This window comes from Hahella sp. NS-SX17 (assembly GCF_057367735.1).
Genome location: NZ_CM170632.1, coordinates 6,212,255 through 6,327,597, shown reverse-complemented (window position 1 = coordinate 6,327,597; position 115,343 = coordinate 6,212,255). Strand labels below are relative to the sequence as shown.

At 50.3% G+C, this 115,343-nt stretch carries 107 protein-coding genes and 1 other RNA gene (1 of these 108 cut by a window edge); 46 read left to right on the top strand and 62 right to left on the bottom strand.

All coding sequences use genetic code 11. From position 1 onward, the window contains the following. Positions 1–238: 238 nt before the first annotated feature. The 9 genes from AC2IBB_RS28280 (at position 239) to AC2IBB_RS28240 (ending at position 10,598) form a co-directional block, all read left to right on the top strand. Positions 239–4,519, top strand: a complete 4,281-nt coding sequence (locus AC2IBB_RS28280) for an RHS repeat-associated core domain-containing protein (protein WP_486330023.1) — start codon at positions 239–241, stop codon at positions 4,517–4,519. Positions 4,520–4,527: 8 nt separating this feature from the next. Further along, positions 4,528–5,079 carry a hypothetical protein gene (locus AC2IBB_RS28275; protein WP_486330022.1) on the top strand — a complete coding sequence of 184 codons (552 nt, stop codon included), beginning with the start codon at positions 4,528–4,530 and terminating at the stop codon, positions 5,077–5,079. 75 nt (positions 5,080–5,154) lie between these two features. Beyond that, entirely contained in the window at positions 5,155–6,120 is a 966-nt protein-coding gene (locus AC2IBB_RS28270; RefSeq protein WP_486330021.1) for a DUF4123 domain-containing protein, read from the top strand. Continuing rightward, positions 6,117–7,256 (top strand): hypothetical protein, encoded by a 1,140-nt coding sequence (locus tag AC2IBB_RS28265; RefSeq protein WP_486330020.1) that lies wholly within the window; start codon positions 6,117–6,119, stop codon positions 7,254–7,256. The genes AC2IBB_RS28270 and AC2IBB_RS28265 overlap by 4 nt, the downstream gene beginning before the upstream one ends. A 9-nt stretch (positions 7,257–7,265) precedes the next feature. Then, positions 7,266–8,114, top strand: a complete 849-nt coding sequence (locus tag AC2IBB_RS28260; RefSeq protein ID WP_486330019.1) for an immunity 49 family protein — start codon at positions 7,266–7,268, stop codon at positions 8,112–8,114. A 184-nt stretch (positions 8,115–8,298) separates the two neighbouring features. After that, positions 8,299–8,883, top strand: a complete 585-nt coding sequence (locus AC2IBB_RS28255; RefSeq protein ID WP_486330018.1) for an imm11 family protein — start codon at positions 8,299–8,301, stop codon at positions 8,881–8,883. Between the two features lie 24 nt (positions 8,884–8,907). After that, a complete protein-coding gene (locus AC2IBB_RS28250) occupies positions 8,908–9,375 on the top strand; it encodes an imm11 family protein (RefSeq protein ID WP_486330017.1) in 468 nt (155 codons plus the stop codon). Positions 9,376–9,505: 130 nt separating this feature from the next. After that, positions 9,506–10,090 (top strand): imm11 family protein, encoded by a 585-nt coding sequence (locus AC2IBB_RS28245; protein WP_486330016.1) that lies wholly within the window; start codon positions 9,506–9,508, stop codon positions 10,088–10,090. A 25-nt stretch (positions 10,091–10,115) separates the two neighbouring features. Continuing rightward, positions 10,116–10,598 carry an imm11 family protein gene (locus tag AC2IBB_RS28240; protein WP_486330015.1) on the top strand — a complete coding sequence of 161 codons (483 nt, stop codon included), beginning with the start codon at positions 10,116–10,118 and terminating at the stop codon, positions 10,596–10,598. 3 nt (positions 10,599–10,601) lie between these two features. Here the strand turns inward: AC2IBB_RS28240 and AC2IBB_RS28235 are convergent, their stop codons facing one another. Then, positions 10,602–11,753 (bottom strand): IS4 family transposase, encoded by a 1,152-nt coding sequence (locus AC2IBB_RS28235; protein ID WP_486334002.1) that lies wholly within the window; start codon positions 11,751–11,753, stop codon positions 10,602–10,604. 380 nt (positions 11,754–12,133) lie between these two features. Between AC2IBB_RS28235 and AC2IBB_RS28230 the strand changes: the two genes are divergently transcribed. Together AC2IBB_RS28230 and AC2IBB_RS28225 are read left to right on the top strand one after the other, a co-directional pair. Beyond that, positions 12,134–12,328 carry a hypothetical protein gene (locus tag AC2IBB_RS28230; RefSeq protein WP_486330014.1) on the top strand — a complete coding sequence of 65 codons (195 nt, stop codon included), beginning with the start codon at positions 12,134–12,136 and terminating at the stop codon, positions 12,326–12,328. A gap of 325 nt (positions 12,329–12,653) precedes the next feature. Further along, on the top strand, positions 12,654–13,124 hold the full coding sequence (locus AC2IBB_RS28225; protein WP_486330013.1) for a hypothetical protein: 471 nt from the start codon (positions 12,654–12,656) through the stop codon (positions 13,122–13,124). A gap of 661 nt (positions 13,125–13,785) precedes the next feature. Here the strand turns inward: AC2IBB_RS28225 and AC2IBB_RS28220 are convergent. The 11 genes from AC2IBB_RS28220 to AC2IBB_RS28170 all read right to left on the bottom strand — a co-directional run bounded on the left by AC2IBB_RS28220 (position 13,786) and on the right by AC2IBB_RS28170 (position 21,080). Continuing rightward, a complete protein-coding gene (locus AC2IBB_RS28220; protein ID WP_486330012.1) occupies positions 13,786–14,058 on the bottom strand; it encodes a hypothetical protein in 273 nt (90 codons plus the stop codon). Positions 14,059–14,128: 70 nt separating this feature from the next. Then, positions 14,129–14,488, bottom strand: a complete 360-nt coding sequence (locus tag AC2IBB_RS28215) for a hypothetical protein (RefSeq protein WP_486330011.1) — start codon at positions 14,486–14,488, stop codon at positions 14,129–14,131. Between the two features lie 494 nt (positions 14,489–14,982). Further along, positions 14,983–16,002: an HNH endonuclease gene (locus AC2IBB_RS28210; protein ID WP_486330010.1), complete on the bottom strand. Its 1,020-nt coding sequence runs from the start codon at positions 16,000–16,002 to the stop codon at positions 14,983–14,985. Positions 16,003–16,534: 532 nt separating this feature from the next. Then, entirely contained in the window at positions 16,535–17,437 is a 903-nt protein-coding gene (locus AC2IBB_RS28205) for a MazG nucleotide pyrophosphohydrolase domain-containing protein (protein ID WP_486330009.1), read from the bottom strand. Next, positions 17,424–18,419 (bottom strand): nucleotide kinase domain-containing protein, encoded by a 996-nt coding sequence (locus AC2IBB_RS28200; RefSeq protein WP_486330008.1) that lies wholly within the window; start codon positions 18,417–18,419, stop codon positions 17,424–17,426. The genes AC2IBB_RS28205 and AC2IBB_RS28200 overlap by 14 nt, the downstream gene beginning before the upstream one ends. Continuing rightward, complete coding sequence (locus AC2IBB_RS28195; protein WP_486330007.1) at positions 18,409–19,167, bottom strand: hypothetical protein; 759 nt, start codon at positions 19,165–19,167, stop codon at positions 18,409–18,411. The genes AC2IBB_RS28200 and AC2IBB_RS28195 overlap by 11 nt, the downstream gene beginning before the upstream one ends. After that, a complete protein-coding gene (locus AC2IBB_RS28190; RefSeq protein ID WP_486330006.1) occupies positions 19,167–20,000 on the bottom strand; it encodes an ImmA/IrrE family metallo-endopeptidase in 834 nt (277 codons plus the stop codon). The genes AC2IBB_RS28195 and AC2IBB_RS28190 overlap by 1 nt, the downstream gene beginning before the upstream one ends. Beyond that, positions 20,001–20,330, bottom strand: coding sequence for a helix-turn-helix domain-containing protein (locus AC2IBB_RS28185; protein WP_486330005.1), 330 nt, complete (start codon positions 20,328–20,330; stop codon positions 20,001–20,003). It lies immediately after the preceding gene. Continuing rightward, positions 20,327–20,608 (bottom strand): acyl carrier protein, encoded by a 282-nt coding sequence (locus AC2IBB_RS28180; protein WP_486330004.1) that lies wholly within the window; start codon positions 20,606–20,608, stop codon positions 20,327–20,329. The genes AC2IBB_RS28185 and AC2IBB_RS28180 overlap by 4 nt, the downstream gene beginning before the upstream one ends. 64 nt (positions 20,609–20,672) lie before the next feature. Continuing rightward, entirely contained in the window at positions 20,673–20,903 is a 231-nt protein-coding gene (locus AC2IBB_RS28175; protein WP_486330003.1) for a hypothetical protein, read from the bottom strand. A gap of 15 nt (positions 20,904–20,918) precedes the next feature. Next, complete coding sequence (locus AC2IBB_RS28170) at positions 20,919–21,080, bottom strand: hypothetical protein (protein ID WP_486330002.1); 162 nt, start codon at positions 21,078–21,080, stop codon at positions 20,919–20,921. 834 nt (positions 21,081–21,914) lie between these two features. On the opposite strand from AC2IBB_RS28170, the gene AC2IBB_RS28165 reads away from it, so the two are divergent. The 6 genes from AC2IBB_RS28165 (at position 21,915) to AC2IBB_RS28140 (ending at position 35,040) form a co-directional block, all read left to right on the top strand. After that, positions 21,915–28,664 carry an Ig-like domain-containing protein gene (locus tag AC2IBB_RS28165; RefSeq protein WP_486330001.1) on the top strand — a complete coding sequence of 2,250 codons (6,750 nt, stop codon included), beginning with the start codon at positions 21,915–21,917 and terminating at the stop codon, positions 28,662–28,664. A gap of 19 nt (positions 28,665–28,683) precedes the next feature. Continuing rightward, positions 28,684–31,632: a transglutaminase-like domain-containing protein gene (locus tag AC2IBB_RS28160; protein ID WP_486330000.1), complete on the top strand. Its 2,949-nt coding sequence runs from the start codon at positions 28,684–28,686 to the stop codon at positions 31,630–31,632. A gap of 4 nt (positions 31,633–31,636) precedes the next feature. Next, positions 31,637–31,993: a hypothetical protein gene (locus tag AC2IBB_RS28155; RefSeq protein ID WP_486329999.1), complete on the top strand. Its 357-nt coding sequence runs from the start codon at positions 31,637–31,639 to the stop codon at positions 31,991–31,993. Between the two features lie 439 nt (positions 31,994–32,432). Further along, a complete protein-coding gene (locus AC2IBB_RS28150) occupies positions 32,433–32,723 on the top strand; it encodes a hypothetical protein (RefSeq protein WP_486329998.1) in 291 nt (96 codons plus the stop codon). 377 nt (positions 32,724–33,100) lie between these two features. Further along, positions 33,101–34,312, top strand: coding sequence for a hypothetical protein (locus tag AC2IBB_RS28145; protein ID WP_486329997.1), 1,212 nt, complete (start codon positions 33,101–33,103; stop codon positions 34,310–34,312). Beyond that, positions 34,306–35,040: a hypothetical protein gene (locus AC2IBB_RS28140; RefSeq protein ID WP_486329996.1), complete on the top strand. Its 735-nt coding sequence runs from the start codon at positions 34,306–34,308 to the stop codon at positions 35,038–35,040. Before AC2IBB_RS28145 ends, AC2IBB_RS28140 begins: the two co-directional genes overlap by 7 nt. A gap of 37 nt (positions 35,041–35,077) precedes the next feature. Here AC2IBB_RS28140 and AC2IBB_RS28135 read toward each other — a convergent pair whose 3' ends face one another. The 27 genes from AC2IBB_RS28135 to AC2IBB_RS28005 all read right to left on the bottom strand — a co-directional run bounded on the left by AC2IBB_RS28135 (position 35,078) and on the right by AC2IBB_RS28005 (position 57,884). Continuing rightward, on the bottom strand, positions 35,078–35,623 hold the full coding sequence (locus AC2IBB_RS28135; RefSeq protein WP_486329995.1) for a hypothetical protein: 546 nt from the start codon (positions 35,621–35,623) through the stop codon (positions 35,078–35,080). After that, complete coding sequence (locus AC2IBB_RS28130) at positions 35,623–36,027, bottom strand: DUF5675 family protein (RefSeq protein WP_486329994.1); 405 nt, start codon at positions 36,025–36,027, stop codon at positions 35,623–35,625. The genes AC2IBB_RS28135 and AC2IBB_RS28130 overlap by 1 nt, the downstream gene beginning before the upstream one ends. Before the next feature lie 18 nt (positions 36,028–36,045). Then, positions 36,046–36,336: a DUF6127 family protein gene (locus AC2IBB_RS28125; protein ID WP_486329993.1), complete on the bottom strand. Its 291-nt coding sequence runs from the start codon at positions 36,334–36,336 to the stop codon at positions 36,046–36,048. A 60-nt stretch (positions 36,337–36,396) separates the two neighbouring features. After that, a complete protein-coding gene (locus tag AC2IBB_RS28120; protein ID WP_486329992.1) occupies positions 36,397–36,750 on the bottom strand; it encodes a DUF2793 domain-containing protein in 354 nt (117 codons plus the stop codon). Next, positions 36,750–38,936, bottom strand: a complete 2,187-nt coding sequence (locus tag AC2IBB_RS28115; protein ID WP_486329991.1) for a phage tail protein — start codon at positions 38,934–38,936, stop codon at positions 36,750–36,752. Before AC2IBB_RS28115 ends, AC2IBB_RS28120 begins: the two co-directional genes overlap by 1 nt. Next, positions 38,920–39,141 carry a hypothetical protein gene (locus tag AC2IBB_RS28110; RefSeq protein ID WP_486329990.1) on the bottom strand — a complete coding sequence of 74 codons (222 nt, stop codon included), beginning with the start codon at positions 39,139–39,141 and terminating at the stop codon, positions 38,920–38,922. The genes AC2IBB_RS28115 and AC2IBB_RS28110 overlap by 17 nt, the downstream gene beginning before the upstream one ends. Next, entirely contained in the window at positions 39,138–39,371 is a 234-nt protein-coding gene (locus AC2IBB_RS28105) for a hypothetical protein (protein WP_011399368.1), read from the bottom strand. The genes AC2IBB_RS28110 and AC2IBB_RS28105 overlap by 4 nt, the downstream gene beginning before the upstream one ends. A 9-nt stretch (positions 39,372–39,380) precedes the next feature. Further along, complete coding sequence (locus AC2IBB_RS28100; protein ID WP_486329989.1) at positions 39,381–40,190, bottom strand: phage BR0599 family protein; 810 nt, start codon at positions 40,188–40,190, stop codon at positions 39,381–39,383. After that, positions 40,187–41,878: a hypothetical protein gene (locus tag AC2IBB_RS28095; protein ID WP_486329988.1), complete on the bottom strand. Its 1,692-nt coding sequence runs from the start codon at positions 41,876–41,878 to the stop codon at positions 40,187–40,189. The genes AC2IBB_RS28100 and AC2IBB_RS28095 overlap by 4 nt, the downstream gene beginning before the upstream one ends. A 2-nt stretch (positions 41,879–41,880) precedes the next feature. Further along, entirely contained in the window at positions 41,881–42,813 is a 933-nt protein-coding gene (locus tag AC2IBB_RS28090; RefSeq protein ID WP_486329987.1) for a hypothetical protein, read from the bottom strand. Next, the gene (locus tag AC2IBB_RS28085; RefSeq protein ID WP_486329986.1) at positions 42,813–44,057 is read right to left on the bottom strand and encodes a hypothetical protein; all 1,245 of its coding nucleotides are present in this window, start codon (positions 44,055–44,057) and stop codon (positions 42,813–42,815) included. The genes AC2IBB_RS28090 and AC2IBB_RS28085 overlap by 1 nt, the downstream gene beginning before the upstream one ends. A 9-nt stretch (positions 44,058–44,066) precedes the next feature. Further along, on the bottom strand, positions 44,067–47,276 hold the full coding sequence (locus AC2IBB_RS28080) for a tape measure protein (RefSeq protein WP_486329985.1): 3,210 nt from the start codon (positions 47,274–47,276) through the stop codon (positions 44,067–44,069). Positions 47,277–47,278: 2 nt separating this feature from the next. Then, complete coding sequence (locus AC2IBB_RS28075; RefSeq protein WP_486329984.1) at positions 47,279–47,926, bottom strand: DUF6441 family protein; 648 nt, start codon at positions 47,924–47,926, stop codon at positions 47,279–47,281. Next, entirely contained in the window at positions 47,916–48,107 is a 192-nt protein-coding gene (locus AC2IBB_RS28070) for a hypothetical protein (RefSeq protein ID WP_305903233.1), read from the bottom strand. The genes AC2IBB_RS28075 and AC2IBB_RS28070 overlap by 11 nt, the downstream gene beginning before the upstream one ends. Beyond that, entirely contained in the window at positions 48,104–48,493 is a 390-nt protein-coding gene (locus AC2IBB_RS28065) for a DUF6631 family protein (RefSeq protein ID WP_486329983.1), read from the bottom strand. Before AC2IBB_RS28065 ends, AC2IBB_RS28070 begins: the two co-directional genes overlap by 4 nt. Before the next feature lie 8 nt (positions 48,494–48,501). Then, on the bottom strand, positions 48,502–49,254 hold the full coding sequence (locus AC2IBB_RS28060; RefSeq protein WP_486329982.1) for a phage tail tube protein: 753 nt from the start codon (positions 49,252–49,254) through the stop codon (positions 48,502–48,504). Positions 49,255–49,256: 2 nt separating this feature from the next. Continuing rightward, a complete protein-coding gene (locus AC2IBB_RS28055) occupies positions 49,257–49,436 on the bottom strand; it encodes a DUF7210 family protein (RefSeq protein ID WP_486329981.1) in 180 nt (59 codons plus the stop codon). Next, positions 49,433–49,867, bottom strand: a complete 435-nt coding sequence (locus AC2IBB_RS28050) for a hypothetical protein (protein WP_486329980.1) — start codon at positions 49,865–49,867, stop codon at positions 49,433–49,435. Before AC2IBB_RS28050 ends, AC2IBB_RS28055 begins: the two co-directional genes overlap by 4 nt. Then, on the bottom strand, positions 49,864–50,163 hold the full coding sequence (locus AC2IBB_RS28045; RefSeq protein ID WP_486329979.1) for a head-tail joining protein: 300 nt from the start codon (positions 50,161–50,163) through the stop codon (positions 49,864–49,866). Before AC2IBB_RS28045 ends, AC2IBB_RS28050 begins: the two co-directional genes overlap by 4 nt. Further along, complete coding sequence (locus AC2IBB_RS28040) at positions 50,160–51,161, bottom strand: major capsid protein (RefSeq protein WP_305903239.1); 1,002 nt, start codon at positions 51,159–51,161, stop codon at positions 50,160–50,162. Before AC2IBB_RS28040 ends, AC2IBB_RS28045 begins: the two co-directional genes overlap by 4 nt. 23 nt (positions 51,162–51,184) lie before the next feature. Next, positions 51,185–51,556: a head decoration protein gene (locus AC2IBB_RS28035; RefSeq protein ID WP_486329978.1), complete on the bottom strand. Its 372-nt coding sequence runs from the start codon at positions 51,554–51,556 to the stop codon at positions 51,185–51,187. A gap of 3 nt (positions 51,557–51,559) precedes the next feature. Beyond that, entirely contained in the window at positions 51,560–52,783 is a 1,224-nt protein-coding gene (locus tag AC2IBB_RS28030; protein ID WP_486329977.1) for a S49 family peptidase, read from the bottom strand. Between the two features lie 7 nt (positions 52,784–52,790). After that, the gene (locus AC2IBB_RS28025; RefSeq protein ID WP_486329976.1) at positions 52,791–54,263 is read right to left on the bottom strand and encodes a phage portal protein; all 1,473 of its coding nucleotides are present in this window, start codon (positions 54,261–54,263) and stop codon (positions 52,791–52,793) included. Beyond that, a complete protein-coding gene (locus AC2IBB_RS28020; RefSeq protein ID WP_486329975.1) occupies positions 54,263–54,466 on the bottom strand; it encodes a phage head-tail joining protein in 204 nt (67 codons plus the stop codon). Before AC2IBB_RS28020 ends, AC2IBB_RS28025 begins: the two co-directional genes overlap by 1 nt. 7 nt (positions 54,467–54,473) lie before the next feature. Next, positions 54,474–56,441 carry a phage terminase large subunit family protein gene (locus tag AC2IBB_RS28015; RefSeq protein WP_486329974.1) on the bottom strand — a complete coding sequence of 656 codons (1,968 nt, stop codon included), beginning with the start codon at positions 56,439–56,441 and terminating at the stop codon, positions 54,474–54,476. Further along, the gene (locus AC2IBB_RS28010) at positions 56,438–56,950 is read right to left on the bottom strand and encodes an elements of external origin (protein ID WP_486329973.1); all 513 of its coding nucleotides are present in this window, start codon (positions 56,948–56,950) and stop codon (positions 56,438–56,440) included. Before AC2IBB_RS28010 ends, AC2IBB_RS28015 begins: the two co-directional genes overlap by 4 nt. A 415-nt stretch (positions 56,951–57,365) precedes the next feature. Beyond that, positions 57,366–57,884 carry a hypothetical protein gene (locus tag AC2IBB_RS28005; protein ID WP_486329972.1) on the bottom strand — a complete coding sequence of 173 codons (519 nt, stop codon included), beginning with the start codon at positions 57,882–57,884 and terminating at the stop codon, positions 57,366–57,368. 475 nt (positions 57,885–58,359) lie between these two features. On the opposite strand from AC2IBB_RS28005, the gene AC2IBB_RS28000 reads away from it, so the two are divergent. From AC2IBB_RS28000 to AC2IBB_RS27980, 5 genes are all read left to right on the top strand, one after another. After that, complete coding sequence (locus tag AC2IBB_RS28000) at positions 58,360–58,863, top strand: DUF3489 domain-containing protein (protein WP_486329971.1); 504 nt, start codon at positions 58,360–58,362, stop codon at positions 58,861–58,863. Between the two features lie 76 nt (positions 58,864–58,939). Beyond that, positions 58,940–59,215, top strand: a complete 276-nt coding sequence (locus tag AC2IBB_RS27995; RefSeq protein ID WP_305903245.1) for a hypothetical protein — start codon at positions 58,940–58,942, stop codon at positions 59,213–59,215. Between the two features lie 59 nt (positions 59,216–59,274). Further along, complete coding sequence (locus AC2IBB_RS27990) at positions 59,275–59,556, top strand: hypothetical protein (protein ID WP_305903246.1); 282 nt, start codon at positions 59,275–59,277, stop codon at positions 59,554–59,556. A gap of 161 nt (positions 59,557–59,717) precedes the next feature. Beyond that, on the top strand, positions 59,718–60,068 hold the full coding sequence (locus AC2IBB_RS27985; RefSeq protein WP_253938803.1) for a hypothetical protein: 351 nt from the start codon (positions 59,718–59,720) through the stop codon (positions 60,066–60,068). A 95-nt stretch (positions 60,069–60,163) separates the two neighbouring features. Continuing rightward, positions 60,164–60,520 (top strand): hypothetical protein, encoded by a 357-nt coding sequence (locus AC2IBB_RS27980; RefSeq protein WP_486329970.1) that lies wholly within the window; start codon positions 60,164–60,166, stop codon positions 60,518–60,520. Here the strand turns inward: AC2IBB_RS27980 and AC2IBB_RS27975 are convergent. Then, positions 60,496–60,801 carry a hypothetical protein gene (locus AC2IBB_RS27975; RefSeq protein ID WP_486329969.1) on the bottom strand — a complete coding sequence of 102 codons (306 nt, stop codon included), beginning with the start codon at positions 60,799–60,801 and terminating at the stop codon, positions 60,496–60,498. The two genes, AC2IBB_RS27980 and AC2IBB_RS27975, sit on opposite strands and share 25 nt — an antisense overlap. Positions 60,802–60,845: 44 nt before the next feature. On the opposite strand from AC2IBB_RS27975, the gene AC2IBB_RS27970 reads away from it, so the two are divergent. Beyond that, the gene (locus AC2IBB_RS27970) at positions 60,846–61,538 is read left to right on the top strand and encodes a hypothetical protein (RefSeq protein ID WP_486329968.1); all 693 of its coding nucleotides are present in this window, start codon (positions 60,846–60,848) and stop codon (positions 61,536–61,538) included. A 44-nt stretch (positions 61,539–61,582) separates the two neighbouring features. On the opposite strand, the gene AC2IBB_RS27965 is transcribed toward AC2IBB_RS27970, so the two are convergent. The 15 genes from AC2IBB_RS27965 to AC2IBB_RS27895 all read right to left on the bottom strand — a co-directional run bounded on the left by AC2IBB_RS27965 (position 61,583) and on the right by AC2IBB_RS27895 (position 75,119). Next, on the bottom strand, positions 61,583–62,857 hold the full coding sequence (locus AC2IBB_RS27965) for a site-specific DNA-methyltransferase (protein WP_486329967.1): 1,275 nt from the start codon (positions 62,855–62,857) through the stop codon (positions 61,583–61,585). A gap of 362 nt (positions 62,858–63,219) precedes the next feature. Beyond that, positions 63,220–63,615, bottom strand: a complete 396-nt coding sequence (locus tag AC2IBB_RS27960) for a DUF6362 family protein (RefSeq protein ID WP_486329966.1) — start codon at positions 63,613–63,615, stop codon at positions 63,220–63,222. After that, positions 63,608–63,820: a hypothetical protein gene (locus AC2IBB_RS27955; protein WP_216740572.1), complete on the bottom strand. Its 213-nt coding sequence runs from the start codon at positions 63,818–63,820 to the stop codon at positions 63,608–63,610. The genes AC2IBB_RS27960 and AC2IBB_RS27955 overlap by 8 nt, the downstream gene beginning before the upstream one ends. Further along, positions 63,807–64,286, bottom strand: a complete 480-nt coding sequence (locus AC2IBB_RS27950) for a crossover junction endodeoxyribonuclease RuvC (protein WP_486329965.1) — start codon at positions 64,284–64,286, stop codon at positions 63,807–63,809. Before AC2IBB_RS27950 ends, AC2IBB_RS27955 begins: the two co-directional genes overlap by 14 nt. 115 nt (positions 64,287–64,401) lie before the next feature. Continuing rightward, positions 64,402–66,687 (bottom strand): phage/plasmid primase, P4 family, encoded by a 2,286-nt coding sequence (locus tag AC2IBB_RS27945; RefSeq protein WP_486329964.1) that lies wholly within the window; start codon positions 66,685–66,687, stop codon positions 64,402–64,404. Continuing rightward, positions 66,684–67,430: a PD-(D/E)XK nuclease family protein gene (locus AC2IBB_RS27940; RefSeq protein WP_305903254.1), complete on the bottom strand. Its 747-nt coding sequence runs from the start codon at positions 67,428–67,430 to the stop codon at positions 66,684–66,686. The genes AC2IBB_RS27945 and AC2IBB_RS27940 overlap by 4 nt, the downstream gene beginning before the upstream one ends. Continuing rightward, positions 67,427–67,885: a DUF6511 domain-containing protein gene (locus tag AC2IBB_RS27935; protein ID WP_305903255.1), complete on the bottom strand. Its 459-nt coding sequence runs from the start codon at positions 67,883–67,885 to the stop codon at positions 67,427–67,429. The genes AC2IBB_RS27940 and AC2IBB_RS27935 overlap by 4 nt, the downstream gene beginning before the upstream one ends. A gap of 75 nt (positions 67,886–67,960) precedes the next feature. Then, on the bottom strand, positions 67,961–68,587 hold the full coding sequence (locus tag AC2IBB_RS27930) for a hypothetical protein (RefSeq protein WP_279508502.1): 627 nt from the start codon (positions 68,585–68,587) through the stop codon (positions 67,961–67,963). Next, positions 68,584–69,459 (bottom strand): ATP-binding protein, encoded by an 876-nt coding sequence (locus AC2IBB_RS27925; RefSeq protein ID WP_486329963.1) that lies wholly within the window; start codon positions 69,457–69,459, stop codon positions 68,584–68,586. Before AC2IBB_RS27925 ends, AC2IBB_RS27930 begins: the two co-directional genes overlap by 4 nt. Beyond that, a complete protein-coding gene (locus AC2IBB_RS27920) occupies positions 69,456–69,926 on the bottom strand; it encodes a hypothetical protein (protein WP_486329962.1) in 471 nt (156 codons plus the stop codon). Before AC2IBB_RS27920 ends, AC2IBB_RS27925 begins: the two co-directional genes overlap by 4 nt. Then, positions 69,923–70,135, bottom strand: coding sequence for a helix-turn-helix transcriptional regulator (locus tag AC2IBB_RS27915; RefSeq protein WP_486329961.1), 213 nt, complete (start codon positions 70,133–70,135; stop codon positions 69,923–69,925). Before AC2IBB_RS27915 ends, AC2IBB_RS27920 begins: the two co-directional genes overlap by 4 nt. A gap of 579 nt (positions 70,136–70,714) precedes the next feature. Next, positions 70,715–71,608 (bottom strand): hypothetical protein, encoded by an 894-nt coding sequence (locus tag AC2IBB_RS27910; RefSeq protein WP_486329960.1) that lies wholly within the window; start codon positions 71,606–71,608, stop codon positions 70,715–70,717. Between the two features lie 413 nt (positions 71,609–72,021). After that, complete coding sequence (locus tag AC2IBB_RS27905) at positions 72,022–73,323, bottom strand: hypothetical protein (RefSeq protein WP_486329959.1); 1,302 nt, start codon at positions 73,321–73,323, stop codon at positions 72,022–72,024. 414 nt (positions 73,324–73,737) lie between these two features. Next, complete coding sequence (locus AC2IBB_RS27900; protein ID WP_486329958.1) at positions 73,738–74,688, bottom strand: hypothetical protein; 951 nt, start codon at positions 74,686–74,688, stop codon at positions 73,738–73,740. Further along, positions 74,685–75,119 (bottom strand): hypothetical protein, encoded by a 435-nt coding sequence (locus tag AC2IBB_RS27895; protein WP_279508511.1) that lies wholly within the window; start codon positions 75,117–75,119, stop codon positions 74,685–74,687. Before AC2IBB_RS27895 ends, AC2IBB_RS27900 begins: the two co-directional genes overlap by 4 nt. Positions 75,120–75,384: 265 nt before the next feature. Here AC2IBB_RS27895 and AC2IBB_RS27890 point away from each other — a divergent pair, with 265 nt between their 5' ends. The 4 genes from AC2IBB_RS27890 to AC2IBB_RS27875 all read left to right on the top strand — a co-directional run bounded on the left by AC2IBB_RS27890 (position 75,385) and on the right by AC2IBB_RS27875 (position 78,425). Further along, positions 75,385–75,723 carry a helix-turn-helix domain-containing protein gene (locus AC2IBB_RS27890; RefSeq protein WP_216740493.1) on the top strand — a complete coding sequence of 113 codons (339 nt, stop codon included), beginning with the start codon at positions 75,385–75,387 and terminating at the stop codon, positions 75,721–75,723. A 406-nt stretch (positions 75,724–76,129) separates the two neighbouring features. Beyond that, positions 76,130–76,621 (top strand): DUF2924 domain-containing protein, encoded by a 492-nt coding sequence (locus AC2IBB_RS27885; RefSeq protein ID WP_486329957.1) that lies wholly within the window; start codon positions 76,130–76,132, stop codon positions 76,619–76,621. Further along, complete coding sequence (locus tag AC2IBB_RS27880) at positions 76,618–77,973, top strand: recombinase family protein (RefSeq protein ID WP_486329956.1); 1,356 nt, start codon at positions 76,618–76,620, stop codon at positions 77,971–77,973. Before AC2IBB_RS27885 ends, AC2IBB_RS27880 begins: the two co-directional genes overlap by 4 nt. Then, positions 77,970–78,425, top strand: a complete 456-nt coding sequence (locus AC2IBB_RS27875; protein ID WP_486329955.1) for a LacI family transcriptional regulator — start codon at positions 77,970–77,972, stop codon at positions 78,423–78,425. Before AC2IBB_RS27880 ends, AC2IBB_RS27875 begins: the two co-directional genes overlap by 4 nt. Before the next feature lie 60 nt (positions 78,426–78,485). Here AC2IBB_RS27875 and AC2IBB_RS27870 read toward each other — a convergent pair whose 3' ends face one another. Next, a complete protein-coding gene (locus tag AC2IBB_RS27870; protein ID WP_486329954.1) occupies positions 78,486–78,995 on the bottom strand; it encodes a hypothetical protein in 510 nt (169 codons plus the stop codon). A 240-nt stretch (positions 78,996–79,235) separates the two neighbouring features. Here AC2IBB_RS27870 and radC point away from each other — a divergent pair, with 240 nt between their 5' ends. The 6 genes from radC to AC2IBB_RS27840 all read left to right on the top strand — a co-directional run bounded on the left by radC (position 79,236) and on the right by AC2IBB_RS27840 (position 88,098). Then, positions 79,236–79,784: a RadC family protein gene (radC, locus tag AC2IBB_RS27865; RefSeq protein WP_486329953.1), complete on the top strand. Its 549-nt coding sequence runs from the start codon at positions 79,236–79,238 to the stop codon at positions 79,782–79,784. 273 nt (positions 79,785–80,057) lie between these two features. Further along, positions 80,058–80,942, top strand: coding sequence for a competence protein CoiA family protein (locus tag AC2IBB_RS27860; protein WP_486329952.1), 885 nt, complete (start codon positions 80,058–80,060; stop codon positions 80,940–80,942). Between the two features lie 411 nt (positions 80,943–81,353). Then, on the top strand, positions 81,354–81,935 hold the full coding sequence (locus AC2IBB_RS27855) for a hypothetical protein (protein ID WP_486329951.1): 582 nt from the start codon (positions 81,354–81,356) through the stop codon (positions 81,933–81,935). A gap of 638 nt (positions 81,936–82,573) precedes the next feature. Further along, positions 82,574–86,722 (top strand): RHS repeat-associated core domain-containing protein, encoded by a 4,149-nt coding sequence (locus tag AC2IBB_RS27850; protein WP_486329950.1) that lies wholly within the window; start codon positions 82,574–82,576, stop codon positions 86,720–86,722. A gap of 3 nt (positions 86,723–86,725) precedes the next feature. Further along, positions 86,726–87,559: a hypothetical protein gene (locus AC2IBB_RS27845; protein ID WP_486329949.1), complete on the top strand. Its 834-nt coding sequence runs from the start codon at positions 86,726–86,728 to the stop codon at positions 87,557–87,559. A 23-nt stretch (positions 87,560–87,582) separates the two neighbouring features. Beyond that, positions 87,583–88,098, top strand: coding sequence for a hypothetical protein (locus AC2IBB_RS27840; protein ID WP_486329948.1), 516 nt, complete (start codon positions 87,583–87,585; stop codon positions 88,096–88,098). Between the two features lie 268 nt (positions 88,099–88,366). Here the strand turns inward: AC2IBB_RS27840 and dcm are convergent, their stop codons facing one another. The 5 genes from dcm to ssrA all read right to left on the bottom strand — a co-directional run bounded on the left by dcm (position 88,367) and on the right by ssrA (position 100,103). Continuing rightward, positions 88,367–89,623, bottom strand: coding sequence for a DNA (cytosine-5-)-methyltransferase (gene dcm / locus AC2IBB_RS27835; RefSeq protein WP_486329947.1), 1,257 nt, complete (start codon positions 89,621–89,623; stop codon positions 88,367–88,369). Beyond that, positions 89,616–91,712 carry an ATP-binding protein gene (locus AC2IBB_RS27830; RefSeq protein ID WP_486329946.1) on the bottom strand — a complete coding sequence of 699 codons (2,097 nt, stop codon included), beginning with the start codon at positions 91,710–91,712 and terminating at the stop codon, positions 89,616–89,618. The genes dcm and AC2IBB_RS27830 overlap by 8 nt, the downstream gene beginning before the upstream one ends. A 675-nt stretch (positions 91,713–92,387) precedes the next feature. Next, positions 92,388–95,486, bottom strand: coding sequence for a sacsin N-terminal ATP-binding-like domain-containing protein (locus tag AC2IBB_RS27825; protein ID WP_486329945.1), 3,099 nt, complete (start codon positions 95,484–95,486; stop codon positions 92,388–92,390). Next, entirely contained in the window at positions 95,486–99,070 is a 3,585-nt protein-coding gene (locus tag AC2IBB_RS27820) for a DEAD/DEAH box helicase (protein ID WP_486329944.1), read from the bottom strand. Before AC2IBB_RS27820 ends, AC2IBB_RS27825 begins: the two co-directional genes overlap by 1 nt. A 679-nt stretch (positions 99,071–99,749) precedes the next feature. Continuing rightward, positions 99,750–100,103, bottom strand: a transfer-messenger RNA (tmRNA) gene (gene ssrA / locus AC2IBB_RS27815). Between the two features lie 193 nt (positions 100,104–100,296). Between ssrA and AC2IBB_RS27810 the strand changes: the two genes are divergently transcribed. Continuing rightward, complete coding sequence (locus AC2IBB_RS27810) at positions 100,297–101,262, top strand: zinc metalloprotease HtpX (protein ID WP_486329943.1); 966 nt, start codon at positions 100,297–100,299, stop codon at positions 101,260–101,262. Between the two features lie 324 nt (positions 101,263–101,586). Continuing rightward, complete coding sequence (locus AC2IBB_RS27805; RefSeq protein WP_486329942.1) at positions 101,587–101,805, top strand: WGR domain-containing protein; 219 nt, start codon at positions 101,587–101,589, stop codon at positions 101,803–101,805. Positions 101,806–101,999: 194 nt separating this feature from the next. On the opposite strand, the gene AC2IBB_RS27800 is transcribed toward AC2IBB_RS27805, so the two are convergent. Further along, on the bottom strand, positions 102,000–102,653 hold the full coding sequence (locus tag AC2IBB_RS27800; RefSeq protein ID WP_486329941.1) for a DUF4360 domain-containing protein: 654 nt from the start codon (positions 102,651–102,653) through the stop codon (positions 102,000–102,002). A 276-nt stretch (positions 102,654–102,929) separates the two neighbouring features. Here AC2IBB_RS27800 and AC2IBB_RS27795 point away from each other — a divergent pair, with 276 nt between their 5' ends. The 11 genes from AC2IBB_RS27795 to AC2IBB_RS27745 all read left to right on the top strand — a co-directional run. Next, positions 102,930–104,411: a protein adenylyltransferase SelO gene (locus tag AC2IBB_RS27795; RefSeq protein ID WP_486329940.1), complete on the top strand. Its 1,482-nt coding sequence runs from the start codon at positions 102,930–102,932 to the stop codon at positions 104,409–104,411. A gap of 305 nt (positions 104,412–104,716) precedes the next feature. After that, positions 104,717–106,123 carry a S28 family serine protease gene (locus AC2IBB_RS27790; RefSeq protein WP_486329939.1) on the top strand — a complete coding sequence of 469 codons (1,407 nt, stop codon included), beginning with the start codon at positions 104,717–104,719 and terminating at the stop codon, positions 106,121–106,123. Positions 106,124–107,205: 1,082 nt separating this feature from the next. Beyond that, positions 107,206–108,255, top strand: a complete 1,050-nt coding sequence (locus AC2IBB_RS27785; RefSeq protein WP_486329938.1) for an NAD-dependent epimerase/dehydratase family protein — start codon at positions 107,206–107,208, stop codon at positions 108,253–108,255. 158 nt (positions 108,256–108,413) lie between these two features. After that, positions 108,414–109,334: a bis-aminopropyl spermidine synthase family protein gene (locus AC2IBB_RS27780; protein WP_486329937.1), complete on the top strand. Its 921-nt coding sequence runs from the start codon at positions 108,414–108,416 to the stop codon at positions 109,332–109,334. A 34-nt stretch (positions 109,335–109,368) separates the two neighbouring features. Beyond that, positions 109,369–110,700 carry a glycosyltransferase family 2 protein gene (locus tag AC2IBB_RS27775; protein WP_486329936.1) on the top strand — a complete coding sequence of 444 codons (1,332 nt, stop codon included), beginning with the start codon at positions 109,369–109,371 and terminating at the stop codon, positions 110,698–110,700. Continuing rightward, positions 110,701–111,837 carry a hypothetical protein gene (locus tag AC2IBB_RS27770; protein WP_486329935.1) on the top strand — a complete coding sequence of 379 codons (1,137 nt, stop codon included), beginning with the start codon at positions 110,701–110,703 and terminating at the stop codon, positions 111,835–111,837. A gap of 18 nt (positions 111,838–111,855) precedes the next feature. Beyond that, positions 111,856–112,473, top strand: a complete 618-nt coding sequence (locus tag AC2IBB_RS27765; RefSeq protein ID WP_486329934.1) for a DEAD/DEAH box helicase family protein — start codon at positions 111,856–111,858, stop codon at positions 112,471–112,473. Beyond that, positions 112,463–112,873: an NUDIX domain-containing protein gene (locus tag AC2IBB_RS27760; RefSeq protein ID WP_486329933.1), complete on the top strand. Its 411-nt coding sequence runs from the start codon at positions 112,463–112,465 to the stop codon at positions 112,871–112,873. The genes AC2IBB_RS27765 and AC2IBB_RS27760 overlap by 11 nt, the downstream gene beginning before the upstream one ends. Positions 112,874–112,894: 21 nt before the next feature. Then, entirely contained in the window at positions 112,895–113,380 is a 486-nt protein-coding gene (locus AC2IBB_RS27755) for a P-loop NTPase family protein (RefSeq protein ID WP_486329932.1), read from the top strand. Positions 113,381–113,434: 54 nt separating this feature from the next. Continuing rightward, entirely contained in the window at positions 113,435–114,430 is a 996-nt protein-coding gene (locus AC2IBB_RS27750) for a nucleotidyltransferase family protein (RefSeq protein ID WP_486329931.1), read from the top strand. 128 nt (positions 114,431–114,558) lie between these two features. Then, positions 114,559–115,343, top strand: the 5' portion of a protein-coding gene (locus tag AC2IBB_RS27745) for an ABC transporter ATP-binding protein (protein WP_486329930.1). The gene runs 343 nt beyond the window's last position; 785 of the gene's 1,128 nt are visible here — the first part of the coding sequence; it begins with the start codon at positions 114,559–114,561; its stop codon lies beyond the right edge, outside the window.

Sequence of the window (115,343 nt, the reverse complement as noted above, 5' to 3'; positions counted from 1 at the left end):
ATATACAATGCCGCCCCTTAACCCAAGGTAAAACAATTTTGTGGCGTGTGTTTTACAATCATCCCGCCAAGCTATTATTGTAAGCTGCCTCTTACTTCCTATGCCGATAGGGTTATACATCTAAACGTCTCCGGATAGTAAAATATTCTTGCATTGTACTAATACTTAACACTTCTTAGCTCTGCGTCATCTCCGCCTCAAGGGTCAGGAAAGGCGTAATACAAGGGATGTTTCCTGCATGTATTCCACCCGCTCTTATGCATTTAAGCATTGGTCTGATATCACTGTCGCCGATCTTCCATTTATCGAGTCTCCCTTTTTTGCAGCGAGCTTTGCCGACCGTTGCTTGAGCAACGACTTTAAGGTCAGCGATGTCGCCAGCAATTTATGCGGCTATCACTTCCGCTCAGGGTTTGGGGCTTTTCCTGGGCGTGGTTCACCCCACTTTCGCAAGTGGAAGGATGACTTCGTCAGAGGCGTTGAGCGTGGAGAGGTGTTGTTGATATTTACTGACAAGAAGAAGCCTTTCTGTCCAGTTATCAACGAGAGCGAAGAAGGACCAGTACCTGTCAGTTCAGAGGTGAGACTTGCTGAGCGTTTGATTGCTCGCGCCAATCCGGCCCCACCGCCGCCGCCAGCGGTGACGGGAGAAGTCATGGATGTCACGCAATTAGCGGGCAATCCCGGTTGGTCTAGTGAGAAAAGAGCGTCCAGTAGCCATCAAGCTTCCGCTGCTGCAGCGCCCGCCGCCGCACCCAGCTCTGCGCCAGCACAGGCGAAAGGGCCCGATGAGGAAGCGCAAGCACAGACATTAAAGAATACCGCTCAGGAAGGGCTGCCGTTTTGTGAGGAGTGTGAAAAGGCCGCCGCGCCAGCAAACGCACCCAAGTCTGGAGATACCCCCGCGACCAGTGATAAAACGGGCGTAAACGACAATGGCGCAACCTCTCAGGATAACGTCAATTCCTGCAAAAACGGCCACCCCATCAGTATGGTCACTGGCGAAGAGTTATTAGACCAGCTGGATTTTAAACTCTCTGGCCCCCTCCCTCTGATTTGGAAAAGAACGTACAAGTCCTCCAACAATAATCAGCGCGGATTAGGTCATGGCTGGACACACTTTCTTAGCCAGCAGTTAGAAGAAGTTGATGGCCGTATCGTCTTTACAACAGATGAAGGACGCTACATTGATTTCCCTTTGCCGTCAGAAGGCGAGATGGTCCGAAACAGCGCGGAGCATTTTGAGCTGCACCGCTTGGGCGAGCGTCACTTCGTGCTGAAACAGCTGGGTAAACCCAATCTGGCTTTCTCAGGCAAGAACGGCGTATATCGACTTGAGTCTGTGCTGGACTCATTGGGTAACCGTATTGATGTCAGCTATTGGGTAGAGTTGGAGGAGCATGAGCGTCCGGTAACGATTGTAACCACCTCCGGCGGCAAACGGTTGCATCTACTGCACAACGCTTACGGTTTGATCAGCGAAGTCCAGAATGTTCATGGCAACGGGCGCGTAGAAAGTCTTGTTAAATATCAATATGACGAAGCCCAAGACCTGGTTGCAGTAACCGATCCTGCTGGTAATAGCGAAACCTTTGGTTATCGTAATCACGTGATTACCCGCCACACTCTCAAGACTGGCTTCAGCGTCTATTTTGAGTGGAATCGCTATGACAAATCCGCTCGCTGCTTACGTCAGTGGTGCGACAACGGCATCTATGACTATCGCTTTGAATGGGACTTAAAGAACCGTATTTCTCAAGCCACCGACAGTAATGGCGGGGTCACCACCTACCATTACAACGAGCGAGGGCAAGTAGTAAAAGAGATTGATCCAGAGGGCGGCGTCACCCGCAGAGCATATGATGCAGCGGGTAATCTCATCGAGGAAACCAACCCCAATGGACACAGTACTCATTACGCCTATAACGACCAAGGAAAGTTGACGACCCTGGTTGATGCGAATGGCGGTATTTACAAGATCGATTACAACGCAAACGCCCAACCTATCAGCATCACTAATGCGCTCGGGCATAAGTGGACCAGAGAATATGATTCGCGTGGTTTGGTAACCGCCTTTATCGATCCAGCCGGCAATAAAACTCAATATGAATATAACAGCCAAGGGCGTCTAAACAAGGTCACGGACGCAGTTGGCAATCAGAAAGAGTATCGATGGAATCATCAGGGGCAATTGGTTAGTGAAACCAATAACAATCAAACCACGACCTATGCCTATAACGAGAGCGGCGCAATCAGCAAAGCATCCACTTCAAAAGGGGGCGTTAGCAGATTCAAATACGACCTAAACGGCAATATAACTGAGGTTGTATACCCTGATGGCTCTAAAACTCAGTTGCGATACAACGCCAATGACCAATTGACTCATGTTATTGATGGCGCTGGTCGCTGTACTGAATATGTATACGACGGCTTATCTCAAGTTCGTAAAAAGATCGATCCTTCAGGGAATGTATTCGAGTATCAGTATGATAAAGAGCGCAACCTAGTAGGATTAATCAACGAAAAAGGTGAGCGTTATGAGCTCGCCTATGACCGCAATGAGCGGCTGATTCGCGAAGTTGGATTTGATGGGCGCGTGCAGCAATATCAATACGACCCTGCCGGCTATTTGAAAGCTCATATTGAAGGCCTCCATACCGATGAGGTGGCGCAAGCTGGATATACGACTTTGTTCAAGCGCGACCGAATAGGGCGCTTGTTGGAGAAACACACTCCTGATGGCGAAGTCAGTCGCTTTGGGTATAACGCCAATGGTCAGGTAATTAAGGCTGTCAATTCCAATCGTAGCATTCAGTTTGCTTATAACAGATTGGGGCAGTTGGCCGAAGAGCGACAAGACCATCATGTTCTTCGTCATGAATATGATGCGCTTGGCAACCGGATGCAAACTACTTTACCAGACGGTCGCACATTAGAGTTTGCGTATGCCTCAAATGGGTTGTTCAATCAAGCTAGCTTCAACGGAACAACGCTTGCCAAAGTGCAACGTGATGAATATGGTCGCGAAACCCGCAGACTTCAGGGATCTGTTGAGTCACATTACGAATACGACTTGATGGGTCGATTGGTCCGTCACCATGCGAGCAACCGCCAGACTAAAGAGCGCATCATTGAGCGCGATTATGGGTATGACCTTAGCGGTAACCTGGCATTAATTGAAGATTTCAAAAAAGGGGCGACCCACTACCATTACGATGCCCTGGATCGCTTGAAAGCAGTGGAAAGCTTCTGTAATGAGGAGTTTTCATTCGATCCTGCTGGCAACATTCTGGATGGAGCCAATCAAGCAAAAGGCAACCGTCTTAACTTCCATGGCGATCGCCATTTTGAGTATGACGAAGCCGGCAATCTGATCAGGGAGAAGCGCGGAAAAGGCGGAAAGCTTGAGACTCGCTACTTCTACAACAAGCAAAATCAACTGGTTGCTGTCGAGAAAGACGGGCAAAGAACTAAGTACAAGTATGACGCTCTCGGTCGTCGCGTCAGTAAGCAGGATGCTTTTGGGAAAACAGTGTTCCTATGGAATGGCGACGTTCTCCTATCAGAGCAACGTAAGCATCTGAGTAAAATCTACGTTTACGAGCCGAACTCGTTTAGACCGCTGGCCTTTATTCAAGATCAAAAAGTCTACCACTATCACCTTGATCACCTCGGTACGCCGCAGGAAATGACGGACGCCAAAGGCAAAATCGTTTGGTCTGTGCGTTACAAGGCGTATGGCAACTTGGCGCTAAAAGAAACCGAAGAGGTTGAAAACTCGCTGCGCTTCCAAGGCCAGTATTTCGATGATGAGACGGGACTTCACTATAACCGCCACAGATATTACGACCCTGGAAGCGCAAGGTTCATCAACCAAGACCCGGTAGGGTTGGTTGGTGGCGCCAACAACTATCTATATGTCCCCAACCCGACCCACTGGGTAGACCCCTTTGGTTTGACGGCTAAGCCAGGAGATTGCCCAGATGCCGTACCGGCAAACTATGACATTATGGAAGACCGCTTTAAAAATGCGATTTTAGTGTTGCAGCCAAACAATGACGTTGTTGCGTGGACGGCACAAAAGCTCGTCGACACTCGAAACGTTCCTGTTATCAGCAAAGACAATATTGATAGCTTGCGCGATGTTAAGAAATTAACGCTTTTGGCTCACGGCACAGGGAACGCCATTGCTGGCTATGACGGCGTAACATTAGGAAATAAGCTGAAGCAAATTGGCTTTAAACCTGATGAAATTGAAGTGGTTGCTTGCCGCGAAAGACCAGGTCCCGCAAGACAAGATATCTCAAATATTATGGGTGTGCCTGTCACAGGTGGCACGGGGAGAATGAAAGTAGATGACAATGGCGATGTACGAGTACTAGATGAACAGAAGGTTGCCCAGCTTACTGAAGCGAAAGGTAGCCCCCTCTCGAGTGAGGAGGTAAATTCTTGTTTGCACCCTGTAGGGGAAGGGTTTGAAACTTTCACGCCTAATGGCTCATGTTCTACTGTCGCATAGGAATACACATGAAAGTCACCACTTTGAATGAAGTCGGCTTCTGGTCGAATAATTATGAAAGCGGAGTCACCCCGAGCTTTCTGTGCGGAGATATCGGCTCTGACAAAGAAAGTATCGTAAGTTACCTGAAGAGTGGCGCACGCAGCGATGGTTGGCTCGGGTACGCACGCTGTCGCTTTGAATGCGAACACTCAGAGAGTAGCCCGCTTGGTTGTGCAGAACGGACTGATGGAAAGTGGTATTGGCCAGAAGGGCTGGCTCACTATGTTGAGGCCCATAATTTATTGCTTCCCCCTCAATTTCTGGAATACATCAGATCGTTAAACTACAAGGTCCCAGAGCTAGAGCCCGTGTTTTTAACGGCGATACGTAACACCTCCAACCTAAATGAAAACGACGAGCTCAAAATCAAGTTCAGTAATCACATCTGGCTGAACTGGCTCAGTGAAATGGGGGAGGAAGTCTATTTAAAACACCCTGTAATTGTCCCTAAAGCAACGCCGGCAGCCAGCTCGACTTTCGATCTGGATAGTTTACTACCGGGTGACGGAGACCTATAGAAGCTACGACTGGGGCGCTTGTTCTTAAACGCCCAACTTTCAGCGACACTTTAAAATCAGGAAGAGTTGTACAGAATGCAGGACTTTTTCAATTTATCCACTTTAAAGGGCCATTGCCCCGGCTTTCGTCATTACTACGCGTTAGTCGACTGCGCCATTGACGAGCGCATTTATCCGCAAATAACCCAAAGCTCCTGCGACAGTTCGACGCTCTTTTGGCACGGGATTGGAGAAACGTTAAAGGCTGCGTCTCCCCACATCGTCGAGTTAGGCAGTGATCCGTTCACTCAATGGTTATTTCAGGAAGGCTGGGGCAACAGCTGGTGTATTTTTGTAGCCAGCAATAAACCCATGACAGAACTCGTTCAGCACTTCCGCCGTCTAGCAAAAGTCCGTGGCCCCAATAACGAGAACTGGTACTTTCGCTATTGCGACCCACGCTATATGAGAGTGTTGCTGCCACTCTGCGAATCGGCGCAACTCAATCGCATTTTGGGCGATACCGGCGTTTTCTGGATGGAAGGTGACACGCCTGAAAAGGTCTGCATATTTCAGCGTAAACAGGGAAAGCTGCAGTTTATTTCGAGAAATGTTGATGGATCAGACTCACACGTCAGCGTCTACGACCCATCAGAACAGCCAAGCTCTGGGACAACAGATAGCCTTCTCAAAATACGCCAGGATCAGTGTGAGCAGTTTACACACGCTGTCCGTCGAGAGTTCGTTCGAAAGATGGCGACAACATTTCTGGAAAAGTATCCCGACCGACTTAAATCTATTGCGCCAGACCAGCTGTTCAGACTTGTTAATGCCGCCATTTCCCAGATGCATCAACTTGGGGCTAAAAGCCGGCAAGACGCCCATCACTTTATTAACGCTTGTATCCTGTTTGGTTGGGACTTCCTCCAGGACGATAGCCAGAAATGGATTAGAACGGACTATCTGGAGAACTCCGAGCTGGGGAATATCAGCCTTCGATTAGAGGCTCTTTACTACTACAGTGGGCGACAGTCCATGATGGATGGGAAGTTGGAAGCATGACTGATAACAGCCTAAATGGTGCGGATGACCTGCATGTAAGCTCCCTGGCGGGCAACTGCCCTCAGTCCGGCGTACAGACGAGCAAGGTGGACAAATTCATTGAGCCGCATATGTCGGCGCTTTCAGATGATCACAAATCTGCGGTCAAGAAAGTATTGGAGGATGGCAAGCCAACCGAGAACAGCCCCACGACGGTACTGCTGAAAACCGGTGAAAGTAGTCGACCGGAGTATACCTTTACCGACGACGATATTGATCTTGATGAAGATAAGATCACGCTAACCCGGAAAAATGCAGTTAAGTACCCAGCTAAAAAGCAATTGTCATCGGAAGAGTTCGTGCATGCGGTTGTCGTGGACGGAGAGCCCATAGACAAGGCGAAGGCCAACGGAAAGGAAATCTGCTCTGTTGAAAAGAGCGCGATCAAGGCCGTTTCCACAGAGATTACGACCTACGACATGAGCTTGCCGGACAATCATCCATACGCTGCAAGCCTTAATGCACTCCTAGCCGAACGCGACACGCTACGAGATGAAAGAAAAGCGCTCAAGGAAGAAGCCGCGAAGAAGCTTGGCAAGAAAGTCGAAGACTTAAAGCCTTCCGACTGGGATATGACCGAATACAACAGCAAAAATGTCGCTGCCGTATCAGGGAAAATTGGCGAGCTATACGCCGATGTCCATGTCCAAAAAGAATTCCCGGATTTCAAGCGTATCCACCCCGAGGATATCGAAAACGCTCCCTCGCTCTCAGGGAATTTCGACATGGTTTACCAGAACGATGCGGGTGAAATCATTATCATCGAAGCCAAGGGCGCAGGCGGAACAACTGGCACCCGGAACATCAATGGTATTGACTACGAGCAAGGGACTACGGAGTATGCTGCAAATGTAACTCAGAGTATGGCAAACAAGGACGTATCATCAAACTTTTCTGATGAAAAGAATGACGCAATAAGGAAGGAAATCTATGCCGCAGACGCAATAAAGTTTGCTTCTCAGGATGACAAATCCATTCGCTATTTTAGAGTGCAAACCCCTATTGAGAATGACCCTTCCGCTGTGGATAGTGTAAAGGTCTCTGAGTATCAAATAGATAAAGCAAAGCTTAAATCTATTCTAGATAATGATATTTAAGTAGGAATTATGATTAAAAACCAAAGACAAGCTACTACGCCCCAGGATTGGGCTGTTGAATGCATTGACCGTGCTGATCGCTTGATGAGAAATGGGTGTAAGAATTTATATAGGAAAAGCGACAATGTACTTAGTGTTGCTCAAGAGTCTCTGACTAAAGCGCGGCGTATAACCCTGTTGGATGATAGTTCATACGACAAAGCTGGAGCTGAAGCCATCAAACTATCAGCAAAGGCATATGCTGCTTATTTTACCTTAGCGCAAAATCCAGACACCAATATTGATATATCACTATCAGCTTGTGGGGAAGCCCAACTCAATGGTGCAGGTATTGTAGAAAATGGCAGAATTTTCCCTGAGCGTTGGCAAGAAGCCTACTTCACCGCGGTTGTCGCGCGCGACAAAGAAAGTATGGCCAGCCTAGCTACCTTCCCCTTAAGTCTATTGCGCTCAAGCGCAACAAAAAGTATTGAAGCAGAGTATGTTTTAGTGGAGGCTTTGCAGAGTTTTCATTTCAGACGCGATGATTTTGTTCCGCTGATTAAGAAGGCGTCAGAGCTGGCCGTTGCAGAAGGAAGTGATAAAGCACTGGATATAACTATGGGTAAGGTTGAGCTATTGCTGGCCCTGGCAACCAATCTTGGCCTGGATTTTAATGAAGTCTTAGAGAAAAACCTCAAAGCTCTTATCGAATTCTTTGAGGCACGATGTGAAGAAGACGTAGCCCCAGTTCAAAGCTTTATCCCAATGGAACTCCTAGGGATGGCTGTACAGTGGTTTGACGCTGGGAACGACTTGACTGTCGAGTCTGATTACCTGCCTAAATACTGTATCGAAGGAACTCTATTTGGTGTGTAGCTTGCGAGCTTGAGCCTTTGAAAGTCAGCCCGGCTCAGTAACCACGCCAACTTATTATCATCCTCTGTTAGGAGGAAAAGTTGGCGTAATATTGGTGGGGACTCATATCATCGTTGGCAGCTCTTCCTTCATATACTTTTAGAGTATGGTGGCGTGAAAAAGGGTTAACTCTGGGAGAGAGCGAATGTACTACGTCTTTGACAGAAACTGTAAAGGCAGGTGGATTGATCAACCCAGAGGCGATATCCCCGGTATTAAGTGGTCTTCATGGAGAAAAGGAGCTGCTCTTCCATACCTACCGCCAGATCCATTAAAGTTTACCTTGGAAGCATTTAATCCACATTCGGCAGATGATTCGCACCATATGCCATCCTACTTTCGTGCATCAGCCCCAATTTTTAGCGACGAGCTAATAGCTGCATTACAAGAATGCGGTGTTGAGAATCTTGAAACTTATAATCTGGATCTATTCGATCCTGATAATGGGCAAACATATACCAATTATAAAGTAGTCAATATTGTAGGGTTAATTGCCGTGGCTGACATGCCGCAGTCAGATGTTATTTCTCATCAATCAGACTTGCCATCACTCAATGAGGTGGACATTGATAGTTTGGTTATTGATCCTTCAAAGGCTGGAGGAAAGTATTTTTTCCGCTTAGCCGAGTCGACCAACACACTTATCGTTCACGACAAGGTCAGGCAGCACTTGCTGATTAAGGGATTTACCGACCTTGCCTTCTATGTGCCAAGTAAGGTTGCTTTATAGGGTTAAGGAAATTGGGATTAGAAAATGTATTACGTATTTGATCGTGACTGCCCTGGGAGATGGATTAAGAGCCCGCGCGGCGATATTCCCGGGGTTCATTGGTACTTCTGGCGTAAGGGGGCGGTACTTCCTTCTCCGCCTCCTAATCCGCTAAAGTTTACTTTGAAACCATGCAGCCCACATGCGAGGGATCATTCGCCATACTTACCATCATTTCTAGATGCCTCGGCCCCTATTTTTAGAGATGACCTAATTGAAGCGCTGGAGGAATGTGGTGTCGATAATTTAGAAACTTATAATACTGAGATTACAGACCCGGATAATGGTGCAGTATATTCTAACTATAAGGTTGTAAATATCATTGGTTTTATTTCTGCAGCCGATATCCAAAAATCGGATGCAATAGTTCACGGCTCCGATATTTATGATGTGGACTTTGATAGCTTGGTTATTGACCCATCAAAGGCTGGAGGAAAGTACTTTTCCGGCTAGCCGAGTCGACCAACGCACTTATCGTTCACGACAAGGTTAGGCAGCACTTGCTGGCTAAGGGATTTACCGATCTTGCTTTTTATCCTTCTGGCAAAGCTGCTCTGTAAGCCACTACAAAGGTTGGTGATAAATGTATTACATACTTGATCGAAGCTGTCCAGGACGGTGGATCGAGGACCCAGATGGCGACATTATCGACGTTGACTGGTATTACTGGCGCATGGGAGCAAAGCTTTCTCACGTTCCACTAGAACCACTCAAATTTTCGCTTGAGAGTTTCAATCCGAATTCGGAGGATGACTCCCTGCACATGCCATCCTACTTCCAAGCTGCGGCGCCTATTTTTCGCGATGACCTTATTTCAGCCCTTGAGGAATGTGGAATCAACAATTTAGAAACCTATAACACTGAGATTTCAGATCCGGATAATGGAGCAGTTTATTCTAACTATAAGGTTGTAAATATCATTGGCCTTATTTCTGCAGCCGACATGCAAAAATCAACTGCGATAGTTCACGACTCAGGTAATCCACCTCTTTATGATGTGGATTTTGATAGCTTAGTCATCGATCCAGCAAAAGCTGGTGGGCACTACTTTTTCCGACTAGCTGAGTCAACTAACGCTCTTATCGTTCACGAAAAGGTTAAGCAGCACTTGCTGGCTAAAGGTTTTACCGATCTTGCATTCTATGAGCCTAGTAAGGTTGCGCTATAGGTTGCGAACTTATTGGAATTAGCAAATGTATTACGCATTCGATCGTGATTGCATCGGTAGATGGATACAGAAGAGGCGAGGAGACATTCCTGAAGTAGACTGGTTCTACTGGAGAATAGGGATGGGGCTTACCGTGCCTCCTCCTAATCCCTTGAAGTTCACGCTTAGCCCATACAACCCGCACTCCGCAGATGATTCACATCATATGCCTTCTTTTTTTCGCGCAGCAGCTCCGATTTTCAGTGACGAGCTGATTGCCGCACTACGAGAGTGTGGGGTTGATAGCATTGATGCTTACGATCTTGAGCTAACTGACCCCGACAGCGACCAAGTCTATACACACTACAAAGTGGTGAATGTTGTTAGCTTGGTTTCTGCCGCAGATATGAAAAGATCTATTGTTGCGGCGCATAGCCTTACCGATTCAGCTTTGTATGATGTGGACTTTGATAGTCTGGTTGTGGACCCGGAAAAAGCCAAGGGGTGCCACTGCTGTCCCACAGTTTGACAGTCATAAGACCAGCCTCATTTGAGGCTGGTCTTTTTGATTAGGCGGTGGACTAGGATTAAAGATCTCTACCAGCGCCTTTCTTTCAAACAAATTTAGCTGCAGCACCCTCAGCATTCGCTGCACTGACCATCCCTCCCTTGCGCTATGGCGTGCAAAAGCAACCAACAGATAAACGATAAGGGCAATCCAAATCTGCGTCAGAACGGCATTCTTTGAGGTCCCCACAAAGGCTTTGATTTTGAGGTTTTGTTTTATTGCCTTGAAGAACAGTTCTACTTTCCAGCGATCCTTATAAATGGCTGCAATGGTTGTGGCTGCCAGGGTGAAGTTGTTGGTCAAAAACTGATAGTGACGGTTGGTCTCAGCATCCCGATAACCAACTCGACGCAACTTGGGGGCTCCCCGCTTGACTGCGTGAGCACTGCTTAGCTCAATCACCTGATCACTGGTGACTCCTGAGTTTCTTACAACAGGTTTGCGCTCAAGCACCCGATATACGGCTTTTGCTCGAAGCCGGGTAACGAAGCTGACTTTCTGTTTTGTCAGACTTCCGAACCACTGGTAGTCCACATAGCCTTTGTCAAAGGCCAGGATGCTACCCTTGGGGAAAGAGAACTTACGACCCTGGATCATGTCGTTTTCCTGACCGTTACTCAATGCCACAAACTCCGGTACTTCAGTCGCGTGATTAAGTCCAACACTGAGCTTTACATTAGCCGCGTCATCGCGGTGAGCAGCCCACGGAAAGAGTTTAAGCGATAGATCCAGCGCGCTGGCATCCAGAGAATACAAGGGATTCTTGAAGCGAAATTTGTGTTTTCCTGGCTGAGATCTACAACGGAAAAGCAGCTTGTAGAACAAGGCTTCATAGAGTTTGGCGGGTTGCTTTTCATTCAGTCTGGCCAGCGTGGTTCGAGCAATGGGCTTTGCGCCAAGGTGATAGAGTTTATGCCGCTGGGCTTCAAGATTTGACTGAATATCCCGCAGGCTCTGGCGTCCAGACAACTGCGACATGGCCATGCCAATAAACTGATCCCAGCGACTGGCGGATCGCAATTTTTGCCCCACATGATGCTGTTTGGCCAGCCCCTCAAATTCATGTCTGAGAAGCGGTTTTAGGAGTTGTTGGAAAGCGGTGTTATGATGTGACAAAGCCTGAATCCCTTGTTGTTTAATAGTTTCTTCGCAGATCCATTGTAACAACAGAGATTCAGGCTTTCTTATTTATCCCAAACTGTGGGACAGCAGTGCAAGGGGTGCCATTTTTTTCGTCTGACGGAATCCACCAACATGCTGATAGCGCATGAAAGTGTGAAACAACATCTACAAGCCAAGGGTTTTACCGATTTAGCTTTTTATAAGCTTGGCAAGATCGCGACATAGGCTACTGGCAAAAAGAGCGTTGTATCGGAGGCGCTTTACTTGGTGTGTAGCCATTAGCCCACTGTACTCTGCGAGTCCAGTGGCTAAGCATAGTGTTGAACTAGGATAGTACTAATCACAAAGGCAACTTTTAGTTAACTCGGCTTGATATGACTGAGAATGAAGCCATAGAAACCATCTATAAAAATAGCAGGCTCGTACCCAAAGAGCTCGCCATGGTGTTTATAGATATATCGGCTCCATTTGAAAGAGCATGCTCGCTGTACTCTGAAAAAGAGCAAGAAGAAATATTCGATATAAAAGAAAAAATAGTTGAACTAGCTGAAGAAATATTCAGTGTTTGAAATCATGCAGCCAAGCCTTCAAATACCCTTTAGTCCAGCTCCAAGGGGAGCCGGCTGAGAAACACGCTTATTATACAGATCATCAGGAACCATGGTCGCCCGAGATTGTAAGCAGAAGCGCATCTTTCCGCTGCCTTCAACCGCTTTGAGCTATATCTTGGTCTTAAGTTGATGACATTGACCTAAAGCCAGGATGAGTTATCGTAAACGATATCAAAACTTTCCAGAAGAAGCTGACGCATGGGCTACAGGCGCAAAGGTACGCAAACTTTGGTAAGTTGACTCACCTGCTTATCATCTAAATATACTATCAGGATAGCTCAACATGTGCATATTAAGAGAAATAGAGGAAATTGTAGACCAATATCTTATGGGCAAATACAGCTCCCATGAGTTTTTAGCGCTAATATCCACAGAAATGAGAGAGGACTTCATATCTTTAGGCAACGCTAACTTTAAACCCGCCAACATCAATTTTGACTCTGGTAGAATATCATTCCGCACAGAGAAAAATCCCTCAAGGGTAGAATATTTAGAACTCCACTTGTCTCCTAAGTTAGATGTTACTCTATCAGAGATGAGTAAACTTTGGGGAGAATTCAAAGTGGTCCCAGTTGGCCCAAGTCGCATACGTCATAATTACGCTTTTCCCAAGGTATCGAAAGCCTCCTATCAATATTCAGGATATATTCGCGCACAACTGAGCGCCCCAGTCGATACACCTGACTCAAAAGTGGTTACTATCATGATCCGCCGCGCCCCTATTTCTAATAGCTTAATAATCGCATGCATTTAAGATGCAGTAACTTTATGGATACGACAAAAATTATTGAGACACTGCAAAGCTTTCTATCGAAAAAATAACCCAGATCATCATTTACAACTTCCCATTCGGAGAAAGCTCTGGTTAGCAGTAGGGCCTGTCGAAGAAAATGCAGAAGGACATGCAGTAAGAAGACCTGCCTATAAAACCCGGGTAGTACTATCCACATAACGTCCACGCAGGTCACCAAAGTGGTTATCTAATCAGATTAAGGAACTGAAACCGATATGGCTGGATAGGGAGAATTGCTGAATCTGCCCTTGTTAGATGTATTCATGGCCACTCACTCTCAGGACCTCTAAATATCTTCACGAGATTCAAAAATTCATCCAGTGAAACTTCATTAGTAAAAATATACTCACCAGCGGGTATACCTTATACCTGAATATCGTAACTGTTCTTTAGGTCACCACCCAATGTAGAGATAGAAAACGTAGCTTTGACATCGGAAATCGTGAATCCAACTCCGTGTCTCTCTTCTTTGGATGATCCAAAGTAATGAATTTCTCCAAACTCTTTCCTTACAGCATCAATCAATTCTTGAATCTGTTGGCTATGCATACTGATTAATACCTAACACTTTGGCTGTCCCGCGTAGGTGGCGATAGCCACCGGAGTGTACTTCACCAAATTGTTATGTATTGTTTTTGGCACGGACTTTATTTACAGCCTGAGTTAGCTGGCTAATTAGTAACTCAGCATTTTCAAGGCTAAGTTCGATTTCTGTATTAGAGGTTACCGCACCTTCAGGAAGAGATTCATCACCTAGATCAAGCGACGTAATATCAACTTCGGGGTGTATATTCCATACTTCTAGATTTACACATTTATCATGAATGCCCGCTAGAACTTCTATATAGCCTTTTCGATATTCGATAGAGTTGCACTTAATAAGGTTTCTATCCATGGACTTCCTCAACCTATAAATACATAGCACTTAAGTAACCTGAAGCAGAACTGTAAAGTTGACTTGTTTGTTATGCATCTCGCTCTTCTATATACGCTTTTACTTTATCCAAAGGGGACGTAGGGCCAAAAAAATACTCTTTAACCTGCTCGATACACTGATCTTCACTGGAAACAATTATGTCTAAGCCCTGTGGAATATCATTATCTATAATGCCTCCGACGCTGCATGGATAAGGCAAACTCACCAATCTGATGCTCGCACCTATTAGCGATATAAGTAAAGGCATACAATCACAGTCATCATCTGGATAATTTTCAATTGTATGACCACCTAAGCCGGGCGGCTTTCGAACAATTCGCTCTCCATCGAAACTATCGCTTTCAAACTCCAAACCTAGGTTGGCAATATCATCCCAAAGATTTTTCACTGATGAACCTACATTTTTTAGCTTCCATTGTGCATAATGCCAAGATAAGCGGAAAATTTGTCCTTGCTTGAGCGCCTTGTTATGTTTTTTGATAAATAATAAGAAAACGCCATTTATACGAACTTACATAGAATGAACTAGTGTGGTTTTTACCCTATATCATTATTTTGTTTGATAAGTCCATCACCACTAAAATTGAGAGCACCCCAAAGCCAATTAGCCTTAATGTAGTTTTTTCACCACTATTGGACATTGCTTCCATCGTATCCTCGTTGTCGTAGGTTCTCGATTTACTCAAAATTTTCTCGTATCCGAGTTCAAGCAATATAGTCATCGCCATTATTAGAAATATTGTCAATGCTATCTTCAATTTATCGACCTACGTCAAGCTCATATTGAATTGTGAGAAAACATAACGCCCGGCTCTGCGGCTGGTAAAAGTGGAGACGAAGCCGGAACTTTTACTAGTCCGACAGCAGCCGCTTGTTAAGCCATCAATCTTTCCAATAAGCTTCATAGGCATTCATTTCTTTTTCAATTTTCGAATATTGACTTCGCAGATAGTAAGGCACTGAAGTCCTAATGGACTGATACTGCCCTTTTTTCTCAAGATTACACTTTTGGCATAACAGCTGGAAGTTTAATAAGTCGTTACAGCCGCCTATAGCCAAGGGTATGATATGGTCGATGTGTGCCTCTGCCAACAGCTCTCCAACTATATTGATATCACAACTCGAGCATTTTCCGCGATCCCTTGATATTACAGATTTTTTAGCCCATGAAGGAATGTTAACCCTCTCATAGAAATCTTTTTTTACCGTTAAATCAAAGGAAAAACTAGTATTAGAAAGCTGCTTTGCTATGAATGCGCAAATTTCCCTATCGTGGAATACTCGTTCTCCAAAACTAGCGGCATAAATATGCTGAAATCTATCTAGATCGCCCGAGTGCTCACGCAAAAAAAATTTAAACAAATTCGTTGATATTTTTCTTCTGTTTACTTTGGATTCTATTTTATAGAATAGTTCTTCATCATTTTCAAATAAATCATTCAAGTAACTAATTATTCTTGTAGTCTCCCTGTAGTAGGAGCTTTGGCTTTCCATCTTATGAAACAACAACCATTCGCAAAGAAGACCAAGGAACCTAAATTTATCTTCGTCGCTCAACCTTTTAAAGGTTAGACCAAGCCTGAAGATGAAGTTAAAATAGTACAATCCAAGATAAAAAAGGAAACCATTTTCTAACGGTTTTTTAAGAAGGTATTTAGGAGGCTTGAAGCCCTTAAACGCGCCAACAACAAGGCCAAAATGCAGACCATGAACAAAAAACCTATCTACGATATCACTTACACCATATGAGAATAGTTTGAGATCAATTTCTGGACATGTTTTTAGCACTCCGACTCCCATACTTAACATTTGTATATCGCGCATGCGCGTTTTTCCATTCCAATATTTTGAAGGTAGTTCCTCCAGCCCACTGATTCCAGCGTAAAAATCCCGGGTAGTCAAACGACCTCATCTACGAAAAGCCGTGCGTGCGCATGTATGCTTTCTTGGGGGACCGATATCACAATAGGCTAGAGTCCAAGTTATTGAGTCAAAGCACTTTTCAGGACAGCATCATCAGAAAACCGAGCCATTCACTACGAAAAAGCATGCGACTTTCCAGTCACTTGAGAAACAACTGTATTTATATACAGATATACGCAAAAAATTACCTGTCCCCATCACAACGTTTTACACCAGATTAACTGTTACAACTTAGTTCCAAAATATTCAATAATTGAAGTCCTGATCTTTCCAAAAGCCTGTCCCCTTGGGGCGTAGGGCCTAACCCCAATTTCATAAACTTGGCATTTACTCAAATCGTGCAGGCGTGGGGAGGAGTGAGTGTTCAGTTGACATGCTATGTGGAAAGATAAGAAAAGCTAGGACTATAAAGCAATTAGAGAACAGTCTACTTACCGCCGTGTTTCTCTAGAAAGTGATCACAATAACCTGTTCGCGTAGACACTGCAGTCATCGCGGGAGGAAAGCATGTTCAGACCACTCTGTCCAAAGGCTCAAAGAGCATTGTTTTATCATGTAGGTTACAAATAACTCTACCTGTTTTATGAACACACATCTTATGCCAAACCTTAAACCCTAAAAGTATAGCCTGCTCCCATTGCCTAGAGGTAGCGGCCTTAACCTCAAGATGACTAGTAATAAGGCGTATGATTCCTAATATCCGCTCATCAACAGGGCCCCCGTTCTTATAATAGTTATGAGCTTTTGCATGCTCAAAAACAATTGCCGATATCGCCTCATCAATAACATTGGCCCGCCCACCATCTTCGATTTCATCTACCTTATCATTACTCTTACGTTTTCTTTTCATAAGAGCCCTTGCAGTGGGCGACCATCCAAGTACAGTGACATATGAAAAATGGAATATATCGTGATATCTATAATAATCATCCTCGTAGTGGTTATCACGCACTGAATCCCCAAAGACCTCTCCGTTAACAAAAACTTTTACGTATTCTTTCCCGTTTTCATTTAATTCTTCTCTAAACTCAACCACAAAATCTCTTGGAAACTGCTCTTTCTCATCATAATCATCATCAAGAAAATCTTGTTCTATATTGTGAAGAGAGTCTTGTTCAAGATCATTCCATCTATCTTGTATTTTATTTTTACTATGCTCTAGTATCTCCGATACTTTTATGTCATTCAATGTGGCAATAGTAGTTAAGTACCATATTATGTCCCCCATCTCCTCTATGATTTTTTCATTAAATAATGTGTAATTATCTCCGTCGCGGAGTTTCTTTTTAAACTCCGTTGCAAGACTGCCAACCTCTCCACTAAGTCCTAACAAAACTATATTTATGGCGTCTTTTGACTTCCGGTCAAACTGAATTGTTCTAGCTGCAGCCACTTGATAGTCATCTATATTCATCTTGCTCTCCTAGATCAATCCCCCATTTTGGTGGGAAATAGTAATCAATCAGTTCAGGGTTGTATTTGTAGCGTTGTTTGATGCGTGTTCGGCCTGACAGCCCTGTTAGCTCTGGATGAGCCACACGACAGTACTTATCAACCTCACAAAAAAGATTCTGAATATCTATATACTGAAGAGGCCGACTACCAATTTTTTTAAAATCAAGCCCCAATCTTTGAAACTCGTATTCTTGACGTTCCGTCATCATTTTAATTATATCTATTTCTGACAGGCCACCAAGGCTTTTAAAGCATTTTTTAATACCATCTCTAGCCCCAGGTCCCGGGACTGTAAATTCGGTTTCTGAAAATCTAGTTAGGTCACTATAATTCAAATCGGTTACATATTGGTAAGCAAGAAAATTTCCTATAAGCGGATATCCTAGCAACAGTGAATAGGCTTCCCTCATTCTTTTACACGATAAAACCTTGTCGTAAAGTCTATCGCTCAACATTTTTTCAAGTAGCATTAGATGTGCACGATGTTTTCTAGTTACATTGAATTCTTTAGAGCCAGACGCCATCATATAAGCGTTAGAATATAATTTTACGCCCATATTCATTTTGTCATCAAGAAAAGCACCGTAGTGTTCCTTGTGGAAATTATCTGCAACAATCTCTCCGAATTGGTTTTCCAACATCACCCAAGTGTCTATCTTGTTGAAAAGCTTGAAAAGAATCACTCTAAAAAATATATCCCTCTCAGATAGTCCAGCCTTGTAAATAACATTTCTAACAAGGTATTGACTTACTCTATCGCAAACTCTATAAGCATTCGTAAACTTATATTCGTTTAATATTTTGTCATTGGTAAAAGGTCCTGTTTTGCGCGACATTCGCCTAAAGAATATTTCTTGCCTCTCATAAGCAAAGCGCCAATAAGTATCGTATGCACAAGAAGGTTTTGCAGGGTCTATGTTGATAATAATATCAGGTTTCATTGATGTATTTTCTATACTTGTTTGCAAACTCTTTAGCTGTACCTTTTTTCATTTTTCCAAGTTCTAGGACACTAGCAATGCAATTTACTTCGTCTAATTCTAAATGCATACGATCAGCCATAAAATTACCAAGGCGCTGAAGTCCTAAATAATTTCCATATGCTCTATTAGTTAAGTGCTGCATAGCATATATGGCATTCAATGTGAGCTTTCCATTCCCCTTTGGAATAAAGCAAACTTGTTGAAGGCAAGGGAAACCTCTCATTGCTTGGGCCGAATGGTCTATAGTTGGGTCAAAGGTGAGTGCGATTAACGCGGACCTTCTATGGACAGGGCTTCTGACGCCTTCAATTCCGTTATATGTATCAATAATATGTTTAAGCTGATTCACTGGATGTCCACTTTCTTCGTTATACGAGTAGAGTCGTCTAAAGTAGTGGCCCTTACAATTTTGACGGTCTTTTTTTACAAGCGTCCAAATTCGGTCGAACCTTTCAAATACTGAACTGCTTTTACTGGTGGAAAGGCTTATAGGAAAAATTGTACTAGCTGTCGTTTCAAACGTATTTTGTTTAATATCTTTTAAGTGGGTGTTTAGATCTTTCTCAAGCTCTTCTTGATATATAGGTGGGGGTTTGTCTGTCGAGAAGTTGGCAATTAAGGGGGATATTTCTGTATTATTTCCATCAGCGATATGTATTAGAACTCTAAGCCAACACTCCGTAGCTGAGTCGCCGTGAATAATCATTACTCATCCTCATCATATTTGTATTGATAAAAACCACAGAACTTTTTCCTGCTTATCTTTACAAAGCTACTCCACTGAGTATCATAAATACGAGTTATACCTGGCTTTACCGCGGCATATATAAAAATATTTTTTTTAGAAACCGGATCAATTATTTTAGGGCCATCGACCTGAAGCTCATTACTAGAAACAATATAATCTCCAATCTCCATATCAATTGCCTTGCCCTCCCACCAATTACCAACAACTATTATTTGATTGTTGGTATCCAGGCCACTAATACTTTCTCTTATATTTTTCAAATTGTATTTAACAAGATTATTATAAAGTGGCTTTTTTATTATGCCTAAACCTATATGAATATGAAATAAAAACGCAGTGTATGAAACGCCAAAATATTTGGATAATATGTAGGTGTCTTCTGGAGTCATACGATCTACTGTTAAGCCGTAACGTGATAGAGCCCGATTTACAGCTGTCGAAGGCATGAGTAACGTACTTGCAAATAGATCGGCTTCTTTTTCTTCAATTTTATTTGACCCACCCTCAATAATCTCATCAATGATAGTTCCATGCCCAAGGGCATGATGGCCTAGCTCATGAGAGCAGGTAAATCGCTTCCTACCTTCTGGCCTCTCTGCGGAGATTAATATTAGCTTTTTATCAGCTAGATACATACCTTCGAAAGAAGATATCTTAATAAACCGTAAGTCAAAACCAAGGGAGTCACATAGAGAATATGGGCATATTGGAAAATGTATTGCAGCGCCATGAGCATTTTTTCGAAATTGTAATGCTTTAGCTGTGACTTCCATGGCCCTGACTTTCTTCACCTACTTCCCCCCTGAACTTTTAATCATCCTTATCATATTCAATAATGTTTCAAGGTCCTCGTCTTTCATTGAGCTTAGCTCACGCGCAGCTGCAAGGATAGACTTATCAACCTTCTCTTCATTAACTACACCTTCTGCTATCCAAGATAGTTCTACTCCGTACAACTTAGCAAACTGAGAGAGTTCGTCTGACCGAACATTTCTACGCCCCGCTTCAATCTCGCTAATAGTTGGGCGATGCATACCAACACGCTTTGCTGCTTGCCCCTGCGACAACCCCGCCATTTCTCTTGCTGAGCGAAGTCTGCAAGCAATATCCATTTTGGTCATTTTTCTCTTTCCTTTGTAGCATCATCAATTGCTGAAGCAATTGATGAAACAGTTACGTCTTCATATTTTTGTCCTATAAGGATTTTCTCTAAAGGTAAATCACACCCTATCATTTCTCCAACACTCATCAGAACTTCGAGAGTCCTCAGGCTATCGAATCCGTTTAGGTCATATGCAAGCCTTGTATCTTTGGTGATATGAGGGATAGGGCTATCTGAAAGTTCCAGATTTTGTTGAAGGCATAGGATGACGACTTTTTCAATCTCTTGTTTGCCCATGTCAGATTCCTTGTATAACCGCGCGTAATAAAATCTTACCGGTGGTAACATGATTGTGCAAGGCTTATACAGCCAATACACTCAGCCCAGTTATTTCACCTCTCAAAGCTTCCGCTCGGCTCGCCTGGCTGCTATGGCTCCCGCTGCTTGATGGCGTCCCGCTTCCTCCGCCTCCGTGGGTGTGGCTCGCTGTCGTAGCCGCCAACTCCTGAACCACGCCGATCAGATTCGCAATCACCTGTAACACATCCACGCCCCCGCCGCCCATGGCGATGGTTGGCGCTTGAATGGTCACAGCGGCGCTGGCTTTTTATTCGATGACTTGCGCCTGGATCTTTCTGGCTGCGCTGGCGATGTCGGTATGGCTTCCCTGAACGTTTATGGTTTTATTGGCGCTGGTTTGTGTGTCGTTGCCGGTAATCGTTGCAGAGCGCGAGCCGCCTACGGTGGCGCTGTCGTCGCCTTGGATCAACGCCTTTCTGTCCCGCGCGACCGCTTGGTTAAGGTCGGCAGCGGTGGTTAGGTTTCGGTTATCCGCCGCAGAGAGGTTTAGTCAACACATGGTCAATACCAGCATTTTCAGCCTCGAGCGGACTTCGGCAGTAAAAATAGTTCCAACAACAAGCCTTGCAAAGAAGCCATATTTCTCTCTTGTACTGTAAGCTTCAGAATTAATCTCCTCTATCTTGTGCATTTTCTCCACCGAATCAGCTATCAAACCTCTCGATTAGTCCGCCATGTAACTAGCTGTTTACAAAGGAAAAGTGATTTTAGAAAGTCGCGGACTTCAAGGTTAGCGGAGAGCGAGGGAGGAGAGAGAAGTGGCCGGGAGAGAGCGAAACGGGGGCAAACACTCAGTTTTGGGGGAACTCGCCAAGTCCGCGAGAACCCGCAGGAACCCGCGACAGCACGCAGTAGCAGGCAATAAAAAAGGCCAACCCGGGAAGGTTGGCCTTTTGAATTTGGTGGTGGGACGGCAACCCAGATCAAACTATGTTGACGGTAGTATTTTATAATACTGCTGGTTTGTGCGTGTTCCTTCAAAACCCATGACGACCAATTTTTCTGAGCTGAAAATTGCAATGAAGCCCCGCCCTTCTACACTAAACACCTAGTCCTTATGGGTCAGGTTTTCTGGCGCTGATATCTCCCATTTGGTTTAAGAAATGTAAAAAGTTACAAAAAATTTAATTTGAGACTATTCCTGTCGTTTTCATTACGTATAATCGCTCGGTCGTTCGATCTGCCCACTTAATTTTGGCGTTTGAGCCACTACCCACGATCAGGATGTAATCAGGATAGTTAAATGACTAAGTATGTCGCCTCCTTTCTCTCGACCGTAATTCTCGGTCTGTTCAGCTTTCAGGTTTCCGCCAAAGACTTTGGACCCGCGCAGCGCTATAACGCTCTGGTGTTTGATGAGTTCCTGGCGTTGTCTTCTGACGTGGAGGGTCGCCTCGCTGCTGGCGGCAACATCTCCCTGAATAACTACAGCGTGGGTGATAAGCTGAATGCGCCTGAGGCAGGTGATGTTCTAATCGCCGGAGGCGATATCAAGTTTCCCAGTGGGCGCGTTTACTATGGCAATGTGATCGCCGCCGGCTCCGTCAAAGACATTGGCGATGCTGTGCGACATGGCATGGCCAAAGGCGCCAAGATCAAGGGTGGAGCGACGCCTTCGGTCGACTTTTCAAGTGCGCAGGCCTATTTAGAGCAACTGTCGCAAGATCTATCCAAGTTGAAAGCCAATGGCAAGGTAGAGTCCAAGTGGGGCGGGCTCTATCTGACGGCGGCGTGCGACAGTCATCTGCAAGTCTTCCAGATTTCCGGCGAACAGGTTTTCCCAGCGCATACCTTCGAAGTGGATCTTTCCTGCGCGCCGGCCGACGCGACTTATATCTTTAATATTGATGGCCAGCAAACCGGCATGTCCGGCATGAGCCTGCAGTCTTTGGCGAACGTCGCCGACAAAGTCGTTTTCAATTTCTTTGAAGCGCAGGTACTAGAGCTTCAGTCTATCGGCGTGGAAGGTTCTGTTTTGGCGCCGCAGGCTGTTGTGATTGAACCCCAGGGCGTACTTCGCGGCCACCTGTTCGCCAAGGCCTGGTATGGGGAGATGCAGATCAACTGGGTTCCTTTTACGGGGCTCCTGCCTGAGTCTACTCCCTCCAAGCCGGAGCAATGCCAGCTTTATCCCATCACGTTTGATTATGGCTCGCTGCCCTCCAGAGTTGGAGAAACGGTGATCCTGTATCCCGGTATGGATCAAGGGAATTTCATCTGGCTGTCCTGGACCGGCAGCGTCAAGCAGAGCGATCTGGTGAACTCTCTCACCTCCGCTAATGCCGATACCTATATCAATCCGCTGGATGCGCAGGACCGCGTTCTGAACCGCATGGACTGGATCAGCGCCGTGCCTGGCGTGAAGAACAGCAAGGCCGTACGCACCGCCATGGACGGATTGCTGAATAAAGAGATTATCGTACCGGTATGGGGCGATCTGCAGGGCGGCGGCGCTAACCGGATTTACCAGGCGGCGACATTCGCCAAAATAGCGATCACGGGATACAAGCTCAACGGTAAAGGCTATCTCACGTTCAAGTATCTGGGCGAGGAAAACTGCGGGGAAGCGACGGTTGAGCCACCCGTTGCACAGGATCAGGACGTCAGCACGAAAGAAGATCAATCGATCGATTTTACGCTGAAGGCGACCGGAGAAATCTCCGGCGAAGCGGAGTTTGTCATCACCCAGGCCCCGCAACACGGCGCTATCTCGCAGCAGGGTGACGCAATTACCTATACCCCGAATGCTGATTTTCACGGACAGGACAGTTTGCGTTTCAAATTGGTCGTTGGCGACGTTGAATCCAATGAAGCCACCGTCAGCATTTCTGTCGTTCCAGTGAATGATGCGCCTTCCGCCAACGATCAGGCGCTGACGGTTGCGGAAGATCAGACTCTGGCGATTGTGCTGACCGCGCAGGACAACGATGCGGATACACTCACTTTCACCCTGGTGAGCCAACCTGTTAATGGCGTTCTAACGGGCGATGCACCGACACTGACTTATACGCCCAAAGCCAACTTCCACGGCGACGACGCCTTTATCTTTACCGTCAGCGACGGCCAGGGCCAGTCCGAACAGGCTACAATTTCCATCACCGTCACCCCCGTTAACGATCTTCCGGTCGCTCAATCACTCGAACTGACGCTGGATGAAGACGCCTTTATCGATCTGACCTTGCAAGGCGCTGACATTGACAGCGACAGCCTGACGTTCTCCGTACTTGAAGGTCCGGTCAACGGAGTGCTGAGCGGAGAAGCGCCTACGCTGCGCTATACGCCAAGCGCCAATTTCAATGGCGTTGATTCCTTCACATACCGTGTTAACGATGGGTTGGCTGACTCCGCTGTCGCGACAGTGATGCTGACAGTACGTTCAGTGAATGACGCGCCAGTGCTGACTGGCGAGCCGCTCACCGTCACACCAGAAGGTTTGACCTACACCTATGCAGCCAACGCCACCGACCCGGACGGCGACGCTTTGGCGTTTCATCTGGATCAAGCCCCGCAAGGCATGACCATCGATACCGCCAGCGGCCAAATCAGCTGGACGCCGCCGCAAGATTACGTGCAATCCGTTAAAGAGCTGAACAGCCAGTGCTACGTCACCCATATTGGCGACGTGAGTACGGACAGCAGTGGTTCAACCACTGGCGCCCAAGTTAATCATCCCGATCTGCGCCTGGGCGCTATCGCGCTGGAAGCCGGTGCGGACCATGTGTATCAAGTTAGCGTAGCGTTATCGAATCGTGGCTTGGCGGACGTCAGCGCGCCGGTGGATGTGTCTTTTTATGTAGGCGCGCCGGAGAACGGCGATCTGTTGGGAACGCAGCGTCTGACCCATCTGGCCAGCGGAGAAACCGCTCGCCTCAGTCTGGGCGTGTACGACTACCTGCTGACTGACGATATTTATGTGACTATGGCGGTCAGCCAAGTGGTGGAAGAGTGCGACATTCGCAATAACCAAGCGCGCGCCGCCCTGGTTTCGTTGCGTGTATCCGATGCCAGCGACCTTGCGGACACGCGTCTGTTTGCCATCAATGTGGAAGACCGCAATGCCGATCCTGTCATTACTAGCGAAACGGAACTGAAGCATCAAGCCGGTCAGACACTCAACTTCCAAGTTAAAACCACCGATGCGGACATCGGTGACGCTCACCACTTTACACTGGTGTCCGGCCCTGAAGGCCTGAGCATTGATCCTCGCACCGGCCGTTTGATCGCCAACATTGGCGATCTGGCTGCAGGCGATTATCAAATCGTCGTGCAAGTGGAAGATCTTCGCGGCGCCACAACCCAGCAAACGCTGACCTTGTCCATTGCTAAGAACTTGCCGCCGCAGATTGTGAGTGCGCCTGTCATTCGAGGCGATGAAAAAGCGGGGTATTCCTATGATGTAGAGGCTGTTGATCCTAATGATGGGGATGTATTGAAGTATGCAATCCAATCAGGCCCTTCTGGAAGCAGAATAGATCCAATTAGTGGCCTCATCAGATGGAGCGACAATAGTGATTTTGTTGATAACCGTGTGGATGAAAATATCTACTGCTATCGAGATCCTGCCAAAGTAAGCGTTGGCGGTTTCCAGCCTCGTTTAAAATGGAAGTGGAATACTAGAAAAGTTTTAAGTATTCCCGTTGTCGCCCCGCTTGAGGACACTAACGGCGATGGAAGCATTAATGTACGAGATAAAGCCGTAGTCCTTATCTTAGCGTTTGGTGATGATATTGATAGTGCTTCTGCAACCCTCATTGCATTGGATGGCGATACGGGGCATGAACTATGGCGTAATAGTAGTTTTCTCTTTCGCGCCAGTGCGCATATTGCGGTGGGTGATATTGATGCGGATGGCAAGCCAGAAATTGTTGCATACCTTAATAACGGGAACGTAGCGGCATTTGACAATCAAGGGCGCAACCTTTGGGTTAATACGAATCCTAGCAATCATGGTCCCTATAACTATGGGGCGATTAGCTTGGCTGATATTGATGGCGATGGTAAAGCGGAAATTTTAGCTCGCGAGTACATCATAGACTCAACAGGTAAGCTGTTATGGAAAGCTTCTAATCCTACTTGGCATAGAACATCATCATATGCAGTAGATATAGACCTTGATGGACAGCAAGAGGTTATAGTCGGAGGAGACGTATATAGAAATAATGGGGAGTTGCTCTTTTCTACAGCAAAACCTTTGGCTCTTACGGCTGTTGGTAACTTTGACGATGATGACTTTCCCGAAATCGTAAATGTTTATCACAGCCTAACTCTTTCTGACCACGATGGAACGACTATTTGGACGGTTCCAACCCCTGGTATAGGAGTAGGAGGAAGCCCAACTGTCGCAGATATGGATGGTGACGGAGAGCTAGAAATCGGGCTGGCGACTTCTGACTATTATGTCGTATTTAACGCAGACGGAAGCATTCTTTGGCAGGTGAAAGTCCATGATCCGTCATCAAAAACTACGGGTTCAACCGTTTATGATTTTGATGGAGATGGAGACTCTGAAATTGTCTATGCGGATGAGAAGAAGCTTCGAATATTCGATGGCGCCACTGGACAAGTTTTATTTGCAGTTGATAACGCTTCATCAACTGCCTCAGAGTATCCAGTAGTTGCTGATATTGACTCCGATGGCCACGCAGAAATTCTTGTTACGTCGGATTTTTCCATTACAAAAGGTATAAGAGCATTTGAAGATACTGGGGACTCGTGGCTTGCTACCAGAGCTCTTTGGAACCAGTACAACTACCATGTCGATAATGTTTCTGACGATCTGTCGATACCTGTCAATCCTGTCAAAAGCTGGCTGACCCACAATACATTTAGACTAAACAGGTTCCCTGACAAAGATGCATTAGGTTTGGCTGATTTGGCCCCCTATGGCGTTGAGTACGACAGTGAAACAAACACAGCCCGCGTTAGCCTGATAAATAGAGGACGAGCGCCAACAAACTATACCGCTTCGCTACGTCTTGTGTCCGGGGGGGGCGTGCTTGGAACGGCTGAAGTTCCTCCTCTCAAAGCTGGCCAGAGTTATACCGTTGAACTGACTGTAGATGCTGAGCTTGTGAGTAACTACATGCAAGCGGAAGTTCAAGTAAGCTCGGAAGATACTGAGTGCTTATCCCAAAATAATACTACGAGATATGCGATCTTTGGTCTTAGTGTCCATGATCAAGCTGGCCTGAAAGACAGTCAGAAGTTTGCTGTTTCAATTGCTGACGTAAATAGCCCTCCTAAAATTACCAGCTCGGTAACCAGCTCAGCCTTTGCTGGTATGGACTACTCATTTGTTGTTGAAGTCACAGATACTGATCCTGGTGATGATGTTAAGTACTCGCTAATTGGGGCTCCTAAACTGTTATCAATTAGTCGGTATGGAGGAGAGCTTTTTACCGAAGGTTTAGTTGAAGGGGTCTATTCCTTTACTGTTAGGGCTGAAGACCTGTCTGGAGCTGTTGATGATCAATATCATGTTTTGACGGTTTCGCCGCCTGACAACTTTCCTCCTCGTATAGAGTCAGATCCTATCTCTGCGGCCATTTACATGCGGGAGTATGAGTACTCTGTTAAAGCAACAGATGTTGAAAATGATCAGCTTACCTATGTGCTCAGTCTGGCTCCCGCCAGTATGACGATTGATAGTGAGTTGGGTGTAATAAAGTGGGTTCCTACATATAGAGCTAAGCCGCTGACTCCAGTAGAAGTGACGGTCATTGACGAGAAAGGAGCGCAAGCAAAGCAGTATTTCTTGATAACTATCAGTGACGATACCTATTTGAACAAGTCCCCTGTCATCAATAGTACGCCAACTGGCGCTGCATTCGCTGGAAAACTATACGAGTATCAAGTTGAAGCTGCTGACCCTGATGGCGACGAGCTTATTTATCATGTGATAGGTGGAGAAGGAGGAATGAATATCTCCACCACAGGCTTGTTTAGCTGGCTGCCGAGTCCGGCGATGGTTGGTGAGACATTCCCTGTAAGAATACTGGTTACTGACTATCATAATGGCCGTGTTGAGCAGCGGTTTAATATACCCGTCAATGAAAGCGCCAACCATGCGCCGGTCATTACCAGTAAGCCAGGCAGCATAGCAACGGTTGGGATACCTTATTCATACACACTCACCGCTAACGATGAGGATGGGGACACATTCCACTACTTGTTAATGCAAGGTCCTTCAGGGCTTTCCATTTTCAATAACGTAATTTCTTGGACGCCTTCCGACTTCCAGGCAGGCCAGACTTACACCATTACTGTAAGAGCTGAAGACAATAGAGGCTCAGCCTCGACCCAGACCTACAGCATAAGTGTTAAGGGATTAAGCGACGCCAACACGCCGCCAATGATTCTGGGTGGAACGACCCTTTCGGCCAAAGTAAGCAAACTCTTCAGTTATGAAGCGTCAGCTTTCGATGCCGACGGCGATGCTCTACAAATCACTTTAGTTTCAGGGCCTGCCGGGATGGTTCAATTGCCAAACAGTGCGGTCGTTGAGTGGACCCCGGACGCAAGCCTGATTGACACAGTACAGACAATGACAATCCAGGTAACAGATATCCACGGTGCATGGGAACGCCAACAATTCAACATATTGATTACTGGAGATTCCTCAGAACCTAATCCTGAACCTGGTGCCGGTCCGATTTTATTGAACCGTCCTAAGGCCGATGCTTATGTCGCTCAGCTGTATCGATTCGTAGTCCAGGCTTCTGACGCCAAGGGATATGCAGTTAAGTCTCTGGAGCTGACAGAGTTTCCACAGGGTATGTCACTGCAGTTTTCGTCAGGTTTAGGACGTATTAACTGGACACCGACAGCAGACCAAGTCGGTGTGCACTACTTCACGATTAAGTTGACCGATGTGTTTGGAGTGAGCACGGAAGAAACGTTCTCAGTATTGGTTTACCCAGGTCGCAAATTGAATCGTCGTAGATGCTTTAACTGCGATGAAATGAACTTTTGTACTCCGGTAAATACGTTGTAGTGGTAGGAGAGGAATAACGATGAATATCAATTTGCAGACTAAGAAAGGAAAACACATCGCTACAACAGTATATCCGGCTAGCCGGGCAATGCGTGCATTAGCGAGTTTTGTCTTATTTGTGATTAGCTTTGTCTGGTACTCGCCGCATGTCTATGCGGCGTACAAGGAGGCTACCAAGCCTCCTATCATGAACCAGCTCGATACGATCAGTCCTTTAAGTGCGACCTTAAAACAGTTGCAAAAGGAAACCCTACAACTTCAAGGCGCGCTTAAAGCTTCATCCGTATCCGATGAAACGTTACAAGCAGCGGTGGATAAGTTGGCAGGCAATCTTGAAGAGCTTGAGGCCCAGAATGAGGAGTTTCAGGTTCAGCTAGATCACGACTTGGCGCATATGGAGTCAAAACAGCTCTCTGAGGAAGTGATTGCTCGGCAGCAGGCGTTTAGTGATAACTACGAAAAACACATGCAGGGCATCATTGCATCCCTGGAGAGCTTGCAGCAATCAGAAGATTCGGCAGCCTCAATTGCTAACCTGAATGTCCTTGCGGAACATTTGGCGTTCCCTCTAGAGAGAGCCAGCCAGAGCTACAGCAATGAGTTTGACTTCGTCACTCCGCCACCTCGCGACATTTATCTAACTCAGCAAGAAATTGAAAAGCTGATTGGTTTTTCTGGTGAGCCTGCAGTAGACGAATCCGCATATCTGGAAACGGATTCTGCGACCAAGGATACAGGCGCTATGCAGGCGCTAATTGATGAAGTCGGCTCCGACCCTGTCACCTTATACAACTGGGTTCACGATAATATCCGCTGGATTCCTAGCTACGGCGTTATGCAAGGCGGCTCTTACACTTTGGAAGCCAAACAAGGTAATGCCTTTGATACAGCTAGCCTGTTGATCGGCTTACTCAGAAAGACTGGCGTGCCTTCCCGTTATGTATACGGAACCGTGGCTCTGCCAACAGGGGAAATGCAAAACTGGATTGGCGGTGTAGATAACCCTGACTCTGTCGCTAACCTACTAAGTCAGGGCGGTATACCTCACCGTCAAATTTCCTATGGTGGCGCACCAGAAGAGTTCGAGTTTGAGCATGTTTGGGTGGAAGCCAAGATCAACGATTCTTGGGTAGCCATGGACCCGAGCTTTAAACAATATACTTTTAAAGAAGGGGTTGATCTCACTGACGCTGTTCCTTTAAATCGAGAAGAACTTCTGGCAAAAGTTCAGCAAGGGGCAACAATTAACAAGGAAGAGGGGTGGGTGCAAGGTATTAATGCTAACGTTATTCAGACACAACTGGCCACTTACTCCGACCAACTAAAGGATTATTTAACAACCTATCACGCTGAAGCCACTTTAGGAGACCTACTGGGAACACAATCCATTCTGCCAAGCAATACGCACAGCTTAACTGAGGTGGAAACTCCGCACTTACGTGAAATTGCGAGTCAGGCAACCCCAAGTCTGCCAGCCAAACTTTTTTATAAATTCAAACTACAACTAGGTAGTGTCACAGGGGGCATTTTTTCGCAAGAAGAGTGGGCAACTGTGATCGCTGAGCTTGAAGATGTCACCCCTAACTTAGTTGGAAGCCGCTTGGCGGTCTCATTTCGCCCAGCAACAATAGCAGATGAACAGGCCCTCGCCAGCTATCTCCCTGATGCTGCAACCGACCCGGAGGAAATACCTCGTCAACTGTCTGCCAACACGATACGCCTGATCGGTGAAATAACTAAAGATGGTGAAGTGATGGCGATAACCCCAGAGATGTCACTAGGCCAAGCAATTCGCTCTAGATTAGGTTACACCCCTCCCGCAACTTCTTGGGCGTATTCTGAAAATAGTCTAGTGGCTGGCGAATACCATGCAGTAGGACTGGATATGCAGGGCATGAGCTCTGGTCAACTAAGTCACTTAAAAGCCGACCTGGAAAGCGCGCAGGCGCTGATTGCTGCAGGTAACTACGATAGCCTGAGCAAACATGACATGGTCGGCAATATCCTGCAAACCGGAATTCAAGGCTATATGGCCATGACTTATGTTATGGATCAAGTAGCTTCTCGTGCTGCCAAAGTACTGAGCTACCGCAGCCCCTCATACGGCACATTTGGTACTCATGCTCAGGTTACTTATTACTTTGGTTCTCCACGACAATATATTTTCTCTGGGCTAGTGATGGACGTGGACCGAATTCAGTCTAATTCCGAGAGCAAAAACAACTGTTACGAGGACTGGCTAGCCTTTAATAAAGGAAGCGGTTTACGCAGCAGTACATTTGAGCATCAGATTCCGGAGATGATGTTCTCTACAGCCGAAAAGCCTGTCGAAGGCGTAAGTACAGTCAAGGCTCTTGCCATTGCTATGGCGCAAGGGCAACGGATTTATACATTAACTCAAGCGAATGCGGAGCAACTCAGCAATATAACAATTGACGACGACACCAGAAATGAAATCAGCCGAGCGATCCAGGCTGGACTAGAGGTGACCGTACATCAGAGCCCGATTAATGTGAACAGCTGGCGCGGAAGCGGGTATAGTATTATTGATCCAGACTATGGAGTGGGCGCTTATCGTATCAGCGGGGGATATAGCGGTGGGTCCATCAATCCTGGAGCTAAGGGCAACCAAATCGCATACTCTTCCATGGGCCCTAGCCAGCTCTTAGATGGGCTAAGCTTATTCTCAAATATCATTGATTTTCTCGGAGTCTTAGCTGGCTGCTTTACAAACCCAGATGTTTCTTTGGGAGAAGCTATTTTCGTTTCGATTATTAGCCTGTTTTTTATAATTGCCATCTCTGCTTTGTTATACTATTTTGCAGTGATAATAGGTCTAGGAATTGGCGCAGCGTTTGGAATATCTTTGGCGTCATCATTCAACTTTCTTGTAAGTTTGATCTCTTTTGTTATTGGGATGGGACTTACTGCTGGTGGTATCACTAAAACTCCCGCATGTGACGGATAGTCTTATGCTTTACAAAGTGGTCTACTTGATAACCCCATACTTTTTTGTCTATATGGCAGGAGTTATTCTGAGTTTTTTATTTAGAAGCCCTGTCATTTATATGGGGTTTGTTTTTCTCTCTATCATACCTGTAGGGCTGCATTATAGTTTTATTATAAAAGAACGAAATAAGCTCTCTCCGATGATTGGGGGAGCAACCCTTGTTGTGTGCTTTTTATTTGGAGCATATATTGCTTCCAATTTTTTAGATGAAATTGGCTTTCAGGCAAAGAAGGTCATTGTAGGAATCCCATTAATTCAAGCCATATTGTTGCCTTGCTATTATTTTGACAAAGTGCACAAATTTATGTTTCGTAAGTAAAAGTATGTCGTAAATAAGATGCCGAAAAACCACGGATCATTGCAATATGATTTGAGACTACTTGTAGTTTATGTTGGATTTGGCATCGTGCTTTATATGTTACTAAGCTTTTGTAAAAGCAGCAGGAAATTGCTAAAAATCCGATATTTAGGGAAATATTCTGTAGCAGTGAATCCCCGGAAACTATGGCGTAGTGAGTAAGGCAGCGTTGGGGATATAGAGTGCCAATTTCACCCCTCATGGCGGAAAAGTTTGGTTAATTATTCACCATGAAGTGCGATTTCCCTGCCAGTGCAGGCCAACTTGATAGGCTATGGTTAGGGTGAACGGCTGTTAAGAAAATAGGTATGATATTATTAACTTCGACTATGGGATAGGGGCTTGTCGGGAAAATTATCTCTCTTGCTCGGACTTTTAGTAAACAGATAGGTGCCACGGTATGTTAAGCATGGAAAACTTTGGAGGGTTGATGTTTTTGCCTTATGCAATTTATACAGCTCTTCTTTCTTGCCTTGTCTGGTCACTGTTACATCCTCAGAAGAAACGACTTCGTTATTTCTTGTTAATCCTTCGAGGATATATAGGGATGTGTTTGCTTTTTGGAGTTATTCTAAGACTTATATTTGGGAAGGCTATCTCAACTGATTTTTCTATATTTTTAGTACATGCCGGTGTGGTTGGCTGGATTGGTGTATTTTTATTGCATAAGATTGAAAAAAGTCATGTTTAAATGATACTTTTTATGTTGGTGTGCGTGTCACCCAATATTAACGACTTTAATGTAAAAAATACCTTTTAATAACTATGATCTAAATCCGATATAGGGGGATAAAGAACTATCAGCATACTTATCCGCTATTCGTCGCTTGGGAGCGATGAGTTAGGCCATATTGCCTATCCTCTCAGGCAAATTGTATCACCGCGCCATCTTTGTTAAATTTTGTATCTCATTATAAAATAACATTATTTATTCTACTCACCGCCACAGCGCCTTGCGTTGTTTGAAAAAGCAGAATGATTCTGTTTTTGAACAAACACCACTCTTGGCGAATGCTCCCCTTTAATTTTTACACGCATATTTGATTAACATCACTCAGGATAGTGAACATGGCAAACCCATTGATTACCAACGCTCCGTCGGCTGTTAATGGCTGGTTGACTCCAGTAGGGACAAGGGCTGATACCCGCAACTTTATCTATTTTTCATCCGAAACCAAGGGCGAGACTGGCCGCAAGGTATTCATTGACTCTGCACTCATTCCTAAATTCCTGTCACTCATAGATCCATCATCCGCGGACGGAAAAAGGACTTTATGGAAGTTAAGTCAGCTACGCTCACTCGCTTCCAGGTATGAAAGCGCTCAGAATCTCAAAAACTCATTTGATTTTATGGATAAATTCGGCTCACTGGGCGTCAGATATTCCGTGTTTCAGGGGAAGGGCCAAAAAGGCGCCAAAGAAAGGGCCGCTGGAGTATATATCGTCGACATTGCTCCAGCGTTTGATGGGGACGCGAATAAATCGGGTCTTTATCACTTTCAATTTGGTGAGTCGAGCAGCATCATGCCACGTAAGGATGAATCCGAGCTTATATCTTACGAGCATGCATCAATAAACGGCTACAGCGCCACTACAAAAACCTCCAGCAGTACGGATTTCACTAGTTTGGAGAGCGCAGCTGAGTTGGTCAGAGATCAAATAGGTAAATCCGACTGGGGTGGATCAAAAAACTTTTCCATGTATTACATGTCCGCCCCTCTGCGTAATGAGCTGGGAGTATGGGTAACGGGCGTGCAAAAGAGCTATAAAGTTAGCGAAGCCGCCAAGAAGTTAGGACGAATTCTGGTTAATACACAGAAATACCGGGAAACCCAAGGCAAAGATACCCTATTAGAATGGTCTATCATTGGAGACGGGGTGGATCTGCTGGCGCAAGCCATTAAGCAAATCCCCCAGGCGTTTCTGAGCAGACATGCGTTCACCTTCATTAACCCCACCGGAAAAAAACTATCCAGCCTATTACCGAAACTAGAAAGAATGGGCGCTCAGTTTGGAGAGAAGGCCGTCGTAAGCCAGACGCAAGATCATCGGTCCGCAATTATGATGGCTGCAAATAGTGAAAAAGTGGCCTCAGCCATCCAAAAGCTGGGGCGAGACCTCAATCGCCAGACCGCCTATAATGCCAATGCCGCCCAAATTCTTCAGAGATCACAAGGGCCGGCCATTGCCCTGAATAATGCCCGCATTACAAGTTCGGGACATGATTCGTTAACATTCGTCGATGCGATTAAACGTACTGTGAGTATGACTCGATGGTAAATATTGACGACATCATAAGACCTGACTACGAGAAAGCTCCAATCGTCTCATTTGACCTATCTGGTACTCAGTTAGTGATGCGATTGCCAGAACATGAACTGGGTTACAGGTCAGAGCTTGCCTCTCATCAGATTGATATTCATGACCGGGCGTCCTATGAACGGGACATTGAAAAAGGCCCTTTTGGCTCGTTGACTCTGGCGAAAAGCGGTTGGATAGTAAACTCCTCCCAACAAAAGCCTGTCGGTCACATAAGCCTACTCGCCAATCTCAACGAGATTCCCTTGGAACGTTACGAACTGTCGTCTCTATTCGATTCCGTGGAATTTCAACGGTGGTTGCTTACCTCATTTCAAAGGGATTACGGAAAACGGAATGAGGAGATATTAAACGAGCTCAGGTTTTTTGAGAAAACTCCTACGCCTACTAGCTTCTGGGTTTACCCGAAGAGCATAGAAGAGTTACATACCACATATAAAGAAGGCGTCTCATGGTGTCTGGGTAGAGAGGGGCATCCCTCAATGCCCCCAATTGCTTTCTGTGTTAGCACCCCTATCACTCATAGGCATCAACTGTATTTTAGTTTTGGCTTCAAGGGTTTTTTAGAAGAAATTGCTACGGATGATTTTGACGAGCTATTGGAAGGGCTTGTTAACGACTTCCTGTCTCATGTGGCGCTTCAATACTCGCCTGAAGTACTCTCAGAAATCGCCGCTGTGGATAAATAAATTTAAGCAGGAAGACTATTCTATGGTGTTCCTGCTATCAACTTAATTGGCGGTTGAGCTGTCGCAAACTACTCGGCCTTGATCCAAACCACCAAGTGACGGCCGTCGTTGTCAGAAATAACATCTGCGCGATGGCCTCTTTGTACAGGACCATTAAATCGACCGGGCTCAGCGCGCCCACCCCACCGAGATGGCGGCTTATATTCAGGGTGACAAACGTCGCCAGAACAAGCAGATAGACAGTAATCAGCGGTCGCATTAGGCCTCGGATAGCGTCCACAAACCACATCCCATACGTTTGACTCTGCTCTTTAAGCCCATCCTTGAACGCAGCAGTCTCCGCGATATCTCGATTTATCCTTCCTTCCGTGTCCGCTCTTAGAATTTGTTTGTCCGCCAGCGCCAGTTCATGGTTGTACTGGAGCTCCGCTTCCTGTTTGCGAAGTGTGGCCATTTTCAGCTCATAGGTGAGTCTGAACTGTTGATCCTTGCGTTCTTCTCGTTTGGTTAGCCAACTCCCAAACATACCCACCAACGCGCCTAAGCCTGACGAGGAAAACAGCGCCAGCAGTCCTTCCAGCATTAGTGTTCCCCTTGAATTGTCAGCCGCAGTGGTTCTCTATTGAGGAGTTCGGTGAAAGCATGAAGGGCTGAGCGAGAGTTAAGGACGGCGGGTTTCCCTGAGAGCCAGCCACGGCGATCGCCGATCAGAAGACATCCCTGTGTGTGAGTGACAATATTGCCATTGTGAATCAGGATGCCGGTTCTATCTGGCACATCCTGCAGCCAGTACACGTTCTTGTACTTGCCGCTGCTGGAGCGCTCCATAAAGGTCGCTTCATAGACGCCTGCAGGTATACAGCTCACCTTTGGCCGGTTATCCAACCAAGGCCGCTCAAGGATCTGAAACGTCGTCCCTTTCACCGTCAGCGTACTGAGAATACACCCCGAGTGAATTTCATCTCGGATCATCATTGCCTCAATCATCGTTTGCTCCTTGCGCGATCAAGACTGAAACAGTTTCAACTTAATCGCCGCACCGACCAAAAGTGCCGCTAACAGCCCGGTCGTCATGGCTTTCACCAGCGTGCGCCAAGCCGTGCGTCGAGCATCGCGCCAAGCTTCAAGCAAGTCTCGTAGTTCTCTGATGTCGCGAGCGGCATGACCGTTCTCCAAGCCAAGATGAGACAGAACGCGCAAGGCGCCTTTTTCCGCTGCATGATCGAGCAGCTCGTCCAGTTCTTCCCGCCGCAACAGCAGGATGTCTTCGGGCACAGAGAGATTCGTCTCCGTCATTAGGGGGGACTCCAAAGAATGTTTAGGTCGTTTTCTTAAGTGGATGGAACGCCGTAGGCGTCAGAGCGAGACGCCGCCGCTCCAATCCGTTCCGGTATAAGCGCAAAGCCTGGCTTCCTCTTCCACAAAGCACAGCCAGCCCGTTTTAGGTGTGTAATAGTCCCAGGCGTTTTGAATACGGACGGCGACCTGTCCGGTCTTGTTCTTCCATTCCCCGGTCGCATTGACGGGAATCAGATAACGATCACCGTCCTGAGCCGTTGCAGGCGGAGCGCTCAGGCGTCGTCCCTTCACGGATAAGCCCACCAGCGCGCCCAGGCGTTTAAGGTTGGCGTCCATCCCTGCGGCCCAGCCGGATTCGCCGGAGCTCCAGCCATAGTGCAGGCCCAAATTGGGGTCGGTGTGTGCAGGCATCAAAGCCCTCCATAATAGTGATCATAATGTAGTCCGTAACCAGCGCGATCGATACTGAGGTTGTGCTTTCGCCAGCTGGCGAGACCGCCGCGCGTCGCCTCCAGTTCAAAGCGTAGACGTCCATTGGGGCGCTCCATCCCTGCGTCGACCATCTCCTGCGCCAGCGGGTAGCGCTGCGCGGTTCCGGTTAAATTGGCGTAGGTCCGCAGTAATTTTCCGTTCTCGCCATACACGCGCAGGTGGTAGGTCACCCCAGGCTCCGGACCGATATCGCCACGGCTTTGCGGCGCCAGGTCCACGGTCTGGCTCAGCCTATCCCGGTGGGACCAAGTCAGCGACAGATCACCACTCATGGCCTTTGGATACGCCTTGCCATTGATTTTCAGGTTGCCAGGGGGATATGGCCGATTCTGGCGCCGCTCCATGACAATGCTGTCGGTAGGCGCCGAGGTCAGCGGAAGGGTCCCTTTTCCGGTCGTCGTCAGCAGCCGCGCGTCGACTTTTTCCCCAGCAGCGTAATCAGTGGAGTCCGTCCCTTGAAATCCCTCTGCGAACCAAAGCCGGCCGCCAGCCTCATGCGACGTCGGCACGGTGTCGAGCACACCGCGTAACAGTGTGAGGCTGCGCGTAGATAGGTTGATCGCCGCTACCGCGACGGCCTCGTCGTTCAAATAGGCGTACCCGCCCACTTCCACCAGGTCGAGGTCGCGCTCATCCTTCACCAGCACGATGCTCTCCACTTGCGGCCCAAGGGGCTCGACGAGAACTGCGGTAGGACAAAACTCGCCCTGCTCTCGCCGTTGATAATTGGGAGCGGTATGCGATTTACTGTGCAGCTCATAATTGAGTGCGCCGGGCGCAGGTCTGGCCGCTAGCGCCTGCAGGTAGCAGTCCGATGCGTCCAGGTACGCCAATTCCGCAGGCGTCATAGCGCGGACCAGATCCCAGTAGGGAGCCTCCATGAGGAGCCGGTGCGAAGCCGCCGCAGGCGTGGGAACGGGATCGCTCCATCCCGTTGGCTGGGCGGAGGTATAACTGGCCGCAGGTAAGCCAAATACGTCTTCAACCGCTTCAATATGAATCGCGCCCTGGGTCAGGGTTCCGCCATCGATGGCGGCGATGCGTAATACCAGTGACTCAATGCCTAATGCCGGCCAGGTGAGCATAAACACATCTCCCGGCGCCAGCCGCCACCCGTTGCGGTTTACCTTGAGTCGGACCTTCGCCAGAGGTGTGGAGACGGCGGTTAAGTCGCGCATAGCCACCCGGGACGCCAGCACATCCGATGTAATGCCGGGATAGCCCCGGGTCTGGGACACCACTGCGCCCTGGGCCTGGATATTGGCCAGGTCCTGCACCGTCACACTGGTTTCCTTGAAACTCTCGGGATGGGTGTAGATCAGCACAAGCTCGTTGGTGGTTTCTCCCCAGGCCGCTCGCTGAAAGCTCTCCAGCTCGATCACAGTGTTCGGACCAAAAACCGGTAAGGCTGACTGCGCATAGTTGGCTCGCACCAGCTTCAGCACAAAGCGCCCATTGGTGGGAGAGGTCGTCAGAACGCCGCCAATATGATCCAGCACCTCTTTCACAAACTGCTCGATTTTACTTTGCTGTGACCAGATCAGGCTTAACCCGAAGCCTTCCTGATACAAAGCATCAGCCGCCTCCCGAAAACCTCCGTCATCCAAACTGATGGCGGGATATCCCATGCCCCATACGGGGTTGGTCAGACACTCGTAAAGGATGTGGGCGGGGTTGGCGGCGCCATGAATCTCCGCCTTGTCGGGATACCAGGCCCTAAAGCAACGCTTCACCCGCACCGCCCAGGGTTTGATATAGGGATTATTGGCGGCGAGGCAGACCTGCCTCAGAATGAGACTGAACAACCCACGATAGGCAGGCTGGGGCTCGCCCTGGACGGCTTTAAGGTAGTCGTTGGGTTGTTGCGTCTCTTCTCCAAACGCCGCATCCACGGAGCCATAGACGCCGCCCTCACGCTTGTCGCCGCCAAACAACTCTTTCTCGTTGAGCTGAAGTCGCCCACTACTTTTGAGGTCGCCTTTCCAGGCTTGGCGATCGCCGACCTGAATTTCGGTGAGGGCGTCCACCGGGCCGTGGCAGATCGCCAAGTGCATCCCGAGGTAGTATCGATACCCAACGGTGACCGACTTACTGCTGCCGCCCATCCTGTTCCTCGTCTCGACGTATTCGCGCCTGAGCTACGACCGCTTGCGCCATGACGTCGCCGGTGGCCAGCAATATCCGCGCCGGCAATCCCGCTTCCAAAAACCGGGACCAGTCCAACCCATGGCGAGCGAACCAGGCGCGGCCGCCGCGATTGCAATAGCCCAGCGCCCGCATATCGGCGTGAGTGACTGTCAGCGACATCATTTCTTACCGCCTTTGGATTTGATGGGCGTGGTGCGCAAATCGCCGTACCAGACCACATTAGCGCTGCGCACCAGCACTGTCCCAAACACCACGGGAATGGGACGCCCCTCGTCGGCGGTGGGCGCGTCTAAGTCCTTTAACTCCGCCGCCGGCGGTTGCGGCGGTTTGGGCGCCAGCGCGTACTGAACCAGTGTGGCGACGATCCACACGACGATTTGCATCCAAGGCATGAAAGGTCCTCAGTAAATTGGGCTGCCGCCGAAGGGATTCTTGGAGGGAATAAAGGGAAATCCGCCGTAGTTCAGGCTATTGCCGAACTTGGCCTCACAGGTCGTCAACGTGTGGTCGCAGCCTGGGTACAACATCACCGCCGCGCTAACGCGAAGACCCGGCGGCGCTGTGGACAGCGTGATCGCGTCGCCACTCTGGCCGACGATCATGCGCTTTTCCGTCAGCCCCTCGGCGGACCAGGTGGCGAATCCTCCCGCGAAATAGCCGTCCGCATAGTCGGCCGCTGCGGCGACGCGAATGACGGGGCCTTCCTGCGCCATCACGTTCCCCTTGATGCGATGCGCCGTGGGACTGGCGCCGCAGGCCGCGCCATAGAGCGCATGAGGACAATTGCGTTGATACAGACGACGCAAGCCCGTTCGCTGCAAACTGGTATAGACAGGCTCGCAATTGAACTCCACTTCAGAGCTGCGCCATTCCGCATTCAGCACCCGTCCCATCCACACGGGAACCGTCTCCGAGTCATCCCGATGCCATCGGTATACGGTCAACAACGTCACTTCAGAAGGCGGCGTGGAAATAAACGCTTGAGCCACCGCCACATCCCGAGGCAGGGTGACGCGAAAACCTGCGCGTCCGCTTTGCGCGCTGCGCTCTATCACGCCGCGCTTGAGTGCGATAGCGGCATAGACAAACGCGTTAAAGCGTTCATCTCTAGCGGCGCTGGTATAACGCCAGACGCGCGCGCCCCGGCGAAACTCATAGAGCTCGACCGGACAGGCTTCGTCCGTCGACGTCTCTCGGTCTGCGTAACTCATAGATCGTCCCGTAAACTCATTAAGGGCAAGCTGACTTCCGCCAGCGCATCGGTATGGTGGGAAATTTCGACGGCGTCAGCATCCAGGCGCATGAGCGTCATAAAAGAAATGCGAGCAATATCCGCGGGGGAGAGAGAAACGCCAAGCGGTTGATCCAATGCAATCAGCTCACGTTGCGCGTCCACCTCAGAGGCGCCGGTAATACGACGATAGAAGCGCTCGCCAGAAACCGTCTGAATTAGCAGGTCACGTCGTCCCGCCCAGGCGGCGGGGCCTGCGGCGTAACCTCTGTTATCGATGGTCCAGGCTGCATCCTGCGCTCCAAATGGCGCGACGACGGCGATGTCCGATTGAAAACTGGGAAGCCAGAAAGGCTTCAACCGTCCTGCCCGGGCCGCCAGCCAGCGCCTGAACTCCGCAATGGCGGGACGTCCCGCCAACAGCCAGCGATGGACGCGCCGACGTCGATCGACCCCGGTCAGGTCGTCCACCACTCGGCGTCCGGTCAGATAATCCAACTCCCGAAGGTCTCGCATTATCGAGGCGTCCAAATCATCACGCCAATTTGGAGGGACACTAAGCACGGGATAACCCAGGTAGTCAGGCTCTTCCGTCATTGCAATCAGCGCGCATTCTTCCTCCAACCGAAACTGAGTTTTGGCGGCGACAATGGCGTCGGTCACGTAGGACAGATTCTGGCTGCTCCCCACGCGAGCGGAGTGTACCGGCGCTATTCGGGTTCCAGCGGGCCAGCTTTGCTCCAGGGGCCGTTTAAGGTGCAATTGGTTTGGCTCGACCACGGCGATCTCCGCAAACTCCGCACGCAAATCGTGTACGAGCGTCAGCAAGCCGCCGACCGCATAATCACGGTGCGACGTTTCGACGGAAAGCGTCTGGACGCCAGCGGCGATGGGGGTTGCGGCAAGTGTGGCGTCTATCCACCATGGCAGTCCGTAGACGCGAGCTTGCCAAGAGATAAGCAGGTTCTCCATCATCACACGGGGGCGATCCACACCTGCCAACACTCTGTATTCCAGCATGCGTCGGGGATGCGCCCGCACTCTGACTCGCTGTTCCACGCCAGAGTGGGAGCGCATCACGTCAGTGAGCCACTCCAGGCGTTCAATGACGGGTTCAGACCAGTCCGGGGATAGCGTCCAGCCGACAATGCGTCGCCCTGTCACCCCTAGCGTGGGCGTATCCGAGCTAAATAGAAACCGAAATCGCGCCTCCACCTGCGGAGGTCCGTTGGGCGCCACGGACAACGCATAGCGGCGCGACTCCAAGGCGCCAAACTGCGTCGGAGGCGAAGCCGGCCCGGTCAGCGTCATGCCTTCGGCGGCTTCGCGCGCCACGGAGTCCAGCGTCTGGGGCTGCATGTGCGCATTCCAGACTTCTACCTCACGCATCTGCACCGAAGCCACGCTGCCCAGGTCAATGCGCTCAGGCAGAACATGCACCCGGTGATACCAATCCACGCCAAAGCTGCCTACGATCGACCCTTCTCGGGGGATGCGCGGCGTAAACGTGGCGGCTTTGAGTTGGGAGCGCGTTGACGCAGGACTGGCGATGGCGCTCACGTCGGGCGGCCAGGCAGGCAGCGCGAGATGTTCCATGGCTTGCGCCAAGCGTGGGTTGTTCCATACGGCGCTACAGGATGCGGGGATAAAGCCCTCAACAGTTGTCATGGTCAGGGGCCGTCATAGCGTACGGCGAAACCAAAGGTGCCCGTCGACAGACGCGACCCCGCAGAGCTGCCGTAGGAGCCATTAGGGCTCTGACTGTCTTTTTCCCACCAGGGAAATACTTTCCAGCGCTCGCCCCCTAACGTGAGAATATCCCCGGCGTTGTAGTAATTGAGCCGCAGGCTGCGCCAGTGCTCCAAATGCCCTAACAGTGAAATGTAGCCGTCTGAGCGCGGCAGCCATAACCACATCGGCGTCATCACCGATTGCTGGCTCCAACTGTTGGGTTGGCGCATATGGATGGGGTGCGCGTACTGGGGAAAAGACGGCCAGATCGTATTGTTGGCGTTCGCACCGGGCCAGATATTCCCGTCCACCCGGCAGTGTAGGAAACTCGCCCGATAGTGCTGAAAGCCATTGGAGGCGGAGTCTGTATTGCGGGTGTTCCAAAACGGCGCCGCCGGGGAGCGCCAATAGCCGGCTCGATATTGGCCTTCACCCGCCTGCGTTGGCCTGAAATAAAACCCGTTTTCCGATTTGGCGGCCATGCAGTGAGACGCCGCAAACCAGTTGCCGCCCTCCCAGGCGCCGTACTTCTGAATGTCGCCAAAAGCCATCCACTGATGCCGGGACACGGAGTAATTCACGACACAGAGCAGCAGGTCGGGCGAATCATGGGCGAACAAATGATAAGTGGCTGGCCACGCGGAGCTGGGAAGCCAGATACGCGCCTTTTGCGGACAAGGATCGACGCTGAAATCCGCGCTATTGGCGCCCGCAATGATCACCTGGTCAGGGGCAGCCAATGTCAGACTTACATGATTGACGCCTTTACTGAGCGAGTCCCCCTGAACGCGCCAGCCATTGGCTTCGGCAAACAGCATCATCGCATCCCTCAACGCGGAGTTAGAACCGACCTGACCGGTTTCATACGCCATTACGCCAACCTCAGCGCAAAGTAGTCGCGCACGCCCTTGCGAAACACATCCTGGACCACCAGATGCTCCACGCCGTCGGCGACGACAGTGCTTTCCACCGCATTGGCGAACCCCGGCACAAAATACACGCCGTCCAGTTCGCCATAGGTATTGGCGGGATCATTGAGCACAATCGGCATGAGCGGATAATGACCTTCCGTGTCGCGGGTGATCACGTTGTTATTCCAGGGCCAACTCTCTGGCTGACGCCATTCGCCGTCGATAAAGCGGAATTTGAAGTTCGCGCGATTGCCTTTGTAGGGTAAAACCAGCGAGCCATCCGAATAGCGAGTCAATGCATCGGTGGGAATCATACCGGCGACCAGCAAGGGGTAGGGAAACTGACCCGGTGTGGAGTAGGGGAGAAACTTGCCAAGGTAAAACGTCATGTACGACGTATCCACTTTCACCACGCAGACAATGCGTTGGCCGTTGGCCACGAACCAATACGGCATCGCCGCATTCCACAAGGGAAATCCCATCATGGGCGACGCGCCGGGCTGTTTGCTGAAACCGTTCGCCTCAACGAACCCCGAAAAACCCGCTAGGCGCCAGTTGTAGATATCGGTGGTGGGCGACGCATAGGTTTCTATTCCCACAACAACGGCTTCCTTACCAGACAGCCCAGGTCCCTGCAGAATCAACTGCGCGGGGACGCCATGACTGATGCGGGTAGTCTCCAGCGTTTCCAGCAGATCAAAATCCCGCAGCCCGCTAAAGACCCCATCGCCATTATTGGCGTGAATCAGAATGCGCCAGTGGGTTTTCGCGCCGATGCTTGGCGTGCTGACGCTGTATTCCCGAAACTGCGCGTTACTCCAACTCTGGTCATTCCAGGTTTCCTGAGCGGTCCACACCTCGCTATCGTCTGACCCTTCCAAGGTGAAGGATTTGGGGGAGCGCGAAGCTTTGCCCGCCCCCCTTAGAGTGAAGGACTGCACTTCCAGAGGGCGCACCAGTTCCAGCCCCAAATGAGACGGCGCCGCCTGACTTTGCGCGGTTAACCATTCGCTGGCGCTGTCCGCGTCGAAGCCTCTGAAGGCCTCATAGCCGCCCAGTTCACTGCTGCAAAAAATGCGCTTATACCCAATCCAACGCAGCGCCCGCCAACGCTGCTCAACAGGCGTCATCGTTTGCGTCACGAACTGGTATAAACGCATCAGCAAGTCAATGTAATCACTTGCCGTGCCGGATTCATAGGCCATAAATAAGTCTCAGCTTAATAATTGCCGCACCGCGCCCGCGTTGCGCTGCAGAATGTTCAGGATGGTTTTCTCCCCAGAGGAGGAGGTGAGGTAGTCGGCCGCCATCGCCGGATCGACGACATTCACGATGCGGACGGCGGAGCCGCCATTCGCGCCGGGCGCCCCTGCCGCCGCGTTCGCCGACGGACGCGCGCCAGTGGGAACCAAACCGCCGCTGGCGAAGCCCAAGGCGCCGCCCTGCAGGCGAGGACCGGCGGACAGGCCGTTGATAGAGTGCAATAAACCCACGCCGACACGGCGTACGGCGGCGGCATTGACGACGAACTCCCCGGCGGACAAGCGCGCAGGAATGGAGTCGCTGGTGGACGTTCCGGGTCCGCTGACATAGCCGCCTTGGGCAAAGCCTTTGAACAAGGAAGACAACATCGCGCCGGGACCGCTGGTTGAGCCGACGGAGCCAAACAGGCCGCCAAACAACGACTCAGCGAGTTTTTGCGAAGCCATGCGTTGAATCGTCCCCAGTACGGAACGGCCAAAATCCGCAAACGCGGCGCTGGCGCTTTTGGCTCCAGAGCCTACCGACTCGAACAGATTCGCCATCCCATCGCGCAGTGAGCCGTCAAAGGACACCGCCACTTCATCCACGACCTGATTAACCCGGGTGATTTCGTTTTTCCAAGCCTGCACCCGCGCCAATGCGTCCGGCCCGATCGCGGAAGCCGTCGCCTCTAACTTGGGCAGCATTGATGTAAGCGCTTCTCCCGTCGCCTGATGCAACGCCAACAGTTCGCGTTGAGCCTGCGCCTCACCCAATTGTCCCGCTTGCCGCTGTAACTGAATGGCTTGCTCCGCGGCATTCATGTTCGTCAGGGTTTGATTAAAGCGCTGCTCCCAGGCCGCCAAATCCGCCTCCGCCGCCTGCACGTCGATGAGTCGGTTCACCAGGGCGGCGCCTTCCTGATCGCCTTCCGCCTGCAGTCTCGCCACCAGGGACTGATATCGCTGGGCCACTTGCGCGCGTCTGTCCGCGCTATCGGCGACGCCCGTTAATTCCCTTAACTCGGCTTTGACGCGCGCAAGCTCGTCGCCAAGCTCTTTCTCCGCCTGCGCCGCCTGACGCGCATTGGCGGCTTCCGCCTCCACCCGCTGCCGGTTGAGCAGGGTCAGCTCCGCTTCCAGTTTCACCAGATCCGCTTGCGCCTTGGCGCGTCCAGCAACGTCCTGGCTCGTCTTTAGCAATGCCTTCTGACGCTGTATCGCCGTGCGCACCCGTTCGATGTTCGCATCGATGTCGCGCTGTGCGAGCTGCGTTTTTTCGGCGTAATACTCCCGCAAAGACAGTTGACGTTCCGCCAGCGCGCGATCCAACTCGGCGTTTTCCCGCGCCAACGAATCTTTGAGTAAGCGCAGTCCCGCGTCGGCGCGCGCTTGATCCAGGGTCATCCGCGCGCCTTCTGCGCCCGGCGCCGCAGCGGCTGGTTGGGTGCGTCCAAATACGCCTGGGTCAGTGGTTTCCGGTTTTATGCGTGATGCGATCGCCTGCGTGGCTTCGCCAACATAATCCCGTGAAAAGGCATCATGGAGTTCGCGTGAGACCTGGCGTCCGTAATCTCCCACTTCGCCCAGTTGACGCATCATCGTCGTCTTCAGGGACTGCATGGAAAAGTCGCCTTGGAACGCCGCTTCCACGTCTTTCGCCAACGCGCTCGCCAGTGCGCCGATATCGGAGAACGCGCTTCGAAAACGCGCCACCAGAAAGCCCGCCGTCACGCCTGCAACCCGTCCCACTGCGGTAAAGGCGCCCAGCAGCGTATTCACTGATCGCCGCAACGTCGCGCCGAGCTCGCGTAATTCGCTAACCGCCGCTTCTCGCAAGCGCCGCCAGCTGATTTCTCCTGTGCTGGCCAGCTCTGTTATGGCGTCGATGGCGGCGCCGATTTTCTCGGTCACCAGGTCCCAGGTCGCCGTTGCAATCTGCTTGAGTGTGGCGGTCTTGCCGCCGAACTGAACAGTGGCGTCACGGGCGGAGTACAGCATGCCCGCCACCACGCCCAAGGCCGTCACTAAGGCGCCGACGGGGCCGCCTAACAAGGCCAGCGCACCGCGCAGTACCGTCAAAACCCGTCCCCAAAGCGTGGCGGAGGCGGCCGCCTGAGCAAAGGCGGAAGACGCCGCCATCGCCTGGGTGCGGGTTTTCGCCACATCCGCGACCAAGGCCGCGGTCGCCACGCCTTGCGCACGGGCCTGGGTCAATGCCGCCAACGCGCTCTGATGCCGGGCCGCCGCCTCCGCCGACAGTATTTTCAGACTGGCCAGTCGCGCCGCATTTTCCGCCCGGGTGGCGGCAAGACTCGCTGTCAAAGAGGCGATCATGCGTCCCATGGCGGCCACCAGCGCCACGCCGGCCAAATCGATCAACGCCTCCAAATGCTGCGCCAGAAACTGCAGACTCTGGGCCAGAGCGGCGGTCACGCCGCTATGGGAGTCACGCTCGCCAAACGCGCGTAGAAAAGCGTTTTTCAGGCGCACCAATGCGCCCGACACCGTATCCGGTAAGCTCGCCATTTCCAGCGTCAGGCGCGTCTTTTCATGCTTCAGCGCATCCATGACCGCCTTGGCGGTGATCTTGCCTTCCTGCGCCAGGGCACGCAGCGCGCCCATGGGAACGCCCATGCCATCCGCAATCGCCTGCGCCAATCGCGGCGTCTGCTCCACGACCGCGTTAAACTCCTCGCCGCGCAGCTGGCCTGACGCAAACGCCTGACCCAGCTGCAGCAGCGCCCCGGCGGCGGCTTCGCTGGAGGCGCCGGATAAGGCGACCGCCTGACTGATGGTCTCCGTTACCGCCAAGGCCTCGCTTTGCTCCCTCCCCAGAGCGCGTACGGAGGGCGCCAGTCGCGCATACAGCGTGACCGTCTCCGCCAACGGCGCGCGGTTGCGTTGAGAGATCGCGTAGAGTTCGGCGTCGGCGCGATTGAACTCTTCCTGCGAGGTGACGGCGAGCTTGAGTCGCGCCTGCAGGTTTTTGTATTGGTCGGCCGTCTCCGTCAGCTCACGCACGCCCAGTCCAAGCCCGATCAATCCGCCCAGGCGGGACAGCAGATCCCCTAGCTGGTTGGCGTGTTCACGAAGGTGCGAGAGGCTGCCGTTGACGGAGGTGAATGCGCGCCGGGTATCATCGACGGCGGAGATAAGGATTTGAGCTCGAGGTGAAGCCATGGTCAGAGTCGTTTAAGGATGACGCGCAGCGACGCAGTCAATCGGGGCAGTTCCGCGCGCACTGACTGCTGCAGGTCGAAGCGCTTTTTCAAGGTGACGTTGGAGACCAGGACCGCGATGGGAATGGCTTCGCCGCGGGTCAGTCGACGAACGCCTCGTCGCTCACGCTCGGCGCGCCGAAAGCGAGATAAAACCCGCGACGACTCTGGCGTGCTATGCGCCATCAGAATCAGTTTGCCGTGACGCTTAACGAAGGCGGTGAGATTGGCCCGTCGTAAGTCGTCCACCAGACGCGCGAAGGCCTTGCGTCCGATGCGTTGATGCGCTGGCAATAAAGGGATCAACATGCGTCCCCGTATCACCTTGCCGCGCTCATGAACGCCCAGCCAGGGAATCTTGGAACCCACCCACAAGGCGGGTAATTGGTTGGATTTGGCGTCATACACTTTGGCGCGCACGGAACGCAGCAGCGCCGGCGACGTGCGTGAGAAACCGCGACGCATGTCATCACGCACCCGCGTCACCATATCCCGGCCGGAAGCGCGCATGACTTTGCCCACCGCCGAATGCACCGCCTGGCGTTTTTCATTCCGCCAAGCGTTAAATCTCCGCCGATCCAACAGGCCATCCGCGACCAGATCAATCCGCAAGGCGCAACGCCTCTCGCAAACGGCTCACATCCTCAGGGCCGCCTTGGGCCGCGATATTCAACACCGTCAATTGCGCCAGCATCCGTTCGTTTTCATAACGCTGGTCCGCAATAAGAAAAGTCTGGATTTGGGCGGGGGTGTACGTGAGCAGATCCGGGTAGCGGTGGCCCGCGCGAATCAAACGGGCGATGGCGTCGCTCCAGGTAATCGGGCGGCCAGTCGTTGCGCCAGCCGGTCGAATCCCGGCGCCACCCTTTGCATGAAAAAATCGGCGTTCGCCTCGAACAACGCAGTCGCTAATTTCAAGGCGTCATCCAGCGCCAACGCCTCCACCCAGGGTAACGGTTGCCGGCTCGCTACCGCCAAGGCCGTCAGGAGCGAGTCGGCGTGGTCGCAGAACAACGCCAACCAGTCCGGCTCGCCGCCTAGTTGGGCGATAAAAGGCCGCACGGCCCGAATCAATGCGGGCAATTCGCCCAAGGTTAATGGCGAAAGCGTGAGCGTCTCTTCCGCGATATCCAGGGTATGTGCAGGCGGCGCCAGCACGTCCCATTCCGATGTATCCACGCGTCCTCCTACAACAACACAATACGGCCGAACTGACCCAGGTCGCCCTGCGCCGACTTCAGCGTGTCCGCCAATACCTGGCCGGAAAGTTCGAATTTCATCAGCTCGTCGGTAATGATCGACAACTCCTTGGCGGGATTGATCGCCACCCGGTACAGATCGATGACGACCTCGCGATTGCCGTCGGCAGTGTTCAGTCCCTCAAAGCGAATCCAGCGCTCGGGCAGCGGCTGGGTGAACATGGCGGTGCTCCGCGCCGTCCCGTAGCTGTAATCCACCTTAAAGGGCTCGACAAAGGGGCCATTCTCGGATTTATCGAGCACTGTCAGGGAGCCATGTTTGGCGTTCACGCGGTATTGCGCCTGCGCCAGGGTTTTCGCTGGCGAACCGGAGTCTTTGATCACGACCTCGGACAGATTCTGCTTCGCCAGCAGGTATAACTCGCCCGGATTCAGCGGATTCGGCAGCGTCTCCGCGGTCACCGTGCCGGCGGTTTGTTCCGTGGAGACGCCATAAAGGCCTAACGCCAGATTGGCGGGAATCAGCTCCTCCAATGTACAGGCGAATTCGCCTTTCTTGGTTTTGATCAACTGCAGATCCGTCAACCGTTGTCCGCTGACGGATTCCTGATGTTCAAGAGTTTCCACCGACAGCGACACTTTCAGCTCAGGAACGTTGCCCACGTAGCTGAGTCCCAAGGGATGGCCGAGGGGATCGCGCGCGCCAATATAGACGCGCCCCTGGCCGGAGAAATACGACATGTTTAATTTCCTTTTGGGTGGGGAGTGCGATCTTTGGCCTGGGCCGCTTTCGTCGATGTGATGGCTTCAGCCACGCCAAGCTCGATCAGCCAACGGGCGGCGGCCGCATCGACCTCGATACAGTCGCCGGGGCCATAGGCGACGCCGGCATGGATGTGAGGACATAAGAGCTTTAACGTCACAATACGCTTCCGTCTCGGGTTAAATCATGGATATGCGTGCGATACCGCACCTCATAGCGCAGTGGCAGTGCGACAGCCCCGGCATCGGCGTCTTCCGCATCCCACTCCGCGTCGATTTCCAGTAATGCGTAAGCCAGTCCGCCCACATTCGCGTCGCGCATCAGCGCCGTATGGGCTGCCACCGCCAGTCGATCCGCTTGTTCAAACGCGTCCCGGCCGCGGGTGATCGCCACCAGACGAATACTCAGTGCGCGTTCCACCCGGTCATTCACGCGGGCAAGGACGATGTCCGACTCCGTCATCAGCAGCAGCGCAGGGCTTGCTTCCCGATTGATCGGGGCCGTGGGATAACGCCAGACAGGGACTGGAGCCAGCGCCTTCTTGAGCGTGTCCAGGCATGTGCGTTGAATACGTTCACGAATGGAGTTCACCTGAGCGGCTCCAACCGGGTCAGATCCGCCCGTCGTTCAGCGCCATCGCCCACGGCCCGAATATCACGCACCTGATAGCAAACGCCTGCGACGACAATTTCGTCATCGATAGCCAAAGTGGGAAGCGCCGAGACTGGGTAGCGAATGGCGTAGTCGGCGGACAGCGCCAGTCCCTCGAGCACGGGCTCATCTGGCGCCCGGAACTCCACTGACGCCGAGCCCGCGTCAGTCTCTGCGCGAACCAACAGGCCTGCTCGATCAGCGGCGTCATACAAGGCCTCCAAACGTGTGATCATGCGGTTAAGCGCACCAGGACGCCTGGACGTCGACACATCGGCAACGGATTGGACTGGGTATGCAAATCTGTGCCGCGGCCAAACTTGCGCGGCTCCTGTTTCGCATACAGCGGTTTACCGATGGTATTGACCGTCTCATTGAAGTCCGCTGGCGCGCAATGTGTGGCGAAGGTGTCGATCGTGCCTACCGGAAACGCATGCGCTTCGCCGGGCGCGATAAAGCGTCGCGCGGCGCCATCGATATCGTTGGCTTGTCCGCGGTACTCTTCGAAGACGATGCCGCCGAAGGTGAATCCAGAGCGCACGTCGTTAATTAATATCGCGCCGTCCTGCCAACGCTCGTAGGCTTTCTCCACTTTGGCGTGGCCCGTCAGCGCCGCGAAAAACTCTGGCGAGCATAAGCAATGCACCCCAGTCATGAACTCGCCGCGAAGGTTGTCCTCAATGTGAGCCAACACTTTGATGCAGCGATCCTTAACCGCCGTTCCGGCGTTACCCAGATTAAAAGGGATAGTGGTCGGGGCGATATCGAACTCGTCGTACAGGTCGTACAGCACCGATCCGTCGGCGTCCAGAATGACGCCTTTTAAGGCGCCCATCCGCAGGTGCTCCAGCGTGATGGCGTGCTTGTTGCGCATGGTTTGCAGGTTGCGCGCCATGATGCCAGCGATGGTCTCCATATCGGTTTCAGATCCGAAGGCGCGCACGCCTTGCACCTCATCCGGCAGCACGACATCATCATGGGGAATGTGCGGTATCACGAAAGAACGCAGCGAACGCTTGCCGCGACGTCCCACGGTGCCGGGCGAGCCCGGCGGCAGGGTCGGCAGCAGGTTCAGCACGCCGTTCATTTCTTCCACGATAATCTGGCGCGTGCGAACCGGCTGCATCGGCATGAGCTTCATCGATTCCAGACGCCCATATCGGTTGGGCAGAATATTAATGGCCGCCGTCAACGCGGCCATGGAAAAGGCGGGGGTATCAAAGGGATTCAGCATGAACTTTTTTCTCTGGAGGGGCGTCAGGCGCTCGCGCGCACCAGCAGGCCGCGCGCTTTCAGTTGCGCTATCGCAGCGGCTTTTTGTTCGGGGGTAATGTCGGAAGGCCAGATCAGCGCATCGCTTGCGACCACCGCGTGACGGGCGATAAACAGCGCGTCATGTCGCTCCGCGCTGGTGGCGTCGATGCTCACGGCCAGAACGCCGACGGCCGTATCGCCGCCCTCGGCGTTTGGCGTCAGCGCCTTCAGTCGTCCCTCCGCATCCAGGGAAACAACGGCTCCCAGCGTCAGCTTTTGTCCGACCGCGACGCTGGCCACATCGCGGGAATAGAGATTGGGGGCTTCGAATTTGAGCAGATCCCCTAGATTGTTGGTTTCGTGAATGGCGGGCATTGACTACGCTTCTCCCGCCAAACGCTTGACCGCAGCGACAACCGGGCTGTTCTCGGGGCGCAGCTGCGTCCCGGTTTCCGCTGTAATGCGCGATGCGATTTCAGGCTGCTCCGCCCGCGCGCTCAGCAAGACCTGCCGGACCTGCGCCTCACTGCTGCCCGCGGCGAGAAACTCAGCGGTGCGTTGGGGAACGCCAGCAATCAAACAAAGCTCGGCAATGGCCTGCGCCTGCGCGTAAGGCGGCGCCTGCACCGGCGACGAAGCCGGCTCGATAGACGCTTCCACGACAGGATCGTCAACGTGAGTGGGTAAGGTTTCTGGGGGGACTTCAGACACAATAAGCTCCTTGGACGAGCGGGGGTAAGCGTGCGCGTTGCGACGTTCACGAGGCGCGAGTGCGCCTTGACGTCGTAGCGCATCGGTGAATTCAGAGAGGGTTTGATCAAAGCTTGAGACGGCGTCCGCCAGTCCCAACGACACGGCTTCTTCGCCAAAGAACAGGCGCGCTTTCGTATTGCGCACGTTGTCCTCGCTCAGGTTGCGCATCTGGGCGACCTGGCTGACGAATATCCGGTACAGACGATCCACTTCCGCCTGGAGAGAACTGGCGGCTTCCGGCGATAACGGGGCATGGGGAGACAGATCGTTTTTATGCTCGCCGGCGTACAGCGCCGTGTACGCTAATCCGTCGCGGGCGTCTTTCGCTGACTGGTCTACGTGCAGCGCGATCACGCCCACCGAGCCCACGCCTGCGGTCTGCGACAAGCTGAGCCGACCCGCGCTTGCGGCGATGGCGTAGGCGGCGGAGAAGGCGGAGTCATTGGCGTGCGCCCAGACCGGCTTGCGGGCGTTCGCCGTGCGGATGCGTTCAGCCAGCTCAAAGACCCCGCCGGCCTCACCGCCCGGCGAATCAATGTCGAGTAAAATACCCGCCACCTGTGGGTCGGCCACGGCGGCATCCAGGCTTTGCGCGATCTGGCCATAGGAAGACAGACCAGACGCCGCTTCAAGGCCCAGCGTGCGCCGCACCAGCGAGCCATGCACGGGGATAACCGCAATGCCGGGCGCGCTGTCTTTGCGCGCTCGCGGCGCCGGCGGCGTGAGACTCACGCCCGGGTTGGCCAGTCCTATGCGACCACCCACCACCGCCAGGATCACATCCAGTTTGCAGCGGGCGATCAGTAGCGGCGTCCCGATCAGGCGGGACGCTAAATGAATCATGGGCATATGTGTTTTAGTCTTCTGAGGAATCGGAAGGGGCGGCGTCGGGCGCTGTAGCGGATGGTCTGGGATCGGAGTCGAACGTCAGACCGAGTTCGTCTGCGCGCGCGTTATCCGCGGCAATTTCTCTGTCGATGGTTTCCGCGTCATAACCGAACGCGGAGATGGCTTCAGAGCGGGACAGCAACCCGGCGCGAATGGCCACGATCAGCGCATCGAATTCTTTCTTGGGATCGACCCACTGCCATCCCTGGGGCACCCATTTGACGGCGAGATAGTCACGCCGACGGTTGGCGAAATCGGGCGTCTGCAAAGCGCCTTCCAGCACCGCTTGAGTCATCCATGCGCGCCAGATGGGGCGGCAGAGCTGATGGACAATGACGCCGTGCTGGATCGCTTCGCAGCGACGTCGAAATTCCAGCAGGCCGGCGCGGATCGAGGAGTAATTTACCTGGGTCAAATCGCCAGTGAGCATCTCGTAGGTGATGCCCATCGCTGCGGCGACGGCGCGAAACTGTTGACGCATGAAGTCCGCGTAACTGGCGCCGACGTCCGCCGGTTGCGAGAACTTGATGTCCTCGCCTGGCTCGAGAATCTGCAACGCCCCGGGCTCCAGTCCCGCCAGCGCAGCTCCCTGTCCGTCCGGCGCGCCTTCGCCCATGAGGTTGTCCTCTGGGCCGATGCGTGTGATGAAACCGGCGAACATCGCCGCCGTTTTCTTGCGCACCAGCTCGGCGTCGTCGTATTGATCCAGCTCGTTGAGCTTGACCAGGGCCCGGGCCAGCCAGGGTTCGCCGCGGATCTGACCCGGTCGCAGCGGCCGGAACACATGTAGGATTTCGGCGGCGGGAACCCGCACTGTTTCCAAGTCCGTCGCGCCGGACGCCGGGGCGAGCAGACCGTCTCCCGGATGCGTGCGAAAAAGGTGATAGGCGACGCGCCGTCCCAGGCGATCGAACTCGATGCCGGCGCGCAGGGTATGGCCGTTGGGCAGGTCCTGATTCAGTGTCGGGTCCAGATGCTCCGGCTCCAACACCTGCAGTTGCAGTCCAACCGGCAGATCGTCTTCTGGACGGCGGTAACGCAGCCGCACCAGACACTCGCCGCCCTCCAGCATGGCGCGACACACCAACGCCTGCAGGCCATAGAAATCCGTCAGTCCGGCGGCGTCGGCGTCTTCGCACCAGTCGCGCCACAGCTCATGAATGGCTTCCCGCAAACGGGGATCTTTGACCAGGGACTGGGGTTTGACGCCGACGCCGATGGCATTGGCGACGTAGGCTTCGACGCCCGCTGCGGCCCAGACATTGCGGCGGGCCAGATCCCGGCTTTTGGCGCGCAGCTCATTCTGGGTGAACGCCAACGCCGCCACCGCACCGGGATTGCCCACTTGCCAGGCGAGCGCCCGACGGCCGCCGCCGACGCCGTCATAGGTCGGCGCGGTCTGTCCGAACAACCCTTTGCGCAGACGCGCGAACCAGGCCATCAGGCGCCTTTGCCCGTCGTCATATAAATCCGTCTTACCCGCGGCGTATGTTCGCGACGAGAAATCTCCGCCTCCACGGTGCGTATCGCCGCCTGCAGCTCGGCCACCGAGCGGTACTCCACCGTTTTGTCGCCGAAGCTCACCCGGCGCTCGCCAGTGGCCAACGCCCGCTTCAAAACATCAAGTTGCTCTTGGGTATACATGGGTCTCTTATCGTGTCAGCCACGCGCTCTGAATGCGGCGTCGACTTGGGGATCGGGATTTAGAAACGACAAGGCCGCCTTCGAGGGCGGCCTTGTCGTCATAACGTGCAATAGGAGGTTCTGGCGTATCAGGCGGACGCAGTGTTTTTTCGAGCTCCCGCCAATGGCGTTCTTCAAATCGATCCAACCCCGCCGCACAAGCCGCGGCGCGGGCGTATACATAGCAGTCCAACGCTTCATTGCGCTCACGCATCTTGCGCCATTCGCGCACCGGAAAACCGTTGCGGTCCCGACGCGTCACCAGCTGCTCCGCACAGAGCTGCTGCAGGAATTCGGCGTCGACCCGGGGTAAGTGAATGTAGCCGGCCGGATAGACGGGAGTGACCCCATCCTCCGCCATGTCCGCGCGTTTGCGCAGGTTGTTGTATAACTCCAGTTTGGCGATGCCCACCGCCACCGAGAACAGTTTGACACCCCGACGCAATTTGCGACCGCCTTGGGTGACGTCTACCGCCGTGGGCGATCCGACCAACGCCGCGCCACGCGCTCGTCCTTTGACGGCCATAAGGCGTGGATCGCGACGGGCGCGCACGAACGCATAGGCTTCCTGTGTGGCGAAGCCGGTATCCAATGCAAATCGAGTCAGGGGGATTGGCGCGCCATCCTCATGGCTCCAGGTTTCATCAAGTAACGCCGCCAAACGTCCCCAGACATCCTCGCGCGCGGTATCGCCCATCAGTACGCGATGCTCAACCAGCCACGCTGTCTTGCCGCGACCAAAGGCCCATATCGACACTTCGATGCGATCCTGTTGTACGTCCGCGCCTCCCACCAGCAAGAGACCGCCGGCGGGTACGCAGCCGACTGGATAATCCTCACGTCGCTCAGCCAGCTGTTGCCAATCCGGCGTTTCGCCTTCCTCCACCCAGGTCTCGCCGAGCTCCGTATTTTTAAAGGTCTTGATCGCGGCGTTGGAGCCTGACTCTTTGTTGACGGCGCTCTCCCAGGCGTAGGCGATATCCGCCCAGGTGCGCCAGCCTATCGGGCTGTACAGGGAAGATAAGTGAAAGCCTGCGGTCTTGGTTCCGCGCCCGGGCGCCATCGCTCGCCACTCGCCGCGCTCCAGCATCCAGGTTTTGTGGTGCTCGGCGATGGGGACGGCGCAGGCTTCGCACACGTAGGCGGCGGTGTCGGGACGGCCACGCTCCCACCGCAACTGCTCAAAGCGCAGCCACTGCGGGTGGCTGCAATGTGGACAAGGCACGACATATCGGCGTTGGTCGGACGCCTCGTATTCGCGCTCTATCGCGCTGGCGCCAGCAATAGTCGGCGTGGACACAATGAAGATCTTGCGGCGGGAGAAGGTGCGCGTGCGCGCTTCCGCCAGGGTGATGGCGTCGCCTTCGCCCTCCACATCCACCGGGTAGGCGTCCACCTCATCCAGAAATAAGTATCGCACTGGCATGGAGCGCAGCCCCACCGCGGAGTTGGCGCCGGTCATGACCAATACGCCGCCGCGATACTCCTTCGACAAGATGGTGTTGCCAGAGTCTCTTGATCTCGCGGGGGCGACCAATTCAGTCAGCGCCGGCGTCTCTTCCAGCAAGGGATCTATCCGCTGCTTGGAGCTCCGCTTCGCCATATCCACGGTAGGCCAGACCGCCATCATGGGACCGGGGGAATGATGAATAACGTAACCGATCCAGTTAGTGCCGGCCTCAGTGCCGCCGACCTGTGCGCCCTTCATAAACACGACCCGTTCAACTGGTGAGGTCGGAGAGAGACAATCCATGATCTCTCGCAGGTAGGGCGTGCGCTGGGTGCGCCAGCGCCCGGGTTCGGCGGAGGCTTTGCTGGACAGGACCCGGTGGTAATCGGCCCACTCCGACAGGGAGAGCAATCGCTCTGGGGTCAGTCCCTCACGCCACGCCCGTTCGATATCCGCCGCCCCGTCATAATCCGGGCCCGAAATCATCCATCCACTCGGGGACGCAGCTCGCCAAGTTCTTGCAAATGCTCGCGCACCGCCGATTCCAGCGCCACGTGGAAAGTGTGCGGATCAACGCCAAGATGGGCCGCCATATGGGGGGACACTCGCGAGGGCCAGTTCAGCCAGGCGTCGCGTTCGGTGCGCGCCAACTGAAACACATGGGCGATCGCCTGCGAGCGATCCACCAATTCTCCTTTAAGCCGCGCCAGGCGCACCTTGTTCGTCTGCGCCTTGACCACCTCATTGACAGTGCGCGCCTGCAGAAGGGAGGCATTGCCGTTGCCAGCTATGTCTTCAGGCGTTCGCGCTTTGACGACGCCTCGGCGCGATCCGACCTTGGGCGATTCGGTATTGCGCTCCCACTCCCGATCCGCCCGTTCCTGATCCAGCGTTCCGTCCTGCTCGGGGGTAATGCGTCCTGTCTGAATCGCCTTACGAACGGCGGTATCGGAGACGCCTCGATGACGCGCATAGGCGCGAATGGAAATTCCCATGAGGAGTATTAATCACATCGGGAAATAGCACTGAATACACATGGCTTGCATCTATTGCTTTTCGGGATGCGTTGTGTCGCCACTAAGAAAAATAGGTGTAAGGTGCGGAGCGTCACTGCGCCGATGTGAATAGTCATCGTTTTGAAGACCAAGCTTTATCTTTGAATTAGAAAAACTTGCCATCTTGTACTTGGCGAAACGGTTTGCTGTCTTGAAATTGGTAAGCCCGGATTTCTTATGAAGTTCCCGATGAGCTGGCTGTGATACGATTTTCAGGTGGAATTTCAACGTAAACATTTGAAATATTAGCGTATCAGCTGCTCTTTGTTCATACATCGTGAGAAATACAGGCTAGTACCAATAAATCATCAAAAGCTTTTGACTAGGCTGGCGAATATCAGCCACAGGTTTTCAATTAGCATTTCGCTAAATAGATACTTAATGTCCAACCGTCTGGTAGATTAAAGTCCGCCCTTTGGACCCTGGCGCCAAAGAAAGAATCAGTCGCCCTCCTTGCTTCGTCGCTAATGATGAACAATAGAGCTAATGGTCTGCTTTGTTGCCTTGTTCGAAGCCTGAGCTTGTCAATGTCGTCTTGGAAGTTTCGGTAGAATCTGTTGCCATCTCGTTGTGTGGCGCTGTCTGCAGAGGCAAATAGCGATTCACATTTTAGCTCTATCAGGAAAACTCTTTGTTGGTTTACATCTGTAATTTTAATGTCGACCGCTTGCCCCGTATTTTCATATGTGTGAACTTCCCTCTCAACATTTACCATACCGTCGCCTGGTAATGTTTGAAACACATTTGCCAGCTCCACCTGAGCCCAGCCTTCCCACCCACCTTTTTGCATGAAATTTCTAACAATTTCCTCTCCTTTGGTTTGAGCCCAGCCTTGTGCCCAGCCAAAAATTTGCTTTTCTGTAATTTGAGGCATCTCGATTTCCCCTTGATAAAGTTATCCATAATAAGTAAGACGCAATATCGAAACTGCACAATTATTGGATGTGCGGATAAAGTATAAATGCCGTCAGAAAAGTTTTTGGAATACGCATACAAGTGTTAACCCTTATTTCTCATAAAGCTCCCGACGAGCCAGGACAGTAGCCTGGACTGGAGGCCAAGCTCAAAACAGAACCAGTTGAGTATCCTTATGCGAACCTCCATGCCGCTGCGTGCGCAACACAGATCCAAAAAGAGGATTCGTTAGTAACTAAGCACAAAGCATAGTTTATCCCCGTCATTCGATTAAAAGTTCTCGCTAAAGGCACCTTATGGGCCGCACAAACGCTAATGCGCATTCCCATGAGCTGTATCAACCACATCGAAAAAATAACGCTGAATCCACTTGGCTTCCTGCTCGAATGAAGCGTTCATGTCGGCGTCTTAACCCACCCGCCAAGGAGCTTTTTATGAGTCACACATTGACGCCCACACAACACGCTGTTTTGTCCCACGCTATCGATCACTGCGAGGGTCGCGTCGACTGGTTTCCAGGCCACATTAAAGGCGGCGCGCGCAAGAAAGTGCTGATCGGCCTGATGCAGCGAAACCTGATCCACGCCGAGGGAGAAACATGGCATGTCGATGACGCCGCCTACGAGGCGCTGGGACGCGCTAAACCGAGTAGGGGAGGGGACAGCCTCGAAGCGACCCTGGACACCAACGAGGTTGAGCCACAGCGCCAGCCACCCCGCCTCCGCGCTAACAGTAAGCAGGCCCTTGTCATCCATATGCTGAAGCGCCCGGAAGGGGCCACCATCGATCAGCTCAGCCAAGCCACCGGTTGGCAAAATCACACGGTGCGCGGAACCCTCTCTGGGGCGCTGAAAAAGAAGCTGGGACTCAACGTGATCTCAGAGAAATCCGCAGACGGTGAGCGCATCTACCGCATCGCCAAAACCGATCACCCATAACGCTCTAAATCACTTGCTAAGCCGGCGCTATGAAGCGTTCATAGCGCCACACGAACCACCCCAAAGGAGCGAAAAAATGGGCACCTGGAGCCAACCCAACACCGAAGAAAAAGCCGCCAAACTGGAACGCCTGATGGCCAAGCCGCTGCTGAAGAAAGACGCCAGCGACACGCTTTACCACCTCACCGGTGACGACGACCTTTTTGACTTTTTCGAAGAGTTTGAGGAGGACGCAGATGTCCGCCTCCTGGTGCGCTTTCACCTTGAGCGGGCGCTGGACAACCTGCACCTCTCCTACGTGACCTGGGACGAGGCGGCCATCGCCATCTGCAAGCGCATCATCGACGCCTGATCCAAGCATTTACCCGGCGGCTCAACACAGCCGCCTTACCCCAAAAAGGAGAAGCCCTAATGGAAACCATCCACCAACCACACACCGAAGAAAAAGCCCTAGCTCTGACGCGTCTGATGTCGGAACCGCTCCCCAAGCGCGACGCGATCACCAAGCTGCATGGGTTGCTGATAGATGAGCGTCTTGCCCGCTACCTGGGTAAACTTGAGGAAGACGAAGACGCCCGGTTATTGATTCGGTTTCATCTCCTCGGCCTGCTATCAGACGCTAGCCGCCTTATCGCCCCCTGGGAGGACATCGCCTTAAAGCTGTGTTGGCGGCTGATTGATCGCCCCTCCTGAACGCCTACAGCCGGCCTCGTCGCCGGCTTTTTTCGTTCGCCGTCCCTGACGCAAAAAACTCGCTTATCCCTCCAGATTCAACTTGGCTTTCCGCTCACATGAAGCGTTACTAGGGGCGTCAACATTAACGACGCAACACAAGGAGAAAGACAGTGAAAACCATGACCCTCACCATCACCCGAACCCCTCGCACCCTCATCGTTGGCGGCATCAGCATTGAGGTGGAGGAGCTGGGCGTCCGTCTGCCCTTCGCCAGGAAGCCGGTCGATCTGAGCGAGGTCGGCGGTTACGGACAACACAGGATCTACGTTACCGAAACCCGGGAAATGACGACGATTGAGTTTGACGTGTTCACCAACCACCTCAGCGCACGTCGGGATTGGCTGCGCGGCAAAGGGGGAAGCGTTCATGGCGGTGAGCTTTGCATCGAAGTCACCGCCCCGGGCCGCCCCTACCTCTACATCAACCCCGATCATGGAGATTACCCTCGCTACGTCGCCAGACTTGGGTAGCGATTTATCCAAACGGAAGCCGAGGATTAACTTGGCTTCCCGCTCATATGAAGCGTTACTAGGGACGCAACAAACTGACCCAAAGGAAATCAAAGATGGAACGCTCAACACCCATACCCACCACCCAAAACGTCGCCTGGGGCTTCTTCGGAACGATGAATGAGGAGGCCAATGTCGCTTGGCCTCTGGCCATGACAGCCATTTCGAACGCGACGGGGCAGCCGCTTGAATCCATCCGCAACTTTTTGGATAGCCGCTACGGAAGACGCTTTGCAGATGAGCTTCGAGGCAATCAACTAACAGGGCTTCCCCTTGAGGCCGCCATTGATGCAACCACCCAAAGCTGGATGAAACGCACCATCGGACGAATCACCAGCGTACAGCGCGGCATCCCTTACGGGTTGCCTGAGCTGGTCGGGTATGTCATTCATTGCGAGGTGGTTGAGGCCTGATCATCAAAGGCCGTCCCAGCACTCTTGCGGACGGCTTTTTCTCCTGTCCAATCCTGCCAACGGCGCACGATCACATCCACGTATTTGGGAGCGGGCTCAAACAGGTGCGCTTTGCGCCCAGGTCTTTCCAGCGCAGTCAATATAAAGCCAAGATTGCCAAGAGGTAACTGTAGCTTAGCTTCAGTTGACTTGTAACAAAATATTACAAATAAAACTAGAGGATTTTTCTCCCTAAATAGCGCTTCTATAGCTGCGTTTTTACCTAAAATATTCTTATGCATATTGATGGCGCTAAAAAGTTATCTTACATAAAAAGGAATGAAAAATGCCTGACGTTGGCCTGCTAGACATGTTTGATTTCGATGGATTCGGGGATGCTGATGAAGAGATTGCACCGACCTCTTCAAAAGATAATATTTATCACAGCTTTTTCTATGACCTTTTTACTTTTGGTTTAAAGGACGGAATCACTAGAATAGATACTTGCCTTATAAACTCTGGAGGGAATCAATACACTTCCTCATCCCCTTTGAAGTTGATATATTTACGAGCAGTATTTCAAGGGTTTAACAACAATACGGTTGCCTTGAAAAAGGTAAACAAAGACGACGAAGGTGCAGTTCCTGTCTGTTACTTACCGTTTGCTCTAGGCGGAATAAGTATGGCTAGTGTGGAACAATTAAATGCCTCCGGCGCTTCTTACTTTTACACCGACAAACTTGATGGTTGCCGTATAACCTATGCAAATGGTCTCACTCTAAGAGATACATCAATCTTACATGTTTCTGGCGGAAGTGGTGTAACTTCTGAAGGGAGGGACCGTCATGAAGATACGTTCTTAAGTGAAAATCAAAAAAAATATATAAAAAAGAGAAGATTCTCTGTTAGCGACTATGGTCATAGTGGATATGTTTTTGGTAAAAAAGATGCCTGGAGTAACACCTGGATATTTAGGCAAATAAAACTTCAAAAAAATGACATAATGGATAGTTCTTATAAAGAAATTGTTCACTTGTAAAGGTGGATGTGCTTTATATTAAAGTAGAGATGGTTTACTAATTTTTATTTACTACCTATATGCTGGATATCATCAAAAGCCACTCCGTCGTTGGTACGAGAGGCTTTTGCTCCTGTCCAATCCTGCCAGCGGCGCACGATCACATCCACGTACTTGGGATCAAGCTCGATCAGACGCGCGACGCGTCCGGACTTTTCCGCTGCGATCAATGTGGTGCCTGAACCGCCAAATGGGTCAAGCACCATATCTCCCGGTCGGCTGGAATTGCGGATGGCGCGCTCCACCAGTTCCACCGGCTTCATGGTGGGATGCAGGTCGTTTTTCGCCGGCTTTTTAATGTGCCATACGTCGCCTTGATCGCGATCGCCACACCAGTGTCGGCGTGCGCCTTCCGGCCAGCCGTACAGTATCGGCTCGTATTGGCGCTGGTAGTCTGAACGTCCCAGCGTGAAGGTGTTCTTGGCCCAGATGATGAACGTCGACCATTTGCCTCCCGCTTCCCGAAACGCCGCCTGCAGGGTGTCCAGCTCGCTGGAGGACATAGCGATGTATATCGCGCCCCGACAATGTGCAAGGGTTGGGCTCAACGCCGCCAACAAGAAGTCGTAAAAGCCGTCGCCGAGATTGTCGTTTAAGATCGCGCGATTCTTGCCGCGCAGCTTGTCTTTGGCGCTGTTCGCGTAATTCACGTTATAGGGAGGATCGGTAAACACCATATCCGCCTGCTTCCCATCGCTGAATAATTCGGCGTACGCATCCGGTGAGGTGGCGTCGCCACAGAGGACGCGATGTTCGCCACACAACCAGACGTCGCCGGATTGGGAGACTACGGCCTCTTCCTCTTCGGGAACCGAGTCGTCGTCAGTTTGACCCACTACCTCGGTTTCCTCCGCCTCCAGCAACGCCGCCAGATCGTCCGCGTCGAATCCGGTCAGGTCCAGGTCGAAACCGTCTTCCTGCAGCGCCTCCAGTTCAACACGCAGTAATTGCTCGTCCCAGCCCGCCTTTAAGGCCAGCTGATTGTCCGCGAGGATATAAGCGCGTTTCTGCGTCGGCGACAAATGCGCGAGCTCGATGATCGGTACGTCCACCATTCCTAGTTTTCTCGCCGCCAGCAAGCGCCCGTGGCCGGCGACAACGCCGTTCTCTCCGTCGACCAGGATAGGGTTGGTCCAGCCAAATTCCGCGATACTGGCGGCGATCTGCGCCACCTGTTCCTCGGAGTGCGTACGCGCGTTTCGGCAATACGGAATGAGCGCTTCCACTGACCGGTATTGAACAATCAATGGCGGATAGCTTGGGGCGCCAACCGCGGACAAAGAATTCAGATTCTGGGCCTCAAAAAAGAACCCGCCGGCGAATCGCTTCACGGGCGGGTAAAGGGAAGTACGTTGGAATCGGACCTGCGAACCGCAAACCCTGCAAACCTCGTTTTTAGCGCTGACGCTAAACAAACGCGGCGCTCACGCCCCCCGCTTCGACTCATGGCCAGGAAGGACCCATCGGGAGCCCAAAAGGCGCCCAGATAGGCCAAATAATCGCCTGGCGGCTGCCATAGCGGGGAGGTGCGCTCGTGTCACGAGGTAGCGCAAATATTACCAAAAAAACCGGCGGATGTTACGCCCCCGAATTTGCGTCAAACCCGCACCAGTACTACGTTTTCCGCAGGAGTTGTTTATAACTAATTAAAACTAATCCTTTCCTCGGGATCGTTAAGTCGAACAGCCACAGCAGACAACGCTGCCTTCCAGCGACGCCATCCCGTGGTGCGGTCCATACCGAAGTGCGCGCAGACTTCTTTCCAGGGACAGCCATCCGCCCGCATCCACACCAGGTGACGTTGATCCTCGGTCAACCATTTCACCCAACGGAAGGTCTCCAGCATGCGATCAATCGCGGCCGGATCGGCCGGCAATCGCTTCACCACAGGCTCCGCTCCCATGTTCTCCCAGGGCTTGCGTAGAATAGCTGGCCAGCTGTTAGCGTATCCCTGCACCCGGACAGGGGGCAGCCGTTGCGCTGTGATAGCCGCGTCGGTGAAACGGTCAGCCACGTGCTCTAATGTCCATTCAGTCATGCTTAGGTTCCCCTGCGCCGTAGAGGCGCTCTCCAATCCGACACAATAGCTCGCTCTCTATCCAGTTCAACCGGTCATCGTCAGGCGAGATCACCAGGATGCGTTGACTGCGCCACCCCTCGCGTTTGATCTTCTCGGGATCGGGTCCCTGATCAGGCTGATATTTCCCCAAGGGGCTGCGGTAAATGGGTTTAGGCGTTTTCATATTCCGTCTCCTGTGTGTCCTGCACCCACAGCATGATAGCCAGGGCATCCGCCTCGTTATCATCCGAGGGGTTGAATCCCCGTTTCCGTACAGCCGCTATCACATCCTCCTTGCTGGCGTTGCCTTTACCGCTGACGTGACGCTTGATGGTCCCCACAGGCACGCCTTGGTAAGGGATCTCATGGTGCTCGCACCACGCCGTTAGCGTCGCCAGAAAGCCGCCATAGGCATGCGCGGAATCCGTGGAGACATGCCGGCGAACCTCTTCGAAATACAGCGCGTCAATGCCGTCCAGATTCGCTTTCAGCTCGGTCAGCCAACGTTTGAATCTCAAAAAGCGCATACCGCCGCCATCAAAGCGCTGGGGTTTAAAGTTCATCACGCCACTGACGATGGCGCGATCCTTTCCTTTCGCCGCCCATCCGGTGCGTGTTCCCAGATCCAGCGCCAATACTGATAAGGTCATTTCCATCTCCGTTTGAGAGAGTGGTGACGGATGGTGACAGGCTTATCGAATAACCTCTTACGCGTACGCGCGTGTAGGCGTTAATCAGAATAAGGGTCACCATCCGTCACCAAGGTTAATCGTAAGGGTCGTAATAACTGCGTGGAAACGACTTGGGACGTAGCCTGAGCCCTTTAAAGGCGCGCGTTCCCCCGTGTAATCGACTCTGAGAAAAATTGCGTGTGATGAGGATTTCTGAAAAGCGTTTGATGGAGCCGACATACTCGCCAGCGCGTTCAGCCCACTCACGCCAATCCGCATACAATTCCGAAGAGGCCGCTTTCGCTTCCGCCGATCGCTCACAGCGCTCATCAATCCACTGCCCAAGGGCGTCCTCCGCCTCAAAATATTCCTCCGTCGCCGCACTCACGCAGGCGGGCGGATTGAGACCCATGCGCTGCCATTCCAGACATCCTTCCACCGCCCAGGCGAGAATGCCTTCGCGCTCGGCAAGCAGTTTGTCGGTCAGGCCACCGTCGCGTTTTTCTGGTGGTACGGTCACGGTGAATGGAATCAGATGCAGCCGACGCTTCATCGCTTCGTCGACATTGCGGATAGCCGGTTTGTGATTCCCTGCAATCAGCAGCTTGAATTGAGGGACATACTCAAAGAAGTCCTGGCGCATGAAGCGCGCGGAAACCTTGTCGCCACCGGTAATGGATTTGACCTTAGACTCGTTCCAGCGCCGGCCTTGCTCGGTCTCAATGGCCGACACGAAGCGTGCTCCGCGCAGGCCCGCCAGATCCGTTGGGTGTCGATCGCCGCGCGCCTCCATGAAGGTGTCCATTGGCGCATTGGCGGCGTAGTCGCCCAGAATGGCTCCCACCACGTTCACGAACACGCTTTTGCCGTTGGCGCCTGTGCCGTAGAGGAAAAACAACGCGTGTGCGCTGGTGGCGCCACTCAGGCAATAGCCGACCACTCTTTGCAAATACGCCTGCAGATCGGCGTCCTGTCCCGTCACATCCGCCAGAAAGCTCCGCCATGTTGGACATTCGCCTTTAGGCGTTGCGGTGGTCGACTTGGTCATGCGGTCTTCGCGACGGTGTGAACGTATCCGGCCCGTGTGCAGTTCGACCACGCCACCGGGCGTATTCAACGCCCAGATATCCGCATCCCATTCCTCCGGTGTGGAGGCGTGCTGGGGATCAGAACGCGCGATCTTCTCCACGGCGGCAATGGCGGCGGCGCTCGCCAGCCGGCCTTTGCGTTTATCGTTGTCCGCCTTTTGAGACGCGGCGCGGCAAACACCGCGCACAAGATGCTGAACAAACAGCACCTGGTCCGAGTTCCAGCGCATGCCCGACCATACCAGCCATTTGCCCCAGAGAGAGCAATACCGCCAGTCCTCGCCATAGCGACGAGTGAAGGCGGTGGCCAGGCCGTCCTCGGTGGCCCAGTCGACGTCACTCAATAGAGTTTCCGAATCCACCTCGTCGCAATGGAGCTCTATTGGCATGCGGGGACCGGCTGAAATAAGCCCCGCCGCGTCAAAGCCTTCCTCCAGAGCGTCCGCGGCATCCCAGCCCTCGGGCTTGTCTTCCGGTGGCGTCAGAATGGCGACCGATATTCCTCCCACCCGTAGAATCGCCTGAGAAGCTTGGTCGGCGTAGGCCCAACCCGGCGCATCCCGATCAGGCCAGATGATCACATGCTTGCCAGTCAGCGGGCGCCAGTCGGTTTTGTCCACCGGAGCCTTAGCTCCATTCATCGCCGTGGTGGCGCAGATACCTGCATCGATCAGCGCCTGGGCGCATTTCTCGCCTTCCACCAACACCACCCGTTCCGACTGCGCGATGCCGGGTTGGTTGTACAGGGGACGTGGTTCGGGCGGCGTCATCTTGCGACGCTTGGCGTCCCAGGGCCGGAATTCCTTCCTGCGCCCAGGGGGATCGTAGCGATACACGACGCCCAAGAGTTTTCCAGCCGCGTCCAGATAATCCCACTTGGCCGTCGCCGGACCGAGATCATCCATTGGCGGCGACTTGCTTCGCTTGCGGGTGGGCTGGGTGCGAGAACGCCCCAACAACTCGACGGCCAGATCAAGAACCCTGGAAAAGTCCGCGCATGCGTCAACGTGGTAATACCCGGCAATCATGGCGTAGATATCACCGCCGACGCCTTCCGCCCGATCAGTCCAAAGACCAGCTTTTTCGCCTTCCAGGACCACTTCCAAACTTTCGCCAGGACTGCCTAACACGTCACCAATCAAGAACAGATTGCGGCGACGTTTACCCGCCGGATAAAGCGTTGTCAGCACCGACTCCAGATTGGCGATCAGCTCAGCGCGAATCGCCTCTCGTTCGGCATGGAGATCCCGGTTTTCAAAGGGGCGTGCTACAGGTTCATTAAAGTCGATCATCCTGTTGTCTCCCCACTGGTCCAGCACCGGTTACGCCATGCGCACATACGACACTCCCAGTGCTCTTCGTCCAAGAACGAGCGCGGCAGCAACTCTCCCGCATCGGTCGCCAGGATGATCTTCACCGCGCGATCGGACATGCGCTGGGCGAGCTCGCCGTTATATGGGACAAGCTCGGCGTAGATGTCCATCGTGTCGGCGTTCAACGCGGTAAACAGCGCAGGCGCCTCATGCAGTCCCAGATAGGCTTGGTAGACCGCCACCTGAGCCGCATAGACCGGCTTTGATTTGGCCAGACGATGCTTCTCCAGATCACGCCATGACTTGGCGCCAAGGCATTTGTGCTCCCACAACGCGGGGTAAACGAACCCATCCGGCCCACTTACGATAACGCCATCGACATGCCCCTGAAGGCGCTCGTCCACAGCGGAAAATCCAAACTGTTCGCCTACCTCATTGCGGGTGAGAACCGTGAAGCCGGCTTTCTCCAGCCAGTTCAGCATGCAGTCCTCCATGACATGACCACGCTCAAAGATCCGCAGAATACGGCCTTGCGTTTCGCGCCCCGGGTCGACCGGGGCCTGGGCGTATTCAAACTGCAGCGCCCGCTCGCAGGCGACGCCCAACCGCGAGGCGCCCAGGTAGGTCCTTGGCGTTTGCTCATCCCTTACTTTACGCAGCCCGATATCGACCAACGCCGAAATCCGTCCGGAGAAACTTTCAGTTGAGTTGAAATCCATCATGCTGATTTCTCCCAAGGCAGTTCTCCTTCCAAATCAGAAAACAGGTGCGCCTTTTGCTCTGACGCCAGGGCAGGGGAGCGAACTGGAGCATAGCGGGCGGACTCGTGGTATTGAGTCATCGCTGCTACATACCCACTTACAATCGCCTCGACAACCGTCATTGCCTCCGCCTCAGAGTAGGCGCCTAGCGGCTTGCCAAAACCGATGGCGGTCGCCGCGTCGCCGAAGGGTTTCAGGCAGTCGCGTAACGCTGCTTTCTCAATGTCGGTGGCGTTCAGCATGACTTCCTCCTTTGTCCCTTTCAGCCAGTCCGCATACAACGCGTGAAAGGCTTTCTGACATCGCGCCGAGCAGAACCGCCAGTCGGTGGGATAACGCTTGGATTCGCCTGGCCGATGCCGTGTGTTCAAGTGACCAAACCCTTTGGCCTGGCGAGCGCAGACTCGGCATTTCATGAGATGAGTTTCCCTTAGCCGCCCCAGTGACGGCGGCTGGTTGACGTACTTCGAACAACATGAGAAATAACGCTCCTACTGAGCCCAGGCGGGCTTGCCCGCTGCGGATGTCGGTGGTGCATAAGCCGATGTAGGCGCAGCGGTTGCTGGCGCTCCGCCGGAACCTTCTGGCGGAGGCGTTTTCATATGAGGCGTTGATACCCAGGCCGCATACTCCGGATGGTCCGGCTCCACCGCGTTCTTAATCACATTGCGATCGCCGCCTTTGGCGTCTTTTTCAACGTCCACCCGGGCCAGAAACTCCAGCCCATTGAGCTCCCTGAAGCCATGGATGCGACGTGCGGCCGCCGCCTGGGGCGAATTATCGTTTGGGTTGACTCGTCTGGCGCTGTTGAGCGCGGCGCGGATAAAACTCCGTCCCATTTGCGCCCAGGTCGGTCCTTTCGGCGAATACAGACCGATGTTGCTCCACAGTTTTCGCTTGGCGTACTCGCCGCCAGTGACGATGAACTCCGCCGCCAAGTAAACCGCTCCGGTATCGTTTGAGTAGGTGGCGTAGCCACCGTCCCAGCCTTGATTGGGATCGTCATAACCACCGGGTTGCAGCGACATGCGTACGGGCACAACCGTTCCCCTGGGAATCACATCGAATGCGGACTGTTGTGGATCGGCATCGTTAAAGTCGTTCCATGCCTGGTTCATAGGACTTGCTCCTTGGCTTCATTGAGTTGATCGACAGCGGGCGGCTGTGTGTATTCCAGTCGCTCCAGAGCCGGTTTCGCGGGACCGGCGACCTTTTCCATAAGTCGTCCCAGATGCGGTTCCTCCACCGCCTCCAGGCGGCCTGAACGATCCTTGGCGGGGTATCCCCAGGGATTGAGGGTGTGACAGACGAACGCGCGGTAACCGGCGCCGTCATCCGACTTCAGTTCGGCCAAGGTGACGACCTCGTCGACAATGCCTGGCAGTTCCAGCCCTGTTTTTGAGCCATCGATCTGCAAGGAAAATACGCGGCGGTTATAGTCATCGAGGCGTTCGTCGAGGATGCCGACGAACCAGACGTTTTTGTCCCGTGTGTGCTGCAGATGGGTGAGCCAGGCGATCATCTCCTGGCCCATCAAACCGTATGCGCCGCGTGCGTCGGGCTTGCCGGTTCTCTCCGAATGCGCCTGCGGCTGCCCCTTGCACCACTGCATACACAGACGGCCCGCCACGGTAATGGAGTCGACAAACAAGGTGTCGTACTTGTCTAAAATGGACGGGTCGCCAAAGCGCTCGCAAACCGCCTGAAAGTGAGCTTGGCTGAACGGCTGATCCTCACGAAGCGCCGGATTGTGTCCGCCAATGAACACGGCGAAGTCTCGGCACTCCGGCCAAGTGCGTGGGCGAATGGAATCGCCTTCCCATCCCTCAACAGCGAGATCGCCAGCCTCCAGATCGAAAAACAACGTGCGCTGGGCGTCGAGCGTCCACAGTTGAGACGTCTTGCCGATGCCGCTTTTTCCAATCAATACGCCTTTGACGCCGCGCTTTTCAGCTAACCTTTGATCGGCGGTGATGATGGGAAGGCTCATGAGCGCGCCTCCCTGAGAGACAATCGAATCGATGGCCTGCAGGGTTTACGAATGCGCGCCTGCTCGAAAGAGCGTCGTAAACTCTGCGGCCAGGCGTTGTACTTGTCCTCGCTGACGAAGTAAGTGATATCCAGAAAGTCGGCGGGGTCGCAACCCGCTTCAGCGATGCGTTGCGCAATCTTCGTCAGGGCGTCCTGGCGCCATTCCACACGCTCGGATACGCTGGCATGAACGTCCACCGCGCCGTCCTCAAAACTCACAGAGTCGGACTCCTTCCTCCGACGTAACGCCTCAGCGCGCCGGCCGTATTTGGCCTCCAGCGCATAATCAAGGTGGGACACCAACACTTTGGCGGCGGCCAGCATGATTGACGCTTCCGTTCTGAGACGGTAGAGCGTTTCGCCTGAATACTCCGCCAGTTCTTTGGCGGGCGTCCCGATCAGTTCCTCCATGGCATATCGGCTCATGCGGCGTCTCCCTTCTCAAACCGTTCGGAAGTGCTCTTACGCAGGCTCTCCGCCTCGAAGGCCTCCACATCCTCCATGCGATAAAGCACGCGCCCATGCAGTTTGAGATAGACGGGACCGCAGCCGATGGTGCGCCAACGCTCCAGACAGGCTTTAGAGACGCCCCAGCGATGAGCCAACTCACGTTGACTGAAGTGTTTTATTTCCACGATTAGCTCCTTTGGGTTATTGCGGAATCGTGGAGCTATCTTGCAGAACAATTGGTGGGAAAATCGGGGGAGTCCAGGTAGGAAAACGGGTGGGAAATTTTCGGATCGACGGGAAATATAACGGCAATTATCTGATCCTGAGCCTTATATCCTCATAATGAACAAGCTATAGGATGTGACGCGCAAGAAATTGAAAAGCATTAGTCCTAAAAGAAACCAGATTGAACTCGACATTTACAACTAAAGATAAGGTAAAAGCATTGAAAGCCACACAGACCAAGTAAATCGCACTATATGGTTGATAATTGGTCGTATTTTTTCGCCATGAGAGGTGAGAATGGCAATCAATATCTCAAATTCGGCGCTTTATTCACTACGCCATGGTTTTCGAGAATAGAATACTACCCTAGAATCGGAATTTAGCAATTTGCGAATCGGGATTCACCTGCGAGAGCCAGAGCCTGACATGTGCAGGCCCTGTCGTTGCAGATAAATAGATGGAAGCTATTTGTCTGCTTGGTTAATAAAAAAGTTGTTCACTTCGTTCTCACCTTTAAGGCGATGCTCAAGTCAAACTGACTACTTGCAACATAAGCCACCAATATTAGTGGAACTTGTTAAAGCGGAAGTTCGGCAATTCCACTCGCCAAGTATGTAGCTTGGTTCATTGACGTTTAATTGTACATGGCAAGCATCATGAACCCCCCCCCCTTCGGCTTGAGTTAGGACTACATCATCCGACCAAGCCCAGTAATTACCGTCCTCGTATCTATATGTTTCTATACGTTTCAAGCGGGCTGCTCCGGATATTTCTGCTGTGCTACACATTCTTAGCCCAGCGCTAATACATCCCTGATTATTATCTAGCCAGTTAGTTCCGACTTGAAACCTATATTTTCTATCTATGCAATATGCTCCTAGATTTACCATACCATCTGGGCATGAAGTAATCGTTAACAACTGCTTATTGTGGCGAATAACAGATGTTTTCATCTCTAATAATAAATCTGACAAATCTCCTCTGGACAATAGCTCATTTAATGCTCTAATTCGTGCTTCGGCCTCTTCACCTTGCTGCCCAGAAATTAGTTCTGTTAGTTCAGCTACTTGAATACCAATAGCTTTCAGCTCTTCAGCTTTTTTCTTTACGGTATCCCTCTGTTGAGCTATATCTACTGATAACTCCTGCTGTGACTCTTTTTGCGCTCGCGAGTTAGCTTGGATTTCTTCAAATAGTAACTTACTTTCACTATTGTATTGAGAGATTCTCAAATTAGCTTCACCTAGGCTCAATCCAAGTTTATTCGCACTTTCGATGGCGGTAACCTGAAGCCATTCAATCTGCTTATTGGATAAAAAATATCCCCCAAGCAGGCCGACTATTAAAACACTTATACCAATTCCTACATTTTTCCATTCTTCCATTTTTGAATCCCTATGAATTTTGTTATCTAAAATGGATTGATTTTTCATTAAAAATTCACCATGTGCGTTTTTTAATCAAAACTATATATGGTTAATTTCATACTTTTCTCGCCAGTTTAATATCATAGCTATATCCTTTGATATTCTTGTCGAGATAAATACGTAAAAATCAAAAACACCATAACCAATAAAAGAACTGAAAAACTCCCACTTATCTGCTTTATTTTCTCTCGAATTTTGAATATCAGAAACCTTAGAACTTCTACAGGAAGATATGCTACTAATTCTCACTATCACATTATGCAATATTTTTTGCCGATTATTCATTGTCAAATATTCTCCACCTTCTCTATATGCTTATGTTTCTCACGATGGATAGTAGGCTTAAATATTTTTATACTGTGCGATATCGTGATGATAGGCGCACAGTATTTTTCTGAATGCTTAAAATTATAATTGTATTATGGGGTTGGTGATGATGGAGCTAAGGACTGAGGAGACCACGAATCTAATTGTTGGTTTCTCCAGTCTTCAGCGTATACAGAAGGTGCTATTGTAACGGCTTTTACACCCGGCAAAGAGAAACAGTCATTTCCATTGCACCATGCTGTATCGGAATTTTCCCTAGGCTTATTGACAACAAATAGTTGGGCCGTATCCTCAGTAGGAGCTAACTTAACATCAACTGTCTCTGAATTTTTCGAGTATACTTTATCGTTGCCAAGAAGAAAGGCGACCATCTTAATCTTTTTCTCGGTATCGCTTGCACTAGACTTATCTGTAATTGAAGAAAGAATCACTTTGGCCGCATTAACTCTTTCTGCATATCTTTCTGCATACAACTCATAATTTCTCTTACTAGTGTCTCTCATTTGCTTAAAGAAAGCCTTACACTCCTCAATTAAAACGTTGCTTCTCTCGTTAGCTTTGAGGCGCATCTCACTTACACATATTGTATGAAAATCATTTGTGTCTACGACCTTAAGGGCAATCTCTTGAACAGCCTTTGCCACAGCCTGGATGTGCGCGTCACTTCTAGCAGCAGGCACCCCCACGTTCTCTACAACAGCACTTGTTAGCCCTGTTGCTATTAGCCCTCTAGCGTTTGAAACTCCTTTTTCTAGGCTACCCTTGTTTGCTTGGAGTAAGGATAGAGACGAATTCTTAGTTTTTAACTCCTTTTCTATTTCCTTTTTCCGATCTTCATTAGCAGTTTTCTTTTCCGACTCAAGAGTCTCAACTTCACCTTCGAGTGTTGTTATCTGAGAGTTAACTTTTTCGAGCCTCGCCATCATACTATCCATACTTTGAGCAGCTTCTGCTGTACTTTGAGTTGATATAGTAGTGGGAGGAACTTTTACGGTTCCTGCTAGTTGTTCTATTGCCAAGAGCCCTACCATGTATTTTTGATATCGTCTTGACAGAGTCTCATACTGCATTTTGTCAAGGGCGCCTGACATATAGCCTTCGCACAATCTGTATAAGGAGTCACGAAGTAGTTGTATGCTCTGAGTTCGTAATCCGACATATGATGCTCCCTCATTTCCAGTCATAGCTAGCTTTGCGGCGGCCTCACTTTTATAACTTCCTTCGGCAGCCAACCCAACAGCAAAAGCAGATAATGCATCAGGGCTAGGTTCCGCACAAACTATAGTCCTAGGAGTACCTTCTGGAGTCTCTTTGGCTGCAACAATTGCACGTTGCTTGATATCGACTAGAACTCCAGTTCCATCATTAACATTTAAATCTCGATGAACACTCATCCAATTACCCCAAGTACTGCAGCCTTGGAGTGAAACAACAATAGTAAGAATGAAGTGAGAGAGATGACTTTTCATGATGACACCGTATTGTTAGTGGTTTTAACACTTTATACGGGCGATAGCAGTCAGGCGGGACCTAAACATCAAAATTAGGTGAAGCGTACAACTCATATTCGCTTAACGATACACCTGAGCTTAATCCCTAAAGCCCAGGGAGAGTATAGAATAAAAAATGTACAAAAATAAACATTTTTTAATGTTTTATTTTCGCTGATTTATATTCCACTCCCATGAATATCTATCGTTAGCTAATAAGAAGCATTTTCTTTTGGAAACTAACGCCAATAAAACACTCTTTGTATTTAACAACTTATAAGTTTATGTCTGAATAATCAGACAGATAGTTATCCATTTTTATTGTTGATTTAAACAGTAGTAGCCGTTGCCTTCTTGCTTGATAAGTGTGTTCCACAGAGGATGTTGAATCCATTTTCCATCCACTTTATTACGCATAATCCGATGAAGTTCCTCATTAGTCTCCGCTTCTGCCCGAAGCAAGTCTTTATGCGCGCGTCCACCTTCACGATATAGTGCTTCCATCACCGCCGATTGTTTCTTGGTAAGCCTGTACCACTGCCCATCCCAGCGAACACGCCGAAAGTCAGTAGAAAATCGAAGTCCGATACCGCCTTCACTTTCAGACGCTTCGGAGTAGCCTTGTAGAATTGACAGGACGGAGAGTTCATCCAGCACACAGCAATCGCCAGTTCGACTCAGAAGCCTATCGAGAGAAACTAACGCTATGTCTTGCGGCAAATCTATGCCTGTAGGGAGTTTGCTTGAGGTGCTGACCACAAGCGCAGGCGCTCTGGCCGACTCTTTCCTAAGTTCCTTCATGACAGACAACAGGCGCTCTGTCATATCCAGGCTACGCACAAAATACAGGTTTACACGATAGCCGCGAATACGAGTAGCTCCCAAGTGCCACAGCCAGTCATCCAAAAGAGGCGTCACTCGATGATGAGCGCCGATCGAGAAGAAGCCCTGCAACCAGAGTAGCAACCTATCCACATCAACCGTATATCGATGTATCTCCTCGGCGGGAACGCTAACCCAACCAGCGCTGGAGGAGAAGTAGCGATGTCGCCTAGTCTCAGAGCACCAAGTCAAATCAGCAAATCCTTGATGGCCATGAGTTAAATAGCCCAGGCAACCTGCAGGCGTTAAGAACAGCCTATTAACAAGCTCGTATGCAACACTGGGAAATTCTTCAAACAGCAAGCTGCCAGCAATACTAGGCACCGGACTATTTAGGAGCCGCAAAATGAGCGTCAATGCTTCTAGAGTAATAGAGTCAGCCGTCATCCGTGAATGTCGTTCAAGAGCCCCCAACGTTTTAGATATTTCTCACCAACAAGCTTCTCTTTGCTTGTTCGTGTAAGCAGATCGCATCCATTGGGGAGCGTGATATTGATTGGCAGAACATTACTTCGACTGCCTTTCTTATCTGGGTGAAAGCGAATAATGATCTTCGCTTGCGTGGGAATAAACGCGCCTGACGCCAGAGGGCAGTGGCCTCCGAAGTATTCGCGCGAATATTCATGCAGATCAAGTACGCTCTGCGCGGGAGATTCCACCTGGATACGCCCGTATCCAGCAAGGTCCTTTAGTTTGAGCATGACCACGTTCACTGACTCAATACCATCTTCGGCATCCCAAGTCAGAGGAGCCCCCGTCATTAGCGGGGTTAGGTCATAGCGTTTTTGTGGCGGTAATTTATTTTCAATGGCAGGCATAAATACAGCAACCTTCACTGGTTAATGTTCAATAGATCCCGTTACCGTTTACTGCGGAATAGGCGATCTATCATCTGCTCAGGCATTTGTTTTTTGTTGTTGGCACCCAGCCCTCCTTGGGGGTGTTGGACGGAATCGTTCGGTAGGCTGAACGGATTATTCCTAATGGGCTATTTTCTGTCAAGAACAAGAAGATGCGCGTGTAGTTGGCATAGTGATATGATTTATAAATAAAAAAGTAATAAATATAACAAAGGAACGTCTTGTGCCATCAACGCTAGGCCGCAAACTTCGTAAGTTGCGTGAACAACAAAAGCTCAGTCTTGAACAGCTGGCAATGCTGTCCGGTTCCAGTAAAAGCTATCTGTGGAATCTGGAGAATTTCGAATCAAGTAACCCTTCAGTGGAGAAGGTAGACAAGATCGCTACAGCGCTTAAAGTCACCTCGGAATTTTTACTGAATGGCTCCGCCACTACGCCAGATCAAGGCGTTATTGATGAGGCCTTCTTCCGCAAATACAAATCCCTACGAGAAGCAGATAAAAAGCGAGTCCGGCAAATCGTCGACGCTTGGACGGAAGACAACACAGCTACAGATAACTAGCCTTCAGGCCAGTCTTTTATCTAAATAATGCGAGTCCTTCAACGATAAACTTATTCGTCGTTTCCGCCATCGCCCCAAGCCCCCTGAAACAGTTCGCAATAGCCCGCAACTCCCTCATGGCCAGGCTGGTTGCTTGAGCCGATAATTGCCCCTCCATCAAGCAGTTTGACAGTCAGGACCGCCCAGCAATGCCATCAAGCCATTCCCCGTACAGCCCTTGTCAGGCCATTCCTCCCGAGCGCATGAGTGCGGAACAGCGTAGACAGGAAGTCGTACTCATTCTCGCTCACGGGCTTGTTCGCCTTCGCGAGAAGAATTTTCAAAAAGAGAGCAAGGTGGGACTTGCCTTCCAGGGGCGACAGAGCGTTCATCCAACTCCGTTAAAAACTGAGAGAACGGAGGTCGAATGAGCCAAACAGAATTGATATCCATGCCTTCCATCGCAGCCCGAGTGGCGGCTTTACCCACGCTGTCCATGCCCCAACTCCGGGGGCTCTGGCGAAAGCTGTTCGAGACCGACGCCCCGACGCACGTGCGCACATACTTAGAACGCCGCATTGCCTATCGGTTACAGGAGGAAGAGTTTCGTAAGACAAATCCAGAGCTGTTGGAGAGCAACCAACGCCGCATCGCTGAGCTGGTGGAGGCCACCGATCCAGACAAGCCTGTCCGTGAAAACCGGCCGCCAGCTGGCACGGTGCTGACACGTGAATATCACGAAGTTGAGCACCATGTGACGGTGCTCGCGGATGGGCAATATGACTATCAGGGCCGCCTGTATCCATCCTTGTCCATGATCGCTCGGGAAATCACGGGCACGCGTTGGTCTGGCCCGGCTTTTTTTGGGCTGAAGTCAGCCTCGAAACCCAAAGGCGCGCGCAAGGGAGGCAAACGATGAACGACGTCGTGAAAAGTCGGCTGCGTTGTGCGGTCTACACGCGTAAATCCCATGAGGAGGGCCTTGACCAGGAGTACAACTCGATCGACGCCCAGCGTGATGCTGGGCATGCGTACATCGCAAGCCAACGAGCGGAGGGGTGGATTTCTGTAGAGGATGATTATGACGATCCCGCTTATTCCGGCGGCACCATGGATCGCCCAGCGCTAACGCGACTGCTTAGGGATATTGAGGCGGGGAAAATCGATGTGGTTGTTCTGTACAAGCTTGATCGACTAACACGCAGCCTGACAGATTTTTCCCGGATGGTGGAAGTCTTTGATCGCCATAACGCCTCCTTTGTTTCCGTCACGCAGCAGTTCAATACGACCACGTCCATGGGGCGTCTGATGTTGAACATCTTACTCTCGTTCGCCCAATTTGAGCGTGAGGTAACGGGTGAACGTATTCGCGACAAAATCGCTGCGAGTAAGCGAAAAGGAATGTGGATGGGCGGTATTCCTCCGCTGGGGTATGACGTCAAGGACAGGCGTCTGGTCCCCAATGAGCGCGAAGCCAAACTGGTCCATCATATCTTTCGACGATTTGCCGAGCTGGGTTCCAGCACGACGCTGGTGAAAGAGTTACGTTTAGATGGCGCTACGTCCAAATCCTGGACCACACAGGACGGCCGGTTTCGTAAAGGCAAACCCATCGACAAGAGCTTGATCTATAAGCTGCTGAACAATCGCACCTACTTGGGTGAGCTACGCCACAAGGATCAATGGCATCAAGCAGAACACCCTCCCATTATCGACCAGGAGCTGTGGGAGCATGTCCAGACGATCCTATCGAAAAACGGTCGTGTGCGCGCCGCCAGCACCCGCGCGAAGGTATCTTATCTGCTGAAAGGCATCGTATTTGGTTATGACGGTCGGGCGTTGTCACCCTGGCACACCACCAAGAAAAACGGCAAACGATATCGCTACTACATACCGCAGCGGGACGCTAAAGAAGGCGCTGGCGCGTCCGGCCTACCGCGCCTTCCTGCGGCGGAGCTTGAGTCGGCGGTACTGGAACAGTTACGAGGAATACTGCGCTCGCCCACGTTGTTACGAGAGATGACGCCAGTCGCTGCAGGGATTGATCCTGAGCTGGACGAGGCGAAGGTCGCCGTCGCGATGTTACGGTTGGATGAGATCTGGGACCAGTTGTTTCCGGTGGAGCAGTCACGCATTGTCAGACTGCTGGTGGAAAAAGTAGTGGTTTCGCCCAATGAACTGGAGGTACGGCTGCGCATGAATGGCATTGAACGAATGGCGATGGAGTTATCCCCCTCAATCAATTCATCTCACGAGGGAGCTGCCGAATGAGTGGAACGCGTATCCAGAGTACAGGGAAAACCAGCCTGATCACGGATAGTCATGGCGCCGTGACGCTAACCACCCCGATCCGTTTCAAGCGGCGCAGTGGGCGCAAGCTGGTGACGCTTCCAGAGGAGAGGAAGGATGCAAGGCCTTGGGATAAGGCGATCACGCCACTGCAGGTGGCGCTCGCCAGGGCGCATCGATGGTCGGCGCTCTTAGCATCAGGAGAAGCAGAAACGCTACGCGATATCGCCGCCAAGGAGGGTGTGGATAACAGTTACGTCAGCCGCATCCTCAATCTGACATTGTTGCCGCCTGATATCGTGGTGGCCATCCTGGACGACGCATTGCCCAACCACATTACATTGTTCGATCTGGCGGTAGATCCGCCGCTTTTATGGCACGAAGCTCTGCGCAAAGTATTCAAATCAAGACAAGAGCATTGGAAGAGCACATAGGGCATTTCCAGTCTTCCTACAGCGGAACGAGACTACTAGGCATCATTCCGCTTATGAAGTTTAGTGGCCAAGCTCTAACAGTCTGTTTCTGATCCAGCGGCGCTTATTGCGTTGCTCAACAAGAAAGTCGTCGGCTTTAGCCCATAGCTCAAATATACGAGACAGAGGAAAATATACAGTGATCACTATGAACACCAAAAAACCTATGGTCGAAACTAATACTTGAGTTCGGTCTGAAGTCGTCACTGAATCCCAAATAAATTTTATGCCAACCTGAATACTAATTGGCTCACCATTGCTGGCTGCATAAGAGACAAAAAGCTCCTTTGCGAAAAAAGCCAATATACTCAATGCGACAAGCCCAAGTAATAAAATGGCCATGCTAAGGCGAGAGCTACGCCTTCTTTTTGCTCTGTAATCACGGATAACTTTTGCTGTGTGGGCATCTTCCTGCAGTAACTCTTCAGGTGTTAGTTGATCAATATCTTTATAGGTTTGCTGTTGTTCGCTAATGTTGAAAATATTGTCTCTACCAGCCTGAATGCCGCCTTGTACGTCAATTCTTGCCATATAATCTCCTAATAATTCGACCTAATGCTTTCAAAAGCCTTGCATTAGCAGGGCCTATTGCTATTACAAAAGCCTATACATGGCAAAAACTTATCGAGTACTTCAGCGGCGGGCCCTTCATTGAGATGGGACTTGCATTGCTCCTCTGATTGAGCGTTCATAGGCCTAGTAATCTCGTCGACGTTAGGTGCGCCAACACCCAACGCCGACTAACCAAAACCAACTACAAGGGAGTTGATCATGGCTGACGTCGAGTCTACTACGGCCACGCTTCATTTGAACAGGCGCACCGGGGAATTTACCCTATCCGTGCCCTTGGATTCGGACATCGTTTTAAAGGCCGCCAAACGCGCCCTGGCGCAACGGTTTAAACGTCATTCCTGCCACATGGATGACCCGGGTAAAGTGAAAGAATATCTGATGATGCATCTGGCGCCGGAGCCACGCGAAACGTTCGTGGGACTTTTCTTGGATACTCAGAACCGATTGATCGCCTACGAAGTGCTATTCCGTGGCGCGATCGACGAGGCCCATATTTATCCTCGCGAAGTGGTGAAAGCGGCCTTACGCCATAACGCTGCGAAAGTCATCGTCGCTCACAACCATCCCTCCGGCGATCCCAAACCTAGCGTTAACGACCAGCTCATTACCTACCGTTTGCTTCAGGCGCTTATGCTCGTTGAAATTCCACTCGTCGACCACTTTGTGGTGGGAGGGGATCAAGTTGTAAGTATGGCGGCGCAGGGCATCTTCGGAAAAAGACCGCGGAAGATTCCCGAACCCGCTTAACTAATACCTTCTTGGTAATACGCTCCGGGTAATCCCGGAGCCTGCACACACTTTTCTCCGAACAATAGACGCATCGCATATCCAACTAAGAGTTGCTCCATCAACACACATCAGCTATTTCTTGCAAGAGTGAAAAGGCAGCATGACAGCAAGAGAATAGACTTAACACCAAGATAATAACGTGGGAGTATAACTAACTCGTAAGCGCTATTCGGATTGGCGGTTGATAAAAGTCAACGCTAGAAGTGACATGGATGGGAGACCTTGAATTCAATGAACCGAATTCCTTTTGGCTTGCAAGTCAACTCTTCGAAATTAGTCGATGTGCATGAAGTCCCTCGAGGAATCCACTCAGGCTGTATTTGCCCCTCATGCCGTATTGAGCTGGTGGCTCGGCAAGGCCAGAAAAAAACTTGGCACTTCGCTCATTTCACAAAAAACAAATCTGAAGAAGAAATCACGCAGTGTGAGTATTCTTTTTATGTCTCAGTTGCCATGATGGCCCGGCAGTTAATGGACTCTGTTGATGCTTGTAATATCCAGCTCCCATTGTACGAAAGATTAGTTTCCGTAAACGGAATGTCAGAGTGGATAACTATAACAGAGTCACGGGAAGTGACTTTGAAAGATATCTCCGTCAGCCAACAGATGTATGGGGTTGACTTTGATGTACTTGGAAAGGTTCAGGGAAAGAAAAAAGTGGTTCCCCTGGGGCTTCAATTCGAATATCCAGAACGGCGTATTGACCTAATTCAAGAGCCTGTAGAAAAACCAATAGGTATTCTCGCCGTTGACTTAACTGAGCTTGAGTCATTGTTTTGGGAAGAAAAAGAGCACTCGCTTACATTTAAGGACGTGCTTAAAACTTTTTTATTGGACTCAGCGGAAGGAAAAAGATGGCTTTTCCATCCCAAGCAGTATAGAGAAATTACTAACGCCAAGCAGGCGTTAGAAAAAAAATCATCCCACAACTCACAGTTTTCTCAAGTAACCTACCACGACAGAACACACACTCCATACTCTACAACACGTAACGCTCATCAACGCACTTTCACGTGTACGCAATGTGGGCACAACTACAACTTTTCAGCCAGCTATGGCAGCCGGTGCCCCAGATGCGTGCAGGAAGTTGAGGAAGCAGACTGCAGATCAAGATAGCTCACTCCATCTAGCGCTCAATCAGCTTTATTTGAGGCTTAGCTTTTGTCTCGAAACTATTCCGTGCCTATTTATCTAAGTAAACGGCAAGCAAGAATACAATGCATAGATAGTATCCTACATCTGTAGGATTGGATTTTGTAATTCTTATACGGATAATTCCACCTTCATATAATAATTCAAAATAAAGAAAAAGAAGTGAATTCAAAGTGCTTTCTTAAAAATTGTCACATAAATAACATCACTGGCGATGGATATCGTTGAAGCATGGCTGAAAGGTAAGAAATATTTAACTATGCAAAAGCCGGTTATCAATCAGCCGAAAGCTTACAGAAAAGCAGTTTTTCAATTGGGTAGTCTTAATCTAGAGAAATCAGGCTTCATCTTGTATTTATATTTCTGGAGTTTCATATGTACGCCAAATTTAAATCTATAGTCGAATCAATAAAGATTCAAGACCAAAATTACTACTACTTTACGCATGGAACTTATGCTTCAAACTGGCCATCCATCTTAACCCACGGCTTAAACCCTCAAATAGCAGCAAACACGAGTTCTTTAGGTGCAAAAACTTATGAACGTACAATAAGTCGAGATTCAATTAGGAAAATTAAATACGCCACTGCCCCTGACATTGCGACAGCATACTCGAATTTTGTACCTGAAAACTCAAATGGCACTGCAATAGGAATACTCTTACAAGTAAGAGTTCCAAGAGGTGAGTTTTGGAGGGCGTATGATAGGACTAGAACTAGAAGTAAAGACTATTGGAGACGTGAGTCAGGAGGAGAAGATAATGCTTTTCGCTTAATAGATAAGGGAGAGTATTGGGCTGGAGTAGTTGTAAACGATGGAGGGGGTCCTATTTTTGCCCTGGAAACGGATCAAGTAATCCATCCTAATGATTTAAGAGTGATAGGGTACTCAAAGCTTGATTATCAGAGTGATCCAAATATTAGATTATATAAAGATTGGTTCCATCCTCGGTCATAGTGGGGATTTCTCCTGCTCTTAGCTCCCTGCCTACAAATAAAATGGGAGTTGAGAGCAAGGCCACGGAAGCTGCCTGAGCCAACAATGTAAAATACTTTGACGAGGGGGATCGACAAGTCCCGTCGTTTCACTCGCTAACCTTTCTAATAGGCAAAAGTCACCAGCCTCGGGACTTCATCCTTTTTAGCTGGTACTCCATTGACGATTGGCTCATTAGACGCGTGATCTCTTTTAAACTCAATTCGCGATATGTTTTGGCTTCTGTATGAGAGATGCTGCCGCTTAGTATTTGCGTTTCAGAAACACCACTTTGGATAGCATCAGGCACATATTCAGGGAGGTACCGTAGAATTGCTTCTTCGACTATTTGTTGGGGAGATTTTTGACTGCGCGAGTCCATATGCAATGCCCATCCTAGAATGCAAGTTAAAGCAAGTTTCATGATGCTTATTTTGTGATCGCGTCGTCAAGCTAGTATTGTCGGCTAGTTCCGAACTCCTATCCCGATTGGATTATACATCCAGACGCCTCTGGATAGTAAAATATTCTTGTATTGTAAAAATACGTAACAATTTTGATTCTGCGTCATCTTCACCTTGTTTGGTTAGGAAAGGCGTACTACAAGGGATGTTTTCTGCATGCATTACCCCCGTCGTTTCCAGGTCAAGCACCATTTGGATGTCACGTCCGATGAGCTGTCGCGTATTGAATCACCTACCACCGCCATTGGTTATATCGAGAAGTGTCTGAACGACGGGGATGGACGCGGTAAAGATTTCGACGCCTTTATCGCTTCTCTGCAAGGACCCCACTTTCAATCCACTTCGAACAAGTTTCCTGGTCGCACCGCAGCGTCGTTTAACGCTTGGCGCAACACTCTGATTCGTGAAGCTCGACATGGCAATGTGTTACTGGTGGTGGATGCAAGCGAAAAGCCTTTCCATCCGTTGATCGTTGAGAAGAACAAGAAGTTGACGCCGGGGCAGTCCAACACCCATGTCGCCACGCAACTGTTGAATCGCCTTAAGCCGGTCAAGACACCGTCACCCAAGCGCCCAGCGGGGACCGCTGCGGGCGGCGCAGCCGCCTCTAATCCGCTGGCGGAAAGTCATCCATCCTTCAACGGTAATGTGGGCTGGGCCAGTGAAAAGAGCCCCAAAACCAGTTATGGTGCGCCGCCGCCTGCCGCACCGGCGTCTAGTCCTGAAGATAGCTCCGTCAGCAATGCCAGCGGCCAGAATGATAATGGAGCCGTTCACCCTGATAACAAGGAAACTGCCAAGGAGTGCGACCCTATTAGCATGGTCACCGGCGAGGAGCTGCTGGACCTGGTGGACTTCACCCTACCTGGTCCCATGCCTTTAGTGTGGAAGCGCACCTACAAGTCTTCCAACAACCATCAGCGCGGCCTGGGCGTGGGCTGGACGCACCTGTTGTGTCAGACCCTGGAAGAGGACAACGGCCGCATCACCTTCACCACCGATGAAGGCCGTTATATCGACTTCCCGCGGCCCCTGATCGAACAGTCCAGCCGCAACGCGGCGGAGCGCATGACCCTGCATCGGATGGACGAGAACACCTACGCGCTGCAGCAGATGGGACAACCGGATAAAGTCTTTGTCGGCGGCAACGGCGCCTACCGCCTGGAAGCTCTGGTGGACGCCTTGGGCAATCGCATCAACATCGCTTACTGGCAGGATGTGGAAGGTTATGCGCGTCCCATCACTATCCTGCAAGCCAACTGGGGACCGCGTTTGCATATCCTGCACAACGCCCAGGGGCTGATGTGCGAAATCCAGTCGATCCAGTCCAACGGCGCCGTCGTTACCTTGGCCACCTACGACTATGATGAGCAGCAGGACCTGATTCGCGCCGCAGACCGGGCCGGCGCCAGCGAAACCTACGCCTACCGCCATCACGTCATCACCCGCCGCACCCTGAAAACCGGCTTCAGCTTCTATTTCGAATGGAGTCAGTACAGCCCGAGCGGCAAGTGTCTGCGTCAGTGGGGCGATCGCGGCATTTACGATTATCGTTTTGAATGGGATATTGCCAATAAAGTCTCCCACGCCTTTGACAGCAACGGCGGCAAAACCACTTACTACTACGACCACCGCGGCAAGATCATCAAGGAAATTGATCCCGAAGGCGGGGTCACGCGCATGGCCTACAACAAACAGGGCCAGCTGATCGAACATATCGACCCGGAAGGCGGCGTCACCCGTTACGTCTACGACGAGCAGGGATTACTGACGCAACTGACCGACGCCACTGGCGCGACCTATAAAATCCGCTACAACCACCGCGGCCAGCCCGTGGAGATGATCAATCCCCTAGGCCACAGCTGGCGTCGCGAGTACAACGGCCAAGGGCTGCTGACCTGCGTCACCGATCCGCTCGGCAACCAGACCCGCTACGCCTACAACGAACGCGGCCTGCCGCAGACCATCACCGACGCCGCCGGCAATGAAAAAACCTTCGTCTGGAATGCGCTGGCGCAATTAGTCAGCGAGAGCGTCAACGGCCGCCGCACCGAGTACCTGCTGAACGAAGACGGCGATATTAGCGCGGTTGTGGACGCGGACCAGCGCACAACCGAATACGAATACGACCTGCTCGGCAACGTCACTCGCGTACAGCATCCGGACGGCTCCGCCGTGCAGTTGCGCTACAACGCCAACAGTCAACTGACCCACTTTATCGACGCCGCCGGCCGCTGCACGGAATACGTATACGACGGCCTGTCCCAGGTGCGCAAAAAGATCGATCCCAACGGACAGGTGTTTGAATACCTGTACGACAAAGAACGCAACCTGATTGGTCTGATCAACGAGAAGGGCGAGCGCTATAAACTGGGCTACGACCGCAATGAACGCCTCATTCGGGAAATCGGCTTCGACGGGCGGATTCAGGAATACCAGTACAACCGCGCCGGGCATTTGGTCTCTCATCTGGAAGGCGTTCACATTGATCTGCCGTCGGAACAGGCCAACACCACCCGCTTCCGCCGCGATCCCTTGGGCCGACTGCGGGAAAAACACAGTCCGGACGGCGAAGTCAGCCAGTTCCAGTACGATGCGGCGGGACGGCTCACTGAGGCCAGCAACCCTCACCGACAATTGCGCTTCGCCTACAACGCGCTGGGACAGCTAACGGAAGAGCGTCAGGACCAGCATGTGCTGCGTCATGATTACGATCCCCTGGGACTGCGCACGCAAACCCAGTTAGCGGACGGAACCCGGCTTAACTTCGCCTACGATCAGCATGGCCTGTTCAGCGAAGCCCGCTACAACGATAACCTGCTGACGCAGATCACCCGGGATGAACAGGGCCGCGAAATCGCTCGCCAGCAGGGCGCGCTGCAATCCCAGTACGAATACGACCTGATGGGACGCCTGAGTCGCCATCGCGTCAACCATGAAGCCAACAAAACGCAACTGATCGACCGTCGTTATCAGTACGACCACCATGGCAACCTGGCGTTGATCGACGATCTGCAAAAAGGCGCGACCCGCTACCATTACGACGCCCTGGACCGTCTCAAACAGGTGGAGAGTTACTGCAACGAGCAGTTCGACTTCGACCCGGCGGGCAACATCCTGAGCGGCGGATCAAATGACACAGCCGTGAAAAAAGCCAATCGGCTGAACTTTTATGGTGATCGCCATTTCGAGTACGACGAAGCTGGCAACCTGGTTCGCGAAAGACGCGGTAAAGGCGGCAAACTAGAAACCCGCTACCTCTACAACAAGCAGAACCAGCTGATCGCGGTGGAGAAAGACGGTCAACGCACCGAGTATCGTTACGACGCCTTGGGCCGCCGTATCTCAAAACAGGACGCTTTCGGCCAGACGGAATTCCTGTGGAACGGCGATGTGCTGCTGTCCGAACAACGACAGAACCTGCGCAAGCTCTATATCTACGAACCCGACTCATTCCGCCCGCTGGCGTTCATCCAGGACGAAAAAGTCTACCACTACCACCTGGATCACCTGGGCACGCCCCAGGAAATGACCGATGCCGCTGGAACCCTGGTCTGGTCCGTCCGTTACAAAACATATGGGGCTGTGGCCCTTAAAGCTGTGGAAAGCGTTCACAACCCGTTACGCTTCCAAGGTCAGTATTACGACGAAGAAACCGGCTTCCATTACAACCGCCATAGGTACTATGATCCTCAAAGCGGTCGATTCATTAGCCAAGATCCTATTGGTTTATTGGGAGGAGATAATCCTTACCAATACGCTCCAAATCCGGTTGCTTGGATTGACCCTCTAGGTCTGTGTAAAGAGTTAGAGAATAGCCAAGGACACAAACCTTCGGATTTTGGTCTCGAAACGATAGCGCAAAATATTACGCTTCATCAAATATTTGAAGATACATTGAAGCGGTTAGGAGACCCTGCTTATAAGAGAAGTAAAAAATATAAGGAAAAGTATCTCAATAAACTTCAAGCAGGCCAGATGCCATCCCAAAAAGACCTGGAAGAAACATGGAAAAGCGTAAACAGTGCATTTATGGGAGCCGTTAGAGATCACTCAGATCCGAAAATTCAGGCTTTATTGCCACAAGGTTCTGAAGTCCATCATTGGAACTTCTCGAAGCACGACTATCCTTTGCAAGTGGTAGATCCTAGAAACTTGGTGATCACTACAGATAGAGCTACTCACGAGCTTGTCCACAGGTCTACTACGAGTAATGCAAGTAATATATGGAAAGGGCCAATAAAAGAAGAGCATGCGCTAAAGATCGATGATTCATACTACCCTTTAGCGGATCGAGACGAGTAGATTATGTCTATGAATAAAAACATATTGAAGCAAATAGGTTTAAACGACATAGCTAGTCAATATGCGCTTGGTGAAATATCGCACAACTGCGTATCGATTGCTAACAATGAAACCAACTCCCCAATTTATGGTTACCCACTCGCATTCACTCCTATATGGAGAGAGTCCGGCAGCTCAGCGATGTACGGTTATTGGAGGCATTGGTTTTGTGAACGACAAAGCTCTTATGTTCGTATTTCCCCGGAAGATAGTTACCGGGTTATTGAAGTTGGAAAAACATACGAGCAATTAGTTTGCATGATTCTTTTACAAGAAATCTGTGCTGCCGATGGTGTGAATGAAAGGATTAAGGAGTTTGCGGCTAAAAACGGAATAGCAAATTTAGCGGAGATCGATCAGGTTTCAATGGACTCTGGCGATGATGAAACCGGCCTTATAGAGCTGGATATATTCTCAAAACATCCCCCTCTTGCAGTTCTATCGGATGACTTGTCAGCATACAGAGGCGACTTTCCACATGAAGAAATGACTCTTTCCAAATCAGCACTGAAGTCAGTCTGTACTTTGGAGTGTTCTGATGAAGTAAGGGAAAACATATTAATCTCAAATGCCGCCCCAGACTGGTTTACAAGCAAAAATCAGTCAGCTCTATTCAGTGACCTCCTTAATAAGGGGGATGAGCTAGGAGCTTGGATGTGCCTGAATTCAAACGGCTGGAGTTATGTGGACGCAAAGAAGGCAGCGGAAAAACTTGCCTCTAAAGCGACCAATATGAGCTTTACTAGCATAGTAAAAGCATGGTCAGAACTGCCGCATGAAAGGGTTGGCGGTTACTAATTGCCAAAGAGGAAGTTTTAGCTGTGGAAGAGTCTTTTAAGATATGCGTAGAGCACGCAGGGATAGTCATATTCGATGTCGAGCGATTAACCCAGTTTTTTGGAAAGGCCGTTGAGGATGGCTCAGATGTGTCCAAGTACTTTATCAGACATGAAGACCCTGCTGACAATGTTCTAGATAAAGGCATCATGCTACACATGCTGAATATCACGCACGACGAAACTTACACAGTCAATTTTTACCTGGATCAAGAACCACCTTCCCTGGAGGGAAAAAACATTGTTTTCAGACGGGGTGTTTTTCCATTGCACGTGGAAAATCGCTTGGTGGCGGCAGACTTCTCCGTATTTTGTAACTGGAGGAAGGACCGAGATTGGTTGAAAATTGATTGTCCACCAGGTTTCTATGCCTGTGAAATTGAGGGCTTTACCATTGAAGCCGAGGGAAGCATCGTCGACTTTGGCTATAACATCATAGCGAAAACTGAGTGTTCTTTACCCTTAAGAACAGGGAGTACAGCTTTAAACTATCGAGTTTGAGCGTATGTCGAATAAGACACCTGTCTAACCTCTATGAGAAGGAACTCTATCTCATACTTTCAAAAAAATAGAAAAAGGATTATTTCAGGAATGGCTTAATGGTTCTATAGACGCGGATCTGAACTCTCCGGTGAAAAGAAGTGTGCTTTGTTTCTCAGTTCAGCATTAGAGATGCAGGAGGGAACCACGCCTAGTCAGATTTAATGTATTAATCTCAACTTACATCAAACAGTATGTTGAGTCTAGACCTCCTCTTGATCTCTCTAATTTAATAGCGTTTTATCGAAACGGATCCATTATCTCTAAAAAGAGTCAGTTTCCCTCCGCCGGTTTTCTTTAGCATATCCCTAGCGGACTCAATAGCCTCCAGTTGAGTCCGGTGAGAGCTGGATACCACATAAGAATTATTCTTCATATTAAGCCATCGTCCGTCACTCCCTCTTAGTACTGTACGATTACATCCATCTAAGGCGAGTTGTGAATAACATGCAACGCTCATATGCCGCGCAAACTCGCATGGAAGCGCATTGCCAATAATCTGGCATGCATAGTCCATATATTCAGTCGCAAACTCAAAAGAATCAGGAAATGTTTGAAGTCGTGCAGCTTCTCTGACTGAAATTGTTCTGAGTTCTGACGGGTGGCCAAATCGTCCTTTACTGAGTGTCGTGCAGCCACCTGTAATTGTAGGAGAAACTTCATCCCATTCCATGCGTCCATATACATTTCCAAAGCCTTTTTCTTTACCTTTATGGCAATCAGGGCGAAATTCATCTGGTATATCGAATCTCTGCCCTCCAGGCTTTACATAGCTTAACCTCTTCAAATTTATGGGGGCTAGGTTACGAGTTATATTCCAATTAAACTTCCTTGGTCCACCGTACGAATATGACTGATCCAAAGGAGTCGGCGTGTCGAGTCCGGAGAAGGCTTCTCTGACTGTTTTCCACTTGGGAAGGCCATTTTTACCAACACGGGAGTGCGTTGGGTTAGGTATCTCAATTTTAAAACCCAATCCTGCCAATAATACGAACCTCCGTCGATTTTGTGGAACGCCAAAGTCAGCGACTTGGAGCACATCGTAGCTTACTATATAACCTATATCCTCTAAATCTTTGATAAAGTCAGATAGGTAGGAGCGCCCTTTTTGCATTAGCCCTGGGACATTTTCAATCATTACTGCTCTAGGTAATAATCCCTTAACAAGCCTTGAAACCTCTTTTATAAGCGAGTTTCGGCTATCATTGCGCTTATATTTAGAAGTTAAAGACGAAAACCCTTGGCAAGGAGGGCATCCCGCCAGTAAATCAATCCCACCTTTTGTGGTACCACATTGCTTAAGTAGCTCTGATGCGGATACGTACCTTATATCTCTTTCAAATAATACGGCTTCCCTATGGTTAAGCTTAAATGTTTCTGCTGCAACCGGGTCAACTTCGACTGCTGCAATAATATTAAACCCGGCTTGTCTCAGGCCTTCTGATAGCCCCCCGCCTCCAGAGAACAAGTCAATTGAGTTATACATCGCTTTGACCGCCTAGCTTTTTGTCAATTACTTGAAATAAATCATTAAGTGGAGAATCAGCCTCTGCCATTCTCTGCAGTAGTTCTCGAGTTTGCGTTCCACCAAAATTTACAGCATCAATTACGCGGGAGTCGTCGTAATGTTCAGGCACTCCAATCAACATTGATGCTAAAAGCTCAAGGTAGTCCTTTCGAGATTGAAGACAAACATCCTGCCAAGACAAAACATTAACATGTGGGTCCCGACAGGAAATAGCACTGTTAGGATTTCTTCCGATCAATACACCATAAACTTTTGCTTTTGGATACATGTCCTCCAGCCAGCCAACATATGTATAAAGCTGGTTTAAATGCTTTCTTTCTAGCGGAATCTGTGGGTTTTTTAGCTCAATTGCGATTATTATTGAATGGTTGGTATCACTCAAAAAAGTAAAGTCCGGTCTAGTCCCTGAGTCCGGCTGTTTCATTAATTCAGCTTTTGCCTCACCATGTCCTCCCAAGGAGTCTTCTAATGCTGCCTTCTTCGCTATCTCTTTTAACGATTCATCAGCACTTACTTTTCCTTTGTCAGAGCCAAGTATCCAAGGAAATTTCTCCAGAAGAGCTTGTAATTGCCGCTCAGTCCCTGTTTTACTTAACTCATTTAACTTAGATAAAGCATAAATTCTTTGTGCAACGGTTACAGACAACGATAGAGATTCTGGAACCAGGTGCTTATGAATATCATTTAGTGTGTCTAAAAACTGTTGCTCATTTTTTTCTGAGCTCTCAATTTTGTCCCATAGAGCTTTGATGATGTTTCGGGTTGGCCTATGTGTCCATGCCGAGGTTAGCTTTGAAATTACTTCAGACTGCAAATCTTCATCCCTATATATTTTGGGACTCATACTGCAAACCATGTCTTTTATTGTATTTTTTTCCGCTGCAGTAATTTTAGGAATATCAGGAAGCATGTTTAATTTTTCCAGTACTTTTTCTTCATTACCCTTTTTTTGGTGCTGCCTATATTTTAAGACCCATTGAGCTACCAGCTTGTTGCCCCATTCATGTAAGTCATTAGCAGCTTCGTTTTCCCAATTGATACTGGTTCTATCCGTAGAAACCACATCTTCATCAAGTTCATCTAGCCAATCTGCTTCGATAACACCATACATATATCTTGTTGTAATTTCTCTGCCTTTCAAACCGAAGACGAACGGTCTGTCCTGGGCAATCTTTCCATGAGCATATACTCCTACACCCGCCTGATCCTGAGGCCAGTCAGCCTTTTCAATAAAACCAACCCAATATCTAACCTCTCTATCTATGCCGCAAATATTTATCGTTTCTGTTTCAAAGCCTTCTTTATCCGGAATTCTAAATTTAAATTCAGGCAGCGCCTGCTTCTCCGTTACCTTTATTTCATTTACAAATACGGAGAAATCTTCCCCTAACAAAGTGACGGTAAAGCGTTGACCAATCGAATGTAGTAATTTGTCATGAGGTATTTGTCTTTTTAATGACAATTTCCTCATAATTACAAGTGTACCGCTCCCTTTTATACGATCTAAAAATTTTTTTACACTTCCACTTTCATCTTCCCCTAACGGGATATCATCTTTTTTGACACCATCGCATACAATATTAGGCTTATAGTTAATCTCTTTAAGAGTGTCAGAGCTGTCATCCTCTCCTGAAAGAAGTTCCTCCAAGTCTAGCTCTATCCAATAACAAAGCCCTGTATTTTGACTTATCGTAACCAATGAAATTTTATGGGCAATTCCAAACGGAGCTAGCTTTCCTATTCCTTTTCGCCCCATGAGTTTTCTTCTTTTTTTCGTTAACTCATCAATGTTTGAAGGTGTTCGTTTCTTTTTTCCAATTATCAAATAATTATTGGCTAACTCTTCGCGCGACATGCCTGTGCCATCATCTCCAACACAAATGGTTTCACTTGCAATATCTATCCAGACTTTTTCGGCGTCCGCGTCCCATGAATTAGAGACTAACTCAGCCAATACATTGGTAGGTTTGTTTTGATACAGCTTAAGCCCGAGGTGCTCGATAATATTATGGCTGTAACGAAGTTCAAGTTCATTTTCTGCATTCATGCATGCTTCCTTATTTTTATATCCTATGTTTCAAAGCTTACCAATACCTTGAACTTTAAACATGCGCACCTCGTCAAGGAAAGCTCTCAGAAAATTCAAGTTACGGCATTGTACAGTATAGTTTCTAGCTAGACACCTTTTTGGCTGACCAAATAATGAGCAGAAACGTGCTAACTCAATCGCTGTTCAAATGGATGAGATTCGAGTACACAATTAGTGCTCGCAAAATCATGGTAATTATAGCAAACCGTCGAAAGCAAGAATGAGAAAACTTACTTGATGAGATATAAGGTAACATGGCGAGCTTGGGGTATTCCCCTCTAACAGAAATGATCTTATGTGTGCTGACATCAAACGCTAAACTGTTGCCATGATTGATTTTTTAGCCGCTCCAGATTTTAGTTGAAGAAGTTCAGGACTATGAAGCACTCAGAACACTGTATCTACAGACAGTGCAGGAGGCTCCTCAATATCCTCCCTCGTCAATCAATACAAGATTAAAGGCAGAAACTAATCATACTTTGATAACTTGTTACGTCACTTATTGCAGACACTGTTGGCAAATGGATTATGTGAGTTACGCGCCAATGAAGTTCTTAAAAATGGAGTGGAGTGATTCATAACGGGTAAATCTATTGTTTACTTCTACAAGTGTGCTATTACCAATTTTGTAACTTAAGAATCATCAATGATGGCCTTGAGATCATGGTAGTGGACTTCAACGAAATGAATGCTAGTTTTTTCGTCACCGAGTGCTATTGGAACCTCACAATTCTCGGTACTAGCAATCTCTTCCTTTAGCTTGGCCATTACCACATCGTCGGATTTCACAAATTCATCGTACTTGGCTGCACAAAGAGGACAAAGAGCTAGGTACTGGGCTACGAGCTTTTTAGGTAGAAAGCTTGAGGTAAGCATTTCCTTCTTCTCGAAATGATGTTCTCCATTACGTTTTCGAAAGTGTTCTATTTTGCATATCTGACAGACCATTTTGTTGTCATCATTTGTATACTGGTTCCGGAGCCAGGTTTTTATTACTTCATCAGTGATTTCAGTTGGCACCTGTACACTCCTTTCCCGCTTCACGTACTCTTTGTCGGGTGTGCTAGATAGTTGCTCGTCAAGGCGTTCTTGGCGTTGTTCCGGATTGAGAACATGCCTCGCAGGAAATGATGTTTTTTTTTGCTCTATGGTCGGCTGTAATTGTTCAAGAAACATATCCGGTGATTGCCCGCTTTCTCTTATTAATTGCGCTAACTTAGCCATTTTTTGGGCCTCATCTGCAGATTCAAAACCCATTTTTTGTGCGTCAAGGTTTTGTGAGACATATTCTTCAGTGAGTTTCTTTGCGCGACTCCCAAAACCAATCGCGGTCAACAATCCATTGCGGTCGTCATAAGGGAAGTCTGTGCGTAGATCCTCTACTGCCATATCTTGGGCTTTATGGAAGGTGCCGGACTTATCTGGAATCCATGTGCATGCTTTTAGATGGTGCACTAGTTGTGAATCCGTCTCCCGTGTTCGATACTGCTGGTTGGGTCTGTATCTCGCCTTGGCCACACGTGAATCCGCTTCTATCAGAGCTTGCCAGACTAATCTGCTTGCCGAGACTGACTGGACTTTGATGTAACTAACCAGAGCTTTAATTGAGTAGTCCTCACTAATGCTGGTATAGGTTTCCCTAGTGCCACCTAGACCTTTCATGAGTTCTTGGTGTTGAGGGTTGCTCCAGATAGATGCCTGAGAGACATGTACTCCGAACATAACTCCTATTGATCTCAAGAAACTAACGAAGTCTTTAAACTGCGACTCCGTCATTTTATTCTTATAGCGTTCCCATAATACTTCCTTCTTATGAATGGTTATCAACTCTTTCAGGCCGGTGTACTCATATGGGGAGTCTATGCAAAGCTGCGTTGGTTTGAGCCAGTACAGCGTACCATCAGTCGACTTACCGAGCAGAAAGCTATGGTTGTTGAAAAGTTCTGTGTCTGAACTTTTTTTCCAGAAGTCTACGAACTGCTTGATATCTTTGAAGTGGGCATCGTCAATATTTTCAGGAGGATTATCGTAAAGACTCAAGCTGAGCTCAATAACGGATTTTGCATCGAATGGGCGTACACCAAGGTATTCAAGAAATTCAATGGCGTACTTCTTTTGTGTGGCAGAGCGCCCAGTACTATATACAGTAGGCTTTACGAAATGAATTCCACTGGGCGGAGAGGTTTCCTTGTCAGGAAGGAAGTATGCTTCTTCGGCTAACACGTGCTCGTTTGCTTGGCCAGCTGCAATTCTGACGATACGTAAGTCCCCCGCGCTCACAAACATGTTGTGCACTTCACATGCTTCACCCAGCAAAGCATAAAAGCGCATGACCCACGCATCGCTTTTCTGAGCAACCAATACTTCAATAGGCAACTGCTCACCACCGCGCTGGCCAAGTGTTAAGGAAAGTTCCAACCATCCCCAACTATCAATATTAAGGCTATCTAGAAAGCGATCCTCTCGTTGGTTCTGCTGAGGTGGATTCGCTACCCATAATGGTGCTTTCAAGTTTGTTAGCAGCGACAAGTCCTCATCACTAAAAACTTCGGCGATTTTTACAGGACCTCTAAAGAGCGTGTGAGCTGGGGCATACTTACCGCCTCGTGTTGGTGTGAGTGACTCCTCCTGGAATGCGCGCACGACAGCAGCACGAATCGGCTCATAAAACGACGTAAGGTTATCTGCCTGGTTAGGAAGCATGGCAAGTAACCCCATGGTCAACATGCCTTTGTCGCGAATATCGGTAAGCGAACCTACAATGAGTATGGCGATCCAATCACGTAACTGGCGGTTCGCCTCACAATCTCGGACGCTGTCGCGAGCTACTGTTGAGGCGAATGGAGCATGGATATGGAATCTAAGGCCGGAAGATTCTTTTTCTGCCGGAAAGTAGATAGATACCTGGCCATAATCTAGAGGAACAATCCTCCACTTTGGTAAGCTTTTTTTCTGGTATTCCTGCTGGAGGCTATAGGCAATAGCAATTCGACACGTTATGCACCCTCCATCATCATCGACTACTTCAATATCTTTCTGATACCTCAACCAATAAGAAACTGTTTTCTCACCCTTAGGATGACGTGAATGGATTTCTATATATCCATTTGGATGATCAATCCGTTCCAGAGTCCCTTTAGCCCCACTCGCAAGTTGATATTCAATAAGGCGAATGTGACGAAGGAACAACAGTGTGTTGTCGCCTAATGCTTCCAGCCCCCGACTTATCTCTTCTACAGCTTGTGCGGGGCGCTTTGTTGTATGGTTAAATGGAAAGATGAAGCGTGTTTTCTTTTCACTAGGGGCTATTGTTTCAGTGCTGTTGGGCACAGGAACCACAAGGTCTTGAATACGGAAGTGGAAATCCCCCGAGTGGATTTCTGGCGTGCTTGTATAGGCGAAGACTGCTTTAAACCCAACGCCAAACTTCCCAATGCTTGTTGGGTCATCACGTTTGGTGCTTGCGCCAATGCTAGTGATCGAATCAACATCCTCTAGGTTAAAGAGGCGCTCTCCGTTATGTTCGAACTCAGTTTTTTCCTCAGACAGGGTAAAACGCACAACGCTAGCACACGTATCTTCAGCATTTTGTAAAAGCTCATAAATAAAGTGGGCGTTATCTGGGTATAGTTCTGTTAGAAGTCGTTTTATCCCCTCTTCAAAGTTGTTTTCTCGATTACTATCAACCCACCGTTGACGTTTTTGTGCGAGAGACTCTATTGTGTGTGACATTATAAAGTCCTCTCGAAAACATGAATCACACCATACGCAACCGGACCAGCGACGATATCCGCTCTCTCCAGCGCGATATCCAACTCTTGGATTCGCCTTGCGTAGTCCGCTTCTGCGGCGGCGATTTGAGACCGACGCATTTTTTGAATCTTCTCGTTGGTCGCTTGGCCGAGCTGTTCTTCCAAAAGAGCGATCCGCGCCCGGTGGCTAGTGGATAGGCTCTCTCGCCGGTATTCGGCCTGTTCCTGGGTCTTTTGCTGGTGCTTGCTTCTCGCGTCGTTCCACTGGCTGTAGTGCTGAGCGTCCAAGTCGTCCCAAACTGAAGCGCCAAGGTCGTCTGGCATAGCGCCAAGACGATCCGTCGCACACTCCAAAAGGCGACCAAGGTGCTCGGCCACTATGGCGTTCGAGGCGATAGGCTTAAGCACCAAGTCCTCCCTAATGCCGTGAAAGCGCCACTGGTAAATGGCAAATTCGTAGCGCCCAATAGGTATCTCGTTCGACACTACATCGAGATTTGTTAAGACCCGTTGTTTGGTATCAAATGACAGGGCCGCCTGTTTGACCAATGGGTGGAGGGGCATGATGAAGGCGGCCTCGGGATGCTGCATGGCGCAATCAGACTCGAATGTGATAGCCAAATGCTGGCTTCCGCCCTTGAGCCAATTTTCCCATTCGCGGTAAGCAGAAGTGTTCTGTCTTGGGAGCTGATGAAAATCCCTTAAAAGGTGGCCACGGAATTCCTGGGCCAGCCGGAGGGTCTTGAGCGGCTTTTCGCCCAGAATAAATTCCTGGTCTTTACCGCACAAGTGCTGAAGGTAAAGGGTCACCATTCTGCGGAGTGAAGCCGGTGATAGCCAGAAACTTGACGCATCTGCAATTTCGCGGCTCATCTGTTCTTGAGGAAGGCGAATGCCAAACAGCTCCGCCTGCTTCTGCTCCAGGTCTTCCTGCTCTTGGATGAGCCGGATTTTATTATCGGCCAACTGCTGGAACTTCCTCTTACGCTCCTCCTCACTCAGCTCGTAGTTTTCCGCGATGTTTTTGATCTCACGAGTGATTTCCCCAAGTATTTCCTCGCTTCCTCCCAGGGCGTTATTGAAGACACCGATGCGCATCAGACATCGCTGGTAGATATCTGCATCCACGGTTCCCGGCGTGATCAAGTTGACGATGGCTACGCTCTCGCTCCTCTGCCCATTTCTGTCGATACGGCCGATGCGCTGTTCTACCCGCATGGGATTCCAGGGAAGATCGTAGTTTACGATGCAGTCGCAGAACTGGTAATCAAGACCTTCGCAGCCGATTTCGGAAAACAGCAACAGGTCGAGACAGGTCTCATCCTCAGTCGGCTTTTCAAAACGGGCGCGGAGCGTGACACGGTCTTCGTCTGGCGTCCCGCCATGGACCAGCCCGACGCGAAAACCTTCCTCGCTGAGATGGTCGAAGAGGTAGTTTAGGGTATGCCGGAAGCTGCTGAACAGCATAACCTTGTTGTTCTGGAGGCTTTGCTTGTCGCGGACGATGTTGCGTAAAGCTTCGAGTTTGGGATCGTGTACCTCCAGGGAGCAAGCCGCCTTCAGCAGACTCTGGATTTGGTCTTGGATGGGAATAATGGCCTCGTCCTCGGGGATACCGGTGTCATCCGCTTCCTCCCAGGACAGTTCATCCAAATGGCGATTGAGGATCTCCTCAAGAAAGGGGGCAAGACCAAAGAGGCAACTGGCCGCCTGTCGCCTGATGGTGGTCATCATGAACTTCACGTTAACCCCATTGTGAATCTGGCTGAATATTTCAGACTGAATTCTCAACAGTTCGTCGTGCAAATGCTGCTGAGCCGGTGTGAATGGCACGATGACTGTCTCGGGTTTCCTGACCGTGAAATTCCCAATGTCGCGGCGCCGGGTTCTGTTGATGATCCCGGAGAAAGTGTGCATCCCTTCCGTATCGGAGATCATCCTTATGCGTTCCTCATGTGTAATCCCGTCTCCCGAGAGTTCAGAGCGGGCTCGACCAAAAGCGGGATTGTGCCTGAGTATGGCCTGCCCCCAGGACGTGGACGCCGCCTGGTCGAGAGCTTCCTTCGCAAGGTTTTGCCATTCCGGCGTTTGAGATCGCATCGCCGACACCGCCTGATTGATAAACGGGTTTGGCTCAGCCATATGCGAGAAGCTCTCATGATCAATGATGAGATCAGGGCGGAGTGTATTCAGAAGCACGAAGAGGTCGTTACTGCCAAGCTGAATAGGGGTGGCCGTCAAGAAAACTACCGCTTCAGCATGATCGCAGAAAAACTTCACGGCCTTGTGTCTGAACGTATCTTGGTTTCGAATGTGGTGGGCCTCATCGACAATAACCAGATCGAAACGGGGGGGCGGATCAAGGTCCAGTAGGCCTTTTTTCCGCTTCTGCTTTCCTTTGGGAGCCGTGCCATACAGGAGCGTTTCATCGAACAGGGAGTATGGGACAATGCTTTTCTTATGTTGATCCGGCCAGACACCATCCAGATCCATCTCGTTGATGCAGTACCGCAAGGTAGCACCATCAAGATGGGTAAACCGCTCTTCAAAGCGTTTCATTTCGTTCTGCCACTTTTTCTCGGTAACCAGAGGGCGCGGGCAAACAATGAGCACTGAGCGTATCTCACGCCGCGCTTGGAGTTCGCGTAGGATGAGACCTGCTTCAATGGTTTTACCTACACCAACACCGTCGGCAATGAGCAACCGTGGACGATCCGACCGGATAAAGCGTAATACTGGTCTGAATTGATATGGGATGAAGTCGATGCGGGCAGCGTTGAGTGAGTAGAGGATGGATAGTCCCGGGTACTTTATCTGTAGCGCAGTGAGATAGGAATGGAATTGGTCGCAGGGTAATGCGTCTTCTCTTACCTCATGCTGTTCTTCAGCTTGCAATTGCGACGCGTAAAACGTTTGGGTTGTCCCGTCTATGAAGACCTTGAATCGGTTCTCAGGCATTCCGGCCATCACGGCAACCACAGCGCCACGGCTTGATGGGTTTGATTTGGCGAAGACGATTTGCCCGGGTTCAAATTCGTCTACATCGTTTCCCTTTTCCGGAGGCACGGAGGAAGTCTCTGCGGCTCGATCGGGTTCCGGCTGGGCCTCCAACGCAAGAAGGGCCGCCTTTGTCCCTCGTAAATTTTGAATCCACTTGTCATCCGCGCCGATAACAACGGCAAAACGCTGGAGGGTGTCCAGATCCCGGTATATGTCGTCAACGGGGAAGCCTTCTGTTCCCACGTGAGCCCAGTGATTATGGACCGTTTGCATTTCCTTAACGAAGTGGCGGGCTTCGGGTGTAAGGTCTAGGCTACTGGAAATCTGATACCAGTTCTGGTCCAGAACTCGAAGAAGCGCAGCGAGGTCAAGGCCAGCCATTGATGAGACGTTACGTTGCCCCAGTCGTTTCTTTTGCTGAAACGACAGGGTACTTACGACGGCTTTGTTCCACCAGTCGTCAAATAGCGGCGGTAGAACTCTTTCTAGAAATACGGCTAACTGCTCTGCTGTGTCGTCAAGATGCTTCGCAACAGCTCCGAGAACCAAGGCTTTCTCATGCATTTTTCTGCTCGCCTCCTGCTGTGAACTCTTCCACAATTAGGTTACTGAACGAGAGTGCTGTCATATCTCACCATTCCAAATATAGTTGAACCCCATCTGCTAATCAGGACTATGGAAGAGATTGAGAAATAGGACTGGAGCGAGTTCATTAGTGACTATGTATGTTCGGCATGATCACCTCCCACCGACATCTATCAAAGATAGCACCACAGAAACGAATCTGTATCATGGCGTGACAGTTGAAGATTGTGCTTTCTTCTGACGTGAGCAAACCTTAATAAGCAGAACAGTTTTCTACCGTTTTAGCCTTAACTTTATTACGAAGTACTTTGAAAATCTCCCACGCGACCCACATGGATACTCGCTCTCTTTCTCTTCGCTCCAAACCAGCTCTATTTCCTCCGCCTCCCAATGCCGCTATCAAACCGTTCGATTAGTCCGCCATGTAACCAGCTGTTTAAAAAGGGAAAATTATTTTAGAAAGTCGCGGACTTCAAGGTTAGCGGAGAGCGAGGGAAGAGAGAGAAATGGCCGGGAGAGAGCAAAACAGGGGCAAATACCCGGTTTTGAGGTAACTCGCCAAGTCCGCGAGAACCCGCAGGAACCCGCAGGAACCCGCGACAGTACGCAGGAGCAGGCAATAAAAAAGGCCAACCCGAGAAGGTTGGCCTTTCAAATTTGGTGGAGACGGCGGGAATTGAACCCGCGTCCGCCAGTCCTCTGCCATTGGCTCTACATGCTTAGGACCCTCTATTCAGTTAACCTGTTACGACCCGAAGGGCAGGGTGTAAAAGGCGATCTCCTGATGTTTCGCGAGTACAACTGGAGCAGCTGCACAGGCTAGCTTGTTATGGGTGACACTCATAAAAACCGCGGTACAAGCACCTTGGCATGAGTGCTAGAGCCCTTAGGCTGCTAGAGCGTAAGTTTCGTCGTTTGCGACTATTTTTTACAGTAATTGGAGTACGAGTGTTACTGCCCACTCGACATGCACCTCAGGGTTTGTAACCGGCGTCGAAACCAAGTCGTCCCCGATGATTGTAATATGGGGCGTACTTTACCCGATTTCAAGAGCGCTTTTCCAGTCCCCATTTATGTTGCGACTTATTCTGCCCTTCATTGTTTGATTTTATAACCTCAGGGCTTTTGATTCGGGCTTACTGGCCTGATATTTAAATAAGGCTCTTTCGTTAAGTGGCGGTTCTTTATAAATAGGAGGCGTTGCAGTGCTCTCTGTCGACAGTCGGCGGATTAAACGACATCAGATATCTAATATTATCCACTCTGTGCTGATTCTTGGCGGTATGAGTTTCCTGGCCTGGGTATTAGCGAGTTGGTTTTTCGGAGTGCTGGCGGCCTACGCTTTGGCAGGCGTTGTGATAGCTTCATTGTTGATTACGCCAAGGCTGGCCCCTGACATGTTGATACGCGCCTACAAGGCGCAGTATTTGCCGCCCGCCCAGGCTCCGGGGTTGTATCGATTGATTCAGGCTCTGAGAGAACGCGCGGAACTGTTGATTACGCCCCAGGTTTATATTGCCCCCAGCAATGTCTTGAACGCCTTCGCAATAGGAGGCGGAGACGACGCTGCAATTGTGGTTTCAAAGGGACTGCTGCGCTCTCTGTCTCAACGGGAGCTGGCTGGAGTGCTGGCGCATGAAATTGCACATATTCGCAATGGCGATGTGCGAGTCATGATGATTGCCGACAGTATCAGTCGACTGGCGTTTTTGCTGACACACATTGGTCAGTTTCTGTTGCTGATTAACCTGCCGTTGATCTGGTTGGGCGCGATGTCCGTCGATTGGACAGTCATATTGATTCTGCTCCTTTATCCTCTCCTTCTCTCTTTGCTGCAATTGGGACTGTCGCGCACCCGCGAATACCTGGCTGACGCTACGGCGGCTCAGTTGACCGGAGATCCTGCAGGCCTGGCCTCCGCTTTGCGCGCGATAGAGGAGCGGCAGGGAAGCTGGATGGAGCGCATCTTCGCTCCGGGTCGAGGAGAGTCTCAGCCTTCTTTGTTCAGAACCCATCCACCGACCGAAAAGAGAATCCAGCGCCTGCTTGATCTGACACAACAAGAACCAGACGCGGACCTGCTATTTTCCAATACGAATGTCTATCCACAGGACTTGTTAACAGGTCAAACCAATCGGCCAAAACGGTATTGGCATGGCTATTGGTATTGAGCTATTGTCCTTGTGCGGAAGTGGCTGACAGGCTGTTTATAAAGTAGCCGAAGCAAATAAAAATTAAGCGGTATAAGCGCTGAGAGGGTGTCTTTTTCGCCCCGGTTTAGATAAACTCCGCAACCCTTTTCATGGTCCAGAGACAGGACCCTGTTGGGAACGCTCCTCAGTTGCGTTGATGAGCCTTGTCCGCAAGCGACGTCAGGCTCAGGTCAGCCGGATATCGGAGCGGCGCCGATGATGCGTAAAAGGAAAGATTATGCACATCCGGCGAATGTCGCCGATACAAATCCGCCGAATATAACCGACTTTAGAGTATTTAAGATGATTCGATGGGAACACCCGAAACAACGTCGATTTTACCGGGCCAGCATTCAACGGGACCTGTTCGGCCGCCTGGAGATTCTGTGCGTGTCCGGCAAACTGGATGCGCGCAACGGAAGCTGTAAACCCATTTACTGCAATAATCCAGATCACCTCAGGGAAGAGTTGAGAAAAATATTTCGCGCCAGAAGGAAAAGCGGTTACAAGCTTTTCCCTTAACGTCCGTTACTGTCCCCATAAAATCCCGTACCAGCCATCGTATTGGCCTTCACATTTATTCTGATGAGCCATAGGCAAGACCGCCCGGGGCGAAAGTCTGCTCCAGCAGGTTTCGTCCCGGGCGGGTCAATCCGTTCCTGATCTTCCTGCTACCAGAAACCGCGCTTATTCAGCGTTATATCCTACGAGTCCCATCAAGGCTGCTCGCAAGTATCCCATTGCAGCTGATACTCAATTTTTGAGGAGGCGTCGACGGTGTCCAGCTGGATCTCCGCTTTGCCGCCATCATCCGCTTTATAGGCTTTTATGCTGGTGTTGGCGCGAATGATCGCGTCTTCTCCGCAGGGAGACCAGGAAATGGACCCAATACGGAAGTTATCTTCAACGAGGAAGTCCTCCACTACTGGATTCTCCGGGTCTGTCCACTCTTTATTCAGGCGGGAGCCAACAGACTCTCCGGCGAAGAAATAGCTGGCTTGCAGCGATGCATATGCGCCCGGCGCGTTGTCCACATAGCCACGATAGTCCAGCGCCACCAGTGCTACGGTCAGTCCGTGGGGGACCCGAACGGCGACGCCCAGGTTACAGCTCTTCCTGACGCGGCCAGAATCCACAGTGCTGGAGTCGGCGGTATATTGGTCGAAGAACATACTGATTTTTGAGTAATCGGGAGACATTACCGCACTGGCGGAGCCGGATGGGCAACCCGAGCCGCCGTAGGCGAAGTCGTAGATTTCTATATCCTCATTAATGAGGTTAGGTTGGGTGGTTAAGAGAGCATTATCCGCTGTTGCGCCGCCAGAAAAAAATGCCGCCGCAGCCAGCGCCGCCATGATTCCTTTTTTCATATTATGTAATCCATTTTTTGATATCGGTATATTTTGAAAGTACGCAGAGAAAGGCGTACAGGGAAGGATCGCTCAGGCGCAGTGTTCGCCTGCGCACCCTGCGAGGCTTGACGCTACGTTTACTTTCAACGCCAGCATAATCCGTTAGGACAAAAAGGCGCCTCCGTTAATTTTACGAAGTTAAAATTACTTAGCTGATTTTCCCGGGTAAGCGCGTATCAAGAATGGTTATGTTATGGTGTGCGCTATCCACTTGACGCCACTCTGAGCTTATATATGTCCTCCTCTGCGAATTCTCTCAACGCACTTTCCTTTGACAACAGCTACTCCCGTCTGCCTTCACACTTCTATCAGAAAGTACAGCAGACGCCATTGGATGAGGCTCATCTGATCAGCCTCGACAGTGAAGTAGCTGAGTCTCTCGGGTTGAACGCTCATGGGTTGGACACAGAAGAGTTGGCGCGTCATTGCGGAGGTGGGAAAGCCTTGGAAGGAGGCGAATCCATTGCGATGAAATACGCTGGACATCAGTTCGGCCACTATAACCCTGAATTGGGCGATGGCCGTGGTCTGTTGCTGGGTGAGGTCGTCACTCAGGATGGTCGCCGCCTGGATTTGCACCTGAAAGGCGCCGGCCGCACCGCATACTCCCGCTTCGGCGATGGGCGAGCTGTCCTGCGCTCCAGCATTCGGGAATATTTGGTCAGCGCCGCCATGAGAGGGCTTGGCGTTCCCAGCACCCACGCTCTGTGTCTGGTGGGCAGCGAAGAGTTCACCATGCGTAATGGCATGGAGCCCTGCGCCATGATGCTGCGGGTATCGCCCTGTCATATCCGTTTTGGGCACTTCGAGCACTTTTATTACCTGGGGCGGCATGATGATCTCAAGCTGTTGGCGGACTACACTATCGGACGCTATTTTCCTATGCTGCAGGAGGCTGATAATCCCTACCTCGCTATGTTCAGTGAAGTTCGCGATCGTACTGCAGATCTGGTTGCGCAATGGCAAAGTTACGGCTTCGTACATGGAGTGATGAATACAGACAACATGTCTATCATCGGTGAAACCTTTGATTATGGACCGTTTACCTTCCTCGACAGCTACGACCCAAACTTCATCAGCAACAAGAATGACACTGCCGGGCGTTATGCTTTCAAGCAACAGCCGAACATCGCATTATGGAACCTTTCCGCACTGGCCCAGGCGTTATTGCCGCTCATTCCGCTGGATGACCTGAAACAGTCGCTTGATGGTTTCGCAGACCTGTACAGCGCTGCATTTTATGGAAAAATGTCGCAGCGTCTTGGTTTGACTTGCCAGGAGGCTGACAGCAATCAACGTCAATTAATAGACGACCTGATCACACTGTTCGCCACAAACAACACAGATATGAACCGTTTTATGCGTGCATTGAGCCGCTATGACGGCGGTGAGGGCAGTCTGGCCTTTATGTCGGATCTAAGTTGCGGCAGCCGTGGATTCTCGGAGTGGAAAGCCCTATATCGCAAACATGTGGACTCTTCAGGCGCGTCCCTTGAAGACCGAAGCCAGGCGATGCTACAGGTGAATCCTGAGTATATTTTGCGTAACTACATGCTCGAAGAAGCCATCCGGGAAGCGCATCAGGGAGACTACTTGCTGGTGCAAAACCTGCTTCGACTCGTTAAGAATCCTTTCAGCGCCCAGTCCGGCGCAGAGCGTTATGCGGAAGCGTCGCCAGACTGGGCGGAGGCCATCTGTTTGACCTGCTCATCCTGAACGAGCCCCACCAGTATGCGGCCGCTTACTGACTTACTCGTTTAAATCCGTCGTTCTTCGTGTCTATAATGGCGTTCCTATCGCGCAGCTAAAGGAGCATGGCTACCCAGACAACCAAGGACCCTACTCTAAACAATAAATCCCGGGCATGGATCAGCTGAGGATTCTTATCTTAAGAATAATAAGTTAACCACTCTCGCAGAAATGGCGGGCGCATTGCTCGTTATGGGCTGCTTCGGAGCAGGTTTAAAAACAGCCGCCTCCATGCCTGGAAAAGGAACTCATTTTTCAAGGCGACAATGGATATGCTTAAAAAACCACCTTATTCGTTATTTTTCGCGTTTTTTATCTCCCTCTTCCTGTCCAGCACAGGCTACGCCAAACAGGCTCCCGCTCAGGACATTCTTGAATATCTCAATGGAGTTCAGGGAATGGAAGCAGAGGAACTGGACAACTCCCCCGAAGGCTACCGCTACATTCTGATCCGCTATGAGCAGCCAATCGATCACGAAAACCCGGCCATGGGAACCTTCAAGCAACGCATGGTGCTGTTGCACAAGTCCGCAGAAGCGCCGATGGTTTTGGCGACAAACGGCTACAATATCTCCGTCAGCACTTATCGTTACAACCTCACCAAAGTGCTCAACGGCAGTCAGTTGAAAATCGAGCACCGCTATTTCGCGGAATCCACGCCTGATCCCCTGGACTGGCAATATCTGACGATCAAGCAGGCTGCAACCGATCACCACCGCATCGTGCAAGCGATCCGTCCGTTCTATAGCGGCAAGTGGATTTCCCGCGGCGCCAGCAAAGGCGGTATGACCGCGATGTACCATCGCCGTTTCTTCCCCAATGACGTAGACGGCACCGTCGCCAACGTGGCCCCGCAGAGCTTTGGCCGTCTTGATCCCCGCTATGTGACCTTCCAGGAAGAAGTGGGACCGCGCGCCTGTCGCGAGACGCTCAAGCGTTATCAGCGCGAAGTGTTGAAGCGTAGAGAAACCATGAAGGCGTACATCCAGACTTACGCGGCTGAAAACGGCCTGGAGTTTAATCTGGAAGGCGGTCTGGACCGCGTGCTGGACTTGACTATCGGCGAGTTGTACTTCCAGTTCTATCAATACGGCGACCTGGATAATTGCAAAAACATTCCTGCCAAAGACGCCAGCGATCAGGAGCTGTTCGATTTCATGCTGGCTTGGGGGCCGTTGACCTTCGTCACCGATTCCGGTCTGGAGCAGTATGAAGCCTATTTCTATCAGGCGATCACCCAGTTGGGCTACCCCCGCCTGCTCACCAGCCATCTGCGTAACCTGCTGATGTACGATCCGAATGACTACAGCGCCTACGTTAGCGAATGGCCGACTCAACCTTTCGACCACCGAGCTATGTGGGACATCGCCGGTTTCGCTGCGATGAAAAGCACAAACGTCATCATGATCTACGGCGATATCGATCCTTGGACGGCGGCGGCGTTCTTTATCCCGGACTCCAACCGTCGCGGCACCCGCACCTTCATGGTGAAAGGCGGCAATCACGGTTCCGATATCCTGACCTTGAACGAGCGTGATAAGAGCAGAGCTTACTCCATGCTGGAAGATTGGACTGGCGTAGCGCCACAAGATCCGCCCCTTATGCTGAGAAGCCTGTCCATCAGCAAAGACAACGTGCTTGAGCTGGAAGAAGAAGGCCTGCAGCGCCGTCCTTTGTAAACTATTACAGCCTTCGGCGGCGGAGCCCGCCGTCGGGGGCTTTGGATTTACTCGCAAATATTAGACACATGTTCAAGTGTTTGGGCCAGGTCTCCCTCAACCACTTTTTTGAGGACGTTTTTCGCCATAGGCAGACTTTCAAGACAGTGGCGCCTAATGTGGGCTGAGACCTCCTGCTTTATTTATTCCCAGGCTGGCTCATTAATATGCCCCAGACTATTAGGCCATTTCTCTCCGTATTATTTTATTTAAACTAAGTTAAATAATTATATGGATAATCTACTATAGAAAAATAAGAGATAGGCATACATTCTTTCAAGAAATAAGCGCCGCACGCTGCTTTCCTCTATCGTCGAATGATGAGGTTCAGTGCTACTCAATGCGAACTGGCTTCCGGTTAATTATTTTGTTTGATTATTATTTCAACTACTCACTGCATAACTTGTTGCCACATTAGCTTCCTAAGCGCCCCCGCAAGAAAAAATCTGTTGGGATTGATCTAGGAAAGGGTGTCTTTTTTGCTTCAGCTTCGCTAGAATTTAAAAAGCTTTTATGGTCCATTGATGGGGCCGAGTTATAACTTTTTTATTATCTGATTGAATAGTGATCGAAATGACAAAAAGATGTGGAAGCGATCATCTTTATGTCTAATTCATAGTCAGAGTTTCAGAATTGTTAATAACTCGTCAGTCATAGGCGATGCTACTTCGTAGTATAGGATCAAGGATTAAAGACGGGAGGTTTTTAGTGGTCGTCTTAAGAGAATTCCTTTTGAAAACTCAAATCGAGAATGCTTACAGAATTCAGACTGTGGGCTCCATTCTGTGTACCCCTTCCTTTACGGAAAATAAGCAAATATTGCGTTTTTGCGCTGCTCCTCTTTTTTATCATAAAAAATCCTAATACATAAAAATATTTAATCTCGATGCATTCATTTCAATATGGATGCTTTGAGCTATTAATGCGTTATCGCATTTTGGTGATATTTTGGGCGCTATTATAGGGTCAGGATGTCGGTCTGCATAAATCTGTCGTTTCAAAAAATAATGTTTGGTCGAACGTTAATTATTTAGTGGTGAGTAATGAAGGTATTAGTTACAGGCGGGTCCGGTTTTATAGGCGATCATACAATAGACGCGCTTGTGGAAAGAGGGCATGAGGTCGTAGTGCTGGACCGGAGAAAATTAAAGGCCGGTAAAGCCAATGTTGAGTATCACTTGGGAGATATAAATGATGCGTCTGCGGTAACTGAAAGCCTCGCGCATGTTGAAGGATTTATCCATCTTGCTGGAGTGTTGGGTACTCAGGAAACCATTTTAAGCCCAATGACCGCTGCGCGGGCCAACTTTTTAGGTGGTTTGAATGTGTTGGAGGCCGCCGCCCAGTATGGACTCCCAGGCGTTAATATTGCGGTCGGGAATTGGTGGATGAACAACACTTATTCTATCACCAAGAATATGATTGAGCGCTTCATTAAAATGTACAACAAAGAGCGCGCCACCAGAATAAATAATGTTCGCGCCGTTAATACTTATGGACCCAGACAATCAGTTGCAGCGCCGTTCGGGGCAAGTAAAGTCAGGAAGATTGTTCCTTCATTTATTTGTCGTGCGTTGAGCGGGCAGCCTATCGAAGTATACGGAGACGGGCGACAGATTTCCGATATGGTATTTGTTACTGACGTCGCCAACGTACTTGTATCTGCGCTTGAACACGCAGAGAAGAAAGGCCCCCGTCCATACAGTATCGAGGTGGGTTCCCCCGATCATACTACCGTGTTGACCGTGGCCCGCATCGTTCAAGAGACAGCGGTTGAGCTGGGTTATAAAAAAGTTCCCATCGTACATTTGCCCATGCGCCCGGGAGAAGAGAAGGCTTCCATGGTCGAGCGATCTGTTGCTGAGTCTGTGACCCAGGATATTGAAAGAATGTATGAGGAAGGCCGTATTGATGATGACGAAGTTAAGAACGTTCGGGCGCATCTCAGGCCCTTATACAATGACGTAGTGGCTGATTTGGCGACTTTGAATGAGCTGGAAATTGATTCTCGTAAATTCACCGCCCTTAAAGAGGGAATCTCAGCCACCATGCTTTATTACATCAAAGAAAGAGGCGTGCTCTGGAAGGGATAACCTTTCTTTATTCTATTGCTGAAACGCTAATTAAGATAATGCCGATGCGGCTTTGTGCTCAGTGCGCATAAGTCGTTTCGTCATATACGGACATACTGATCAAAAACATAAAGCACCTAAAAAGTAGTAAAGCTTTATAGAGTTTCTGGAGGCCTAAAGTGAGTGAATATAAATCTCTGACCCATGAGGAGGCGGCGGCTAAAATTGTGCGGTTGCTGAACAGGTTCATTTGTCTTGATGAGAGTGGGCTGGTATGGGCTGGCGGAATGACCGACGCAGCGGTTAAGCGCGGTTTAGAGTTGTTGATTAAAGAAGAAAGAATAAGTACATCTGGCCAGTCATACTTTCTTCTCGGAGATACGGAAGCGGGCGAAAGAGTACATCTTTCCGATGTCCGCTGTGGCGAGTGTAATGGCACATTGGTAAGTCAGGACAGGGAGTATTACAGCGCGCTGAATCAGTTGGAAACGCTGTTCAGAAAGCTATCAAACCCTGACATGAGATATAACCAAAACTTTGTTACACCAGATACAAGCATAAGAAGGATAATGTATGCAATGAGGAGGGATGAGCTGGAGGGTAAGAATCTTTACTTTTTAGGAGATGATGATCTAACCAGTCTCGCCGCCGCCATCTTATTAAAAGACGCAAATATTTACGTGTTTGATATCGATGGAAACTTGCTTAATTCTATAAAAACCGTAGCGGAAGAGCTAGGCGTTAAAAATATTCAAGTATTTGAGTATAACGCCGAATATGAACTTCCTGATGGTGTCGCCGGCAACGCCGATTTTGCCTGGGCGGATCCATCCAAGGGCGTATTGGATATATTTTTAAAGCGCTGCTCGGAAATGCTGCGTCCGAAGGGAATACTTTATACTTTTGCGAATCCTGATTACTTGCCGCTTTCTGACCGTTATCAGGTGCTGTCGCAAAAGTATGGCTTTGTAACGACAGATATGGTGCCTAAGTTTAATCAGTACTCTTCATCTGGACAGTATAACCGTGATAGCGCCTCTGATTCAGGGTTCAAGATTGCATTCACTGAATCGTTGTGTCGCGCGGTTAAGTTTTCCTGACCTGACGCCTACGTGAATATTTTAAGGCTAAATAATGCTTGTACTGACTGTCATCGCTTATATCGCAGTATCCATACTTCTTTTAAAAGCAGCATGGAATTTATACGTACTCGTTTATTTGAAGAGACAGCATCATATAAGCATAGTTGGGGGCGATGAAGCTGCGTTTAACGGTAAGCTGTTTATAATTGTCCCCGCCTTGTTTGAAGTTGAGTCTATCGCCGGATTTATTCGGCGCTTGAATGCTGTATGCGCTCTATCTGGCCGGTTGGTCGGGGACGTCGTTATCGTTTGTAATGAAGAGGAAGATAACCCGCGGAATCTAGTGGGCAGACGGGGCGATACGAGTATCAAAACCTGGGAGGCGGCCAACCGGGAAATTTTGATGCTTGAGGAAGGAGAAAGCGCGCCACTGTTTCACGTGCTTAAGTATGGCGGGGAGCACGGACGCGCGGGTCAGCTGAACTATGCATTTGAGCACTTGGTTGAAAAACTCGACATGGGGGCAGGTGATTATTGCATGTTGCTGGATGTCGATGCGCAGTTTGATGAGCAGGTATTCGCGGCAGTGCGCGCGAAAATTAAGTCTGAAAAGCCTGACTTCATACAAATACCGACAACCTATATTTGTGATAAAGAATTTAATAAAGGCTTAGATGAAGTATTTGCGTTGTGGCAAAACTATTTCATGGTGGGTAAGGAGCTATATGCCTATTACAGGCGTTACGCCAGACAGAAAAAGGCAGGCGATATATATAGGCCTTACTTTTGGTATACAGCGAATGGCGCAGTCTTTTCCTGCTCTTATCTGAGGAATATAGGTAAGTTCTGTGAAGGCTATGTGCTTGATGATCTGGCTACCTCTATCAAGATAAATATGCATGGCTGTAAAACGTCGGTGACTGCCAGTCCTATTACTGTCCGCCAATCGCCAGGGTTAAAAAATGAGATTGACCAGAAAGTCACTTGGTCTTTCTCATATATTGAATTATTCGCCTTGTTCAAAGAGCTTTCCTATAACAAAGAGGCAAAGAAAAAGCTGGTTTTCATAGCGCTTCATCGTTGGCGTTTCGGCCTGTTTTGGGCTTTAAGGGGGCCTGTCTGTCTGGCGGCTATGCTAACTATTTTTCTGCCTGGCGCTTATAGCATTATAGGGGGGGTAGCATATATATCTTACGTTTTTTCTGCGTATATGCTTTCTAAATATGCTGGTAAATCAGAAAGCCTATATCAGGCTATGTCTATAGAGAAGCTTGCCGGAATAATTTTGTATCCTGTTATACATAGCTTTATTCCATGGGTTATGATCAAAAGAAAAGTGTTGACTCATAACGGAAAAATAATCAGATATTTGAGTGTAAGATAAATGCGATCGCTGTTTGTTTCCGAAATAGATAAGATTAAGTCATTTGGCAAAAAAAAGAGCTTGAGTTTCGACGGTGCTATCGTTGATATCTACACAGATAATGACTGCTTTTTTAATTTGCTGGATGAGTATTTTTTTTGGCTGAGTAACGAGGAATGCTCACCAAATAGCCACGCAAGATTTACGATTGCTATCGCTCACAGTCCCTCTCTGTTCTTAAGCCTCCTGGCGTCAGTGGAACAGACTGGGGATTATAGCCATGTCAAATTTCATCCCGATACTTTTTTTGAGACGCTTTATGCTGACGCAGAGGTCAGTGTTTTTGAGGCCAGAGGAGGGATTCGACACTTGGTTTGCAGAAGTGATGACTGCAAACAGTTGCTCGTTGTCACGCCTTACGCCGCTGATGATAGAACTGAAAGCCTGAAGCCGGGAATCCGGATTACTAGAGAGGTTTTTCTGCGTTGTTTTGAATCGCAAGGGGCGTTGATGTTGCACTCCTCAGCCGTTGAGGTAAACGGTAAATCTTATCTGTTTATTGGCGATAGCGGCGCTGGCAAGACTACCTTGGCGTCTTATCTGGCCAGGGAGCCAGGATGCCGCTTTATCAGCTCCGACCGCGTGATGCTGATAGAGGAGCGTGACGAGTTTCAGGTCAGGGGCTGGCCGGGAGGCGTCTCGGCGGGCTCTGGTATGATCAACGCCTTGCTGGACGATGTCTCCGCTGCAGAGCGTGACGAAATCTTAAGCTCTATTAAGCATGAGTTAGGCTATGTTAAGAAAAATAAGCTCTTTTTTACTCTGAAAGAGTTCTCGAAGATATTTGATGTCGTAGTTTCTAACGGCGGCCCCATTGCAGGAATATTCTTCCCTCAAATTGATATAACCGCCAGTGAGGCGCAGGCGGAAAGAGTCACGCCTGAAGCCGCTAATCTGAAGATGCTAAAGCAACTGCGGACTCCTTATTGTGAGACTCATCAATATGGTCTTTTGCCAATAGAAGACTCTCCAAGAGAGCAGGTTCTTGAAGCGGCGAAGTTAACGCTGCAGGCCTTTTCAGAGTCAACGCCAGCCTATTCTTTAAAGGGCCACCCGAAAGACTTGGTCAAATATATTTTGGGTATAGGCGCTGTGTAATTAGAAGGGGCATTAGCAATGAATCTGTCGCTGGATGGTCTTCCGGGTTGTGGAAAAACTACTTTCCTGAAGGGACTGTCAAAACATATCGGAATTCCGGTTGTTGATGAATTTATACTCGATATCGATCCGCATACACGGGCTGATGAAGCCTTATATGTGGAAAATGACAATGCCAAGGCTGAAAGAAGTCGGGCTTTTAATAAGTCTCTTTGGGACAGATCCTGCCTGTCGACAATTGCATTTAAGCTCGCACAGGCGGAAATAAATACGGATGTGAAATCATTTCAAGCATGCGCCGTGAGTTTGTATGGAAAACGATTTGTGCTGGCGGATCTTATTTATATATGGGATATCTCCCCAGACACTTCCATTGTTCGTCAGAAGGAAAGAACTATACACGGCGTTGGCGGCGCTATTTTAGATCGGGTCTTTTTGGAAAATTGGAGACGGTCTTACCTAGATATAGCGGAATTATTGTCACAGCAGGGTTATTCAGTGAAGGTCGTAGAATCCTCTGCTGATATCTATCAGTCCAGAATGTTCAAAAAGTTTATTTATGAAGAATTCGATGATCAGAAATTCGGCGAAAGCATTAATCCTACATCAAGGCAAGATCTTGTTAGTGGAGTATAAAAGCGAGACCGATCATTGGTACGCATTACCGGGGGGAGGGCAGGGCAAATTTGAAACGTTGAGCGATGCCTTGGTGAGGGAGTGTATAGAGGAAACCGGGCTTCGTATCAATGTGGGGGATATTTTGTTCGTACGGGAATATATCGGTAAAAACCATGAGTTTGCGGAATTGGACGCCGACGTTCATCAGATTGAATTTATCTTCAGCGCAACATTGGCCGATCCTTATGTTGCCTCACCAGATGAGAGCGTAAAAATGGATAAGGATCAGGTCGGCGTCGCCTGGGTGGAAATTGAAAAGATTATGGACGCTAATCTGTATCCAGTGGTGCTGCGGGAAAAAATTAAAAGCGTGTCGCTTATGCGGGATTCAACCTGTTACCTGGGAGATGTTAACTGAAATGAGAGTGGGCTTCGCAGCATGAAAGTCTGCCTGGTGGGTGGGGCTGGCGCCGGTAAAACAACCATCGCGCGACGCTTGGCGGAAATCCTTGATACGCCGCATATCGATTTTGACGACGTATATTGGGATACCTCTCAAGGGGGCTTCACAAAAAACACCGAAGAGCATATAGCCGGAGAGACCCTGAAGTTAAGTCTTAGACCCTGCTGGATTGTAGAAGGAGCCTATGACCGAAGATTTATTCCCCTGTTTGAGACGGCGGATGTCATCGTGATTATCGAAGCGCCATTTCTGGAAAGATGCCGGCGCTTATTGCTTCGCCTGTTAAAGAACCGGCTAAGTGGGTCGATGCCGAAGGAAACCTTATCTGCGACTGTCCATCTGATTAAGTTTACCCATGAGTATCCCAGGCGATTGGCGCGGGTGCTTGAGCATCATGGCTTATTTAACAAAGTTATCCGGGTAAAAAACCTGGGAGAGTTACGGCGAAAGCTTGGCGTATAGACGATAAAAGCCAGGTGCGCAGGCGGCCAATGGTTGATGAATGGAGATATATCAATGAAAGACGTAGTTGAACTGATTAACTGTTACTTTAATGATGACGCCCCTGCGGTGACGGCTATGCCGGATTTTGAGCTGTTGGCCAAGCATAAGATGTTGGGCGTTCTGCATTGGGCAATGTTTGAGAAGTCTCTCGATAGCTATCCTTCGAGAGTAATGGAAGTCGTTGATGTTTATTCCGACAGGCTACAGAAAGACCATAGAGAAAAAGTGTCTGAAGTTGACGACGTATTTTATCAGTTGAATAAGTCGGGGGTTCCCGCGGTTGTAAGGAAGGGGCTCTCTCTATGTGGGTTTTACCGGCAGCCCTGGCATCGTTACTCCAGAGACATTGATCTTTTAGTGGACGAGAAAGACTTTCCAAAATTGATTGAGGTGCTGGATGCTATTGGCTATCGCGAAGGGGCCTATGACTACGTAAATAAGCAGCCTGTCTATATGGATAAGAAAGAGCGGGTGCAGTATCTTCTGAATCCTGACCATCTGCCATTCAGACACCGTATTGATAACGAATCATCGCAGGCTTTTGTCATTGACATAGCCAACACGCTCTCCTGGTATAAATCAGAAGAGAAAGATAGCGTGGAAGTTTTTATTCGTGATAGTGAAAGCTTTGGAAATATCCGGTTTTTGAATGACCGTCACAAAATCTATGACGTAGGAATGCATTTATTTAAGGATATATTTTTCCGCGGAAATATCCGTAAGCGCGCGCCTTACTTAATCTCTTTTATGGATTTTCATTACTGTCTTCATGCTTCTATCGCCGCATCCGAAGCACAAGGCGTCTCTCCTCACAACAATCTCTTCCTGAATAAAACTCAAAATGTGGTTGAGGGTGTGCTAGGCAATCTGAGTCCACCAGAGAACGATAGGATTTACAATGAAGTGTACGCCAATAGCCAATTTGAAAAAGTTAATGTTTCTATACAAGAGCGTATGGCGGTAACAAGAAGAAGCGAGTATCAGGAACTCGTTAGTCAATTTATATAGCTGTGCTGGAGACTTTCGGCCCTTTCTATAAGGGAGTCTATCTGTTCTCCAGGAGTTAGGAGTGCGTTACAGCCCGTGATTAATCACTAAAGCCTAATGATATGTGTAGGGGCCCGATTTTGTAGGTAGTGGGCATCGATGTCTCCCTCGCATTATTTACGTATCACGGCGCAGCCGTTCTCTTCAATGATGTAAAGGCGGATGTCGCCACATTTTCAGTCAGGGTTAGTCTCTTTCGTATGGATAGTAATAAAGCATTAGTCGCCAAGAACCTTAATAAAACCTATAAAAAATACAAACGAAGCGCAGGGATATATCACTCGTTCCGTTCCATATTTCGCCGGGAGTATGAACTGAAGAGCGCATGTAAGTCGTTCAATCTGGAGGTCGAGAAGGGGGAGCTGATAGGTCTTCTTGGTCCTAACGGCGCGGGAAAGACAACGCTGATGAAAATGTTCAGCGGGATACTCACCCCTACGGCTGGAGATTGTCGAGTCCTGGGCTACACCCCTCATAAACGCAGTATCGAGTTTAGAAAGAAAATTTCATTTGTGATGGGGCAAAAAGGCCAGCTTTGGTGGGACTTGTCCTCTATGGATTCCTTTTTGCTACTGCAAAAATATTATGAAACTGAAAAAGCAGTATTCACGGCCAGGCTGGAGGAGTTGTCCACCTCTTTGAAAGTCGACGGTCTCCTCAATGTTCCTGTAAGAACATTGTCTCTTGGCGAGCGGATGAAGATGGAGTTGATAGCGTGCCTGCTGCACCAACCGGAAGTACTTTTTCTTGATGAACCAACTATTGGCCTGGACTTAGTGTCTCAGCAAACGATCAGGACTTTCCTATCCAACTATCAGAAGAAAAATAACGCTACGATATTCCTGACTTCACACTACATGGCTGACATTGAAGC

Bases quoted from the DNA above. Each gene is read 5' to 3' on its own strand.
- AC2IBB_RS28155 (WP_486329999.1), top strand. From the start codon at position 31,637: ATGCTTTACAAAGTGGTCTACTTGATAACCCCATACTTTTTTGTCTAT.
- AC2IBB_RS28105 (WP_011399368.1), bottom strand. From the start codon at position 39,371: ATGCCTTGGATGCAAATCGTCGTGTGGATCGTCGCCACACTGGTTCAG.
- AC2IBB_RS28040 (WP_305903239.1), bottom strand. From the start codon at position 51,161: ATGCTGAATCCCTTTGATACCCCCGCCTTTTCCATGGCCGCGTTGACG.
- AC2IBB_RS27785 (WP_486329938.1), top strand. From the start codon at position 107,206: ATGAAGGTATTAGTTACAGGCGGGTCCGGTTTTATAGGCGATCATACA.
- AC2IBB_RS28225 (WP_486330013.1), top strand. From the start codon at position 12,654: ATGTGCATATTAAGAGAAATAGAGGAAATTGTAGACCAATATCTTATG.
- AC2IBB_RS28010 (WP_486329973.1), bottom strand. From the start codon at position 56,950: ATGGGAATTTCCATTCGCGCCTATGCGCGTCATCGAGGCGTCTCCGAT.
- AC2IBB_RS28185 (WP_486330005.1), bottom strand. From the start codon at position 20,330: ATGACCAAAATGGATATTGCTTGCAGACTTCGCTCAGCAAGAGAAATG.
- AC2IBB_RS27805 (WP_486329942.1), top strand. From the start codon at position 101,587: ATGATTCGATGGGAACACCCGAAACAACGTCGATTTTACCGGGCCAGC.
- AC2IBB_RS27820 (WP_486329944.1), bottom strand. From the start codon at position 99,070: ATGCATGAGAAAGCCTTGGTTCTCGGAGCTGTTGCGAAGCATCTTGAC.
- AC2IBB_RS28025 (WP_486329976.1), bottom strand. From the start codon at position 54,263: ATGGCCTGGTTCGCGCGTCTGCGCAAAGGGTTGTTCGGACAGACCGCG.
- AC2IBB_RS28260 (WP_486330019.1), top strand. From the start codon at position 7,266: ATGATTAAAAACCAAAGACAAGCTACTACGCCCCAGGATTGGGCTGTT.
- AC2IBB_RS27955 (WP_216740572.1), bottom strand. From the start codon at position 63,820: ATGAAAACGCCTAAACCCATTTACCGCAGCCCCTTGGGGAAATATCAG.
- AC2IBB_RS28270 (WP_486330021.1), top strand. From the start codon at position 5,155: ATGCAGGACTTTTTCAATTTATCCACTTTAAAGGGCCATTGCCCCGGC.
- AC2IBB_RS28195 (WP_486330007.1), bottom strand. From the start codon at position 19,167: ATGATTATTCACGGCGACTCAGCTACGGAGTGTTGGCTTAGAGTTCTA.
- AC2IBB_RS28095 (WP_486329988.1), bottom strand. From the start codon at position 41,878: ATGACAACTGTTGAGGGCTTTATCCCCGCATCCTGTAGCGCCGTATGG.
- AC2IBB_RS28140 (WP_486329996.1), top strand. From the start codon at position 34,306: ATGGTAAATATTGACGACATCATAAGACCTGACTACGAGAAAGCTCCA.
- AC2IBB_RS28265 (WP_486330020.1), top strand. From the start codon at position 6,117: ATGACTGATAACAGCCTAAATGGTGCGGATGACCTGCATGTAAGCTCC.
- AC2IBB_RS28130 (WP_486329994.1), bottom strand. From the start codon at position 36,027: ATGATTGAGGCAATGATGATCCGAGATGAAATTCACTCGGGGTGTATT.
- AC2IBB_RS28000 (WP_486329971.1), top strand. From the start codon at position 58,360: ATGAGTCACACATTGACGCCCACACAACACGCTGTTTTGTCCCACGCT.
- AC2IBB_RS27860 (WP_486329952.1), top strand. From the start codon at position 80,058: ATGAACCGAATTCCTTTTGGCTTGCAAGTCAACTCTTCGAAATTAGTC.
- AC2IBB_RS27980 (WP_486329970.1), top strand. From the start codon at position 60,164: ATGGAACGCTCAACACCCATACCCACCACCCAAAACGTCGCCTGGGGC.
- AC2IBB_RS27855 (WP_486329951.1), top strand. From the start codon at position 81,354: ATGTACGCCAAATTTAAATCTATAGTCGAATCAATAAAGATTCAAGAC.
- AC2IBB_RS27770 (WP_486329935.1), top strand. From the start codon at position 110,701: ATGCGATCGCTGTTTGTTTCCGAAATAGATAAGATTAAGTCATTTGGC.
- AC2IBB_RS27975 (WP_486329969.1), bottom strand. From the start codon at position 60,801: ATGCATAAGAATATTTTAGGTAAAAACGCAGCTATAGAAGCGCTATTT.
- AC2IBB_RS28110 (WP_486329990.1), bottom strand. From the start codon at position 39,141: ATGATGTCGCTGACAGTCACTCACGCCGATATGCGGGCGCTGGGCTAT.
- AC2IBB_RS27920 (WP_486329962.1), bottom strand. From the start codon at position 69,926: ATGAGCCGATATGCCATGGAGGAACTGATCGGGACGCCCGCCAAAGAA.
- AC2IBB_RS27930 (WP_279508502.1), bottom strand. From the start codon at position 68,587: ATGAACCAGGCATGGAACGACTTTAACGATGCCGATCCACAACAGTCC.
- AC2IBB_RS28275 (WP_486330022.1), top strand. From the start codon at position 4,528: ATGAAAGTCACCACTTTGAATGAAGTCGGCTTCTGGTCGAATAATTAT.
- AC2IBB_RS27765 (WP_486329934.1), top strand. From the start codon at position 111,856: ATGAATCTGTCGCTGGATGGTCTTCCGGGTTGTGGAAAAACTACTTTC.
- AC2IBB_RS27925 (WP_486329963.1), bottom strand. From the start codon at position 69,459: ATGAGCCTTCCCATCATCACCGCCGATCAAAGGTTAGCTGAAAAGCGC.
- AC2IBB_RS28125 (WP_486329993.1), bottom strand. From the start codon at position 36,336: ATGACGGAGACGAATCTCTCTGTGCCCGAAGACATCCTGCTGTTGCGG.
- AC2IBB_RS27875 (WP_486329955.1), top strand. From the start codon at position 77,970: ATGAGTGGAACGCGTATCCAGAGTACAGGGAAAACCAGCCTGATCACG.
- AC2IBB_RS28205 (WP_486330009.1), bottom strand. From the start codon at position 17,437: ATGAATATAGATGACTATCAAGTGGCTGCAGCTAGAACAATTCAGTTT.
- AC2IBB_RS27850 (WP_486329950.1), top strand. From the start codon at position 82,574: ATGCATTACCCCCGTCGTTTCCAGGTCAAGCACCATTTGGATGTCACG.
- AC2IBB_RS28280 (WP_486330023.1), top strand. From the start codon at position 239: ATGTATTCCACCCGCTCTTATGCATTTAAGCATTGGTCTGATATCACT.
- AC2IBB_RS27775 (WP_486329936.1), top strand. From the start codon at position 109,369: ATGCTTGTACTGACTGTCATCGCTTATATCGCAGTATCCATACTTCTT.
- AC2IBB_RS27790 (WP_486329939.1), top strand. From the start codon at position 104,717: ATGCTTAAAAAACCACCTTATTCGTTATTTTTCGCGTTTTTTATCTCC.
- AC2IBB_RS28180 (WP_486330004.1), bottom strand. From the start codon at position 20,608: ATGGGCAAACAAGAGATTGAAAAAGTCGTCATCCTATGCCTTCAACAA.
- AC2IBB_RS27880 (WP_486329956.1), top strand. From the start codon at position 76,618: ATGAACGACGTCGTGAAAAGTCGGCTGCGTTGTGCGGTCTACACGCGT.
- AC2IBB_RS27940 (WP_305903254.1), bottom strand. From the start codon at position 67,430: ATGATGGATTTCAACTCAACTGAAAGTTTCTCCGGACGGATTTCGGCG.
- AC2IBB_RS27795 (WP_486329940.1), top strand. From the start codon at position 102,930: ATGTCCTCCTCTGCGAATTCTCTCAACGCACTTTCCTTTGACAACAGC.
- AC2IBB_RS28160 (WP_486330000.1), top strand. From the start codon at position 28,684: ATGAATATCAATTTGCAGACTAAGAAAGGAAAACACATCGCTACAACA.
- AC2IBB_RS28145 (WP_486329997.1), top strand. From the start codon at position 33,101: ATGGCAAACCCATTGATTACCAACGCTCCGTCGGCTGTTAATGGCTGG.
- AC2IBB_RS27755 (WP_486329932.1), top strand. From the start codon at position 112,895: ATGAAAGTCTGCCTGGTGGGTGGGGCTGGCGCCGGTAAAACAACCATC.
- AC2IBB_RS28090 (WP_486329987.1), bottom strand. From the start codon at position 42,813: ATGGCGTATGAAACCGGTCAGGTCGGTTCTAACTCCGCGTTGAGGGAT.
- AC2IBB_RS27910 (WP_486329960.1), bottom strand. From the start codon at position 71,608: ATGAAAAATCAATCCATTTTAGATAACAAAATTCATAGGGATTCAAAA.
- AC2IBB_RS27950 (WP_486329965.1), bottom strand. From the start codon at position 64,286: ATGACCTTATCAGTATTGGCGCTGGATCTGGGAACACGCACCGGATGG.
- AC2IBB_RS28240 (WP_486330015.1), top strand. From the start codon at position 10,116: ATGTATTACGCATTCGATCGTGATTGCATCGGTAGATGGATACAGAAG.
- AC2IBB_RS28255 (WP_486330018.1), top strand. From the start codon at position 8,299: ATGTACTACGTCTTTGACAGAAACTGTAAAGGCAGGTGGATTGATCAA.
- AC2IBB_RS27885 (WP_486329957.1), top strand. From the start codon at position 76,130: ATGAGCCAAACAGAATTGATATCCATGCCTTCCATCGCAGCCCGAGTG.
- AC2IBB_RS27985 (WP_253938803.1), top strand. From the start codon at position 59,718: ATGACCCTCACCATCACCCGAACCCCTCGCACCCTCATCGTTGGCGGC.
- AC2IBB_RS28080 (WP_486329985.1), bottom strand. From the start codon at position 47,276: ATGGCTTCACCTCGAGCTCAAATCCTTATCTCCGCCGTCGATGATACC.
- AC2IBB_RS28005 (WP_486329972.1), bottom strand. From the start codon at position 57,884: ATGCCTCAAATTACAGAAAAGCAAATTTTTGGCTGGGCACAAGGCTGG.
- AC2IBB_RS27960 (WP_486329966.1), bottom strand. From the start codon at position 63,615: ATGACTGAATGGACATTAGAGCACGTGGCTGACCGTTTCACCGACGCG.
- AC2IBB_RS28120 (WP_486329992.1), bottom strand. From the start codon at position 36,750: ATGCCTGCACACACCGACCCCAATTTGGGCCTGCACTATGGCTGGAGC.
- AC2IBB_RS28250 (WP_486330017.1), top strand. From the start codon at position 8,908: ATGTATTACGTATTTGATCGTGACTGCCCTGGGAGATGGATTAAGAGC.
- AC2IBB_RS27870 (WP_486329954.1), bottom strand. From the start codon at position 78,995: ATGGCAAGAATTGACGTACAAGGCGGCATTCAGGCTGGTAGAGACAAT.
- AC2IBB_RS27970 (WP_486329968.1), top strand. From the start codon at position 60,846: ATGCCTGACGTTGGCCTGCTAGACATGTTTGATTTCGATGGATTCGGG.
- AC2IBB_RS27945 (WP_486329964.1), bottom strand. From the start codon at position 66,687: ATGATCGACTTTAATGAACCTGTAGCACGCCCCTTTGAAAACCGGGAT.
- AC2IBB_RS28045 (WP_486329979.1), bottom strand. From the start codon at position 50,163: ATGATCACACGTTTGGAGGCCTTGTATGACGCCGCTGATCGAGCAGGC.
- AC2IBB_RS28030 (WP_486329977.1), bottom strand. From the start codon at position 52,783: ATGCCCATGATTCATTTAGCGTCCCGCCTGATCGGGACGCCGCTACTG.
- AC2IBB_RS27990 (WP_305903246.1), top strand. From the start codon at position 59,275: ATGGAAACCATCCACCAACCACACACCGAAGAAAAAGCCCTAGCTCTG.
- AC2IBB_RS27800 (WP_486329941.1), bottom strand. From the start codon at position 102,653: ATGAAAAAAGGAATCATGGCGGCGCTGGCTGCGGCGGCATTTTTTTCT.
- dcm (WP_486329947.1), bottom strand. From the start codon at position 89,623: ATGTATAACTCAATTGACTTGTTCTCTGGAGGCGGGGGGCTATCAGAA.
- AC2IBB_RS27935 (WP_305903255.1), bottom strand. From the start codon at position 67,885: ATGAAATGCCGAGTCTGCGCTCGCCAGGCCAAAGGGTTTGGTCACTTG.
- AC2IBB_RS28060 (WP_486329982.1), bottom strand. From the start codon at position 49,254: ATGTCGTATTTCTCCGGCCAGGGGCGCGTCTATATTGGCGCGCGCGAT.
- radC (WP_486329953.1), top strand. From the start codon at position 79,236: ATGGCTGACGTCGAGTCTACTACGGCCACGCTTCATTTGAACAGGCGC.
- AC2IBB_RS28150 (WP_486329998.1), top strand. From the start codon at position 32,433: ATGTTAAGCATGGAAAACTTTGGAGGGTTGATGTTTTTGCCTTATGCA.
- AC2IBB_RS28220 (WP_486330012.1), bottom strand. From the start codon at position 14,058: ATGGATAGAAACCTTATTAAGTGCAACTCTATCGAATATCGAAAAGGC.
- AC2IBB_RS28115 (WP_486329991.1), bottom strand. From the start codon at position 38,936: ATGGGCGGCAGCAGTAAGTCGGTCACCGTTGGGTATCGATACTACCTC.
- AC2IBB_RS28165 (WP_486330001.1), top strand. From the start codon at position 21,915: ATGACTAAGTATGTCGCCTCCTTTCTCTCGACCGTAATTCTCGGTCTG.
- AC2IBB_RS28135 (WP_486329995.1), bottom strand. From the start codon at position 35,623: ATGCTGGAAGGACTGCTGGCGCTGTTTTCCTCGTCAGGCTTAGGCGCG.
- AC2IBB_RS28085 (WP_486329986.1), bottom strand. From the start codon at position 44,057: ATGGCCTATGAATCCGGCACGGCAAGTGATTACATTGACTTGCTGATG.
- AC2IBB_RS27995 (WP_305903245.1), top strand. From the start codon at position 58,940: ATGGGCACCTGGAGCCAACCCAACACCGAAGAAAAAGCCGCCAAACTG.
- AC2IBB_RS27750 (WP_486329931.1), top strand. From the start codon at position 113,435: ATGAAAGACGTAGTTGAACTGATTAACTGTTACTTTAATGATGACGCC.
- AC2IBB_RS28200 (WP_486330008.1), bottom strand. From the start codon at position 18,419: ATGAAACCTGATATTATTATCAACATAGACCCTGCAAAACCTTCTTGT.
- AC2IBB_RS27845 (WP_486329949.1), top strand. From the start codon at position 86,726: ATGTCTATGAATAAAAACATATTGAAGCAAATAGGTTTAAACGACATA.
- AC2IBB_RS27825 (WP_486329945.1), bottom strand. From the start codon at position 95,486: ATGTCACACACAATAGAGTCTCTCGCACAAAAACGTCAACGGTGGGTT.
- AC2IBB_RS27900 (WP_486329958.1), bottom strand. From the start codon at position 74,688: ATGACGGCTGACTCTATTACTCTAGAAGCATTGACGCTCATTTTGCGG.
- AC2IBB_RS28015 (WP_486329974.1), bottom strand. From the start codon at position 56,441: ATGATTTCGGGCCCGGATTATGACGGGGCGGCGGATATCGAACGGGCG.
- AC2IBB_RS28100 (WP_486329989.1), bottom strand. From the start codon at position 40,190: ATGAGTTACGCAGACCGAGAGACGTCGACGGACGAAGCCTGTCCGGTC.
- AC2IBB_RS28035 (WP_486329978.1), bottom strand. From the start codon at position 51,556: ATGCCCGCCATTCACGAAACCAACAATCTAGGGGATCTGCTCAAATTC.
- AC2IBB_RS28020 (WP_486329975.1), bottom strand. From the start codon at position 54,466: ATGTATACCCAAGAGCAACTTGATGTTTTGAAGCGGGCGTTGGCCACT.
- AC2IBB_RS27830 (WP_486329946.1), bottom strand. From the start codon at position 91,712: ATGAATGCAGAAAATGAACTTGAACTTCGTTACAGCCATAATATTATC.
- AC2IBB_RS27905 (WP_486329959.1), bottom strand. From the start codon at position 73,323: ATGAGTGTTCATCGAGATTTAAATGTTAATGATGGAACTGGAGTTCTA.
- AC2IBB_RS27895 (WP_279508511.1), bottom strand. From the start codon at position 75,119: ATGCCTGCCATTGAAAATAAATTACCGCCACAAAAACGCTATGACCTA.
- AC2IBB_RS28245 (WP_486330016.1), top strand. From the start codon at position 9,506: ATGTATTACATACTTGATCGAAGCTGTCCAGGACGGTGGATCGAGGAC.
- AC2IBB_RS28230 (WP_486330014.1), top strand. From the start codon at position 12,134: ATGACTGAGAATGAAGCCATAGAAACCATCTATAAAAATAGCAGGCTC.